This is a genomic window from Micromonospora sp. NPDC049175 (assembly GCF_043197345.1).
In the GTDB taxonomy this organism is placed as follows: domain Bacteria; phylum Actinomycetota; class Actinomycetes; order Mycobacteriales; family Micromonosporaceae; genus Micromonospora.
In genome coordinates this window covers 1,202,767-1,317,539 of sequence record NZ_JBICSY010000001.1, presented here as the reverse complement: position 1 = coordinate 1,317,539, position 114,773 = coordinate 1,202,767, and the positions used below count along the sequence as shown (strand labels likewise).

Sequence of the window (114,773 nt, the reverse complement as noted above, 5' to 3'; positions counted from 1 at the left end):
CCGGAGCGGGCGCAGAAACCGCTCTGGGCGGCGTTCACCGTCGGGCTGGGCGTCCTGCTGGCGGTGTTCGCCGCGCGATGGGCCCGGCACACCGCACTCGACGGCCCGCTGCGTATCGCGCTCGGCGTGGTGCTCCCCGTCGGTGCGACAGTCATCCTGCTGATGACCGTCATCGGCCCCGAGGGCCCGGCCGCCGTATCCGGTCTGCTGCTCTGGTTGGCCGGCCTGACCCTCGCGCTCTGGGCCGCGGCGAGTCTCGCCGCCCGGGGTCGCCTCCGCGCCGCCTGGTGGGTGGGCGTCCTCGGCGCGCTCGTCGCCGCGGACCTCGCGGTGATCCTCGTCGTCGTCGACACGTTCCCCGGCGGAATCGGAGCTGGGCCGACGATCGACGCACGGGACCGCGTCGACCCGATCTCCGCGCCGCTGTGGCTCTTCGCCTGCTGGACGGACTGGAACTTCGGCCTGCCCCGGCCGATCGAGTGGGAGATCTTCCTGATCACCAATCGGGTGCTTGTGGAGCCCATGCTCTACCTGGCCTGCATGCCGTACGCGCTCGCGTACACCATCCGGGCGGCCCGGTCCGCGCCCGCCGCACCCGTCGTCGCACCGACGGGCGTGCCGGCATGGTGACCCGTCGGGTCGCCGAGATGTTGCTGGGAATGGCCGCGCGTCGGTGGCCCGCCGACGTCCGCGAGGAGCTGCGCCGCGAGTGGGCCGCCGAGGTGCACGTGCTCGCCGAAGGCGGCCGCTGGACGAGGATGCTGGGCTTCGCGGCGAGCCTGGCGGTCAGCCGCGCCGGCGCCCCGCTCGTCGACCGCCGCCTGCTGCGCGGTCGGGCCCGCCGTACCGCGGCGGCTCTGCTGCTGTCCCCGATCGCCTGCGTCGCGATCGTGGCCGGCAGCGCGGTGGCGATGAATCTGATCTACACCTGGCTGACGATGCGGGTGAGCTGGTCGACGCGGGCGCAACTGCCGCTCTGGTCGACGCTGACGGTCGGCTTCGCGGTGCTGCTGGCGGTGTTCGCGGCGCGGTGGGCACGGCACAACGCCCTCGACGGCCCGTTGCGCATCGCGCTCGGCGTGGTGCTCCCGGTCGGCGTGGCCGTCACCCTGGTCCTGTACCTCACCAACGCCGACAGCCTGACCCGCTCCGTACCCGGGCTGCTGCTCTGGTTGGCCGGGCTGACGCTCGCCCTCTGGGCGGCGGCGAGTCTCGCCGCCCGGGACCGCCTCCGCGCGGCCTGGTGGGTGGGCGTCCTCGGTGCCCTCGTCGCCGCGGATCTCGCGGTGATCCTCCTCGTGGTCGACACCATTCCCGGTGGCACCGGCGTCGTCACCGCCGACGGAATGCCGGCCGACACCGTCGACCGGATCTCCGCGCCGTTGTGGCTTCTCGTCTGCTGGACCGACTGGAACTTCGGCCTGCCCCGGCCCACCCCGTGGGAGATCTTCCTCGTCACCGACCAGGTGCTTGTGGAACCCATGCTCTACCTGGCCTGCACGCCGTACGCGCTCGCCTACACCATCCGGGCGGCCCGGTCCGCGCCCGCGTCGGTCGCCCTCGCGCCGACCCCGGTGTGAACCTCAGTCGGGTACGTCGTCCCACGTCGTACCCGGCTCCAGGTAACCGGTCACCTGGTTCTCCCGCAGCGCGTAGGCGATGACCAGCAGGGCGTGCTTGTCCAGCTCGGGCAGCCGATCCAGCGCAAACCACCGCACGGCCAGCGACTCGTCGTCGTTGACCCGGGCGGTGCCGGCCACCAGCCGGCACAGGAAGCCCAGGTTCAGGTATTCGCAGTGGTCCCCGTTGGGGTACGTGTGCGGATGCGAGACGGCGCTGGACAACCGCACCGGCGTGACGTCCAGACCGGTCTCCTCGCGGACCTCGCGGACCAGCGCGGTGGCCGGCTGCTCGCCCGGCTCGACGAAACCGCTGATCACCGACCAGCGCCCGTCGTCGGCGCGCTGGCCGAGCAGCAGCTCACCGGCGTCGTTGCGGATCACGGCGCTGACGCTCGGCAGCAACAACAGGTCGTGACCGACGTGCCTGCGCATCCCCGCGATGTAGTCCGGTATCGCCATCGGGTGATCATAGATGCTCCCCACAGTGGGGCTCACCTGCGCATCTTCTGGAGTTCCAGTCCCACGCGTTTCGCCGTTTCGGCCCGGGCGGGCCGATGCATATCTACTGTGGAGAGGGTCGGCGACTTGTGCGATCCGGTGGCGGCCTGCCGGTTCGCGGTGCACAGTGATTCCCATGAGCGACAGCGAACGTGGTGGGCAGTTCTACTGGTGCACCCGGCATCACCGGGTCGAGACGGACGCCAACGTGTGTCCGGCGAAGCACGTTCTCGGCCCGTACAACTCGGCGGCCGACGCGGAGAACGCCCTGCAACGAGTGCAGGAGCGCAACGAGGCGTGGGATGCCGAGGACGCTCGTTGGGCCGGGGAGGACAAGTAGACGGCGCGGGACGTCCCGCGCCGAGGTATTTCGTGCTCCGCGAGGACGCACGCGAGAGCACGTCCCCAAGGAGGGAACCACGATGGCCGAAGCACAGCAGGCCACCACCCGCCCGACCGTCCGGCGCACCACCGCGAAGAAGACCGCCGCGGCGGAGCGAAACACGGCGGCGAGCCGGACCACCCCCGTGCGCAAGTCCACCGCGGGTGCGGCGGCCGCGAAGGCTCCGGCCCGGAAGGCCGCCGGCGGCGCGGGGCGCGCCCCGGCGAAGAAGACCACCACGGCGGCGAAGAAGGCCCCGGCCTCGAAGACCACCACGGCGGCGCGGAAGGCCCCGGCGAAGAAGGCCGCGACGACGACGGGCGTGGCGGCCAAGAAGGCTCCGGCGAAGACCTCGACCGCCGCCCGCAAGACGACGACCGCCGCGAAGCGGGCCTCGGCGTCCACGGCGCGGAAGAGCACCACCGCCACGGCCAGGACAACGGGTACGGCGAAGAAGACGACCAGCGCCGCGAAGAAGACGACGGGTACGGCGAAGAAGACCACGAGCGCCGCGAAGAAGACGACGGGCGCCGCGAAGAAGACGACGGCGTCGGCGGCGAAGCGGACCACCGCCGCGGCGAAGGCGCCCGCTCGCAAGGCCGCGACCAAGGCGTCAACCGTGAAGAAGACCGCCGCCAAGAAGGCCCCGGCGAAGAAGGCCCCGGCCAAGAAGACGACGGCGAAGAAGACCGCGTCCACGCGCCCCAGCGGCGGCGTCCGCAAGGCCGCGGCGAAGAAGGCCCCGGCCGCGAAGGCGACAGGCACGTCGTCGACCACCGCCCGCAAGGCGGCGGCGAAGAAGGCCCCGGCGAAGAAGACCACCGCGGCCAAGGCGCCGGCCCGCAAGGTGACCGCCCGCAAGTCGCCGGCCCGCTCGGTCGCCGCCCGAGCCACAGCCCCCCGGAGTACGCGCAGCACCGCCCGGAAGGCCACCGGCTGAGCGCGGGCCGCCTCGGCTCCTCCGACGGTCGTGGCGGTGCGGTGCGCTGCTGCTGTCGTCGGGAAGCGCCTCGCCGGCGGCGGTTCGACGAAGATGTCGGCCGGTCACCGGAAGCGGATCACCGTCGACGCTGTCAGGATTGACCCGTGGTCATCCGACGCGTACTCGCGCCCCGCATCGACTTCGGCGCGCTGCGCCGCGAACTCGGCCTGCCCGAGGGCTTTCCGGCGGCCGCCCAACGGGAGGCCGACGCGGCCGCCGCCGCGCCGCCGCGGCCGTCCGTCGACCGCACCGACATACCGTTCGTCACCGTCGACCCGGCCAGCTCGCGGGACCTGGACCAGGCGATGCACCTCACCCGCCGTGCGGGCGGCGGCTACCGGGTGCGGTACGCGATCGCCGACGTCGCCGCGCACGTCGACCCGGGTGGCGCGCTCGAGGATGAGACGTGGCGGCGCGGGCAGACGGTCTACCTGCCCGACGGTCACGTGCCGCTGCACCCGCTGACGCTCAGCGAGGGCGCGGCCAGCCTGCTGCCCGACGATGACCGGGCGGCCGTGGTGTGGACCATCGACCTGGACGCCGACGGCGCCACGGTGGCCGTCGAGCTGGAACGCGCCCTGGTGCGCAGCCGCGCCAAACTCGACTACACCGGGGTGCAGGCAGCGGCCGACGCCGGACGACTGCCCGAGCCGATCGCGCTGCTCCCCGAGATCGGCGACCGGCTGACCGCCCGGGGGCTGCGTCGCGGCGCGATCAACCTGCCGCTGCCCGAGCAGGACGTGGAGCCCGACGGCGACGGCTGGCGGCTGGTGCTGCGGGGGCCGGTGCCGATGGAGGAGCACAACGCGCAGATCTCCCTGCTGACCGGCATGGCCGCCGCCGACATCATGCTGGCCGGTGGGATCGGCCTGCTGCGGACGATGCCCGCCCCGAAACCGGAGGCGGTGCAGCGGCTGCGGGCGGCCGCCGCCCCGCTGGGCGTGCAGTGGCCGGACGACGCAGGCCCCGGCGAGGTGATCGCCCGCCTGGACGCCGCACAACCACGCTCGGCCGCCTTCATCGACCAGGCAGCCGAGTTGATGCGCGGCGCGGCGTACACCGCCTTCGACGGCTCGCGGCCGGAGCACCCGGAGCACGGGGGCGTGGCCGCCGCGTACGCCCACGTCACGGCGCCGTTGCGACGCCTGGCCGACAGGTACGCCACCGAGGTCTGCCTGGCCCTGCACGCGGGCCGGGACGTGCCCGACTGGGCGCGCGCCGCGCTGCCCCGGCTGCCCGAGGTGATGGCCAGCACCGACCGGACGGCCTCGGCAGCCGCCCGGGGGGCCGTCGAGCTGGCCGAGGCGGTGCTGCTGGCGGACCGGGTGGGGGAGACCTTCGACGCGGCCGTACTCGACGTCGACGCCCCGCCCAACGGTAAGTCCCGGCCCCGCCCGCCCGGCGGAACGGTGGCCCTGGACGCCCCACCGGTCCGGGCCCGCTGCCTCGGCGCGCTGCCGCTCGGCGAGCGGGTCCGGGTCCGCCTGGTCACCGCCGACCCGGCGGCCCGTACGGTGCTGTTCGAGCTGGCCTGAGCGAGGGCGCCCGGGGTGGCGTCCCGGGCAGCGGGGATTGTCACAGCGTCTGACGCTGCTGACCGACCGGGCGGTTTGCGAGGATGAGCCCATGGCATACGACGCGAGCACGCTGCCCGACGTGTCCGGGCTGACGGTCGGCATCATCGGTGGCACCGGAGATCAGGGCCGTGGCCTCGCCTACCGGTTCGCCCGGGCGGGGCAGACGGTGCTGATCGGCTCCCGATCGGCGCAGCGGGCCGCCGAGTCCGCCGCCGAGATCGCCGCGCTGCCCCGGATGCCGGCCGACGCCCGCATCACCGGCGCGGCCAACGACGAGGTGGCCCGCCGCAGCGACGTGGTGATCATCGCGGTGCCGTGGGACGGGCACGCCGCGACCGTCGCCGCACTCGCCGAGCCGCTCGCCGGAACGATCGTCGTCGACTGTGTCAACCCGCTGGGCTTCGACAAGCAGGGCCCCTACGCGCTCACCGTCGACGAGGGCAGTGCCGTCCAGCAGGCTGCCGCGTTGCTGCCCGACTCCCGCGTGTGCGCGGCGTTCAACCACGTCAGCGCCCCGCTGCTGGCCGACCCCGAGGTCGACCGGATCGACCTCGACGTGCTGATCTGCACCGAGGACCGTGAACTGGTCGACATCGTCGGGGCGCTCGCCGCGCGGATCCCCGGGATGCGCGGCATCTACGCGGGCCGGTTGCGCAACGCCCACCAGATCGAGGCGTTCACCGCCAACCTCATCGCGATCAACAAGCGTTACAAGGCGCACGCCGGCATCCGCGTCACCGACCTCTGAGCCAGCTCCGGCGGCGTGATCCACTCCGATTTCGTGAAAACGCGGGGTCCTGACCTCACGGACACCCCGACACCCGCAAACCCGAGTGGATCACGTCGTTTTCCGGGCTAGAAGGTGTGTTCGGCGGTCGGGAACTCGCCGCCACGGACCTCGTCGGCGAAACGGCGGGTGGCATCGGTGAGGGCGCCGGCCAGGTCCGCGTACCGCTTCACGAAGCGTGGCGCCTTGCCGGTGCGCAGCCCGGCCATGTCCTGCCAGACCAGCACCTGCGCGTCGGTGTCCGGGCCCGCGCCGATGCCGACCGTCGGGATGGGCAGTTCGTGGGTGATCCGCTTGGCCACCTCACCGGGCACCATTTCCAGCACCACCGCGAACGCGCCCGCCTCGGCCACCGCCCGCGCGTCGGCGAGCACCTCGTCCGCCGTGTCGCCCCGACCCTGCACGCGGTAGCCGCCCAGGGTGTGCTCGCTCTGCGGAGTGAAGCCGATGTGCGCCATCACCGGGATGCCGGCGCCGACGATCGCCGCGATCTGCGCGGCGCAGCGACGGCCACCCTCCAACTTCACCGCGTGGCAGCCACCCTCCTTCATGAACCGGACGGCGGTACGCAGCGCCTGGGTCGGCCCCTCCTCGTACGAGCCGAACGGCAGGTCACCGACCACGAGTGCCTGCCGGGTCGAGCGCACCACGGCCCGTACCAGCGGAAGCAGATCGTCGGCGGTGACCGGCAGGGTCGTCTCGTAACCGAACACGTTGTTCGCGGCCGAGTCGCCGACCAACAGCACCGGCACGCCGGCCTGGTCGAAGATCCCCGCGGTGTACTGGTCGTACGACGTCAGCATCGGCCACCGTTCGCCGCGCTCCTTGGCGGCGATCAGGTCACGGGTGCGGACCCGACGGGTGACCGGTCCGCCGTACAGCGCGGTCACCTCGTTCGGAGTGGACTCCACCATCTTCGTCTCCCTTCCTCGAGGCCGCCTGCGCGGTCCCCGGGTTCCGTCGCGATCGTCGCACCGCGAGACGGGGTGACGGCAGAGCTCAGTGCGAGATATCACTGCACCGCGCGAGGTCCGCGCCACGCGGCCCCCGCGAGGCGGCGCCGGGCCGGCCGCACCGACCCGGCACCCCCGGGAGTACGCCTCAGCCGTGCTCGCGCCACCGGTTGGTGATCGGCAGACGACGGTCCCGGCCGAACGCCTTCATGGAGATCTTCGTGCCCGGCGCCGACTGCCGTCGCTTGTACTCGGCGGTATCCACCAGCCGCAGCACCTTGTCGACCACCGCCGGGTCGTGGCCCGACTCGACGAGCCCGTCGCGGCCGAGGTCACCGTCGACGTACCCGATCAGGATCGGGTCCAGCACGTCGTAGTCGGGCAGGCTGTCGCTGTCGAGCTGGCCCGGGCTCAGCTCGGCGCTCGGCGGCTTGCCGATCGAGTTCTCCGGAATCGGGGCGGTCTCACCGCGCCGGTCCGCGTCCCTGTTGCGCCACTTCGCGAGCCGCCAGATCAGCGTCTTCCAGACGTCCTTGACCGGGTTGAAGCCGCCCACCGAGTCGCCGTACAGCGTGGAGTAGCCGACCGCCAGCTCACTCTTGTTGCCGGTGGTCAGCACCAGGTGGCCCTCCTGGTTCGACAGGGCCATCAGGATCACGCCCCGGACCCGGGCCTGGAGGTTCTCCACGGCCACCCCGGACAGCGACAGGTTGGCCAGGAAGCCGTCCACCATCGGCTGGATCGGCTCGACGCGGTAGTCCAGGCCGGTGCGCTTGGCCAGGTCGGCGGCGTCGGACCGGGAGTGCTCGGAGGAGTGCTGGCTGGGCAGCGACACACCGACCACCCGGTCCGGCCCCAGGGCGTCGACGGCGAGCGCGGCCACCACCGCCGAGTCGATGCCACCGGAGAGCCCGAGCACCACCGACGGGAACCGGTTCTTGTTCACGTAGTCACGCAGGCCCAACACGAGCGCCTGCCACACCTCGGCCTCGTCGGCCACCGGCTCGATCAACCCACCGGTGGCGGCCGGACCGGACGGCGTGGGCGGAACACCGTCCAGCGTGCAGTGCGCGACCCGCATCCCGTCGGCGATGGTCTCCGTGGTCGGCGAGGTGGTGGCGGCCGGCAGGTCGACGTCGTGCACGAGCAGGTGCTCGACGAACTGCGGGGCCCGGGTGAGCAGCTCACCGTCGGCGCTCACGATCATCGAGTCGCCCTCGAAGACCAGCTCGTCCTGGCCGCCGGTCATGTTGACGTACGCGATGGTGGCGCCCGCCTCGGCGGCCCGGCGGCGGACCAGCGGCAGCCGGATGTCGTCCTTGTTCAGCTCGTACGGCGAGCCGTTGATGTTGACCACCAGGCCGACCCCGGCCTGCCGGGCGGCGGCGAACGGCCCACCGGACTGCCACAGGTCCTCACAGATGGTCAACGCGACGTCCACGCCGCCGATCCGCACGACTGTCAACGTGTCGCCGGAGACGAAGTAGCGGTCCTCGTCGAAGACCCCGTAGTTGGGCAGGTGGTGCTTGAAGTAGCGGGCCGCGACGACGCCCCGGTGCAGCAGCGCGGCGGCGTTGCGGGCCCCCCGGCCCGGCTCGGCGTCCCCGCTGACCTGCGGCGGCCCGTCGGCGTCCAGGTAGCCGACCACGACCGGCAGCTCGCCGAGAGCGTCGGCGGCGAGGTCCGCGGCGAGCCGCTCGACGGCGGCCTGGGACGCGGCGACGAAGGAGCGCCGGAAGACCAGGTCCTCGACCGGATATCCGGTCACCATCATCTCCGGGAAGAGCACCAACTGGGCGCCGGCGTCGGCGGCCTGGCGTGTCCAGCTGCGGACCAGGTCGGCGTTTCCGGCGATGTCGCCGACGCTCGGGTTGACCTGGGACAGGGCGAGACGCAGGGTGGGCATGTCCTCATCTTGCCCCAGGCTCGACCGGACAATCGCCACCGTCCGACGAGATGGCCGCCACGCTGCCGGCATCAGGGGCGTGCAGCCGCGGCGGGTCGGCCCGTCGACGGCGGAGCGCGCGCCCGCCGAGCGGGAGGCGAGGGGACGGCGAGCGGTAGTTCGCGTAACGTCTGCGTAACCAGGCCCGGTAAGACTGGGCGATCAGGTCGGGTGCAGCCCGACCAAGGCGGACAAAAGAGCGTCGCGAGGGGTTGGGGAAGTGGACCGTCAGCAGGAGTTCGTCCTCCGTACGCTGGAAGAGCGGGACATCCGGTTCGTCCGGCTGTGGTTCACGGACGTGCTGGGCACGCTCAAGAGCGTTTCGGTGGCGCCGGCCGAGTTGGAGGCGGCCTTCGAGGAGGGCATCGGCTTCGACGGCTCGGCGATCGAGGGTTTCGCCCGGGTCTTCGAATCGGACATGGTGGCCATGCCCGACCCGACGACCTTCCAGGTGTTCCCGTTCGAGGGCGGGGTCAGCGGCGAGAGCGCCCGGATGTTCTGCGACATCCTGCTGCCCGACGGTGGGCCCTCGTGGGCCGACCCCCGGCACGTGCTGCGCCGCGCGCTGTCCAAGGCCGCCGAGAAGGGATTTACCTTCTACACCCACCCCGAGATCGAGTTCTTCCTGCTGGAGAACGGCCCCCAGGACGGCTCGGTGCCCACCCCGGTGGACACCGGCGGCTACTTCGAGCACACCACCCACGCCGTGGCGCGCGACTTCCGCCGCCAGGGCGTGCTGGCCCTGGAACGGATCGGCATCTCGGTGGAGTTCAGCCACCACGAGGTCGCGCCCGGCCAGCAGGAGATCGACCTGCGCTACGCCGACGCGCTCACCACCGCCGACAACATCATGACCTTCCGGCACGTGGTCAAGGAGGTGGCGCTCTCCACGGGTGTGCAGGCCAGCTTCATGCCGAAGCCGTTCACCGACCAGCCGGGCAGCGGGATGCACACGCACCTGTCGCTGTTCGAGGGGGAGCGCAACGCGTTCCACGACAGCGGCGACCCGATGAAGCTCTCCAAGGTCGCGAAGTCGTTCATCGCCGGCCTCCTGGTGCACGCCCGGGAATACACGGCGGTCACCAACCAGTGGGTCAACTCGTACAAGCGGCTCTTCCCGCAGGCCCTGCCGGACCGGATCACCGAGAGCCCGGCGTACGTCTGCTGGGGTCACCTCAACCGCTCCGCGCTGGTCCGGGTTCCCGCGTACGGCAAGCCCAACTCGGCCCGGGTCGAGGTCCGCTCGTTGGACTCGGCCGCCAACCCGTACCTGGCCTTCGCGGTGCTGCTCGGCGCCGGTCTCAAGGGCATCGAGGAAGGGTACGAGCTGCCTCCGGGCGCCGAGGACGACGTCTGGTCGCTGACCAGCGCCGAGCGGCGTGCCATGGGATACGAGGCGCTGCCGGAGAACCTCGCCGAGGCGATCGACGTGATGGCCGAGTCGGAGCTGGTCGCCGAGGTGCTCGGCGAGCACGTCTTCGACTTCTTCCTGCGCAACAAGCGGGCCGAGTGGGAGCAGTACCGCCGCGAGGTCACCCCCTACGAGCGGCAGCGCTACCTGGCGTTGTGAGCGCGGGGGGCTGACGCGGTTGCGCGCTGCCGCTATCGTCTCGATCACCGCGCCGGTACCCCTCCGGGCGGAGAGTCGGGAGGCAGTCGGTGCTGGAGGATCTGCTCAGCGGTGCCTGGCAGAGCGTCGTGTTCGGGATCGTGGGCGTCGGGCTGATGGCGGCCGGTTTCGGCCTGGTCGACCTGCTCACCCCCGGGCGGTTGCGGGACCTGATCTGGGTCGACCGCAACGCCAACGCGGGGCTGTTGCTGGCCGCCAACCAGCTCGGCATCGCCGGGATCGTCTTCACCGCGATCCTGACCAGCTACAGCGACTTCGGCAGGGGGCTCGCCTCCACTGTGCTGTTCGGGATTGTCGGCCTGGCCATCATGGCGCTGGCCTTCGTGGTGCTGGACCTGCTCACCCCGGGCAAGCTCGGCGAGGTCATCTGCTCGCCGGAGCCGCACCCGGCGGCCCGGGTCAGCGCCGCCACCCACTTCGGCGCCGCGCTCATCGTCTGCGCCTGCATCGCCTGACGGCGGCTGCCCGCGCCCGTGCTGGCTCGGTGTCGTTGTGCGGGCTCGGTGTCGGCGTGTGGCGCTCGGTGTCGGCGTGCGGGCTCGGCGTCGGCGTGCGGGCTCGGTGTCGTTGTGCGGGCTCGGTGTCGGCGTGCTGGTTCGGCGTCGGCGTCGTTGTGCGGGCTCGGCCTCGGGGTCGGCGTCGTGCGGGCGGTCGCTGCGGGGCGTCGTACCTCGGCCGTAGCGTGCGGGGCATGAACCGTACGGATCGGCTCTACGCGTTGGTCGAGGAGCTGCGGGCGGTGTCGCCACGGCCACGCAGCGCGCGTTGGCTGGCCGTCCGCTTCGAGGTCAGCAGCCGAACCATCGAGCGGGACATCGGCGCGCTCCAGGAGGCTGGCGTGCCGATCTGGGCCGAGCCCGGACGCACCGGCGGCTACGTCCTGGACCGCAGCCGGACCCTGCCGCCGGTCAACCTGACCGCGGCCGAGGCGGTGGCGATGGCCGTCGCGCTACACCGGCTCGACGGCACGCCGTTCGCCGGGCCGGGCGCCACCGCGCTGCGCAAACTGGTGGCGGTGCTGCCGGCCGCCGACGCCGCCGAAGCGCACCGCCTCGCCGGCCGGGTGCATCTCGTCGGCGACGGACCGGCCAGGCCCGTCCCGGCCATCGTCGCCGACGCGGTCGCCGCGCGGCGGGTGCTGCGCATCCGGTACGCCGACCGGGCCGGCGCGGACTCGACGCGCGACGTCGAACCGCTGGGCTACCTCGGCAACCCCCGGCACTGGTACCTGCTCGCCTGGTGCCGGCTCCGCGACGAACTGCGGTGCTTCCGTACCGACCGGATCCGCAGCGTCCAGGCGCTGCCCGACGTGGTGGTCCGGGAGTTCCGCCCGACGGATCTGGACATCCCGCACGAACGGGTCCGCGCGCTGAGCCTGGTCTGAGGCACCCCGAGTGTGCCGGCTCGAGTGCCCCGGCCCTGAGTGCCCCGGCCCTGAGTGTCTCGGCCCCGAGTACCCCGGCCCTGAGTGTCTCGGCCCCGAGCGTCCCGGGCCCGAGCGTCCCGATGGCGAGTGTCCTGGTCGCGGGCGTCCCGGTCGCGAGGAACCCCGTCGGGTGATCCGGAAACACCGACAGGACGGTGTCGCGGAAGACCCCGAGACTGCTCCCGACGGCGGCCGAACGACCGGCACGCGAAACCTGGAGGCAGCAGATGTCAACGACGCCCATCACCTGGTTCGAGATCGGCACCAACCAGCCGGAGGAGGCGGAACGTTTCTACGGAGAGTTGTTCGGTTGGACGTTCGAGGAGCAGGGCTCGGCCGACGGCGGGTCGTACCGCGTGACCGGGGCCGGCGGGGACACCGGCATCGGCGGAGCAATCCGGGCGACCGACGGCACGTCGCCGAACTACGCGGTGTTCTACGCCGAGGTCGCCGACGTGGCGGAGACCTGCCGACGGGCCGAGGCGGCCGGCGGCCGGGTGCTGGTGCCGGTACGGACGGCCCCGAGCGGGCTCACGTTGGCCCACCTGCTCGACCCGGCCGGCAACCACCTGGGCGTGTTCACGCCCCCGCCGGCCTGACGCCCCCGCCGGCGGGGGGCGTGTGCCGGCCCTGGTGCCCGTGCCGGCCTGGTGCCTGTGCCGGCCTGACACCGTGATCGACTCGGTTTTCGTGATTCGGGGGTGTCGGGCGGTCGTGGATACCGCAGGATCACGGGAAGCGAGTGGATCATGCCTGGGGCAGGCCCGATGTGGCCTGGGCCTGCCCCGAAGGACTACGCGCCCGGCGTAGCCGCGGGGGCGCCGGCGCCGCCCGGGCCGCCCGGACCGCCGTGACCGCCCGGACCGGCCGGACCGCCGTGACCGCCTGGACCGCGGTGACCGGCGAGGCCGGGGAAGACGCCGGTCTCGACGGCCTTGGTGATGGAGTCGGCCTGCTCCTGGGTGAGCTTGCCGTCCTTGACCGCCTGGTCCAGCCGTTGCTTGAGCGCGGCCTGCCGATCCTCGGCCGACTTGCGCTGCGGCCGGTCGGCCGGCCGGTGCTGATCGCGGACCTTCTCCAGCGCCGCGGTCACCTTGTCGGTGGGAACGCCCAACTCCTTCGCGAGCGCCTCGGCGAACTCGTTCTGCCTGTCGGCCTTCGCGCCGGGAGCCGGGGCGGTGCTGGCGCTCGGTGTCGGCGTCGGGGTGTCCGCGGCGAAGGCGATGGTCGGGGCCGCGATCCCCACGCCGAGGACGCCGGCGGTCGCCAGGCCGGCCAGCAGATGCTTCCGACTGATGGTGCGGGACATGCTGTCCTCCAGAAGGTCGGTGACGCTGTTGTCATCACCGACAGTGACCAGCCAGCCTGGGCGCAACCCGTGGCGAACCTGTCAGCGGCCTGACAATCCGGGTGGATGGGCGGTCAAATCGGTTGCGTCGTGGCTCGCGGAGCCGCCAGGGTTGGCGGTTCACCGACGGAAGGACGCAACTGGTGTTGAACGTCGAGATTCGGGAGATACCGCTCGTCGAGCCCGGCGCCGGCCCGTACGGCATCACTGCCGGCCCCGACGGCGCGTTGTGGCTGACGCTGGTCCACGGCGGCGGGATCGCCCGACTGGGGGCCGACGGCGCGGTCCGGACCTACCCGCTGGATCCGCCGGGCGGCCGTCCGTTGATCATCACAGCCGGGCCGGACGACGCCCTCTGGTTCACCCGCTCGGGGGACGACCGGATCGGTCGGCTCAGCGTCGACGGCGCGCAGCGCACGATCACCCTGCCGAGCGGCACCGGGCCGGGAGGCATCGCCGCCGGGCCCGATGGCGCACTCTGGTACGCCGGGATGACCTCCGACACGATCGGCCGGCTGGACACCGACGGTACGGTCACCGCGTTTCCGCTGCCGGTGACCGGCGGGTTCGCCTCGATGATCACTGCCGGCGCGGACGACGCTCTCTGGTTCACTCTCCACCAGGCGAACGCGATCGGGCGGATCGACCTCGACGGCAGGGTGACACTGCATCCGTTGCCCACCCCGGACGCCGGCCCGGTCGGCATCACGCTCGGTGGCGACGGCGCCATCTGGTTCGTGGAGATCGCCGCCGGTCAGCTCGGCCGGATCACCCCCGATGGCCGGATCACCGAGCTGCCGCTGCCGGACCGGGCGGCCCGTCCGCACGCGATAGTGGCTGATCCGGCCGGCGGCGCCTGGTTCACCGAGTGGGGCGCCAACCGGATCGGTTACGTCGATCCCACCGGACGGATCGACGGCTTCGCCCTACCCACCCCCGGGGCCGAACCACACGGCATCACGCTCACCGCCGACGGCATCTGGGCCGCCCTGGAAACCGGCGCAGTAGCCCACCTAACCCAAACCCAAACCCCCACCTGAACCCACCCCCACCACCCCCACCCCACCCCCGCCTGAACCCGGCGTTGATCATGACGTTATTGCCACGACACGCCGTGGCGAGCGACTACAACCTCATGATCACCGGGGGAGGCGGCGGGGCCGGGGGAGGCCGGGGGAGGCGGCGGGGAGGGGGCCGGGGGCAGGGCGGGGCGTTACTGGACTGCGGGGGCCACCTTTAGGGTGTTGGTCTTGGTGTTCAGTGTTGCTGTGGTGCCGAACGGGACCGTCAGTTGGCCGTGGCCGTGGCCGATCGGCAGGCCGCCGAGCACCGGCACGCCCAGGTCGCCCAGGCGTTCGGTGAGGACGTCGACGACGGTGGTGTCCCAACCGTCGCCGCAGTCGGTGAACTGCCCGACCGCCACGCCGGCCAACCCGTCCAGGGCGCCCGCCCGACGCAGGTGGGTCAGCATTCGGTCGATCTTGTATGGGGGTTCCTGCACGTCCTCGATCAACAGCACCGCACCGGTCAGGTCGGGCAGGTCCGGGGTGCCGATCGACGCGGCGATCATGCACAGGTTGCCGCCGAGCAGGGTGCCGGTGGCGTGGCCCGGGACGCGTACGTCGAAGGTGTCCTCGGTGGGCACGGCGGTGATCGACACCGGCTCGGTCGTCATCAGCGCCGCGTGCAGGGACTCGGCGGAACGCAGCGGGGTCCGCTCGTCCCGCCAGGCGGCCCCGGGGCCGTGCACCCCGGCGAGCCGGGCGCCCCGCCACAGTGCGAACTGCAACGCGGTGATGTCCGAGAATCCGGCCACCACCTTCGGGTCGCGGCGGACGGCGGCCATGTCGATGGAGTCCACGATCCGCTGGACGCCGTACCCGCCCCGGGTGCAGATCACCCCGCGTATCCGCGGGTCGGCGAACGCCGCGTTCAGGTCGGCGGCGCGCAGGTCGTCGGTGCCGGCGAGGTAGCCGTGGCGGGCGTACGCGTTCGGTGCCGGCACCGGCCGCAGCCCCCAGCCGATGAGCAGTTCCATGCCACGGGCGACCCGCTCCGGCGAGGTCGGCCCGGACGGTGACACCAGCAGCACCGTGTCACCCGGTCGCAGCGCGGGCGGGCGGACGGCGGCCATGTCCTCGTTGATCACAACCGCAGAGCCTAGCGACCCCACCTGATCCGCGGCCGACGCCCGGCGCGCACGTCCCGAGCCACCGCCGAGCATCCCCGCAAACGGACCGCCCCCACGGCCGACAGCCGCACCGCCCGGTGGCGGGGCGTGGCGTCCCGCGGTGCACCGGCTAGCCTCGACGGGTGGCAACCGCGCTGGTGATCGAGAACGACCCGACGGACGACGCGCGCCGGTTGGGTGAGTGGCTGACCGAGGCTGGGCTGGAACTGTCGGTGGTTCGCCCGCACGCCGGCGACGAACTCCCGGCCGACCTGGAGGGGTACGCGGCGCTTGTGGTGCTCGGCGGCGACCAACAGGCGTACCCACTGTCGGACGGCTCCCCCGGGGCACAGTGGTTCCCCGCCGTGGAGGGCCTGCTGCGCAAGGCGGTGCGGTACCGGGTGCCCACACTGGCGGTCTGCCTAGGCGCACAGTTGCTCGCCACCGCGCACGCCGGGCTGGTCGAGCGGAGCCCGTCCGGGCCGGAGATCGGCCCCGCTGTGGTCGGCCGGCGTGACGCCGCCGAGAACGACCCGTTGTTCCGGTACGTGCCGTTGATCCCGGACGTGCTCCAGTGGCACTCCGACGAGATCACCGAGCTGCCCCGGGGCGCCACCCTGCTGGCCGCGTCCACCCGCTACCCGCACCAGGCGTTCCGGCTCGGCGACCGGGCCTGGGGGTTGCAGTTCCACATCGAGTGCGACGCGGCGATGATCGCCGACTGGGCCACCGATTCGGCCCTGCTCGCCGAGCTGGGCTACGACCCGGAGCTGGTGGTGGCGGCCTGCTCCTCGGTGTTGGCCGACGTCGAGGAGGTCTGGCAGCCGTTCGCCGCCCGGTTCGCCGCGCTGGCCCTCGGCGAGTTGGACGACAGCACGGTGCGGCGCGGCCTGCCGCTGCTCGGGCACTGATGAGCCGGCCGACCAGGGCACCGGGCCGGCTCGCCCGGTACGGCTTCGGCACCGCCGAGGGCGACGGCGGCGCGCGCGCCGCGGACCTGCTCGGCCCGGACGGGCTGCGGCTGTGGCAACCGGAGGAGCAGGAGCCGGCCGACGAGGCCGCCGCGGAACTGCTCGCCGCGCTGTCCCGGGCCGCCGACCCGGACCTGGCGCTGCGGCAACTACACCGCATCGTGGAGGCCGAACGCCGCACCAGCGGTGGCAGCGCCGAGGGCCGTACCAGCGCCGAGTCGTCGCTGCTCGCGGAGCTGCACACCGACCCGGGGTTACGGCGGCGGCTGGTCGCGGTGCTCGGCGCGTCGGCGGCGCTCGGCGATCACCTGGTGGCCAACCCCGACCACTGCCTGGCGCTGCGGACCGCCCCGGACGGGCTCGCGCCGATCGCCGAGGGCCGGCTGGAGCCGACCGGAGGCGGCAACGCGGTGGCGGCGCTGCGGACCGCGTACCGGCTGGCACTGCTGCGGATCGCGGCGGCCGACCTGACCGGCGGGCGCGGCCTGGAGCAGACGATGGGCGCGCTGTCGGCGCTTGCCGACGCGACGCTTGCCGCGGCGTACGAGATCGCCGTGACCGAGCTGGCGGAGGGCACCGAGCGGCCCCGGCTCGCGGTCGTGGCGATGGGCAAGTGTGGCGGCGGGGAACTGAACTACGTCTCCGATGTGGACGTCATCTTCGTGGCGGCCGAGGACGCCGACCTGCCGGCGGCGACCCTGGTGGCGACCCGGCTGATCCACATCTGCGGGCTCGTGGCCTGGCCGGTGGACGCCGCGCTGCGCCCGGAGGGCAACCGGGGTCCGCTGGTGCGAACCCTGGCCAGCCACCTGGCCTACTACCGCCGGTGGGCGCGCACCTGGGAGTTCCAGGCGCTGCTCAAGGCCCGCCCGGCCGCCGGTGACGTGCCGGTGGCCCAGGAGTGGATCGACCAGCTCGCGCCGCTCGTGTGGCGGGCGGCCGAACGGCCCGAGGCGGTCGAGGACGTCCGCGCCATGCGGCGCCGGATCATCGACCACATCCCGCCGAAGGAGCTGGAACGCGAGATCAAGCGTGGTCCTGGCGGGCTGCGCGACATCGAGTTCGCCGTCCAGTTGCTGCAACTGGTGCACGGCCGCGTCGACGAGACGCTGCGCGAACCCGGGACCATCCCGGCGTTGCGGGCGCTCGTCGCTGGCGGCTACGTCGGTCGGGCCGACGGCGAGGCGCTGCTGCGCGGCTACCGCTTCCTGCGCAGCGTCGAGCACCGGCTCCAACTCCAGGCCCTGCGGCGTACGCACACCGTCCCGAGCGAGCCGGGCGCGTTGCGCTGGCTCGCCGGCGCGCTGGGTTTCACGGCCACGCCGGGGCGCAGCGCCGTGGAGAGCTTCCGGGCCGAGTGGGTCACCCACGCCGCCGAGGTACGCCGACTGCACGCCAAACTGCTCTACCGGCCGCTGCTGGAGTCGGTGGCCCGGGTGCCGGCCGACGGGTTGCGACTCACCCCGGAGGCGGCCCGGCACCGGCTGGAGATCCTCGGCTTCGCCGACCCGGCCGGGGCGCTGCGCCACCTGGAGGCGCTCACCGGCGGGGTGAGTCGCACGGCGGCCATCCAGCGGACACTGCTGCCGGTGCTGCTCAGCGAGTTCGCCGACGCGCCGGAGCCGGACCGGGGGCTGCTCAACTACCGCAAGGTGTCCGACAAGCTGGGCAGCACCCCCTGGTATCTGCGGCTGCTGCGTGACGGCGGCCCGGTGGCCCGGCGGTTGGCCCGGGTCCTGGCCCTGTCCCGGTACGTCGCCGATCTGCTCGCCCGCGACCCGGAGGCGCTGCGGCTGCTGGCCGAGGAGAACGAGCTGGCGCCCCGTCCGCCCGAGGTGCTCCGGGAGGGGTTCCTCGCGGCGGCGGCCCGGCACACCGACCCGGTCGAGGCGACCCGCGCGGTGCGGGCGCTGCGTCGTCGGGAACTGGTCCGGGTGGCCTGCGCGGACGTGCTCTGCCGGGCCGGCGCGCTCGCACCCGCCCCGAGTCGGCCGGACGGCGCGAACCGGCCCGCCCGCGGGCTTGTCGACATCACCGAGGTCGGCACGGCGCTCGCCGACGTCACCGACGCCACGTTGGCCGCCGCGCTGCGCGCCGCCCGGGCGAGCCAGCCGGCCCCGGAGGGTCTGCGGTTCGCCGTGATCGGCGTGGGGCGGCTCGGCGGGTACGAGTCGAACTACCTCTCCGACGCCGACGTGCTCTTCGTCTACGACCCGCCCGCCGGGGCCAGCGAGAGCGCCGCCAGCGCCGCGGCGCACGCGATCGCCGAGGAACTGCGGCGGCTGCTCGGCGTACCCGCCTCGGACCCGCCGCTCGGCGTCGACGCCGACCTGCGCCCCGAGGGGCGGCAGGGCCCGCTGGTACGCAGTCTCGCCGCGTACGCGCAGTACTACGCCCGCTGGTCGCGGGTGTGGGAGGCGCAGGCCCTGCTGCGGGCCCGGTTCGTCTGCGGCGACGCCGACCTGGGCGCCGAGTTCGAGACGATGATCGACCCGGTGCGGTACCCGGCCGGTGGGCTGACCCGTGAGCAGGTCGTCGAGATCCGCCGGATCAAGGCCCGGGTGGAGACCGAGCGGCTGCCGCGCGGCGCCGACCCGGCCACCCACACCAAGCTGGGCCGGGGCGGGCTCGCCGACGTGGAGTGGGCGGTGCAGCTCGTCCAGCTCCGGCACGCGGGCGCGGTCCCGTCGCTGCGCGACACGCGTACCCTCGATGCCCTCGCGGCCGCCGAGCGGGCCGGCCTGATCGACCCGGCGGACGCCGCCGAGATGGCCGCCGGGTGGTCCCTGGCCGCGCAGGTCCGCAACGCGTTGATGCTGGTCCGGGGCCGGGCCGGCGACCAGCTACCCCGGCACGGGGTGGAGCTGGCCGGGGTGGTCCGGCTGCTCGGGCGCGACGACCCGGGGGAGTTCCTCGACGAGTACCTGCGCACCGGCCGCCGCTCCCGCGCCGCCGCGCAGCGCGTGCTGGAGGCGTAGCGCGTCAGCTACCGAGGGTGTACTCGCCGGGGCCCGGCACGGTGACAGTGGTCCAGTCCCCGTCGGCGCTGACCGTGGCGTCGCCGGACGCGACGAGCCACCGGCTGTGCCGGACCCGGACCGCCACCGGGCCGGCGGCCGGGGCCCGGAAGGTCACCGCCGCGCCGTCGGCGCGGATCACCTCGGCGGGTACGGCGACAAGCGGCGTCGGGTCGACCACCGCCCAGACCCGCCAGTGTGACCCGGACCAGACAGGCGTCAAATAGGGCAGGCCGCCCTCGACAAGCTCCGCCTCGGCCCGCCCCACCCAGGACAGCGGGGCGTCCGGCAGCGCCACGTACTGCACGGCGTTCTCCGCCAGCCAGGCCCGGTAGCTGGCCGGGGTCAGCGCTACGCCGGTGCCGGCCGCGCCGGGCACCGTGGAGAAGAACAGCGGGTTGCGGTCGATGTCGGCCTGCCGCAGCCAACCCCGGGCCAACGGCACCTCACCGAGCCGGGCCGCCTCCCAGTAGTTGCGGGTCGGCGGCACCTCGACCCGGCCGGTGAGCCGCTGGCCGGCCAGGAACGCGCGCAGCGGCGCGTGGTAACCCGGCGCGCTCGTCGGGTCGCCGATGCCGCGCAGGTCGGCGGGGACCGCCGGCGGCTGCCAGACGCAGACTGCCACCAGCAGCGCGGTCAGACCCACCGCGCCGCGCAGCCGAGCCCATCGCGACCGCCCCGCCGCCGCGGCGCGCGCCGCGACGGCGCTGGTCGGGGTAGCGCTCCCCGGGGTCGCGTGCTCGGCCGAGCGGCGGGCCAGCCGGTCGGACAGCCAGGCGGGCGGGCGGGCTGCGGCGGCCAGCACCGGCAACGCGAACATCGTCACCAGTCGGGTCGCGTTCAACCCCACAGGCGTGTGCACCACGGCGGCGGCGAGCACCCCGGCCGCGGAGAGCAGCGCACCGAAGCGCACCGGCCGGTACGCCACCAGCGCCGCCACCACCAGGCTGGTCACCACCGCGCGCACCGCGTCGGTGCGGCTGATGTTCATCCAGCCGCCGTCACCGAAGAGCAGCGCCGTCGCGGCCAGCGGCACCGCCGCCGCGACACCGAGCGCCAGGCCGTCGGCGTACCGGCGGCCCAGCAGCAGCGCGACCCCCGCCAGGCCGACGAACAGGCCGGCCACCGGGCTGGTCGCCGAGGCCAGCAGCGCGCCGAGCGCGGCGAGCCCGAGCCGCACCCGCCCTCGTCCGGCTCGGCGAGTCAGCACGAGCAGCGCGGCCAGCCCGAACGCCACGCCCAGGGCGTAGGTGACCCGGCCGGAGACCAGGTTGCCGGCCAGCGTGACCACCCCGACCAGGCTGCCCAGCAGCGGTCGGGGCACCTCGGTGCGGACCAGCAGCGCGGCCAGCGCGGCGGCCGACGCCACGAGCGCGAGCGCACCTGTCACCCGTACGCCGAGCAGGGCCATCACGGGCTGGGAGAGCAGGCTGTAGCCGAACTGCTGCACCCCGGCGTACCAGCGCAGGTCGACAGGTGTGGGGCCGTGGGCCGCGAAGAAGTCCGCCCGAGCCACCTGCGCGGCGAGGTCCGACCCCATCAGCGGCAGGGCCAGCCAGAGTGCGCCGAGCACGACCGCGGAAGCGGTGGTCACCGCCACCACCCGACTGCGCCGCATGCCCACCTCCGTACCGCGACCACCGTACTGGCAGCATGTCCGGCGTGCCTCACCACCTCGCGCGTTGGACCGGACTGGCGGGATCGGCATTGCTCGCCGTCGCCGCGTTCCTCGGCGGCGCCCTGCCCGGCTCCCCCCTGCGCGCCAACCCGCTCAGCATCTGGCAGGGCCCGCACGGGCCGCTGGTCCTCGCCGCCTGGCTGGTCGGCACCGCGTTGCTGGCCTACGCCTGGTGGGCGCTGCGCGACTCGGTGCCGTCGACCCGCTGGGCGTTGACCACCGTCGGGCTCTGGCTGCTGCCGCTGCTCGTCGCACCGCCGCTGGCCAGCCGGGACGTGTACGCGTACGCCTGCCAGGGCGCCAGCTACGCCGCCGGGATCAACCCGTACGAGCAGGGCGTGTCCGCACTGCCGTGCCCCTGGCTGGACAGCATCTCGTTCATCTGGCGGGACACGCCCGCGCCGTACGGGCCGCTGTTCGTGGTGCTCTCCGGCGCGGTGGTGAAGGCCACCGGCTCGCTGACCGGCGCGATCGTGGTGTTCCGGCTGATCGCGGTGGCCGGGGTGGCGTTGACCGCGGTCAGCCTGCCGGTGCTGGCGCGACGCGTCGGCGTACCCGCCGAACGGGCGATCTGGCTCGCGCTGGGCTGCCCCCTGGTCGCCGTGCACCTGGTCTCCGGCGCGCACAACGACGCCCTGATGGTCGGCCTGCTGGTCGCCGGGCTGGCGGTGATCGCCTCCCGGCCGGGCCGCCCCGGCCCGCTGCTCGGCGGCGGAGCGCTGCTCGGACTGGCCGCCGCGATCAAGGTGACCGCGCTCGTCGTGGTGCCGTTCGCGGCGCTGGCCGCGATCGTCGGCGGGTACTCGATCCGGGCTCTACTCCGGCACGGCGGGTGGGTGGTCGGCGGCGCGGTCGCCGCCGTGGGCGGGGTGACAGTCGCGGCGGGGCTCGACTTCGGCTGGGTCGCCGGGCTGGCCAGCGGCAGCGACGTGATCGCCTGGACGTCGCCGTCCACCGCGATCGGCCAGACCGTCGGCTACCTGGCGGTGCCGTTCGGCGGGCACATCGACGCGCTCCCGGTCACCAGAGGGATCGGCGTGGCGGTGCTGGCGCTGCTGCTGGTCTGGCTCTGGTGGCGGGCCCGCACCCGGGAGCCGCTGTGGCACGCCGCGGTGGCGCTGGCCGCCACCGTCGCCCTCGCGCCGATCTTCCACCCCTGGTACTGGATCTGGCCCCTCGCGGTGCTCGCGGCCACCGCCCGACGGACCGGATGGTTCATCGTCGTCGCGCTCGTCGCGTCGTTCCTGGTGCTGCCCGACGGCACCGGCCTGCCCCGGTTCACCAAGACGGTCGGGGCGCCGCTGATGACGCTGTTGGTGATCGCCCTGGTCATTCGGTTGGTACGGTCGGCTCGGGCGGCCCGTCAGCCGGTCGTCGCCGACTGAGGGAAGGTGCGCCGGTGACCGCTCCCGGCCCGCCGCCGTCCGGTCCGCCGCCGTCCGGTCCGTCGGCTTCTGGTCCGCGGCCTTCTGGACCGCCGGCATCTGGTCCGTGGGTGGCACGCCTGGCCCGATACGCGGGACTGGTCGGCGCGGTCCTGCTCGCCGTCGCCGGGTACCTCGGTGGGGCACTGCCCGACGCCCCGCTGGGCGCGACACCGGAGTCGATCTGGCGAGCCCCGGGCGGGCCGGCGACGCTCACCTGCTGGCTGGTCGGCACCGGGCTGCTGGTCGCGGCGTGGTGGTCGTTGCGCGGGGGAGCGCCGTCGACCCGGTGGGCGTACGGCACCGCCGGGCTGTGGGCGCTGCCGCTGCTCGTCGCGCCGCCGCTGGGCAGCCGGGACGTCTACTCGTACGCCTGCCAGGGCTGGACGTACGCGCAGGGCGTCGACCCGTACGCCGTTCCGGTGGCGGCGGCGGGCTGCCCGTGGCTGGACGCGGTGGCACCGATCTGGCGGGACACCCCGGCACCGTACGGGCCGGTGTTCGTGCTGCTCGCCGCGCTCGCGGTGACCCTGGGCGGCGGGCTCACCGGGACCATCGTCGCGCTGCGGTTGTGCGCCGTGGCGGGGTTGCTGCTGGCCGCGCTCTGCCTGCCCGGCTTGGCGCGCGCGGCCGGTGTGCCGGCCCGGCGGGCGGCCTGGCTGGCGCTGGCCGGCCCGCTGGTCGGGGTGCACCTGGTGGCCGGGGCGCACAACGACGCGGTGATGCTGGGCCTGCTGCTGTCCGGACTCCTGATCGTGGTCCGCCGGCCGGGTCGGTCGTCGTCGTTGCTGGTGGCCGGGGTGCTGCTCGGGCTGGCGGTGACGGTGAAGGCGAGCGCAGTGGTCGTGCTGCCGTTCGCCGCCCTGGCGGCGGTGCGGGGCCGCCACACCGTCCGGGCGCTGCTGCGCGACGGCGGCTGGCTGGCGGGCGGGGTGCTCGCGGCGCTGCTGGTCACGTCGGCGCTCTCCGGTCTCGGGCTGGGCTGGGTCGGCGGGCTGACCCGCAGCGGGGACTCCGAGCAGTGGACGTCGCCGCCCACCGCCGTCGGCCTGGTGGTGGACTACGCCGGCGCGTTGGCCGGGCGGGACCCGCAGGCGGTGCCGGTGGTCCGGGCGGTGGCGCTGCTGCTGCTCGCCGGAGTACTCGTGGTGCTGTGGTGGCGAGCCTGGCGGGCCCTGCGGGCCTCGGCTGATCCGGCCTTGGCCCGCCCCCGGATCGCGCTGCACGGCGCGGCGTCGGCACTGGTCGCCACCGTGGTCCTGTCCCCGGTCTTCCACAGCTGGTACGCGACCTGGCCACTGGCGCTGCTCGCGCTCTCCGCCACCCGGACCTCGTGGTTCGTGCTGCCGGCCGCCGCAGCGGCCTTCCTCGCCCTGCCCGATGGCACCAACCTGGCCCGCTTCACCAAGGCCCCCGGCGCGATAGCGATGACCGCCCTGCTCGTGACCGTCCTCCTGTACACCCTGCGCCGGCGCTGCCGACCGCGTTGATCATGAGGTTAGCGGCCCTGTCGATCTCCAAAGGCCCCGCCAACCTCATGATCAACTCGCGGTGTGCATCAGGATCGAGCGCCGCAGGTGGGGCAGGCGCGCCTGGCGCTGGGGGTCCGGCGGGTGCGGACGAGGATGGTCAGGAGTAGGACGGCGGGACCGGCCAGCGCGACGGCGATGGTGCTCGTGGCCAGCGCCGCGAAGCTGACGTCGCCGCGGATCGGGTCGATGGCATCGCCCAGGGCGGGCACCGCCAGGAAGCCGGCAGGGGTGAGCAGCGTGACGAGCGCCCAGCCGCCGCGGGTGTCCCCGCCGATGGCCAGACCCATGGCCAGCAGAGCCCCGACGACCAGCAGCAAGCCACCGACGGTGGGCAGGAATCTCGACGCGGTGAAGCCGTAGTAAATGAGACCATCGTCCATTCCCACCAGGTATTCCGTCGCCGCTGCCGCCGTCACAGCGGAGAGCAGCGGTGCAAGGCGGATCGCCGTCGCGGGCCGGTCGGGCAGAGCCAACGCCAGCAGGCCGAGTACGACCTGCGGCAGCAGCACGAACAGCGGCGGCCGGAATGCATCGAGCACTGCGGCCAACGGCGGCAGCGCCAGCGTGAGCAGGAGGGCGAGGGCGATGGTCAGCCGGGCGATCCGGCGCGGCGCGACGGCGGTGGCGATCGCGGCCAGCAGCCAGCCCGCCCAGGCGATGACACCGATCGAGACGAACGGGCCGACGTGGGGTACACCCCATTCGATATTCGCCGGATGCAGCTCTGTCGTGCCCCAGACGCCGGCGAGGACGCTCGCGGTGACCATGGACAGCAGCGCCGCGAGGCGTACCCCGGGGGTCAGGCTGGCGACGCCCGCGGCCCGCAGCCGCTGACGCGCGCCGCCGCGGAGGAGGTCCGCAGCGTCCGCGGGCGAGGGCCAGCGGCGACCCGGCGCGGCCAGATCCAGGTAGGTGCCGACGATCTCGGCGCCGCGGGAACGCCGGTACTCGCCGGGGTACGCGCGCAGCAGTCGCAGGTAGCGGCGCTCCAGGTCGGTCATGCCAGCCCTCCGGCCACGCGCGGGGTGGTCGGCCGGGTGGCACGAGCGCGCCGGGCCAGCCGGGCGGTGGCGGCCTCGACGTTGTGCCGGAGCCGCTCGGTCTCGGCGGTCAGGGTGGCGTCGCCAGCGGGGGAGAGCCGGTAGTAGCGGCGCAGCCGGCCGTCCACCACCTCCTCCCGGTCGACCTCGACGAGGCCGGCGTCGACAAGCCGGTCGAGCGCCCCGTAGAGCGTCCCGGGACGCAGCGAGACGCGGTTGTCGGAGAGGGCGGCGACCTCGCCGATCAGCCCGTAGCCGTGCATCGGCTCGGCGGCGAGCGCGGTGAGGATCAGGAAGGTGGGTTCGCGCAGCGGTGTGTCCACCGCCGCAATATAACGGACGCGAAGGTATGGCGGGGGCGACGGGTCGCTGCGAACGCGGATCGCCATCTCGGTTTCCTGGCCCACCCGTCAACACGGCGGCCGCGGTTGATGTTTGACATGATCGCGCTGAAGTCGCGGCTGCGGGGCCCTCACCACGTCAAGCTGAACGGATCGCAAGATGATCTCCTACGGCGTGAGTATCGTCCGTCCCTGTGGCGACTGCGGATCTGAGATGACGTGTGACCTGGCGCAGCGCATCGTCCACGACCGGCTGCAGTGGACCGCCTGGTGTCACTGCCCCCACTGCGGCTCGACCGAGGAGACGTTCGGCTGGGATGACACGCCCGCCGAGATCCGCGACGCCGTGGTCGCTGGCTGCGGGTTGGCACGCCTCACCGTCGAGGGCACGACGGGACCCGGCCGCGTCGCGTTGTTGAAGGTCTTCCGTGATGCCGGAGCCTCGTTGCCGGAGGCGCAGACGGCGGCTCAGCGTGCGGTCACCACCGGCATCGAGGGAACCCGGGTGGAGCTTGAGCTGCTGATACGGCGGCTGGCACGGAACACCATTACCGCGATCGTCACCGGTGGCGATCGCTGCTGATTGGTAAGCCTCAGGCACGGCCGACGTGTCAACGACCTGCTCCACGACGGGGCCCGGCTGCTCGTCGACGGCGCGCTCGGTCAACACCGAACGGCGGCCATGCCGGCTGTGAGCCGGGCATGACCGCCGTTCGTGAGGTTGTACCCAAGATCAGTAGCGATCCTGTTGGTGCAGTTCAGAGCCTTGATCAGGCTCAGCAGTCGTAGTACATGGCGAACTCGTGCGGGGTCGGGCGCAGACGCACCGGGTCGACCTCGTTGGCGCGCTTCCAGTCCACCCAGGTGGAGATCAGGTCCGGGGTGAAGACCCCACCGTCGAGCAGGTAGTCGTGGTCGGCCTCGAGCGAGTCGAGCACGGCCGGCAGCGAGCCGGGCACCTGCTTGACGTCGCCCCACTCCTCCGGCGGGAGGTCGTAGAGGTCCTTGTCGATCGGCGTCGGCGGCTCCATCTTGCTCTTGATGCCGTCCAGGCCGGCCATCATCATGGCCGAGAAGGCCAGGTAGACGTTTGCCGACGGGTCCGGCACGCGGAACTCGACGCGCTTGGCCTTCGCGTTGCTGCCGGTCACCGGGATGCGGGTGCAGGCGGAGCGGTTGCGCTGCGAGTAGACCAGGTTGACCGGCGCCTCGTAGCCCGGCACCAGGCGACGGTACGAGTTGACCGTCGGGTTGGTGAAGGCCAGCAGCGACGGCGCGTGGTGCAGCAGACCACCGATGTACCAGCGGGCCATGTCGGACAGGCCGGCGTAGCCGGTCTCGTCGTAGAACAGCGGCTCACCGTTGAGCCAGAGGCTCTGATGGGTGTGCATGCCGGAGCCGTTGTCACCGAAGAGCGGCTTGGGCATGAAGGTCGCGGTCTTGCCGTTGGCCCAGGCCTCGTTCTTCACGATGTACTTGAAGAGCTGAAGCTGGTCACCGGCGTGCAGCAGGGTGGAGAACCGGTAGTTAATCTCGGACTGGCCGGCGGTGCCCACCTCGTGGTGCGAGCGCTCCACGTTGAAGCCGGTGTCGACGAGCCGCCGCACGATCGAGTCACGCAGGTCGGCGTAGTGGTCGACCGGCGGCACCGGGAAGTAGCCGCCCTTGTACGCGGTCTTGTAACCGAGGTTGCCGCCCTGCTCCTCGCGGCCGGTGTTCCACGCGCCCTCGACCGAGTCGATGTAGTAGAACGACTGGTGCGCAGAGGTCTCGTGGCGGATCGAGTCGAAGATGTAGAACTCCGCCTCGGCGCCGAAGTAGGCGGTGTCGGCGATGCCGCTGGCCGCCAGGTACGCCTCGGCCTTCTTCGCGACGTTGCGCGGGTCGCGGCTGTAGGCCTCGCGGGTGAACGGGTCGTGGATGAAGAAGTTCAGCGCGAGAGTCTTCTGCGCGCGGAACGGGTCGATGAACGCGGTGGCGACGTCCGGGAGCAGGAGCATGTCCGACTCGTGGATCGCCTGGAAACCGCGGATCGACGAACCGTCGAACGCGAGGCCGTCGGTGAAGAGGTCGTCGTTGACGGACTCGACCGGCAGGTTGAAGTGCTGCATCACGCCGGGCAGGTCACAGAAACGAACGTCGACGAACTTCACGTCCTCGTTCTTGAGGTATCGCAGCAGTTCCTCGGGATTGGCGAACACACATCCTCCTGGCACGTCCACGGGGTGGCTAGGCTTCTGGCGACGCTAGGGCCGGGCGGTTGCCCGGCCGTGTCTCCGTTGTTTCTGCCGTGTTACGTCCCGTGCGGAGCGTCAGCGATGCTCCGGTCCACGCCTCCGGCCCGCCGCGAACGCCGTCCGACTGTGCCAGTGTAATGACATCTGATGCCTTTGGCCCGAATCGGCACACCGTGGCGGCGACACCCGGCAGGCCCTCATCCCGGCGCGGATACCCTTGACCGCTGTGACCAATCCGCACGTCCCGGCAGCGCCGGCAACCGACCCCAGCTTCACCCCGCCCAGCCTCGGCAAGCGGTTCGGGGCGCTGATCATCGACTGGCTGCTCTGTGTGCTCGTGTCCAACTTCTTCGCCGACCCGATCCGCGACAGTTGGGCGCCGGTGCTGGTGCTGGTGCTGGTGTACGGCTTCTTCCTCGGCCTGTTCGCCCAGACGCCGGGCATGTACATCACGAAGATCCGCTGCGTGAACTGGCACGACGGTGGCCGGATCGGGGTGCTCCGAGGGTTGATCCGGGGCCTGCTGCTGGCCCTCGTCGTCCCCGCGCTGATCATGGACGAGCACCGTCGTGGCCTGCACGACCGGTTCGCCAACTCGGTCATCGTCGACGCCCCCCGAGGCTGAGCCCCCGCCGCCGAGCTCCCGTCGCGCCGCCGCGCTCCCGTCGCGCCGCCGCGCCGCTGCGCTCGCGCCCCCGGCCTCCCGCCGCGCCCCCGGCCCGCCGTCCGCTGCCCCGCCCGCCGGCTTCCGCCCCGCCCGTCCGCCGCGTCCGTGCCGCGCCTTTCTGTCCGTTCGCCCAAGATCGTGCTCGATGCAGGATGTAGTGGTATCCCCGCAGTTCGAGGCCACTACATCCAGGATCGAGCACGATCTTGACCCCTGCCGGGATCGCAGGCTCGCTTCCGGCGGCCCATGCGCCCGCATCTGGGCAAGATCGCAGCAACTTCGGGGAAGTTGCTGCCTGCGGCGCGTCTGAGGCAGCAACTTCAGGGATGTTGTGCGGGCGCGGCGCGGGCGCGGGGTGCGGGGCGCCGGGGCACGGACGGGAAAGAGCCGGACCCACACGGGTCCGGCTCCTTCGCGTACAGCTGGGGGGTCAGCGGCCCCGCGACTGGCGGGACGCGCCTGGCGGCCGCATGTTCTTCGGGATCGCGCCCTTGGGCATCTGCGGACGGGCGGTGAGGGCCTTGAGCCGCTTGTCCAGCGAGTTGACGTCCTTGCCAGAGAGCGCCCGGGGCAGACGCAGCAGCGTCGTGCGGAGCTTGCGGATCGGCAGCTCGCCCTCCTGCTGCCCGATCACGTAGTCGTGCAGGGGAGCGGAGCCGATCACCTTCGACAGCCGCCGCTTCTCCTGCCCGAGCAGGCCGCGCACCCGCTGGGGGTTGCCCTCGGCCAACAGGATCACGCCCGGCCGGCCGATCACCAGGTGGATCATGTCCATCTGGGTGGTCGAGCTGACCGCCGGGGTCACCCGCCAGTCGCCGCGCATGTTCTCCATGATCTGCGCCGCCGCGCCGGGCTGCCCCTCGGCGGCGTTCATCATCGCCCTGTTGGACCGCAGGTTGAGCACGATCAGCACCGCGAGCAGGACGAACAGGATGCCGATCGGCAGCCAGATCCAGCTCCAGAGGATGACCGCGACCACGGTGAGGGCGAGCGGGATGAGCACCGCGGCGGCGACCAGCGGCGCGAACCACCGGTCCTGCTTGGCGGTGAACTGGAACACCATCCCGATCTGCTTCAGCCGTTGGCCGAACGAGACCTTCTCCTGGGGCTTTGCCATGCCGCAGAGTCTAGTGGTCGCCGCCCGCCCCGTTGATCCGCGTCCGGGTGCCGGCCGACTGAGTACCTTACGTCGCCTCGCCGGTGCGGGCCGGGCACGTAAGGAGGGCGCCACCGGTGAAGATCAGGCGCTGTCCCCATGCCCGGGTGGGGCCTTCGCGCGGAGAGTCGTCAGCAGCGGACGACACCACGACGAAGGAGACCGACATGTTCGGCAACGACGCGGAATTCCTGCTCTCCCTGCACCGTACGCACGCCGCCGAGCTGCGCGCCGAGGTGGCCGCGGACCGGCTCGCCCGCGCGGTGTCGCGACACACCGGCCGGAGCTGGCTGGGCCGCCGCCAGCCGACCCGCCGCCTCGGCGACGACCGCCGGTGACCGCGCCCGCCCCGGCGGCCACGTCCACGGCATTCGACCCGCGCGACGGCCGGCCGCCGGTGACCGCGCCCGCCCCGGCGGCCACGTCCACGGCATTCGACCCGCGCGACCGCCGGCCGCCGGTGACCGCGCTCGCCCCGGCGGCCACGTCCACGGAACCCGACCCGCGCGACCGCCGGCCGCCGGCCCTCCCGCCGATCGGTGGGGCCGGCGCCGGTGGCCGCCATGGCATGCTCGCTTCCGTGACCGTACGCGCCGCCAGCTCCGTCCTCGTCGGCCGCCAGCACGAGTTGGCGACGCTGCGCGAGACGCTGACCCGCGCACGGGCTGGGGAGCCGACCACCGTGCTGGTCGGTGGCGAGGCGGGGGTGGGCAAGACCCGGCTGTTGGAGGAGTTCTCCGGCGGGGCCACCGACGGCGGGGCGCGGGTGCTTGTCGGCCAGTGTCTGGAGCTGGGCGAGTCGGGTCTGCCGTTCGCCCCGTTCGCCGCCGCCCTGCGCGCGGTGCTGCGCGTCGACGGTCCCGAGGTGTTCGCCGGGTACGAGGCGGAGTTCGCCCGGCTGCTGCCGGAACTGGGCCGGGCGACACTGGCCGCGCCGAGCGCCGCCCCGGTCGGTGACGCCCCACGCGGATACCTGTTCGACCTGGTCGCCGAGCTGTTCCACCGGCTCGCCGACGCCCAGCCGCTGGTGCTGCTGATCGAGGACCTGCACTGGGCCGACCGCTCCACCCGCGACCTGATCGGCTTCCTGGTCCGGACGGCCCGACCGGGCCGGCTGCTGCTGGTCTGCACCTACCGCACCGACGAGTTGCAGCGCGGGCACCCGTTGCGCCCGTTCCTGGCCGAGCTGGACCGGGTCCGCGGCGTGCACCGGGTCGAGCTGGGCCGGCTGGACCGCGACGGCACCGGCGCGATCCTCGCGGATCTGCTCGGCGTCGAGCCGCCCACACGTGCCGTCGACGACGTCCACGAGCGCACCCAGGGCAACCCCTTCTTCATCGAGGAGCTGGCCGTCGCCGGTGACCCGGTCGGCTGCGCGGCGCTTCCGGAGACCCTGCGCGACCTGCTGTTGGCCCGGGTGGACCGGCTGCCCGAGCCGTCCCAGCGGGTGCTGCGGATCGCCGCGGCCGGCGGCACCCGGTTCGCCCACGACCTGCTCGCCGAGGTCGCCGGGCTGCCGGACACCGAGTTGGAGGACGCGCTGCGTGCCGCCGTCGCCGCCCAACTCGTGGTGGCCGACCCGGACGGCGACTACGAGTTCCGGCACGCGCTGGTCCGCGAGGCCGTACACGACGAGTTGCTGCCCGGCGAGCACGCCCGGCTGCACGCCCGCTTCGCCGCCGCGATCGAGGCGCAACCGCACCTGGTCGCCGTCGGCCGGGCCCCGGCCGAGATCGCCCACCACTGGTACGCCGCGCACCACCACCCGCGCGCCCTGGTCGCCGCGCTGTCCGCGGCCCGCGCCGCCGCCGACAGGTACGCCTACGCCGAGCAGCGCCGACTGTTGGAGCGGGCGCTGGAGCTGTGGGAGCTGGTGCCCGACGCCGCCGACCTGCTCGGCATCGACCACCTGGCGTTGCTGGAGCAGACCCTGGACGCCTCGATCACCGCCGGTGACTTCAGCCGGGCCATCACCCTGACCCGGGCCGGACTGGCCGAGGTGGACGCCGACGCCGCGCCGCTGCGTGCCGCCCGACTGCTGGACCAGCGGGGTCGACTGATGGCCCTGCTCGGCAAGGCTGACGGCAGCCGCGAGCTGGATGAGGCGTACCGGCTGGCGGCCGGTGGCCCGACCGGCGTGGAGCGGGTTCGGCTGCTCGCCGACATCGCCACCCACCTGGCCAAGATCGATCCTCCGCAGGCCGCCCGGGTGGCCGCCGAGGCGGATGCCGCCGCCGCGGCCCTCGGCGAGGAGTTGGCCCTGCTGCCGACGCGGATCGCCATGCTCTGCCACGGCGAGCGGGATCTGGAGCGTGGGCTGACCGGGCTGGCCGAGGTCGAGGCCGTCGCGCGTACGGCCGGGGACACGCCGACTCTCGTGCTCGCCAAGGTGTTCGAGTCGGACATGCTCTGCGAGTTGGGCCGCTACGCCGAGTCCGCGCAGGCGGCGGAGGCCGGGGTGGCCGAGGCGCGGCGGGTGGGGATCAGCCGCTCGACCGGGGCGTACCTGCTGTCGAACCGGGCCGAGGCGCTTATCGCGCTGGGTCGCTGGGACGAGGCCGAGGGGGTGTGCGCGGAGGCCGCCCGGATCGACCTGTCCGGCGTCACCGGGCTGCACTGGCTCCAGTTGGGCGCCGGGCTGCGGCTGGCCCGCGCCCATCCGGGCGCCGAGGAGCTGGTCGACCGGGCGTTGGCCTTCCTCGGCCGGCCCTACCTGTGGCCGGACCAGCGGCTGCCCCTGCACGAGCTGGGGATCGAGGCCGCGTTGGCCGCCGACGACAAGGTCGAGGCGGTACGCGCCGCCCGCGCCGCGGTTTCCGACGCGCATCTGCCGCACCTGCCCCGGGAGGGCTGGCCGGTGCTCAGCGCCGTCGCCCGTACCGCCGCCCGGGTTGGTGACCAGGACCTGGCCGCCGCCGTCACCGCGCTCGCCGCGGACCTGCCGGTCCGGCACCCGGCGGCGCGGGCGCACGCCGCCCAGGTCACCGCGCTGCTGGCGGTCGGCGACCAGGCGCTGCCGGCCTGGCGGGCGGCGGTGGACGCGTGGCGTGCCGACGGGCAGCCGTACCCGCTGGGTCGGGCGTTGCTGGCGTTGGCCGAGGCGGCCGCCGCCGGCGGCGAGCGGGACGAGGTGTCGGCGGCGGTCACCGAGGCCACGGAGATCGCCCGGCGGTTGGGCGCGACGCCTCTGGCCGAGGCGACCGCAACCCTGGCGCGGCGGGTCGGCCTGCGCGGGACGGGTCAGGGCGGGGCCGGCGCCGATCTGTTGACCGCCCGCGAGCGGGAGGTGCTGCGGCTGGTCGCCGAGGGGCACAGCAACAGCCGGATCGCCGAGCGGTTGTTCATCTCCCCGAAGACGGCCAGCGTGCACGTCTCCCGGATCATCGCGAAACTCGACGTGACGAACCGGGGGGAGGCCGCCGCGCTGGCCCACCGCCTCGGCCTGCTCGCCGAGCCCGCGCCACCCCGCTGACGAGCCCGCCGGCGGTCACCGCCGGGCCGGGCGGACCCGGCGGGACGAGCGGGCCTCGTCGGGCCGGGCGTACCCGGCGGGCAGGGCGGATCCGGCGGGCGGGGCGGACCCGGCGGGCCGGATCGGGCGGTCAGGCCGACGGCAGGTAGATCCGCCAGCCGTCGATCGTGACCAGGTTCAGGCTGCCCGGGGCGGCGCGCAGCCGCTCGTCGAGCGTGTGCGCCAACGGCGAGCCGGTCGGTGCGACCCAGGCGGGAGCGGTCGCGCCGTCGACCTCCCGCCGGTACGCGGGGTAACGGTCGAAGCCGGGGCGCAGCGCGTCATCGACGACCGCGCAGACCACCTGCTCCGCCGTGGCGAAGGTGAGCCGGTTGCAGGTCCAGTAACCGGCGCGTACGTGCCGTACACCGAGCTGCCGCAGGGTCGTCACCAACTCGGTGTGCCGGGCCTCGGCGGCCCGCGTCGCGGGTGCGGTCCGCGCTGCCTGCCAGGTGGCGTGGCCGGCGGTGCCCAGGGTGGCCAGGAGCAACGCCAGCGCGACCGGGCGGGCCAGCGCCGACCCGGGGCCGCGACGGTCGCCCACCGGCCGTCGCGGACCGCCACGGGCCGTCGCCCAGACCGGCCACAGCAGTGCCGGCAGGGAGATGAGCAGACAGGACAGATAGCGGGAACTCTCCACCGGGGTGAGCCCGGCGGCACTGCTCACGGTGTACGCGCCGAGGGTGCCGACCGCGGCCAGTACGAGCGCCAGCCAGACCGCAGCCGCCACCCGAGCCGGCACCTCGGCAACGCCCCCAGCGCCGCCAGCGGCAGGGACCGCGGAGTCGGTCGGGAGGGCGGGATCGGTCGGGAGGGCGGGCGCTCGGCGCAGGGTGTGCCAGGCGGTCGCGGCGGCGAGGGCCAAAAGCAGCGGCAGGGCGAGCGCCCACCACAGTTGCCAGGTGGCGCACCGCCCGGGACCGCAGAATCCCATGCCCAGCGCCGGGCCGAGCAGCAGGCCGCCGTGCAACCGGTCCGCCCATCCCGCGCTGGCGTTCGCACCGCTGGCGGCGAGCACCGCGTTGAGTGGGTTCCGGCCGCTCAGCAGGCTGTCCAGCAGCAGCGGGGCCGCGCCCAGCGCGGCGGCGGCCCCGAACAGCGCCCCGGCCGCGCCCCACAGCTCCCGACGGCAGAACCCCACGAGCACCGCGCCGAGCGCCACGACGTACGGCAGCACCAGCGGGTCGACCCAGACCATCAGGCCGGCCAGGAACCCCCACACCGCCCAGCGCGCCAGCCGCCACCCCGGTCGCCCGCTCGCCAGATCCACCGCGAGCACGGCCAGCGCCATCCCGGCCGCGTTCATCTCCGGATAGCCACCACCCGCGATCAGCTGGTTCTTCACCACCCGGTCAGAGCCCAACGCCAGCACCGCCACCACCAGCAGCCCGAACCACAGGTCCCCGGTCAGGCGCAGCGTCAGGCGCCAGGCCAGCAGCAGGAACAACACGTACAGCGCGAGCGTGGGCAGCCGCAGACCGAGCAGCGACGGCCCCCCGGCCAGGGCGAACACCGGCGCGGCCAGGTACGCCTCCAGCGGGCCCATGTACTGCTGGCCGTAGAACCAGACCGGGAAGCCCTCGGCTCGGGAGATGTGCAGCGCGGCCAACCCCATGGCGGCCTCGTCGCTGTTCGTGGGCGGCGCGGCGTGACCCAGCAGCCAGAGCCGGTAACCCACCCCGACGAGCACGGCCAACCCGGTCAGCCAGCCGACCAACCCGAGACGCGAGCCCGGCCCAGGGTGCGGGGGCCCCGCGTCGCGCGGCTGCTCGCGTACGCCGACGGTCATCGCACGATCATGACATCCGGACGCCCGACGGCCGCGCGGCGGCGCGAGCGGTCGCGGCGAACCCGAGGCGGCCCGTAGGGTGAACGGCTGGCCGCGAGCGAATGGTGCGACCGAGGAGTGAACGCCGATGGGGGCGGGGCAGCCGGAAGCCGCCCCGCCCGCCAGGACCGGGTCAGCCCGCGGTGACGACCGGGACGGCGGCGCGGGCGTCGAGCGCCTGCTTGTAGAGCCGGCCCGCCCGGTACGACGAACGCACCAGCGGCCCGCTCATCACCCCGGCGAAGCCGATCTCCTCGGCCTCCTCGCGCAGCTCCACGAACTCCTCTGGCTTGACCCAGCGGGTCACCGGGTGGTGCCGGGGGGTGGGCCGCAGGTACTGCGTGATGGTGATCAGCTCGCAGCCGGCGTCGTGCAGGTCGCGCAGCGCCTGGGAGACCTCGGCCCGCTCCTCGCCCATGCCCAGGATGAGGTTGCTCTTGGTGACCAGGCCGTCGGCGCGGGCCTGCCGGATCACGTCCAGCGAACGGTCGTAGCGGAACGCCGGCCGGATGCGCTTGAAGATGCGCGGCACGGTCTCCACGTTGTGTGCCAGCACCTCGGGGCGGGAGCCGAAGACCTCGGCCAACTGCTCGGGCACGGCGTTGAAGTCCGGGATCAGCAGCTCGACGCCGCAGCCGGGCTGGAGCGCGTGGATCTGTCGGACGGTCTCGGCGTACAGCCAGGCACCGCCGTCGGGCAGGTCGTCCCGGGCGACACCGGTGATGGTGGCGTAACGCAGCCCCATCGCGACCACCGACTCGGCGACGCGACGCGGCTCGTCGGCGTCGAACTCGGCCGGCTTGCCGGTGTCGATCTGGCAGAAGTCGCAGCGCCGGGTGCACTGGTCACCACCGATGAGGAAGGTGGCCTCCCGGTCCTCCCAACACTCGTAGATGTTGGGGCAGCCGGCCTCCTGGCAGACGGTGTGCAGTCCCTCGCGCGAGACGAGCCCGCGTAGCTGGGTGTACTCCGGACCCATCTTGGCCTTGACCTTGATCCACGGCGGTTTACGCTCGATCGGCGTCTCGGCGTTGCGCGCCTCGATGCGCAGCAGACGCCGCCCCTCGGGGGCTGCCGTCGCGGTGCGCGCTGCCTGGCCGGTCGTCGGCGCGGAGTGCTCGATCGTCACGAAAACGAGCCTACGCCGGACGGCAGGTGTCTATGTACGCCAGGCGACCGGCGTCACGCTCCAAACGTTGTGACGCCGGACACCGGATAGTCGAAAATGAGCGTCACACGCGTGGGGATCTGGTGCTACGGTCACCGCCAACAGCGACGACGGAGCCGAGTAGCGCGCCGACCCGCCAGTGCAGAGAGCCGCCGGTGCTGAGAGGCGGTCTGGCACCGGTGCGCGAAGACCCTCCTGAGCTGCGGGAAGAACGGTTACGGGTCACCCGTGCCCAGTAGAGCCCGCCCGGCTGGCCCTGGTCATCAGGCGACGAACGAGGCCCCCGCTCGCGCGGGGGTGAAGGTGTGGTGGCACCGCGAGGTTCCCGCTCGCCCACACCTCCCTGGGGCTGATGCCACGCATCGCTTCCCCAGGGCGGCGACGGCGTGGCGATCGACCGAGGAGCAGCCCGCCATGCAACGAACCCTGTCCCACCACCTGCCCGCCCAGATCGGCGCGACCGTGCGGATCGCCGGGTGGGTGCACCGCCGCCGACTGCTCAAGTCGGTGGCCTTCCTGATCGTGCGCGACGCCGCCGGCCTGGCCCAGGTGGTCGTGACCGACCCGGCCGTCCGCGCCGACCTGGAGAAACTGCCCGAGGAGACGGTCGTCGAGGTCACCGCGACGGTGACCGCGAACGACACGGCGCCCGCCGGGGTCGAGCTGACCGACCCGGAGGTACGCCCACTCGGGCCGCCTGCCGTGCCGCCACCGTTCGACCTGTACCGGCCGGCGCTCACCGCGAGCCTGCCCACCCAACTCGACAACGCGCCGACCGCGCTGCGTCACCCCACCCGGTCGGCCGCGCTGCGGATCTCGGCGGCGGCGGTCGCCGGCTTCCGGGCCGCACTCGACGCCCACGACTTCGTGGAGATCCACACCCCGAAGGTGGTCAGCTCCTCCACGGAGAGCGGGGCGAACGTGTTCGCGCTGGACTGGTTCGGCGGGCCCGCGTACCTGGCCCAGTCGCCGCAGTTCTACAAGCAGTTGATGGTCGGCGTCTTCGAACGCGTCTACGAGGTCGGGCCGGTGTTCCGGGCCGAGCCGCACGACACCGTCCGGCACCTCGCGCAGTACACGTCGCTCGACGCCGAGCTGGGCTTCGTCACCGACCACCGAGACGTGATGCGGGTCCTGCGCGACACCCTGGCCGGGATGTTGGGCACCGTGGGCGAGCGGGCCGGCGGGGCCCTGGCGACGCTCGACGTCACACCACCGCAGGTGCCGGCGGAGATCCCGGCGGTGCACTTCACCGAGGCGCTGACGATCGCCGGCGCGCCCGCCGACGAGCCGGACCTCGCGCCCGCGCACGAACGGGCGCTGGGCGAGTGGGCCCGCCGCGAACACGGCTCCGACTTCCTCTTCGTCACCGGCTACCCAATGGCCAAGCGGCCGTTCTACACCCACCCGGACCCGGCGCGGCCGGCGTACTCGAACGGTTTTGACCTGCTCTTCCGTGGGCTGGAGCTGGTCACCGGCGGGCAGCGGCTGCACCGGCACGCCGACTACCTGGCGGCGTTGGCGGCCCGGGGCGAGCCGGTCGAGCCGTACGCCGGTTACCTGGACGCGTTCCGGCACGGCATGCCGCCGCACGGTGGCTTCGCCATCGGCCTGGAACGTTTCGTGGCCCGGCTTGTCGGCGCGGCAAACATCCGGGAGGTCACCGCGTTCCCGCGTGACCTGCACCGGCTGACCCCGTAGGACCCGGCGCCGGCTGCGCGCCCGGCCCCGCCGACTCCGGTCGACAGTCGGCGAGCCGATCGCGCAGCCGGGCCGCCTGCGGGCCGTTGAGGTCGAGCGCGAGCGCCGCCCGGTACGCCGTGGCGGCCTCGTCGGCCCGGCCGAGGCGGTGCAGCAGCTCGCCACGGGTGGCGTGGAACCACGGATAGCCGGTTAGCCCGCCGATCGCCGCCACCAGGGCCAGCCCGGCGGCGGGACCGTCCCGCTCGGCGACCGCCGCCGCCCGGTTCAACCGCACCACCGGGGTGTCGTGCACGGTGAGCAGCACGTCGTACCAGGAGACGACCGCGTCCCACGGGGTCCGGTCGTACGACGGGGCGAGGGCGTGGCAGGCCGCGATGGCGGCCTGGACGACGTACCGGTCGGGGTGGTCGGGGGTGCGGCGCAGGCCCCGACCGACCAGCTCGACCCCGGCGGTGATCGCGGCCCGGTCCCAGCGCGTGCGGTCCTGCTCGCTCAGCAGCAGCGGTCGACGGTCGACGCCTACCCGCGCGGCCCGCCGGGAGTCCTGCAACAGCAGCAGGGCCAGCAGGCCGAGCACTGTCGGTTCGTCAGGCATCAGCTTGACAAGCAGCCGGGCGAGCCGAAGGCCCTCGTCCGCCAGCCCGACCCGGATCAGGTCGTCGCCGACGCCGGCCGTGTAACCCTCGTTGAAGATCAGGTAGACGGTGGCGGCGACGCCTGTCAGTCGTCCCGGCAACTCCTCGGCCGGCGGTATCCGGTACGGGATGCCCGCCCGGCTGATCTTCTGCTTGGCGCGGGTGAGGCGTTTCGCCATCGTCGCCTCCGGCAGCACCAGGGCGTGGGCCACCTCGGCGGTGGTCAGCCCGCCGATGGCACGCATCGCCAAGGCCACCTGCGCGTCCAGTGACAGCGCCGGATGGCAGCAGGTGAAGACCAGCCGGAGCAGGTCGTCCCGAACCTCCTCGGGTGAGTCCGACACGGGGTCGAGCAGCGCCACGGCCTCGGCCTCCTTCCCGGCGCGGCGGGCCTCCCGGCGGATCAGGTCGACCGCCCGTCGTCGCGCCACGACCAGCAGCCAGCCGCGCGGGTTGTCCGGCACGCCGTCGCGCGGCCAGGTCTGCAGGGCGCGTAGCACCGCGTCCTGTGTGGCGTCCTCGGCCAGGTCGACGCTGCCGGTGACGCGGATCAGCGTGGCGAGGATCCGGGACCGCTCGGCCCGGACCACCTGTTGCGCCGCGCTGGCAGCCCGCGCCCGCCGCGTCGCCGTGTCGGCGGCGGTCTCCGCGTCACCGGTCAGCATCGGGTCACAACGGGATGATGGGACGGACCTCGACCGCGCCGTTCCAGGCCGCGGGCATCTGTGCGACGGTCGCCACCGCCTCGTCCAGGTCCGCGCATTCCAGCAGGTAGAAGCCGGTCAGGGCTTCCTTGGTCTCGGCGTACGGGCCGTCGGTGGTGAGCACGTCACCGCCCTTGCCGCCGGAGACCCGCACGGTGGTCGCCGTGGCGGTCGGGTAGAGCGCGCTGCCGCCCCGGATCACCGCGCGGGCGGCCGCACCGAACTCCCGGTACTCCGCCATCTCGGCAGCCTGCTCGGGACTGGTCCAGTCGACGTCCGCGGTGTAGGTAAGTGCGATGTAGGTGGGCATGTCCGCTCCTCGCGTCCGGGCCGGGCGGTACGCGCCGACCTCAGGGCTGTCGAGCCGACGTCGGTCGCCGACTCCACCATAGGGACGATCGATCAAACGTCCCACGGGACACTCGGTGCGGAAATTCTCGACGGCCGTGTCTTGGCGCGCCTCCCTCGGCTGTCACAGCCCCTTGAACAGGTGGGAGGTGGTGACCAGGACTGCCCGCTCGCCGGCGGGGATGACGTCGCGTCGCCGTAGGACGTCGTAGGCGGCCAACACGGTGCAACTGCTGATCTCCCAGGTGTGCCCGTGTCGGCTCGCCCGCTCGTACCAGCTTGTTGCCAGGTCTTCCCGCACCACCACGACGCTGCCCGCACTACGGGTCACCGCGGCCTGAGCCTGGACTGTCGTGCTGCTACCGGCGATCGAGCGGAGGCTTCCGGCGCTGTCGGAGAAGCGTGCGGCGATGTCCTGGCCGGCAAGCACGGCGGACAACCTGGGAAAGGGTTCGACCAGATGAAGGCGGGGCAGGGGGCCACCCGTCAGGGCGGACCACTGGGCGAACCCGAGGTGGATGCCCCAGGCCAGATCGCCACGGCTCGACGGGATCACGACGTGGTCCACCCCGGCCGGAACGGCGGCCGCTATCTCCCAGGCGATGGCCTTGTAGCCCTCGATCCCGAAACAGCTACTTCCGATGACGATGTCGGCGACGTTGGAGACGGCCAACGTGTCGGGACGGTCGGCCGTCTCCCCGACAAACCTGATGCGTTCCTCGTCGGTGTCGAAGGTGTGCAGGTCCGCTCCGAGCCCGCGCAGCGGCTCCGCGAGCGATTCGGGCAGCCAGGTGAAGCCGGCCACCACGGCCCGGAGGCCGACGGCGGCGGCGAAAGCGGCCGTGGCCAGCCCCGCGTTACCTGACGATCCGACGACGACGCGCTCGTAGCCCGAGGCCTTCGCGTGGGTCACCGCCATCGCCGCGAACCGGTCCTTGTGGGATCCGGTCGGGTTCGCCGCCTCGTTCTTGACGAGCACCCCGTCGAGCCAGGGCAGCGGGAACAGCGGTGTGCGTCCCTGGCCCAGATCCGGAACGACCGGGTACGGCACCAGTTGGTCCTGGCGTACCGCCTCTGCCGGGTAACGGCAGAACAGGTTCGAGCCGTGGCCCGTGGCCGCGCAGGAGGGGCACCCGAGGGAGTAGTCGCCGACCGGATGGTGGGTACCGCACCGAATGCATTCGAGGGCCGTGACCGCGGTACCGCTCGGTGGTCGTACCGCGTCGGTCATGTCACGTCCCAGGGGTGTGGGTGCGCTCGTGGTCAGACCGCGACGAGGGTGGAGAGCCGGCGCTCGACCACCGGGAGCACGTCGGCGACGGTGATCGGGCGGCCCAGTTCGGCGGTGAGCGAGGTGACGCCGGCGTCGCGGATGCCGCACGGCACGATCCGGTCGAAGTACGTCAGGTCGCAGTCACAGTTGATCGAGAAGCCGTGCAGGGTGACGCCCCGGGCCACCCGGATGCCGATGGCGGCCACCTTGCGGGCTGGCCCCCGGTCGTCCGCGGGCACCCAGACCCCGCTGCGCCCCTCGACCCGGCCGGCGGTCAGCCCGACCTCGGCGCACACGTCGATGAGCAGCTCTTCGGTGCGGCGGACGTAGGCGACCACGTCCACCGGGTCGGGCAGCCGCAGGATCGGGTAGCCGACGAGCTGCCCCGGCCCGTGCCAGGTGATCTTGCCGCCGCGGTCGACGTCGACGACCGGGGTGCCGTCCGTCGGCCGGTCCCACGGCTCGGTGCGCTTGCCCGCGGTGTAGACGCTCGGGTGCTCCAGCAGCAGCACGGTGTCGCCGCGCTCGCCAGCCACCACCGACTCGTGCAGGCGTCGCTGCTCGTCCCAGGCGGCCTGGTAGTCGAGCAGGCCGGCGCGGACGGCGGTGAGGCCGGAGATCGTCGTTGTCACGGTGTCCAGCCTAATCCCGCTCCCGGCGATCGTCCCTGGTGAGCCGCCTCACCGCGATGCGGCGCGGCGGCGACGAACACGCCGAACGACGAGGACGGCGGCGAGCAGCAGCGGCACGGCCAGCGTGAGGTAGATCCAGAGCGGGGCGGCGAACGGTGACGGCCGGGGCTCCGGCCCACCGAACGCGGCCCGGGTCAGCAGGTCGCCCGGCACCTTCACGTCTGTCGACCCGACCGGCGTGGTCACCAACACCTCGCGACCGCCGTCGGCCGACAGCGCGGCGAGAACGGCCTGCCGGTCGGTGTCGTGCTCCGTCTTGCTGACATAGCGCAGGATGGGGTCGTCGCCGCGCCAGCCGATGATCTCGTTGACCGAGGTGCCCGCCGGCAGTGCCGGGCCGACGCTGTGGCCGGTGGCCGTGTCCAGGAACTCGACCCGCCAGGCGCGCGCCGCCGCCTGCTCAGCCGTGCACAGAAGCCCGGCGCAGCCGTCGAAGGCGAGCAGCGCGAGCCGCCGGCCGTCGGGATGCCAGGCGGCCGGGCCGGCCAAGATCCGCCGGTCGCCCAGGTCGACCTGCCAACGCGGGCCGCCGCCGCCCGGGTCGACGACCACCAGTCGCTGGCGCTCGGCGAGCTGGGCTGGCACGTCCGGCCAGCCGGTGACCGCCACCAGGTCGCCACCGGGTGACCAGGCCGCCCCGGTGTGCGTGGCGAAGGTGCCGACATCGACCACCCGCTCGGTGCCCCGGAACGGGTCGCCGACGAGCAGGTCGTCGGGCTTCTCCGGGTCGTTGAGCTGCTGGTTCTCCGGCCCGTAGGTGATCACCGTGTCGTCGTTGTCGCGGGTGCCCAGCACCTGTTGCCCGTCCGACGACCAGGCCAGCGGAGAAACTCCGGTGCTCATCGTGCGGCGCTGCCGGCCGGTGGTGAGGTCCAGTAGCTCGCCGGAGCCCGGCCGCAGGTAGTGCCGACCATCCGGGGAGAGCAACCCGTGCCCCTCGGCGATGCCGATCGGGATCAGCCGATACGCGCCGTCCCGGTCGACGAGCACACCTGTCGACTCGAAGTAACGGGTGCGGTCGGTGAAGAACACGAGCGCGGCCGGGCCGGCCGCCCGTTGCCCCACCGTGGCCTGCCACAGCCACGGATCGTGCACCCGGGTCGGGACCACGCCCGTCGTGCCGTCGGCGACCGCGCCGGTCCCGGCCGTGGCGGCTGGCGCGCCGAGTGCCACGAGAGCCAGCGCGACACCGATCGTGGCTCCCCGCCGCAGTCGCCGGCCCGTCGTTCCCATCGGTCCATTAGACGCGACGACGGCCCGTCCCGACGTCCCGCCCGGTCGTGGCGGGGTCTACCTGTCGGTCGCTGGGATGCGCCAGAGCCAGACGTCGTCGACCCGCTGCGGCTCGCCGAACAGGGCGGTGCCGGTCCGCCGCAGCGCCTCCTCGTCGACCTCGAACTTCGCGCCGTGCACCTCGTCGGCGAGCACCACCGTCTCGATCCGCCAGTGCCGCAGGTCCGACTGGACCTCCCGGATGGTCCCGTCGGTGACGATCGGCACCAACCCGGTGCGGCCGGCCTGGTCCATCAAGGCGCTCAGGGTGCGCGGGACCGGGCCGATCCGGCCGCGCCCGTCCGGCCCGCCGGGGCCGAGGAAGAAGCCGCCGGGGATCTCGAACTCGCCCTGCCGGTGCGACAACGCGTACGCCTGCCAGCGCTGGCCGTCCGGGTAGATGTCCACGGTCAACGGCACCGGCGTGAGCACGCCGTCCGGTGAGACGTAGTCCCGCCAGGTGCCGGAGGTGATGAACTCCGGGATGGGCTCCCGCTCGTCGGTCAGCAGTGGGGTGGGCAGCAGCGGCACCAGGGCCACCGCGAACCCGATCAGCCAGGCCGACTCCGTGGAGCGGTGCCGGGGCGGCGCGGCGCGCAGGTGGTCGACGGCGTACGCCAGCAGTAACCCGATCACCGGCGCGACCACGAGCGCCAGCCGGGCCGGCAGCGCGGCATTCACCACCGGCAGTTGTCCGAGCAGGTCGAACGGCATGGGCAGGTCGGTGCGGTGCCCGTCGACCTTGGCGATCGGGCCGAAGGAGAGCACCGAGAAGATCAGCGCGAGGACGCCCAGCGCCCAGAGGGTGGCCCGGCGGCTCGGGTCGGCCCACCGCCAGAGCGCGACGAAGCAGACGACGGTGAGCACCAGCAGCGGGATGCCGAAGAACGAGTTCTCCTCGGTCGGGTTCGGCGCCAGCGAGGTGCCCAGGCCCGCTTCGCCGGCCAGCGAGCGGCGCGGGAACGCGGCGAACGCGGCGATGTCCTCGGAGTGGATCGCCGGGTCGAAGCCGGTGCCGTGGAACCGTTGCGGCCCGGCGAAGTGCAACCACAAGGGGTACGACAGCAGCACGCCGGCCACCACGGCGGTCACCCCGAGCCCGCGCAGGAAGGTGGGCAGCGCGGCGCGCGCCTCGGCCCGGTTCGCCGGGTGCAGCGCCCAGATGGCGACGAACACCCCGAGCGCCAGCGCCGTGAAGAAGAGCCCTTCGGCGGCGATCGAGAACGCCACCGCGACGAGCACGCCGAGGATCACCCCGTCGCGCAGCCAGTGCCCCGCTCGGCGCAGCGCGAAGAGCCGCCAGATCAGCAGCGGCACCAGCCAGCCGGCCGTCCAGTTCAGGTGGGCGTTGGCGTGCGAGACCATGCCGGGGGAGTAGGCGATGAACAGGCCGCCGACCCCGGCGGCCAGCCGACTGCGGACCAGGTGCCGGGAGAGCAGCCAGTACCAGACCAGCGCCGTGGCGGCCAGGTTGAGGGTGAGGATCACCAGGAAGGTGGCCGGCGGCCCGATCAGGTACGTGAGCGGCGCGAAGACCACCGCGTACACGGTGATCGAGGTGTTCACCGCGAGGTTCACGCCGTCCGGGACGTTGATCAGGTACGTGAAGAGCGGGTTGTCGCCGTGGGTGACCGCGTGCCCGCCGAAGGCCAGCAGCCACTCGAAGAGCGCCTGGTCGCTGGAGTTGACGGTGATGGTGCGGACGTTCGGGTCCCGCCACAGCCCACTTGTCACCCAGACGGCGAGCGCGAACGCCACCAGCACGACGATCAGGTCGGCCCGGCGGTCCCGGACGACGCGCGGCGGTGACGCGGGTGCGGGCCCGGTGGCCAGCGACGGGGAGGACGGCACGCAGCGGACGTTACCAACCGGACCTGGACAGGCCGGTCAGACCTGCAAGGAGGGGACCGTTGTTGTCGCGTGGGGTTGGGGAGGACTCGCGTCGACGGTCCGGCGTACACCTCGGCGGCCGTGAATGTGTGAGCGCGCCCCATGTCTTGGCGGCGACACATCGTCGTAACGTCACGGCAATTCGACCGTGACCCAGTTCACAGTCCGCCCCTTCCAGGAGGCCGCCGTGCGCCGCTCCTCGTCCATCCTCACCCGGCTGATCGGCGTGGGCGCCGGGCTCGTCCTCGCCGCAGCCGGCGTGGTCGCCATCGCCGCACCCGCCCAGGCCGCGACCCTCACCCAGGTCACCGGGTTCGGCTCCAACCCGGGCAACCTCGCCATGTACGCCTACCGGCCGGACAACCTGCCGGCCAACTCCCCGGCCGTGGTGCTGCTGCACGGCTGCACCCAGACCGCCGCCGGCTACTTCTCCGGCTCCGGCTGGCAGAAGTACGCCGACCAGTGGAAGTTCTCCCTGATCGTCGCCCAGCAGCCGTCCGGCAACAACGCCAACTCCTGCTTCAACTTCTTCGAGGCCGGCGACACGGCCCGGGGTCAGGGTGAGGCGCTGTCCATCAAGCAGATGGTCGACCACGCCAAGGCGAACTACGGGGTGGACGGCTCCCGGGTCTTCGTCAGCGGGCTGTCCGCCGGCGGGGCGATGAGCGCGGTCATGCTCGCCACGTACCCGGACGTCTTCTCCGCCGGGTCGATCATCGCGGGCATCCCGTACCGCTGCGCCACCAGCATGGTCAACGCCTTCAGCTGCATGAATCCGGGCGCGGACAAGACCCCGGCCGCCTGGGGCGACCTGGTGCGGGGCGCGTACTCCGGCTACACCGGCCCGCGGCCCCGCGTGGTCATCTGGCACGGCACCTCGGACCCGACGGTCGTCCCGCTCAACGGCACCGAGTCCCGCGACCAGTGGACGAACGTGCGCGGCCTCTCGCAGACCCCGACCAGCTCCTCGTCGCTGCCCGCCAACACGAGCCTGGAGGTGTACGGCAACGACGAGGTACGGCTCTACCGCGTCTCCGGCATGGGCCACGGCACTCCGGTCGACCCGGGTTCCGGAGCCGACCAGTGCGGCACCGCCGGGGCGTACCTCCTCGACACCATCTGCTCGACGTACCGCGACGCGCTCTTCTTCGGCCTGAACGGCGGCACCACCCCCACCCCCACCCCGACGCCCACGACCACCCCGAGCCCGACCCCGACCCCGACGGTCACGCCCACCCCGACTCCGACGCCCACCACGCCCCCCACCTGCGTGACGGCCAGCAACTACGCCCACGTGGCAGCCGGCCGGGCGTACCAGTCCGGTGGCTACGCCTACGCGAACGGCTCCAACCAGCGCATGGGCCTCTACAACACCTTCTACACCAGCACCCTCAAGCAGACCGCCCCCGCCCACTGGGTAATCGGCTGCTAACCCCCCCACCCCGCCCGCCCCACCCGCCCCACCCCCGTCTCTACCCCCTGTTGATCATGAGGTTATTGCCACGACACGCCGATGGGAGTGGCGATAACCTCATGATCAACGCGGTGGGGGTGGGGGGCGGGCAGGGCGGGGTGGGGGTGGGGGTGGGTTTAGGGGTTCAGGGCTTTTTGGAGGGCTTGGGGGAGGGTGGGGTGTTGGTACGTGAAGGCTGCGCGGGTCAGCACGCCGGGGAGGACTCTGGTGCTGGTCAGGGCCTCGTGGGCGAAGCCGCCCAGCACCACCTTGAGCGCCAGTGCGGGGATCGGGACGATGGCCGGGCGGTGCAGTTGTCGGGCCAGCTCGCGGGTGAACTCGGCGTTCGTCACCGGGTTCGGGCCCACCACGTTGACCGGGCCGGCGATCTCGTCGTGGTCCAACAGGAAGAGGGTCGCGTCCAGCCAGTCGGGCAACGAGATCCAGGGCAGCCACTGCCGGCCGCTGCCCAGCCGGCCGGCGATGCCGAGCTTGAACGGCAGTAGCTGCGGCTTGAGCAGCCCTCCGTGGCGGTCCAGCGGCAGGCCGATGCGCAGCCGGATGACGCGTACCCCGGCGTCCTCGGCCGGTCGGGTCGCGGCCTCCCACACCCGGCAGACGTCGGCCAGGAAGCCCTCGCCGGCCGGCGCGTCCTCCTCGACGGCCCGGTCGCCGGTGTTGCCGTACCAGCCGACGGCCGAGGAGTTGAGCAACGCCCGGGGCCGGTCGGCGGCGGGAAGCCCGGCGATCGTGGTCGCGAGCGTGGTGGTGCTGTCCACCCGGCTGGTTCGGATCAACCGCCGGTAGTCGTCGTCCCAGCGCTTGTCGCCGACGCCCGCGCCGGCCAGGTTGACCACCGCGTCCGCCCCGGCGACCACGGCCGGGTCGAGCTGTGCGGCGGCCGGGTCCCATTGCCGCTCCTGCGGGTCGCGCGGCGGCCGACGGACCAGTCGGGTGATCTGGTGCCCGTCCGCCGTGAGCCGGTCGGCCAGCCGGGTGCCGAGGAAGCCGGACGCGCCGGCCAGAAGGATGCGCATACCCCCATCTTCGTCCAGAACGCCGCCGGCGGATGCCTGGGGCGCGGCCGCGGGACGTTTCGGCGAAGAAATCCGCGCCGGGATCGGTGCGGCGCGCAAAGCGCAGGTCAACGGGCGTCCCAGGCGCCGAAAAAGGCCGTCGGCGCATTCGGGAGTCGGCGCGTTTCCGCAGGTCAGAGCAAACGTGAATGCCATGTTCGCGATTGCTTTCGGCACCGGCCTGACCGACCATGAGCCAATCCGAGAGCGCCCCCGTCTCGGCGGGGTTGGCTCGCCGTGCCCGCCGACGGGCGACCCCGAGGAGGAATCATGCCGATCCTGGTGACCGGAGCGACCGGGACCGTCGGCGGCAGCCTGGTCCGGCAACTGGTGGCCGCCGGACACGACGTACGCGCGTTGACCCGCGATCCCACGTCACCGGCGGCCGTCGCGCTGCCCGGCGGGGTGGAGGTGGTGGCGGGCGACTTCGCCAAGCCTCACACGCTGGGTCCGGCGTTGCGCGGCGTGACGCGCATGCACCTGGTCGCGATGGACGGGTACGGCCCGCTGGCCACCGGGGCGGAGATCCTGGAGTTGGCCCGACAGGCAGGCGTCCGCCGGGTCACCCATCTCGGCCACAACGACCCGAGCCGGGCCGACGACGACCCGATCGAGGCGCCCCACCGGCCCCTGCACCGGGCCGTCGAGAACTCGGGCCTGGAGTGGACGCACGTCTTCCCGGGCGAGTTCATGGCGAACACCCGCGACTGGGCGGCAGGCATCCGCACCGAGGGGGTGGTGCGGGCGCCGTTCGGGGACTGGACCAGCGCACTTGTCCACGAGGCGGACATCGCCGCGGTCATCATGGCCGCCCTGACCGAGGACGGCCACGCCGGCCGCGTCTACCAGCCGACCGGGCCGGAGCCGGTCCGCCGCCGGGACGCGGTCTCGATGATCGGTGCGGCGATCGGCCGTCCGGTGCGCTTCGACGAGCTGACCCCGGAGCAGGCCCGCGAGCACTGGAGGGACCACTACCCGACCGATGTGATCGAGTGGTTCCTGGAGATGGGGCGCCATCTCGACGGCAACGCCTGGGTCGCCCCGGACGTCGAGCAGGTGACCGGCCGCCCCGGGCGCACGTTTCGACAGTGGGCCGCCGAGCACGCGGACGACTTCCGCTGACGGCGCCCGGGGCGCGGACCGGCCCGGTGGTCAGGCCGCGTGGGCCGGTCGCAGGTCCGCGAGCAGTCGCTCCACCTCGGCGTACGCCTCGGCGCCCAGCGGGCCGAGGGCCAGGGTGGCCAGGTTCTCCTCGGCCTGGGCGACCGTGCGCAGGCCGGGGATCGGGACGGTACGAGGGCTCCGCGCCAGCAGCCAGCCGAGCGCGCCCTGCGCGAGGGTCCGCCCGTCGGCGGTCAGCGCCGCCCGGACCTGCTCCACCCGGGCCGCCCAGCGTGGCGTCGGCCGGCCGTCGGTGAACCACTCCAGCCACTCCGGCGCCCGTCCGCGTACGTCGTCCGCCCCGACCGCCCGGGTCGACCCGGTGAGCAGCCCCATCGCCAGCGGCCCACGGTTGAGGCTGGCCAGGTCGTGGCTGTCGCAGACCGCCAGCACCGCCGGGTTGTCGCGCAGCACCGACTCGTCGTGCTGGATGGCGGCGCAGTGCGGACCGGCGGCGGCGAACGCCTCCGCCGAGGTGGGGTTGTCGGTGCTCCAGCCGTACGCCCGGATCTTGCCCTGGTCGACGAGGCCCTCCAGCGTGTCGACCAGGTCGAGCGCGGCGGGCGCCGGCAGCTCGTTGATGTGCAGTTGGTACAGGTCGACGTGGTCGGTGCCGAGGCGGCGCAGCGAGTCGTCCAGGCTGCGGACCGCGTACGCCGGGCTGGCGTCGGTGCCGAGCCACCGCCGGGTGCCCTCGTCGCTGACGTTGCCGAACTTGGTGGCGATCACCGCGCTGTCCCGCCGGCCGGCCAGGGCTCGGCCGAGGATCCGCTCGCTGTGCCCGGCGCCGTAGTTGCTGGCCGTGTCGAACAGGGTTACGCCGAGGTCGAGCGCCCGGTGGATGGTGCGGATCGACTCGTCGTCGTCGACCTCGCCCCAGCCGAACGGTTGTCCGTCGTCGCCCCAGAGTGGCCCGCCGATCGCCCAGCACCCCATCCCGATGGCGCTCACCGTGATGCCGCTGCGTCCCAGCGTCCGTGTCGTCGTCATGGTGACAAGCCTCCAACCTGGAGCGCACTCCAGGTCAAGCACTACGATCTGGCGACATGAGCGGTTACGCCCCCTCGGAGGCCGCCCGCCGCAGCGGCTTCAGCCTGGACACCCTGCGGTACTACGAGAAGATCGGCCTCCTCGCCGACGTGGAGCGGACGGCGGGCGGGCAGCGGGTCTTCACCGACGACGACCTCGGCTGGCTGGTGCTGTTCCGCTGCCTGCGCGACACCGGGATGCCGATCGCGCAGATGCGCCGCTACGCGCAGTTGGCCCGCGAGGGCGAGCACACCGCCGACGAGCGGCGCGCGCTGCTGCACCACCACGCGGTGCGGGTGGAGGAGCAGATGCGCCTGCTCCAGCGCCAGTACGACCACCTCCGGGAGAAGATCCGCTTCTACGAGCGGCTGCCCGCCCCGGCGCCGCAGGAGTGACCGGCGGCTGGGCGGGGCCCCGCGCCTCCATGCCCACGGCGGCCTTCGAGCCGGGTGCACCGCGACGCTGCCCCGGATCCGGTAGCGGTGTCACGGGGTGGTCGGCTCGTCGGTCTCCCGGACGTCGTGCCAGCGGGCGCGCCAGGCGGCCTCGTGGGCCTCGTGGCTGGTGCGCTCCTCGAAGACGGCGGCCCGTAGCGCGTGCCGGGAGCCCGACATCACCAGCACCTCGACGGCAACCAGCCCCACACAGATCACTGTCGCGAGGGTGAGCGCCCCCAGCGCCGGCAGGTGCTGCCCGACCGGCAGAGCGGCCGTCAGCACCACGATGACGCCGATCCGGGTCCAGGTGACGGTGTGCAGGGTGCGCAACTGGAACAGCATGTTGACGGCGAAGTAGCAGACCAACCCGCCGAACAACATCGGTACGGCCGGGCCCTCGACCCGCTCGGCGATCCCGCCGGCCGGATCGGTGATCTTGTGCAGGACCTCCTCGTTGCCGATCGAGAAGAGGATGACCCCGGCGATCATCGGCAGGTAGAGGTACGCGTACGCGTCGCGGGCCATGGCCACCCGGGGGCCACCCTCCGCCGCGTGCAGGGCGATGCGGGCAGCCGGCCCGATGAAGTCGAAGTGCGCCCACCAGAGGGCGGCCGTGATCACGATGCCGAGCGCCGCCGCCGTCACCGCCGGCCAGGTCACCGGCTTGCCGAGCAGATTGCCGCCCACCCCGGTGGAGATGATGGACTCGCCCAGCGCGATGATCAGAATGAGGTCGTAACGCTCCGTCCAGTGCTCGGCGCTTGTCACCCCCCAGCCCCAGGTGCCGACGATGAAGCCGGTGGCGTACTGCACCACCACCACGGCGATCCACAGTCCGTCGCGGACGAGTGCGGCCCGGTTCGGGTCGGTGATCTGCGGCGGGATCAACGCGGCGGCCAGCAGCAGCACGATGCTCACCGCCAGCTCCGGGGCGAAGCGGCGAAGCTGGCGCCGCTCCTGCGGGCTGTCCCGCACCACGTGCTGGTAGAGGATCATGTGGACGGCCCGGACCACGACGTAGCTGACGGCCACCAGCATCGGGCCGCCGGCGCCCCCCTTCGGGTCGCTGAACGCCTGCGGCAGCGCCAGCGCGAACGCGAACAGGGCCACCATGGCGATCACCATGAGCACCGGTACGTAGCCCTCGCCGAGCCGGACCCGGGTGGCGACCAGGCTGTGCACCACCCAGATCCACCAGAGCACGGCGAGCACCAACCCGGCGTGCAGCAACTGGCGGCCGGAGATGTTTGCGGCGGTCGCCCTGGTGATGATGAAGAACGAGAAGACGAAGACCAGGTCGAAGAAGACCTCGAACTTGTCCACCCGGGCACCGGGGGCGATCGGGACGGCAGGACCCAGTTGCCCACCCCGCCGGTAGCTGCCCACGGTCCCACTCTGGCAGCGTCCGGGCTGGTCGAAGGCCCGAACGGCAATGGCGGTGCGGTCCGGCGTTACCTCCGGCCGGCTGTGGGAAAACGCCTGGACCGGCCTCCGTACGGTCCGGAGCGCCGTCTGTTGGCGCGCCGGCCGATTCCTGGCCGGCGACGGCCTCCGGCAGACGGGCCGGTCGGTCCGACCCGCCCGGGACAAGGATGGATCATGACGACGAAGAACCCGATCACCACGTCATTCGCCCATACCTCCACGGCCATGGACGTGATCCGGGGCGTGGACCTCAACCGCCGGCGGGCGATCGTCACCGGCGGTTCGTCCGGCATCGGCGTGGAGACCGCCCGTGCCCTGGCCAGCGCCGGCGCGGAGGTCACCCTCGCCGTGCGCAACCCGGACGCCGGCCAGCGGGCCGCCGACGACATCACCGGCACGACGGGCAACGACCGGGTCATGGTCGCGCCGCTCGACCTCGCCGACCAGGGATCCGTCGCCGACTTCGTCGCCAACTGGGACGGCCCGCTGCACATCCTGGTCAACAACGCCGGCATCATGGCCGCGCCCCTGAGCCGAACCCCGCAGGGCTGGGAGATGCAGTTCGCCACCAACCACCTCGGGCACTTCGCGCTCGCCGCCGGGCTACGCCCGGCGCTCGCCGCCGACGGCGGGGCCCGGATCGTCTCGGTCAGCTCCGCCGCCCACCTGCGCTCACCTGTGGTCTTCGAGGACATCCAGTACGACAAGCGGGAGTACGAGCCGTGGCAGGCGTACGGGCAGTCCAAGACGGCAAACGTGCTCTTCGCCGTGGAGGCGTCCCGGCTCTGGGCCGACGACGGCATCACGGCCAACTCGCTGATGCCCGGCGCGATCCAGACAAACCTCCAGCGCTACGTCAGCGAGGAGGAGCTGAACCGGATCCGCGCGGGCAACGCGGCAGCCTGGAAGAGCGTCGAGCAGGGCGCCGCCACGTCGGTGCTCGTCGCCGCGTCGCCGCTGCTCGACGGGGTGGGCGGGCGCTACTTCGAGGACTGTCAGGAGGCCGCCCCCGCCACGCCCGGCGGGCGGACGGGCGTCGCGGACTACGCGCTCGACCCGGAGGCCGCCGAGCGGCTCTGGAAGGTCTCGACGGCCCTGCTCAAGGACTGAGCGACGAAAAGGCGCCCCGGTCGACGACCGGGGCGCCTTTTGAGCAGGATCAGGACAGGCCCAGCTCCGGCTCGAAGTTGCCGGCCTCCAGCCGCTCCTTGATCGCGCTCAGGAAGCGGGCGGCGTCGGCGCCGTCGATCAGCCGGTGGTCGTACGACATGGCCAGGTAGACCATCGACCGGACCGCGACGACCTCGCCCAGGTCCGGGTCGTTGACCACGACCGGCCGCTTGACCACGGCACCCGTGCCGAGCATCGCCGACTGCGGCTTCGGCACGATCGGGGTGTCGAAGAGCGCGCCCCGGCTGCCCGTGTTGGTGAGCGTGAAGGTCGCCCCGGCGATCTCGTCCGGGCTGATCTTGTTGGTCCGGGTGCGCTCGGCCAGGTCGGCCACCCGCTTCGCGATGCCACCGAGGTTGAGGTCACCGGCGTTGTGGATGACCGGCACCACGAGGCCCCGCTCGGTGTCCACCGCGATGCCGAGGTGCTCCGCCGCCGGGTATGTGATCGTGCCGCCGTCCAGGTCCAGCTGGGCGTTGACGATCGGGTACGTCTGCAACGCCTCGACGGCGGCGAGAGCGAAGAACGGCAGGAAGGACAGCTTGACGCCGTGCCGCTGCACGAACGAGTCCTTCGCCTGCGCCCGCAGCTTGGCGACCCGGGTGACGTCCACCTCGACCACCGTGGTGAGCTGCGCCATCTCGTGCAGCGACTCGTGCATCCGCTTGGCGATCGCCTTACGGATCCGGGGGAGCTTCTCGGTGGTGCCCCGCTTGCCGCTCGGCTGCGGCTTCGCGGCCGGCTTGGCGGGTGCGGCCGACGGTGCGGCCGCCGGCTGTGCGGCGGCGGGAGCGGCCTTGGCGGCCTTCGCCTTCTCGGCGGCCTCCAGCACGTCCTGCTTGCGGATCCGGCCACCCACGCCGGTGCCGTTGAGCGAGGACAGGTCGACGCCGTGCTCACCTGCCAGCTTGCGGACCAGCGGCGTGACGTACCCGGCGGCCTCCTCGCCGGTACCCGGCGCCGGGGCGGACGGGCGCGACGGCGTCGAGGTCGGTCCGGCGGGCTGGGCGGCCTGCTCGGTCTTCGCCGGCTGGGCCGAGCTCTCGGTCTCCGCGGCGGGCTCGTTGTACGACACGCCCGGCGTCGGCTCCTCGACCTTCGGCTCCGGCTTCGGCTCGGCCTTCGGCGCCGGCGTGGCCTCCGCCTTCGGCTCGGGCTTCGGCTCGGGCTGCGCCTGCGCGGGGGCGCCGCCGGCAGCGCCGATGATCGCCAGGTCGGCGCCGACCGCGGCGGTCTCGTCCTCGGCGACCTTGATCTCCAGCACGGTGCCGGCGACCGGCGACGGGATCTCGGTGTCCACCTTGTCGGTGGAGACCTCCAGCAGCGGCTCGTCCACCTCGATGGTCTCGCCGACCTGCTTGAGCCAGCGGGTGACCGTACCCTCGGTGACGCTCTCACCCAGGGCCGGCATCTTCACCGCGGTGCCCTCGCCCGAGGAGGCGGCGGCCGGAGCCGGCGCCTCGGTCGGGGCCTCGTCCTGGGCCACCTCGTCGGCGGTGCCCTCGGCGGCGGCCGTCGGCTCGGTGACCGGCTCGACCGACTCGGCCGGGGCCTGCTCCTGCGGGGCGGCCTCGCCACCGCCGGTCGACTCGCCCTCGCCGGCGATGACGGCAAGCTCGCTGCCGACCTCGGCGGTCTCGTCCTCGCCGACCACGATGCGGCTCAGCACGCCCGCCGCGGGCGACGGGATCTCGGTGTCGACCTTGTCGGTCGAGACCTCGAGCAGGGGCTCGTCGACCTCGACCGTGTCGCCCTCCTGCTTGAGCCAGCGAGTGACGGTGCCCTCGGTGACGCTCTCGCCGAGCCGGGGCATGGTGACCGATACCGGCATTTTCTGAGACTCCTTCATTCCCCTGGTGGGATCTTCGCCCGTCGCCGGACGCCGCGGTTGTGGATGATCAGGCGTGCGCGTGCAGCGGCTTGCCGGCGAGGGCCAGGTGCGCCTCGCCCAGGGCCTCGTTCTGGGTCGGGTGGGCGTGCACGAGCTGGGCGACCTCGGCCGGGTAGGCCTCCCAGTTGTAGATGAGCTGCGCCTCACCGATCAGCTCACCCACCCGGGCGCCGATCATGTGTACGCCGACCACGGGGCCGTCCTCCACCCGGACCAGCTTCACGAAGCCGGTGGTCTTGAGGATCTGGCTCTTGCCGTTGCCGCCGAGCGGGTAGTTGTACGCCTGGACCTTGTCGGCACCGTACTGCTCCTTGGCCTTGGCCTCGGTCAGGCCCACCGACGCCAGCTCCGGATCGCAGTAGGTGACCCGCGGGATGCCGACCTCGTCGATGACGGCCGGGGTCTGCCCGGCGATCTCCTCGGCGACGAAGATGCCCTGCTGGAAGCCGCGGTGCGCGAGCTGGAGACCGGGCACGATGTCGCCGACCGCGTAGACGTTCGGCACGCTGGTGCGCAGCCGCTCGTCGGTCAGCACGTAGCCGCGGTCCATCTTCACGCCCTGCTCCTCGTACCCGAGGTTGGCAGTGTTCGGGCCGCGACCGACGGCGACAAGCAGCAGCTCGGCCTCCACGGTCTCGCCGCCGGAGATGGTCAGCTTGACGCCGTTCTCGGTCTTCTCGACCGTCTCGAACGGCTTGCCGACCTTGAAGTTGATCTTCCGCTTGCGGAACGCCCGCTCCAGCGCCTTCGACGACTCCTCGTCCTCGGCGGCGACCAGCCGGGGCAGCGCCTCGACGATCGTCACGTCCACGCCGAAGGACTTCCACACGCTGGCGAACTCGACGCCGATCACGCCGCCACCGAGGACGATCACCGACGACGGCACCCGGTCCATCGTGAGCGCGTGGTCGCTGGTGATGATCCGCTCGCCGTCGACCTCCAGGCCGGGCAGGCTCTTGGCGTACGAGCCGGAGGCCAGGACGATGTTGCGGCCGGTGTAGCGCTTGCCGTCGACCTCGACGACGTTCTTGCCGACCAGCTTGCCGTGGCCCTCGATGATGGTGATCGCCTTGTTGCTCTTCAACATGCCCTGCAGGCCCTTGTACAGGCGGGAGATCACACCGTCCTTGTACGAGTTGACCCCGGCCATGTCGATGCCGATCAGCTCGGCCTTCACGCCGAACTGCTCCGACTCGCGGGCCTGGTCGGCGATCTCGGCGGCGTGCAGCAGCGCCTTGGTCGGGATGCAGCCGTTGTGCAGGCAGGTGCCCCCGAGCTTGCCCTTCTCGACCAGCGCGACCGTCAGGCCCAGCTGGACGGCGCGCAGCGCGGTCGCGTAGCCGCCGCTGCCCGCTCCGAGAATGACAATGTCGAAGGTCGCTTCGTTCGGCTCGCTCACGTCCAACTCCCAGGTCGCGTCGCTGCAATGGGGGGTCACAGGGGTGTAGCACAGACACACCCCACCTCGGTCATCTTGTCACCACTGGGCACAGGGTGCGTACTGAGGTGCCCAACGACACGTCATCGACACGTACCCTTGGCACCGTTGTCGATGACGCACCCTGGGGGAGAGAACCGGTGGGGTTGTTCCGGCGCCGCAAACAGGCGGCCGTGCCGAGCCGTGACCGTGTCGCCGACCGTGGCGACCTGGACCATCTGGAGACCTTCATCCGCAGCCGGAGGGGCGTCGAGGCGTTCATCGAACCCCGGACGACGGTGACCCAGACCACCGTCATCCTGATCGCTGACGACGGGGAGTGGACCCGGCGGCGCATCGACGGTCCGGACGGCGCGCGGCGCTTCGCGTACCGGATGGGCATCCCGGTGTACGACGTCCGGCTGATGGGCTACCCGCAGCGGATGCGCGACTTCAACGAGCGGCGTAAACGCCGCCCCGAGCGGTACTGAGACGTGCGGAGGGGCCGCCCGCGTCGGCAGGCGGCCCCTCCCGAAGCTCCGTCAGCCGTTGGCGGCGACATCCTCGACGAGCTGCACCAGCATGCGGACCGGTACGCCGGTGCCGCCCTTGGTCCAGTAGCCGGTCGGCTCACCCGAGTGGTAGCTCGGCCCGGCGATGTCGATGTGCGCCCAGGCCACGTCGTCGGTCACGAACTCGCGCAGGAACACCCCGCCCTGGAGCATGTGACCGGCCCGGTCCATCCCGGCGTTGACCTGCGAGATGTCCGCCACGTCGGACTCCATGCCCTTGCGCACGTCGTCGGGCAGCGGCATCGGCCAGGCGGGCTCGCCGACCGCGTCGCCGATTACCTGGACCCGCTCGCACAGCTCCGGAGTGCCCATCACGCCCGCCACCCGCTTGCCCAGCGCGACCACCTGGCCGCCGGTCAGGGTGGAGGTCTCGAACAGGTAGTCGGTGCCGTCCGCACAGGCGCGGGCCATCGCGTCACCCAGGATCATCCGGCCCTCGGCGTCGGTGTTGAGCACCTCGACCCGCTTGCCGTTGAACATGGTGATCACGTCACCCGGCCGGTAGCTGGTGCCCGAGGGCATGTTCTCCGCCATCGGCAGGTAGGCGCTCACCGCGACCGCCGGCTTCAGCGCGGCGATCGCCAGCATGGCCGCGCCCACCGCCGCCGCGCCGCCCATGTCGGACTTCATCTCCCACATGCCCTGCGCCGGCTTGATCGAGATACCGCCGGTGTCGAAGGTGATCCCCTTGCCGACCAGCGCGACCCGCTTGCCGTTGCCGCCGTCGGTCGGCGTGTAGGTGAGCTTCACCAGCCGGGGCGGGGCCTCCGAGCCCTGGCCGACCGCCACGATGCCGCCGTAACCGCCGGCGGCCAACTCCGCCTCGTCCAGCACCTCGACGCCGAGGCCCGCCTCCCGGGCGGCACCGGCGACCGCGTCGGCGAACGACGGCGGACGCAGCTCGTTCGGGGCGGTGTTGACCCAGTCCCGGGTGAGCCGGACCGCACCCGCCACCACCTGCGCCCGGGTGATCTCCGCCTGGGCACCCGCGTCGCCCGCGTCCGGCACCGCGATGAGCACCTCGGTCACCGGCTCCCGCCGGGTCGGCTGCGGGCGGGTCTTGTAACCGGCGAACCGGTACCCACCGAGCAGCGCCCCCTCGGCGACCGCGCGCAGCTCAGCCGACGCGTCCGTGTCGTCCGGCAACGGCATGGCCAACGCGACCCGGGGCGCGCCCGCCAGGGCCCGGATCGCCGAACCCGCGGCCCGGCGCAACGCCTCCGGGGCGGGGGCGGCGCCCGACGGCTCCGGGCCGAGCCCCACCGCGGCGACCAGCGGGGCGGTCACGGTGCCCAGCGTGGCGAGCTTGATGACCTCACCCGGCCCACCGGTCGCGCCGAGCAGCGCCAGCGTCTCGGTCAGCTTTCCGTCGAACGCGGCGGCGATGCTCTCCGCGCCGGTCGCGAGCAGCAGGGTGCCGGCGAGGCCGCTGGTGGCGGCCTGCTCTCCGGTCTGGCTGTGCACGCCGATCACGATCGCGTCGACGGCGAGCTCGGCCGGGTCGGTGTCGACCAGGCTCAGGGTGGTCGTGCGGGGTGATGTCACTGAAGCTACTCCGGGCGGGCCGGGCCGGTCGCGGCGTCGCGTACCGGCGGTGAAGGTCTCCGGCGGAACCTACCCGCCGAACGTCATGGCTGTCCCGCCGACAGCGCCAGCGGGTTCCCGCCGATGCTAACCAGCGACGTTGCCCCCGGTAAGTTGCCACCCATGACCGACGTGACCTACGACGCCGCCGCGACCCGGCTGCGCCGTTCCCCGCTGCACGAGCGGCACATCGCCGCCGGCGCCAAGTTCGCCCCCTTCGGGGGCTGGGAGATGCCGCTGGAGTACGCCGGCGGCGGAGTGCTCAAGGAGCACACCGCGGTGCGTACCGGGGTCGGGGTCTTCGACGTGTCGCACCTCGGCAAGGCCCGGGTGAGTGGCCCCGGCGCGGCCGACTTCGTCAACTCCTGCCTCAGCAACGACCTGGGCCGGATCGGTCCGGGCCGGGCGCAGTACACGCTCTGCTGCGACGACGCCACCGGCGGCGTGGTGGACGACATCATCGCCTACCTCTACGCCGACGACCACGTCTTCCTCATCCCCAACGCGGCGAACACCGCCGAGGTGGTGCGCCGGTTGCGCGCCGCCGCGCCCGCGCAGGTCACCGTCACCGACGAGCACGAGGGGTACGCCGTGCTGGCCGTGCAGGGCCCTCGCTCGGCCGAGCTGCTGGCCGCCCTCGACCTGCCCACCGAGCACGGCTACATGAGCTTCTCCGCGGCGAGCCTGGCCGGGGTGGAGCTGACCGTCTGCCGCACCGGCTACACAGGCGAGCTGGGCTACGAGCTGGTGGTGCCGGCCGAGCACGCCGTGACCGTCTGGGACGCGCTGTTCGCCGCCGGAGAGGCGTTCGAGCTGCGGGCCTGCGGGCTGGCCGCCCGGGACACGCTGCGTACCGAGATGGGGTACCCGCTGCACGGGCAGGACCTCTCGGCGGACATCACCCCGGTGCAGGCCCGCTCGGGCTGGGCCGTCGGTTGGGACAAGCCGGCGTTCTGGGGCCGCGACGCGCTGCTCGCCGAGAAGGCCGCCGGCCCCCGGCGTACGCTGCGCGGCCTGGTCGCCGTCGACCGCGCCATCCCGCGCCCGGGGATGACCCTGCACGTGGGCGACAAGCAGGTCGGCGAGGTGACAAGCGGCACCTTCTCCCCAACCCGCAAACAGGGCATCGCCCTGGCCCTGCTGGACACCGACGCCAACCTGTCCGACGGCGACGAGGTCGAGATCGACATCCGAGGCCGCCGAGCCCCCCTAACCCTAACCAAACCCCCCTTCGTAACCCCCTCAGTGAAGTAACCCCCGCCCCCGTCCCCGCCCCCCGCCCCCGCCCCCGCCCTTGCTCCTCGCCGGCACCCTCCCGGCGTTGATCATGAGGTTGACGGGACGCTGCGAGATCAAACCCCCCGCTAACTCCATGATCAGCTGGGGCTGGGGCTGGGGCTGGGGCTGGGGCTGGGGCTGGGGCTGGGGTGGGGTGGGGTGGGGGCGGGGCTGTGGGTTAGCGCGTGGGGGTGGGGGGTTCGCCGGAGTCCAGGACTGCTTGGGTCCAGCCGCCCTCGATGACGCCTGTCGCGTTCAGGATGGCCCAGTCGACTACGTCGGTCGCCTCCACCACCACCGGGGCGCCGATCCGTACGCTTGGATCGGTGTTGGCGTCGCTGGCGCTCACGCCGACGATCCGCTCCGGGGCCTCCCACGAGGTCACGCCCGCCCAGACGTACTCCGGGCCGTCGTCGCCGGGCAGGCCGTACTTGACCACCAACTGCGACTCGGCGGGCAACTGACCGGCCACGAACCGGGTCCGCGCGTCGCCGAGCGCTGCCCGCGCGGTGGCGACCGCCCGGCTCATCGCGTCGCCGGAGCGGGCGTAGCGCACGTCCGGCTGGATCCCGGAGAACAGGGTGGCGCAGGCGGCGGCGAAGTAGCGCCCGTCGGGGCCCGGGTGCCCGGCCGGCGGGCGCAGGCTCAGGAACGAGTCGGCCTCCGGGTCGGTCGCCGGGTCCAGCTCCAGGCGCAGCAGCACCGGGGCCGTCGCGCCGTGCTGCTCCGGGTTGCCGTACGCCACCGCGATGTCGTGCCCGGTGACCGTGGCCAGCACCGGCAGTTGCACGAACGCCGGCACCTCCTCGCCGGTGAGCCCGTCGGTCCAGTCCCGCAGCAGTCGACGGGCCGCCCCGGTCATCACCGCGCCCCAGGCACGGGTGAGGTGGTCGGGCACCCCCTGGGTCTGCAATTCGAGCAGCCCGAAGCGGCGCAGCCCCTTGGTGGTGAACCACAGTCCTTCGGTGTCCGAGGAGTACGGCACCAGCACCCAGTCGACAAGTCGGATGCGGCCCTGCTCGTCGGGGAGTGAGCGCAACGCGGTCGCCGGGTCGAGGAACTGCAGACCGAAGACGTCCACCACGTCGCCGTCGGCGGATTCCGCCACCGCGGCCGCGACCGCGCGGGCCGCCCACTCGTGCGCGGGCGGCCAACCGGGCCGGTACTCGGCCTGCACGACCACCAGGTGGGTCGCCGCGGCCAGCCGGGCCAACTGCTCCTCGGTGGCGCCGAACGCGGTGAGCAGGTCCGGCGGCAGCTCGGGGAAATCGGCGATCGGCCGGGTGTCGACACTCATCAGTGGGCTGTCGAGCATCTGCCGGGCCAGCCCGTGCACCGGCTCCGCCAGCCGGCCGCTCAGCGCCGCCACCGCGGTCTTCGCGCTTACCTTCGGCAGCCCCGCCATCGGCACCAGGTAGGTCGCGCTGAGCGACTCCGGCACCGGTACGGGCAGGAAGTCGTCCGTGATGAGCATGCTGGGTCCCCTGGTGGCCGTGCCGGTGCTGTCGAGCCGAACGCTACCCGGCCCGCGGTGTCCGGTTCAGGCGGACAGCACCAGACCCAGGTAGACCAGCGTGGTGACCACTTCGACGGTCGCGCCGAGCACGTCGCCGGTGATCCCGCCGAGCCGGCGTACCACGTGGGTCAGCAGCGCGAGCGCGACGGCGAGCGCGGCGGCGACGGCCAGTGGCCCCTGCCACGGGCGGCCCGGCACCGCGGGCACCGCCAGCAGCGCGACGGCGACCGCGCCGAGGGCCAGTGCCACCGGGCCGACCGTGCCCGCCACCAGCGCGCCGAGCCCGTCCGGTCGGGCCGCCGGCACTCCCCGCCGACAGGCCACCGTGACGCCGAACCGTCCGGCGGCGGTCGCCGCGACCACCGCCGCGAGAGCCGCCGGCCCGGACCGCCCCGCCAGGTCGGCCAGCACCGCCGCCTGCACCAGCAGTACGACCACGAGGGCGACCACCCCGAACGGGCCGACGTCCGGCTTCTTCATGATCTCCAGTGCGGCCGCCCCCCGGCGGTACGAGCCGAGCGCGTCCACGGTGTCGGCCAGCCCGTCCAGGTGCAGCCCGCGGGTGAGCAGCGCGGCCACGCCGACAGTCACACCGGCGGCCACCAGCGGGGGAGCGAACGCGCCGGTCAGCAGCAGCACACCGGCCAGCGGGACGCCGAGCAGGGCGCCGACCGCCGGGGCGAGTGCCATCGCGGTGCCGGCGACCGGGCGGTCGATCCGCCCGGCCCGCACCGGCAGCGTGGTGAACGTGGTGACCGCCAGCCGGGTTCCCGCGAGGAACCGCGACTCAGCCGGCACGCCAACCCGACGCCGGCTGCTCGTCCACTCCGGTGCTGGCCGGGCCCGGACCGGCCGGCTCCGGCTCGGCGAAGTCGGACTCGTCGAGAGTCGTGTCGAAGTCGGACGCGTCGGCGTAGGCCGGCTCGTCGGCGGCGGGGCTCGGGTCCTCGTCGCCGCCGAGCGACGGGTGGACCGGCAGGGCGGCGGCCAGGGCGAGCACCGAGCGCAGCAGCGGGAGGGCGACAAGGGCGTTCGCGCCCTCGCCGAGATCCATCCGCAGGTCGAGCAGTGGGGTGAGGCCGAGCACGTCGGCGGCGAGCCGCACCGCCGGGTGACCGCCATGGTCGGCGAGCAGGCACCAGTGCCGGGTCTGCCCGGCCAGATCGCGGCTGACCATGCCGGCGGCCACCCCGACCGGTCCGTCGATCAGCACCGGCACCCGGCGGGCGGTGGCGCCGAGCAGCACGCCGCTGGCCACCGCCACGTCGCCGCCGCCCAGCTCGGCCAGGATGTCCTTGGCGCCGCGGGACGAGCGGCGGGTGCGGTGCAGCGCGTCGCGGACCGCCGCGCAGCGGATCATCCACGCCGCGTCGTCGATCTCACCGGAGTCGGTGATGACCCGGCCCAGCACGGCCGGCGGCTCCGCGCCGGCCGTCGCCGCGAGCACCGCCGCGGCCGCCGCCTCGGTGCCGGCTCCGCACGCCCCCAGCACCAGCAGCTGTACGCCCGCGTCGGCGGCCTGCTCGGCGAGCCGCCAGCCGTAGCGCAGCGCCGAGTCCACCTGGTCCAGGGTGAGCGCCGGCTGGTCCTCCATCGGCGCGGCGGCGGGAGTGTCCACCACCTGGAGGCTCGCGCCACTCTCGGCGGCGAGTCGCGCCAACGCGCCCCGGCCGGCGCGGGCCTGCGCGGCCCGCCGCGACGACTCACCGGCGACGGTGCCGGCCGACGCCCCGCCGGCGTGGTCGCCGTGCAGCAGCAACACCCGCACCGATCCCCAGGCCTGGGGGGTCGTGGTGCCCTGGGTGGCGGCGGCGAAACCGACCACCCGATCCAGCACACCCAGCCCGGCGCCCGGTACGTCGAGCGTGGCCAGTCGGTCCACGGCCTGCGGGCCCGCGTACTCGTCGGGCATCGGCAGCTCCATGCCCGGCTGGATGACCAGCCCGGTGGCCACCATCGGCAGCGCCATGGTCGGGGCGGCCCAGGGGTTGCCGGGCTCCTGAGCCGGTACGGCTGGCGGCGTGTGGGTCAGCACCTCGGGGAGCTGCACCTCCGGGGTGGGCTCGGCGTCGGCCGGGCTGCCGGTGGCGGCCGGGGCTGCCGGGCTGCCGGTGGCGGCCGGGGCTGCCGCGCGGTTGGAGGCCGTCGCGCTGCCTGGGGCCGTCGCGCCGCCGGGGGTGGTCGGGGCTGTCGCGCCGCCGAGGACGGTCGGGGTTGTCGCGCTGTCGGGGGTGGTCGGGGCCGTCGCGCTGGCGGCCGGCTTCAGCCAGACCGGCTGGCCGGCAACCACCAGGGCCACCGCGTCGCAGGCGTCGGCGACCGAGCGGTTGGCCGCGCCCAACGCGTCGGTGAACGCCCGACCCAGCGGGGTGGTCGGCACCAGCGACAGCCCCACCTCGGGGCTCACCAGCACCACGCGGGCCGGGCAGGTGCGAATGGCCTCGGCCAGCTCCGCGATCGTCGCCACGTCGTCGGCCGGCTGGTGCTCGGGGTCGAGCAGCACCGTCACCCAGCCGCCCAGGTCGTCGACGAGGAGCGTCTCGTTGCGCTCGGCGGACGCGATGACGTCGGCCAGCCGGCGCGGGTCCTCGGTGGTCTCCTCGGTGGTCCAGCTACCCGGCCGCCGGGCGCGGTGCGCCGCCAGCCGGGTCGCCCACTCGGTGTCCTCCGGGTCGCCCTCGGGCGCGGTGGCGAGGTAACGGACCACCGGCGCGTCGGTGACCAGGGACTCGGCGAACTCGGACTTGCCGGACCGGATACCGCCGAGCACCAGGACCGTGTTCCACCCGTCTACGGACATGCCCGTACCTTAGTTCTCCCGCTCGAAGTCTGGGCACGTCGCCCCGACCCGGCCGACGATCGAAAGCCCGATCCGCGCCCAGCCGCGCCGGTCTTGCAGTTTCGGTCGCCGAGATGCGTGGAATGCCTTCTATGTCGAGGCAGAAAGTGCAAGATCGCGGAAGGGTCGCGGTGGTGCGAGGTTGCTCGGGGATGATCTGGCCCGGGGTGAGCGAGCGGCCGTCGCGCGCCGGGCCGACTACGCTGGCGAGGGTTCGTCCCACCGGGACATCAGCGGCGAGGGGAGACGCGGCATGGCGTGGAGCTGGCGGTACGAGGGCACGGACGGCCAGGCGGTCGAGGGACCGGCGGAGTCGTTCAGCAGCCAGGCCGACGCCGAATCCTGGATCGGTCAGACCTGGCGGGAGCTCGCGGCGTCCGGCGTCACCTCGGTCGCGCTCGTGGAGGACGACCGGGTGGAGTACCGGATGAGCCTGCTACCCACGGCCGAGTGATGGCCTACGACCGGCCGGGAGCCGACGGGCTGGTCCTCGGCGTACCCAAGGCGGCTTTTCGGCCCAGCCCGGTCTTCCTCGGCCTGGTCGCCCTCTTCGCGGTCAGCGGGGTGCTGGCCTGGAACGGGTACGGCAACGTCCGGTTCGACGTGTTCCTGTTCGTGGTGTCCGGCTGGCTGGTCTCACTCTGCCTGCACGAGTACGCCCACGCGGTGGTCGCCTACCGGGCCGGTGACCGGGACATCGCCCACCGGGGCTACCTGACGCTCAACCCGTTGAAGTACACCCACCCGTTGCTGTCGATCGTGTTGCCGGTGGTGGTGGTGCTGCTCGGCGGCATCGGCCTGCCCGGCGGCGCGGTCTGGGTGGACCGACACGCCATCCCGGGTCGACTGCGGCACACCCTGGTCAGCCTCGCCGGCCCGGCGACGAACGTGCTGTTCGTGCTGGTGCTGGTGGCGGTGTTGCGGATCGGCACCGAGTCGCTGGGCGGCCCGGTGGAGTTCTGGGCCGGCGTGGCCCTGCTCGCCTTCCTGCAACTCACCGCGAGCGTGCTCAACCTGCTGCCGGTGCCGGGCCTGGACGGCGGCAACATGATCCAGCCGTGGCTCAACCCGCAGTGGCGCAAGATGTACGACATGTTCGCCCCGTACGGGTTCCTGCTGCTCTTCGCGCTGCTGTGGAACCCGCGCATCGGTGGCTGGTTCTTCGACGCGGTCTTCGCGATCGGCGATGCCCTGGGCCTGCCGTCCTGGCTCTACGCCGCAGGCCTCGACCTGATCCGCTTCTGGCAGGGCTGACCGGCCACAGGCTGGGCTGGCTGGGCCGGCCCACGCTGAGCCGACCGGATCCGGCCGGCGCGACCATCTCGCGCCGGCCGGACCGCGGCGGCGTCAGGGACGCTGTGCGGGGGACTCGGTCTTCGCCGGGTCCCGTTCGGTGACCGGCTCGACGATCTCGTCGATCGCCTTGAGCAGCCCGGAGTCGAGCTTGACCCCGGCCGCCTTGACGTTGTCGTGCACCTGCTCGGGGCGGGACGCGCCGATGATCGCCGAGGAGACGTTCGGGTTCTGCAGGACCCACGCCACGGCGAGCTGGGCCATGCTGAGCCCGGCCTGCTCCGCGAGGGGCTTGAGCTGCTGCACCCGGGTGAGCACGTCGTCGTTCATGAACCGGGAGATGAAGTTCGCACCCGACTTCTCGTCGGTGGCCCGGGACCCGGCCGGCGGCGGCTGCCCCGGCAGGTACTTGCCGGAGAGCACACCCTGTGCCATCGGCGACCAGACGATCTGTCCGATGCCCAGCTCCTCGCTCGCCGGCACGACCTCGGCCTCGATGACCCGCCAGAGCATCGAGTACTGAGGCTGGTTGGAGATCAGCGGGATGTGCAGCTCCCGGGCGAGCGGGTGGGCGGCGCGCAGCTGCTCGGCGGTCCACTCGGAAACGCCGATGTAGTGCGCCTTGCCGGAGTGGACGACGTCGGCGAACGCCTCCATCGTCTCTTCCAGCGGGGTGCTGCTGTCGTACCGGTGGGCCTGGTAGAGGTCCACGTAGTCGGTGCGCAGCCGACGCAGCGAGCCGTTGATCGACTCCATGATGTGCTTACGGGAGAGGCCCCGGTCGTTGCGGCCCGGCCCGGTCGGCCAGTAGACCTTCGTGAAGATCTCCAGGCCCTCGCGACGCTCGTTCTGCAACGCCCGGCCGAGCACGTCCTCGGCCCGGGTGCCGGCGTACACGTCGGCGGTGTCGAAGGTGGTGATTCCCGCGTCGAGGGCGGCCCGGACGCAGGCGTTCGCCGCGTCCTCCTCGACCTGTGAACCGTGGGTGATCCAGTTGCCGTACGAGATTTCACTGACCAGCAGGCCTGAACGGCCCAGGTGTCGGAATTCCATGTACCGACCCTAGCCCGGTGGATCACCACCGTCGAACGGCCGCTCAGAGCACCGGATTGGCGTCGGTGAGCAGCCGGTCGATCTCCGCCAACACCTCGGCGCGATCGCGGTGCACCGTGTCGATGAGTGGCTCACCGCGCCGGTCCAGCGCACCCCACCGACCACCGCTGCCGACCAGGAACGCCACCGGGTGGATGACAAGCCTCGGATGGGTCGGCGGGACCAGCACCGCGCCGGTGCGGTCCACCACACCGCGCCGGCCGGCCACGTCGACCACGGCGAGCCCCTCGTCGGTGAAACCGTCGACCTGCTGGCCGTCGGCCAACTCGGTGACGAACCCGTGGTAGCGCGTGGGCACGACGATCCGGCCGGACCGGTCGACAGCCCCCCACCCCTCGCGCCGCACTGCGGCCAACCCGCGGCGGAACTGTCGTACCTCGGCGAAGTTGGGCGCGACCTGCACCGCGCCTGTCGCGTCGATGGCCGTCCAACCACCCTCGCCGACCACCCAGGCCAGGCCGTCGCTGAAGGGGTGCGCAGCCCGGAAGGACGGCGGGATCACCGTCGTACCCAGCAGATTGATCAGCGACCACCTGTCGGTGTCCGGCCGGCGAACCCAGGCCAGCCCGTCGTGGAACGGCTGCGCCTCGGCGTACCGGGCGGGGACGACCAGGTCGCCGTCCTGGCCGGTGTAACCCCACAACGGTCCGTCCCGCTCCGGCAGCGGGGGTCGGTCCCGGTCGAGCACCTCGTCCCGACCCCGGCGGTACGGCCCGAAGCCGTCGGCCGTGGCCCGGACGGCGACCGCGTCGAGGGCAACCCGGACCCGGTCGAGCAGTTCGGCGTCGCCGGCGCCGCGCAGGTCGAGCGCCTGCTCGAAGTGCTGGCAGGCCTCCATGAGCCGCCCCTGGTCGTAACACGACCGGCCGGCGTGCTCGTGGAGTGCGGCCCGCAAGCGGTCGGGTAGCTCGACCGAGTTGGCCTGGGCGAAGAGTTGGTCAGCCTCGGCGAAGTTGCCACGCCAGCGCAGGACGTGGGCCAGCCGGGCCTGGGCCAACGAGGTCCGGCGCAGCTCGCCGGTGGCCTCGGCGTAGGTCAGGGCGAGCCGACCGTCGGCCAGCGCGTCGTCCAGGTCGCCGAGGATCCGCGAGGCCACCGCCCGCAGGCTGAGCAACCGGGCCCGGGCTCGGTTGTCGATCGCCGAGCCCAGTTTCTCGGTCAGCCGCCGCCGGATGGCCCGCAGGTCGTCCGGCTCCGTCAGCTCCTCGCGCAGGGTGACCGGGTCCAACCGCCACCGGTACGCCGAAAGAACCTGTTCCGGGTCACCCGGGTCGGCCAGCGACGGGCGGGTCGCCGCCGGCGGAGCGGCGGGTGGCGCGGAGACAGGCGCGTCCTCTCCGCGCGAGCCGGACCTCGGGCCGGGAACACCGGCGGGTGCCGCGTCGGCCGGATACGCCGACGCTGGCGGTGCGGAGACGGGCGGCGCGGAGACGGGTGGCGCGGAGGTCGGCTGGGTCGGCGCGGGCGGTGCGGAGGTCGGCGCTGCTGCCGAGGCGGGTGGTGCGGAGACGGGTGGCGCATGGGTCGGTTGGGTTGGTGCGGATGGTGCGGAGACGGGTGGCGCGTGGGTCGGCTGGGTCGGTGCGGTGGTCGGCGCTGCTGCCGAGGCGGGTGGCGCGGAGACCGGTGGCGCGTGGGTCGGCTCGGTCGACGCGGGTGGCGCGGAGACGGGCGCGGGGGTGGTCGGCGGTCCGGAGACGGGCGGTGGCACCAACGAGGGCGGCGCCGACACCGGTGCCGCGGAGGCGGGCGGTGCGGAGATGGGCGGCAGGCTCGCCGGCCTGTGGTCAGGCGGGGCCGAGACCTGTGCCTCCGAGACGGGAGAATCGTTGTCATCAGACATCGCGGACGAGGCCGGTAGGGCGAGGTCGTCCGACCAGTCGTCTGCTCGCGGGCCGTCCGTCGAGGTGGCGGTGTTCGGATCGTCCTCGGCATCGGATTGCCAGGCGTACGGCTCGCCGTCGTCCGTGGGGTCGTGCGCGACGGGATCGGTGTCCTCGACCGGATGAGCCGTGGCCACCTGCTGGTCGGCCTCGGCGGCGACGTCGGCCCGCTGGTGCGGCGTCGCGGTGGCAGGCGCGCCGGAGACGGGCCGGTCGTCGTGCGCCGGTGGGGGTCCGACAGCCGTTCGCGCATCGTCCTGAGCGTCGTCGGCCCAGGCGTCGTCGGTCGCGCGTGCGGGCGGCGCGGACACGGGCTGGGGAGCGTCAGCCGGTGTCGACCTGTCGCCGTGCTCGTCGCTCGGATCGTGACGGACATCGGCGGTCGGTGCCGACGGATCGCGGTCCAGCGGTGCCAGCGGATCCTGGTCCACCGCGTTCGGTGCCGACGGACCCGGGCCCATTGTGGTCGGCGCGGCGGGCGGGACGGATGTCGGCGTGGTGGACAGGTCACGATCGCTCGCCGTCGACTCATCCTCGGCCGGCCCGGAGGACTGCGGGTCCGGCGCAGGCTCGCCCGGATCCGCGTCGGCGGGCTGAGCGGGGCTGAACCACGCCTCCGGCCCGCGGGTGCCGGTGACCTCGTCCGGGGCCCGAACGGGGGCGAGCGGCCCTTCCGAGGGCGGCGGCACGTAGCGGCGTGGTGTGCCGGGGGCGAGCGGGAGTGCCGCCGCGTCGGCCTCCCGCACCGAGGACTCCGGGGCGGCAGACTCCGGTGCGGGCGTCGGCGCGGCTGGGCGCGGTGCGGGCGGGGCCGCCGCCGGGTGCGGGGCCTGCCAGGTGGGCGGCGGTGCGACCGACGGGCGCGCGTCCGCCGTCGGGGCCATCCGATCCGGCGAGTCCGGGCGCTGCTCCGAGACCGGCCGGTCCGTGGAGTGCGGCCGGTCCGTGGAGTGCGGCCGGTCCGTGGAGTGCGGCCGGTCGGGAGAGTGCGGCCGGTCGGGAGAGTGCGGCCTCTCGGGAGAGTGCGGCCGGTCGGGGGAGTGCGGCCTCTCGGGGGAGTGCGGGCGCTGCCCCGAGACCGGCCGGTCGGTGGGGTGTGGCCGGTCGGGGGAGTGCGGGCGCTGGCCTGAGGCCGCTCGGTCGGGGGAGTGCGGCGTCGGGCGGTGGTCGGTCGGGGCGGTGCTGCCCGACGGGTCGCCGAACTGGCGGCGGTCCGGGGTGGGCTCGCCGCGCCGTTGGTCCATCGGGCGGGGCGTGGTGTCCGGGCCGGGGTACCGCGGCGGCGCGGTGGGGTGCGCGGCGACTGTCGGTGGCGGTTCGGCGGGCGCCCGGCGCTCCGCCGGAGGTGGCACCTCCGCGCGCCTGTCGGAGGTGGGCGGGTCCACCGGCGCGGGCAGGTACTCCAGCCGAAGGCGTGCGGCGGGTGGACCCGAGACGGGCACGTCGGAGGCGGGGGAGATCGGGGCTGCCGAGACTGGTCGGTCCCGGTGGGGCGTGGCGGGGGAGATCGGGGCTGCCGAGACTGGTCGGTCCCGGTGGGGCGTGGCGGGGGAGACCGGGGCTGCCGAGACCGGTTGGTCCCGGTGGGGCGTGGCGGGGGAGACCGGGGCTGCCGAGACCGGTCGGTCCCGGTAAGGCGCGGCGGGGGAGACGGGTGACGGCGGCACCGTCCGCTCCGGGGACAGCGGCGCGGCACGGCCGGCTGTCGAGGGGGCCGTGGCGGCCGGGCGTACGTGTCGCTCGTCGTACCGGGGCGGGGTGACCGCCGGCCGCTCGGGCCGCGAGTCCGGCCGCGACGGGACGCCCGGCTCGACGCCGCGGTGTGGGTCCGCGGTGCGGTGCGGTTCGGTGCGGTGACCCGGCTCCCGGGTGCGGTCCTGGCGCACCGGACCCGGCGGCGGCCAGGGAAGAGTGCCGTCCGGCCGTGGGCCGGGCTGCGGCCGAGGCTCCCGGTACGTGTTGTCGTGCGGCCGCTCCTCGCGGTACGCGTGCTCGCGATGTCCGTCCTCGCGGTACGCGTCCGGTCGGGCCTCCTCGCGGGGACGCCGGTCCGGTCGGGCCTCCTCGCGGGGACGCCGGTCCGGGTACGCCTCGGCGCGGGCCGCGGTCTCGCGGGGCTGCTGCCGGTGCGGGTCGCTGTCGGGCCGACGCCGGTCGTCGTCGCGGCGGGGATGGTCGGGCGTCTCCGGCTCGGGCCGGTGTCGTCGTCCACCGTTCGGCGACGGCGACGGCATCGCGCCGGCCGCCTCGTCCGCGCGGTAGCGCCGTTCCGGGCGGCGGCCGTCGTCGGCGGTCCGGTCCGGGTAGCCGTCGGCGCGGTATCGGGTGTGGCCGTCCACGGGTGCCCGCTGGTCGGCGTCGTCGGCGACCCGGTCGTCGGCAGTTCGGCCGTCGTGGTTCCGGGTGGGTCGTGCGCCGTATCCGTCGGCGGGGTGGCGGTCGTAACCGGCGGCCGGTCGCTCGTGCGTGCCGCGCCGGCGCGGCACGTCGTCCGGTTCCGGCATCCAGCCGGGATCGGAGCGGGGCGCGGGGGAGACCGGTGGGACGCCCGGATAACCACGGTCCCGCTCGGTGGGCTCCGGCCGCTGACGTCGGCCGTCGTACCGGTCGGGGGAGGGCTGGTCCCGGTGCCAGGCGGCCTCCCGCGCGGGTCCCCGCTCGTCGCCGGGCCGGCGGTCGGACCAGGCGGTACGCCGGTCCGACTCGGGGGAGCGGCGATCGTCGCGGCGGGGCGGTTCGGGTAGTGGCCGACGGTACGGCTCGTGGTCGTAGGTGCGGCGGTCGGCGCTGTCGTTGCGGCCGTAGGTGGACGCGTCGGCCGGGCGCGCGTCGCTCCGGGGGCGGCCGTAGCTCGGTGTCTCGATCGGCTCGTCGTCAGCCCAGGATCGGCTGTGGGCCGCCGGCTCCTCCGGCGGTTCGTCGGCCCAGGACCGGCCGAGGTAGGTGCCGTCCGGGCGGGTGGGCGCGAGCGGTGGCACCTCGGCTCGGCCGGTCACCGTCGCCCGGCCGCGCGGTGGCGGCTGGTGGGCCACGCCGATGTCGCCGGGGTAGCGCTGGCCGGGGTACTGGGGGTGCCACTCGGTGGTCGGTTCGACCACCCAGGCCGGCTCGTTCGGGTCGGACCACCGGTCCGCGTATCGGCCGCTCATCGGCCGCGCCCGGCCACTCGGCCGATTCTCGCCGGAGGTGAGCCGTCCGCAGCCGTCGCCGGCTGATCGCCGGGCGTCCGGTCGCCGCCTGCCACGCCCCGGTGGCCGGCTCGCGTCCGCTCGCTCACGGCGTTGTCACCTCGTTGCAAATTGTCGTGCTGGGGCCTCGCGTGCCGGTCAGGTCGCCCGCGCCGACCGGCCGTGGCTGCGGATGGAGGGTAACGGCGCGGGCTCGCTCACCGCCACTGTGGCACCGCCCACGGGCGCAAACGTTATCCCCATGGTTTCGGACATTTGGGCCTATAACCGAATCTGATCCCCGACCCTACCGCATTCGACGGCCGGCTGGCTCGGGCTGATCGTCGCCCCCCGCTCAGGGATGCTCCAGGATGAGGACGGCGAACGTGCCGGGAGCGAGCGCCTCGTAGCGGTGCGGAGCATCGCCGGGAAACGCCGCGTAGTCACCGGGCCCGAGCTCGACCGGGGCCGTCTCGGGGCCGACGCGTAACCGGCCGGCGGCCACCACCACGTGTTCGACGCTGCGCGGGGTGTGCCCGTCCGCCGCTCGGGCCGCGCCCGGCTCCAACTCGATCAGGTAGACGTCCCGCCGCAGGTGTGCCGCTCCGGCGCTGAGCAGCGTGCCGGCGAAGTCGGCCTGCTCGGAGCGAACCCGGGGTCCGTCCCCGGCCCGGATCACCCGGACGGCGTCGTCGGCGGGTTCCACAAGCCGGCTGAGCGGCACGCCCAGCGCCACCGCCAGCGCCCAGAGCGTCTCCACGCTCGGGTTGCCGGTGCCCGACTCCAGCTGGGAGAGGGTGGACTTGGCGACTCCCGCCCGGCGGGCGAGCTCGGTCAGCGAGACGCCCACCCGTTCCCGCTCCCGGCGCAGGGCGGCGGCGATGGTGGCCAGCGGAGCGGCCGGTTCCGGAGGCACGCGTTCGCTCCCTCGGTTCGGCGTTCGTCGTCGCGAACAGCAGCGGCGTTCAGCAGGGTGAACCCTGCGTACGGTACAACGAACAGTGCCGGCTCGGACGTGCTTGCCCCGACCCGCCCAGCAACGGCGAAACCGCTGCCTCCGGGGATGCCGGGGGCAGCGGTTTCGCGATGGTGTGGGGAGTCGGCGTCAGACCTTGTCGCCGAGGTTGACCTGCGGGCCCGGGGCGCGCATCCGCCGGAAGGTGATCGAGCGCATGACCGCGTAGAGGTAGAGCGAGCCCATTCGCTGGCCGGTCTTCGGGAAGCGCTCCCGGACCAACTTGCTGATCTTGCGGCAGATCAGCACCGAGTCGACGACCACGCCCAGGGCCAGCGCGCCCCAGAGGACGTTGGAGATCAACCGAACCAGTGGCGGCATGGCCGCGTTCGACCCGATCAGCACGATCAGCGCGCCGCCGAAGAACCAGGTGCCGACGGTACGCCGGGAGTCGACCACGTTGCGGGCCAGCAGCCGCTCCGGGCCGCGGTCGCGGGGGCCGCCCTCACGGCGGAACTCGGACGCGGCCTCGGCGCGCAGTTGGCGACGACGCTCCCGCTCCTCCTCCTTGGTGAGGGGGCGAGTGGGGCCGGCCGGGCGGCGACCCACGGTCGGCCGTTTCGGCGTCTCCCGACCCTTGGCCGGGGTGTAACCCCGGGAACGCTCGGCGGTCTCCTCGGGGGTCACCGAGGAGACGGCCTCGTCGACGAGGTCGGTGGACTTGCGGCGAAAGAGCGACGGCACGCGGCAAGGGTAGCCAACGACCCGCGCCCGCCGCACATCGCGGTACGGCGGCCGACGGCTCCAGGTCGCAGCGCGACCTGGAGCCGTCGTAGCCGAACGGTTGGTGACCCGGGTTACGGACGCTCGGCGTGCGCGCCCAGGTCGGCGAGCTTCGCCTCGAAGTCCTCGTAGCCCCGGTTGATCAGGTCGACGCCGTACACCCGGGAGGTGCCCTCGGCCGCGAGCGCCGCGATCAGGTGGCTGAAACCGGCCCGCAGGTCAGGGATGACCAGGTCGGCGGCGTGCAGCTTGCTCGGCCCGGCGATCACCGCGGAGTGCTTGAAGTTGCGCCGGCCGAAGCGGCACGGGGTGCCGCCGAGGCAGTCCCGGTAGACCTGGATGTTGGCGCCCATCGAGTTCAGCGCCTCGGTGTAGCCCAACCGCTGCTCGTAGACCGTCTCGTGGACGATCGACAGGCCACGGGCCTGGGTGAGCGCCACGACCAGCGGCTGTTGCCAGTCGGTCATGAACCCGGGGTGCACGTCGGTCTCCAGCGCGACCGCGTTCAGCTCGCCGCCCGGGTGCCAGAAGCGGATGCCGCCCTCCTGGCCCGGGTCGCCCAGCTTCGGCGCCCGCGCGTCGGTGACCTCGTACTCGCCACCGACCGAGCGGAAGATGTTGAGGAAGGTCATCATGTCGGCCTGCTGCGCGCCGAGCACCTCGACGTGACCACGGGTGGCCAGGGCGGCGGCCGCCCAGCTCGCCGCCTCGATCCGGTCCGGGATCGGCCGGTGGGTGTAACCGTGCAGCTTCGGCACACCCTGGATCTCGATCACCCGGTCGGTGTGGACCTTGATGATCGCGCCCATCTTCTGCAGGATGCAGATCAGGTCGATGATCTCCGGCTCCACCGCGGCGTTGCGCAGCTCGGTGACGCCCTCGGCCATGACCGCGGTCAGCAGCACCTGCTCGGTGGCGCCGACGCTCGGGTACGGCAGGGCGAACTTGGTGCCGTGCAGGCCGTTCGGCGCGGACAGGTGCAGACCCTCCGGCCGCTTCTCGACCGTGGCGCCGAACTCGCGCAGCGCCTGCAGGTGGAAGTCGATCGGGCGCGGGCCGATGTGGCAGCCGCCCAGGTCCGGGATGAACGCGTGCCCGAGCCGGTGCAGCAGCGGGCCGCAGAACAGGATCGGGATGCGGCTGGAACCGGCGTGCACGTTGATCTGATCGGTGCTGGCGCTCTCCACGTTCGCCGGGTCGAAGACGAGCTCGCCGTCCTCGGCGCCGTCGGTGACCTTGACGCCGTGCAGACCGAGCAGGCCCCGGACCACCTCGACGTCGCGGATCTTCGGCACGTCGTACAGCCGGCTCGGACTGTCGCCGAGCAGCGCGGCGACCATCGCCTTCGATACCAGGTTCTTCGCGCCGCGCACGCGGATCCGCCCTTCGAGCGGAGTGCCTCCGTGTACGACCAGGACGTCGTCGGTCAACGCAACCTCCAGCGCGTCAGTGCTGCCGTGTTGTTTGTGGGGAGCCTGAACGTTGTCGCTACCCCGGATGCGGCCAAGGTGAAACGGCCCGCGTATGTCGTCGCCCCGGCAGCATAGCCCTCGGTGACGAAAAAGGACTCGGTCACATCGGCGTGTGTGGCATTAATCGGTGATCCGGCGCTTTTGCGTACCAAGAGCACTACGGATCGTGATCAGGACGCCGCCGGCGGTGGGGTGTCCGCGCCGGGCAGGGCGAGCATCTGGTCCAACGCGACCCGGGCGTGGTGCGCGGTGTCCGCGTCCACCGTGATCTGGTTGACGACCCGGCCCGCGACCAGCTCTTCGAGAGCCCAGACCAGGTGTGGCAGATCGATCCGGTTCATCGTCGAGCAGTAGCAGACGGCCTTGTCCAGGAACATGATCTGCTTGTCCGGGTGGGCCAGCGCGAGCCGGCGCACCAGGTTCAGCTCGGTGCCGAGCGCCCACGCCGAACCGGCCGGAGCCGCCTCGACGGCCTTGATGATGTATTCGGTGGAGCCCACGTAGTCGGCGGCGGTGACGACCTCGTGCCGGCACTCCGGGTGGACCAGCACGTTCACGCCCGGCACCCGCTCGCGGACGTCGTTGACGCTGTCGAGGGTGAACCGGCCGTGCACCGAGCAGTGCCCCCGCCAGAGGATCATCTTGGCGTCGCGCAGCTGCTCCGGGGTGAGCCCGCCACCGGGCTTGTGCGGGTCGTAGAGCACGCAGTCGTCGAGCGACAGGCCCATCTCCAGCACCGCCGTGTTGCGGCCCAGGTGCTGATCGGGCAGGAAGAGCACCTTCGACCCCTGCTCGAACGCCCAGTCCAGGGCGCGCTTGGCGTTGGACGAGGTGCAGACCACGCCGCCGTTGCGGCCGACGAAGCCCTTGATGTCGGCCGACGAGTTCATGTACGTCACCGGCACGGTCTCGCCGGCGATCCCCAGCTCGGTAAGCGTGTCCCAGGCGGCCTCGACCTGGCCCAGGACCGCCATGTCCGCCATCGAGCAGCCCGCCGCCAGGTCGGGCAGGATCACCCGCTGGGCGTCGGTGGTGAGGATGTCGGCGCTCTCGGCCATGAAGTGCACGCCGCAGAAGACGATGTACTCCGCGTCCGGACGGGCCGCGGCCTCCCGGGCCAGCTTGAACGAGTCGCCCGTCACGTCGGCGAACTGGATCACCTCGTCGCGCTGGTAGTGGTGCCCCAGCACGAAGACCTTGCTGCCCAGCTTCGCCTTCGCGGCGGTGGCGCGGGCCACCAGGTCCGGATCGCTGGGCGCCGGCAGGTCGCCCGGACACTCGACGCCGCGTTCGGTGTCGGGGTCGCTGCCCCGGCCGAGCAGCAGCAGGGCCGTCGCGGTGTTGGAGGGTTCCAGCCAGGTCGAAGTCACGTAGCCCATGGTCCCACAGCAGGAGCGCGGCGCAGCTCCGCTCGGTGTGGGCTGCCACACTGCTCGGCATGCGCGTGCTGCTCTGTCCGGACAAGTTCGCCGGCACCCTGTCCGCACCGGAGGTGGCCGCCGCGGTGGCCGACGGGTGGCGCACCGTCACCGACGGCGACGAACTGCTGATCCGGCCCCTGTCCGATGGTGGGCCCGGCTTCGTGGAGGTGCTCGCCGACGCCCTCGGCGGCCGGCGGGTGCCGGTGGCGACCGTCGACCCGCTGGGCCGGCCGGCCGCCGGTGAGATCCTGCTCACCGCCGACGGCGCGACCGCCTACCTGGAGAGCGCACAGGCCTGCGGGCTGCATCTGCTCGGCACCGCCGAACGGGACCCGAAGACCACCACGTCGTACGGGCTGGGTCTGCTGGTGGCCGCCGCGGTGGAGAGCGGCGCGCGGACGGTGGTGATCGGGCTGGGCGGCTCCGCCACCAACGACGCGGGAGCCGGAATGCTCACCGCGCTGGGCGTGACCCCGCTCGACTCGGGCGGCGCCGCGCTGCCCTACGGCGGGGCGGCGTTGGCCCTGGTCGACGCCCTCGACGGCGTACCCCGGCTGCGTGGCGTCCGGCTGGTCGCGGCCACCGACGTGGACAACCCGCTGCTCGGCCTGCACGGCGCGAGCAACGTGTTCGGTCCGCAGAAGGGCGCCGACCGTGCCGACGTGCTGCTGCTCGACGCCGCGCTGGCACGTTTCGCGGAGGTGCTGGAGCGGGATCTGCCCGGCTGCCCGGCCGGGCTCGGCACGGTGCCCGGGGGCGGGGCCGCCGGTGGCATCGGCGCGGCCATCCTCGCCCTGGGCGGCGGCTGCGAGTCGGGCATCGGCATGGTCACCCGGGCCACCCGACTGGACGACGCGCTCGACAGCGTCGACCTGGTGATCACCGGTGAGGGTTCGTTCGACCACCAGTCGCTGCGCGGCAAGGTCGTCGCCGGGGTGGCCGGTGCCGCCCGCGACCGGGGAGTCCCCTGCGTGGTGGTGGCCGGGCAGGTGAGCACCGGCCGACGGGAGGCCGCCTCGGCCGGGGTGACCGACGCGTACAGCCTGGTCGAGCACTTCGGCGGCGAGGAGCGCGGAGGGCTCGACGCCGCCCTGAGCCGGCCCGCCGAAGGGCTGCGCGAACTGGGCGTCCGGCTGGCCCGGCAGTGGAGCCGCTGAGGCCGCCGACCACCCACCACCGGGGCGGACCTGCGGCGGCGATCACGCCACGCGGGTGGGTTCGGCCGAGGCGGCGTAGGATCGGAAGCGGACCACAACCGGGAATGACTGGACGACGCACGGCGTTGGCCAGTGCGTCCGGACCCACACCGCGCAGGGAGACTTCCACGTGACCACGCCAGCGCAGACCGAGTCGACCGAGGCCCAGGCCCCTACTTCCGTCGTCCTCACCGACGTCGCGGCGCAGAAGGTCAAGGCCCTGATCGAGCAGGAGGGCCGCGACGACCTGCGGCTTCGCGTCGCCGTGCAGCCGGGCGGCTGCTCCGGCCTGCGGTACCAGCTCTTCTTCGACGAGCGTTCGCTCGACGGTGATGTCGTCACCGACTTCGGCGGTGTCGAGGTCGTCGTCGACCGGATGAGCGCCCCGTACCTGTCCGGCGCGACGATCGACTTCGCCGACCGGATCGACGCCCAGGGCTTCACCATCGACAACCCCAACGCGGGCAACTCGTGCGCCTGCGGTGACTCGTTCAACTGAGTCACACCACACAGCATCATCGGCGGGGCCGTCCTTCGGGGCGGCCCCGCCGTCGTGGTCACTGGGAGCGGTCCCGAAGCCGGTGGCGTGCCGGTTACCGATGTCCGACCGACAGGACACCGTCAGGTTGCCGGGCCGGTAGGCTGACCGCGCCCTGCTCCCGACCCCGAGGGTTGACATGAAGATCGCCGTGACCGGCTCGATCGCCACCGATCACCTGATGAGCTTCCCCGGTCGCTTCGCCGACCAGCTCATCGCCGATCAGCTGCACAAGGTGTCCCTCTCGTTCCTGGTTGACGATCTGGTGCTCCGTCGCGGCGGTGTGGCCGCGAACATCTCCTTCGGCATGGGCCAGCTCGGCCTGCGTCCGGTGCTGCTCGGCGCGGTGGGGGCGGACTTCGCCGACTACCGCTCCTGGCTGGAGCGCCACGGCGTCGACTGCGACTCCGTGCACGTCAGCGAGGTGGCGCACACCTCCCGGTTCGTCTGCACCACCGACACCGACATGTGTCAGATCGCGTCGTTCTACGCCGGCGCGATGAGCGAGGCCCGCAACATCGAGCTCGCTCCGGTCGCCGACCGGGTCGGCGGACTGGACCTGGTGCTGGTCGGTGCCAACGACCCCGAGGCGATGCTGCGGCACTCGGCCGAGTGCCGCACCCGCGGGTACGCGTTCGCCGCCGACCCGTCGCAGCAGCTCGCCCGGATGCCCGGCGAGGATGTGGTGGCGCTCATCGAAGGCGCCGACTACCTGATGACCAACGACTACGAGAAGTCGCTGTTGCAGAGCAAGGCGAAGCTGAGCGACGACCAACTGCTGGACCTGGTCAAGGTGCGGGTCACCACGCTGGGCAAGCACGGTGTGGAGATCGCCGGCCGGGGCATCGACCCGATCCACGTGCCGATCGCGCGGGAGATCCGGGCGGTCGACCCGACCGGGGTCGGTGACGGCTTCCGGGCCGGGTTCTTCACCGCGCTCTCCTGGGGGGTCGGCCTGGAGCGGGCCGCCCAGGTCGGCTCGCTGCTGGCCACGCTCGTCCTGGAAACCGTCGGGACCCAGGAGTACGACGTCCGCCGCGACCTGTTCGTCAAGCGCCTGGCCGAGTCCTACGGCGACGAGGCGGCCGACGAGATCCGCCCCCACCTCCTCCCGGCCTAACCCCACCCCCGTCCCGCCCTCGCCCGGCCTCGCCGATCTTGCACTTTGTGTTGCCGTATCGCGGCTATTGCGCCTTTTGTCGGCACAGAAAGTGCAAGATCGCGGGGCGGAACGGGGTGGGGACGGGGGGTGGGGTTAGTGGAGGCGGCGGACGTCGTAGGCGGGGCCTTCGGGTCCGTCCACCGAGCCGAGGAAGTCCTGGCCGCGCATCCGGCACCAGGCGGGGATGTCGACCGCCGCCGCCGGGTCGTCGGCGAGCACCCGGACCACCGTGCCGACCGGCACCTGCGGCAGCCGCCGGGCCGCCGCGATCACGGGCAGCGGGCAACGCTGCCCCCGACAGTCGATCACCTCGTCCGGCATCGTCACAGCCCCACCACCCCAGCCTCGGCGCGCAACTCGGCGACGATCCCGGGCAACTCGCCGAGGAACCGTTCGACGTCCCCCTCGGTCGTCTCCCGATGCAGGCTGACCCGCACGTTGCCGTGCGAGAGCACCCCCATCGCCTCCAGCACGTGCGACGGCCGCAACGTGGACGACGTGCAGGACGAACCGGACGACACGGCGAAGCCCCGCCGGTCCAGCGCGTGCAGCAGCGCCTCCCCGTCGACGTACAGGCACGAGAAGGTGACCAGGTGGGGGAGTCGGTGCACCGGGTCGCCGACCACCTCCACGTCGGGCACCTCCACCGCGACCCGCGCCCGGATCCGGTCCACGAGCGCGGCCAGCCGGGTCGCCTCGGCCGCCGCGTCCGCCGCCGCCGCCCGCAGGCTCGCCGCCGCCGCCACCACCGCCGGCAGGTTCACCACCCCGGGGGTACGCCCACCCTCCCGCTCGTCGGCCGGCCAGGGTGACTCCCAGCGGGTGCCCTTGCGCACCGCCAGCACCCCCACCCCGGGAGGACCGCCCCACTTGTGGGCGCTCGCGCTGAGCACCGACCAACCGGTCGGCAGGGGCACCCGACCGACCGACTGCGCGGCGTCCACGTAGAGCGGCACCCCCACCTCGGCGCAGGCGGCGGCCGCCTCGGCGACCGGTTGCACGGTCCCCACCTCGTGACTGGCGGTGATCAGCGCGGCCAGCGCGACCCCGGGGGCGCGAACGGCGGCCGACCACGCGGGCAGGTCCAGCCGGCCCGACCGGTCGACCGGCACGCCGGTCGCGGTCCCGCCCGCCGCCTCGTGCCGCTCCGCCGCGTGCAGCACCGCCGAATGTTCGATCGCCGAGCGCACAAGCGTCGACCCGACCCGGCGCCGGGCCGCCAGGCCGCCGAGCACCGCACCGTGGGCCGCGGTCGTACCGCTGGGGGTGAAGGACACCTCGTCCGGGCGGACGCCGAGCGTCAGCGCGGTGGCCTCGCGGGCGGCGTCGAGCAGCTGTCGTGCCCTGCGGGCCTGGGCGTAGAGCTTGCCCGGGTCGGCCCAGCCGTCATCGAAGGCGGCCAGCAGCGCCTGCCGCGCGACCGGATGCATCGGCGCGGCGGTCGCCGCGTCCAGGTAGACCGGGGATGCGCTCACAGATCCGCCTTTTGTTCGCGATTGCGGGGCTCGCGACCCCGGCTCGCTCCTCGCGCTCACAGATCGACAGGCTATCGCGGCGGTATGCCCATCATCCCCCCAATGGGGGGCGGACAGTGACCCCACCACTGTTGAGTCCGTCATGGTCGAGTAATCTGCGACCGTCGGTGACGCCTTTGCCGCCGGTGCTGAGGAAAGACGCACCGCGGCGCGCTAGGGAGGCAGGACCAGGTGGTCGCAAGGAGTTCGGAGGTACGGCCGTCGGCCGTACGGCACAGCGCTTCGCCAGGGGTCGGTGGACGCCGGGGGCGTGGTGCTGGTCGGTTGGCCGGGCTCGGTCTCAGTGGCGTCGCGCTGCTGATCCTGCTCACGGGCTGTGATGTGGGTCAGGCGTTTGACGGCTTCGGTTGGCCGCAGGGTGGCATCTCGCCGGAGTCCAAGCGGATGTACGACCTGTGGATCGCCTCCTGCATCGCCGCGCTCGCGGTCGGCGTCTTCGTGTGGGGCCTGATCTTCTGGTGCGTCGTGCGCTACCGCAAGCGTGGCAACGCGCTGCCGGTGCAGACCCGCTACAACCTGCCGATGGAGTTCCTCTACACCATCGCGCCGATCCTGATCGTCTCCGTGCTCTTCTACTACACGGCGATCGTGCAGACCGACGTCGACAAGCTGTCGAAGAACCCGGACGTCACGGTCGAGGTCGTCGCCTTCAAGTGGAACTGGCAGTTCAACTACCGCGACGGCCAGGGCACGGAGGCACGCACCACCGCGTCGACGCTCGGCACCAGCGAGGTCATCCCGGTGCTGGTGCTGCCGACCGGCCGGTCCATCCGCTTCGAGGAGACCAGCCGCGACGTCATCCACTCGTTCTGGGTGCCGGAGTTGCTGTTCAAGCGGGACGTCATGCCGGGCAAGATCCGTAACGTGTTCGAGGTCTCCAGTCTGGACGCCGAGGGCGCATACGTCGGGCGCTGCGCCGAACTGTGCGGCAGCTACCACGCGTTCATGAACTTCGAACTGCGGGTCGTCTCGCCGGAGAAGTACGACCAGTTCCTCGCTGCCAAGCAGAGCGGCAAGTCGACCCAGGACGCGCTGACCCAGATCGGCGAGCAGCCGTACGCGGAGACCACGCAGCCGTTCGACACCCGGCGGACGCAGGACAACTTCAACCCGGACAAAGTTCCGGCCCGCACGGGAAGCTGAGGCAGCCGCATGAAGACCGAGTGGCGTATCTTCCTGGTCATCGCCGGGTTCCTCTTCGGTGCCACCATCCTCTACGGCGCCTGGACCAACGGCGCGTCCGGCGGCGTCGAGTGGGTGGGCACCGTCGCCCTGCTGCTGTCGTTCCTGCTCTGCTCGATGTGCGGTGGCTTCTTCTGGTTCGTCTCCCGCCGCATCGACCTGCGCCCCGAGGACCGTCCGGACGCCGAGATCGCCGACGGCGCCGGTGAGGTCGGCTTCTTCAGCCCGGGCAGCTACTGGCCGTTCGGTCTGGCGCTGTCCGCCGCGATCGCCGCGCTCGGCATGGTGTTCTGGCAGTACTGGCTGATCGGCGCCGGTCTGTTGGCGGTCGTCTTCTCCGCCTGCGGGCTGCTGTTCGAGTACTACAGCGGCACCCGGCGCACCGCCGAGCACTGATCCACCCGGTCGCCGTCGCGACCGACCCGTACGCCACGAGGGCCCGCATCCCACTGGGAGCGGGCCCTCGTCGTGGTGCGCTTCGGGCGGCGCGGGCCCTCGTCGTGGTGCGCTTCGGGCGGTGCGGGTGCCGGCGATGCGCGCCGCGGGCGGTGCGGCTGCCGGCGGGGCGGTGAGCTTCAGGCGGCGTGGCGGTGGGTGGGCCGGTGGCGTCGGTGATCGGCCAGCAGGGTGACCGGGAAGGTGAACGTGGCGGTCACCACGGCGGCGCCGCAGCCGGTGCAGATCAGCTCGGGACAGTCGGTGTCGTGGCCGTCGACGCAGAGCGGCACCTCGAACGGCGTCACGTCCTCGCAGACATCGCAGTAGAGCTCGCGGTGCGACACGGGTGTCTCCTTCTCACTCCAGGTGAACCGCCCCGGATGCGACAACGACGCACAACGGAAGCGGAGAACCACTCGCCTGTAGTTTTCCACGCGGGTCCGACAAATCTCCGTCCAGTGCCGCCCCGGAGGCCGGCACAGGCTCGCCGCCGCCCTCGCGGCAGGCCTCCGAAGCAGGGCTGGACGCAGGCCAACGCCCGGACTGGGCGCGGGGCTCCCCCGCAGGCTGGGCGCAGGGCTCATCGTCGGGCTGGACCGCGTGATCCACTCGACATCATTGAGCTCGCGGTATCCAGGGGCCGTCGGACACCACCGATTCAAGGATCTTGAGTCGATCAAGGGTCGGGCGGCCGTCAGAAACCACGGATTCAAGGACCCCGAGTCGATCAAGGACCGGAGAGCGGCGGGCGGTGAGTCGGAGGGCGGCGCGTCGGCGGCCGAGGCATGCGGTCGGCGTGACGGCGTGGCGGCGCGTCGGTCAGGCGGGCGTCGGCCCGAGGGCGACGGCCGTCTTGATCCAGCGGTCCAGGGTCGCGGCGGCCGCGCCCGAGTCGATCGACTCGGCCGCGCGGCTCATGCCCGCGCGCAGCGCCTCGGTCAGGTCGCCGTCGAGCGGACCCTGGGTGGCCAGCGCGGCGGCGGCGTTTACCAGCACCGCGTCCCGGACCGGACCCGTCTCGCCGGCCAGCAGACGTTGGGCCACCGCGGCGTTGTACGCGGCGTCACCGCCCCGCAGGTCCTGGAGGGTGGATCGGGGTACCCCCAGGTCCGTCGCGTCCAGCACGGCCTCGCGTACGGTGCCGTCCTGGGCCGCCCAGACGCGGGTCGGTGCGGCGGTGGTGAACTCGTCCAGGCCGTCCTCGCCGCGCATCACGATCGCCGAGTCGCCGCGGGCGGCGAACACGCTGGCCATCACCGGGGCCATCCGGGCGTCGAAGCAGCCGACCGCGCCGGAACGGGGGCGGGCCGGGTTGGTCAGCGGGCCGAGGAAGTTGAAGAAGGTGGGCACCCCCACCTCGCGGCGGACCGGGCCGCCGTGCCGCATGCCGGGGTGGAACCGGGCCGCGAAGCAGAAGCCGATGCCCGCCTCCTCGACGCAGCGGGCCACCTGTTCGGGGCCGAGGTCCAGCGGGATGCCGAGGAACTCCAGCAGGTCGGCCGTGCCGCACAGGGAGGAGGCGGCCCGGTTGCCGTGCTTGACCACGCGTACGCCCGTGCCCGCGACCACGAGCGCGGTCATCGTGGAGATGTTGACGGTGTGGGCGAGGTCACCGCCGGTGCCGACCACGTCGATCGCGGTGCGGCGTACGTCCTCGGGAAGCACCACCGGCACCGCGCGACCCAGCATCGCCTCGACGAGACCGGCCAGCTCGGCCGGGGTCTCGCCCTTGGCCCGCAGCGCGATGGCGAAGGCCGCGATCCGCGCCGGGCTCGCCGAACCGGTCATGATCTCGTCCATCGCCCAGGCGGTGTCGGCGGTGGACAGCTCCTCGCCCCGGAGCAGCGAGGTGAGCAGGTGCGGCCAGGTCCGATCACCCATGGTGGGCCTCCCGAGCGTGCGAGGTGCGGGTGGGCTGGAACGGGCGTCGGCGGATCCGACGCCGTGACGGTGGCGGATCGCTGGGGGACGTCAGGCGGGTGCGTGCGTCCGCAGCAGCTCGGCCACCGTGCCGCCGGTGGTCACCGGGTCGAGCGGGTGCACGAGCGTGGCGTCGACCTCGGCGTACGCGGCGAGCCATCGGTCGGCGGCGCGGGCGATCACCAGGCAGGTCGGGGGAGCGTCGTCCCGGTCGTCCTTGACCTGCCGGGCGATGCCGATGCCGCCACCCGGGCTCGCCTCACCGTCGAGCAGCAGCAGGTCGATCTCGTAGTCGTCGACGAGCCGGATGGTCTCCGCGTAGGTCGACGCGTCGACGAACTCGATCTTCAGGCCGGGCGCCGGTCGGGTGCCGACGGCCATCCGCATCCGGTCACGGACCTGCGGGTCGTCGCTGTAGAGCAGGACTGTGCAAAGACGGTCGCTCATGCCGGCACTCCGCTTCGCTCCGTGCCGTCATGAGGCACCATCGCACTGAGCCCGATGATTCGTTCGCTGCGCTCACTCATGCTGGACTGGCTCCCACCTCGTAGCTGCCCGCCGATCGTACCGGTCCGCGTGACGTAGCCGACATCCCGCCCGGCGGCACCCGTTGGGGCGTACCGTCCGGGCAGCTCAGGCGGGCGCGGCGTCGGCGGCGCGTTCGCGGGCCTCCTGGCGGTCCAGCTCGCGGTCGACCCGGCGGGCCTCCCGCTCGGACTGCTTGACCCACTGCACCACGAGCACCGCGAGCATCGTCACACTGACGAACTCACCGCCGGCCCAGAGGATGCCGCCGGCGACCACCTGGTCCGCCCGGGGGTCGGACCAGCTCAGGTTGAGCGACGGGTACCAGTCGCCGCCGAAGAGTGTGGTGCTCTGCATGATCGTGAGGCCGAGCACCGTGTGGAACGGCACCGACAGCAGCATCAGGAGCGCGCGCGCCGGGTACGGCCAGCGCCCGGGCAGCGGGTCGAGGCCGAGCAGCGGCCAGAAGAACACGCAGCCGGTCATGATGAAGTGCGCGTGCACCAGCTCGTGCGCCCAGGCGTGTTCGAGGGTGAAGCGGTACAGGTCGCTGAAGTACAACACGAACGGGTTGACCACGAAGATGGCGAACGCCACAAGCGGGAAGCTGTAGACCCGGGCGACGCGGCTGTGCACGATCGCCAGCAGGCGCCTGCGCGGCCCGACCGGCAACGTGCGCAGGGCAAGGGTCATCGGCGCGCCCAGCGCCAGGAAGATCGGCGCCACCATGGACAGCACCATGTGCTGGATCATGTGCACGGACAGCAGCGCCGTGTCGTACGCGTGCAGCCCGCTGACCGTGACCAGCGCGATGCCGCCCAGGCCGGGGCCGAGGAAGAACACGGTACGGACGGCCGGCCAGCGGTCGCCACGCACGCGCAGGCGGTGCACCCCGTAGAGGTAGAGGCCGGCGGCGAGCACCAGGCCGAGGGCCAGCCAGCTGTCCAGCCGGGTCTCGGTGAGCACCGCGCCGACGGTGAACGGCGGCGGGGCCGAGGTGGCGGCGAAGATCGGATCGACGTGCAGCACGCTTTTCAGGCTAGGCCAGGCGAACCGGACGCCGACGGTCGGGCCACGGAAGGCGCAGGTTTGCCACCCCGCTGATCGCCGGCCCCGGTCAGGGGCAATAATGACGGCGTGACTGCGGCCCCAGCCATTGACAAGAGCCGGATCCACTCTCTGACCCGACCGAACATGGTCAGCGTCGGGACGATCGTGTGGCTCTCCAGCGAACTCATGTTCTTCGCGGCGCTCTTCGCGATGTACTTCTCGATCCGCGCGGCTGCGCCGGAGCAGTGGGAGAAGCACACCGAGGCGCTGAACATTCCGTACGCGACCACCTTCACGGTGATCCTGGTGCTGTCCTCCGTGACCTGCCAGCTCGGCGTCTTCGCGGCGGAGAAGGGCGACGTGCACGCGCTTCGGCGCTGGTTCACCGTCACCTTCGTGATGGGCCTGATCTTCGTGCTCGGCCAGCTGAACGAGTACCGGCACCTGGTCGAGGACGGCATCAAGATCAACGGAGACGGGTATGGGTCGGTGTTCTACCTGACCACCGGCTTCCACGGCCTGCACGTGACCGGCGGTCTGATCGCCTTCATCATCTTCATGGTCCGTACGACCATGGGCCGGTTCACTCCGGCGCAGGCGACCTCGGCGATCGTCGTGTCGTACTACTGGCACTTCGTCGACGTCGTGTGGATCGGGCTGTACGGCATGATCTACTGGCTTCAGTGATCTTGCGCGTCACGTTCCGTGCTGCTGCTCCGTCCCCTGAGACAGGTCCAACCGGTTAAGGACACCGCTCATGACTTCTGACAACGACCGCCGACGCGGTCTGCTCGCGCGGTTGCGTGAGCGGCCCGTCGCGCGCAGCAGGGGCCGCCGCCGGCTGGGCGCCGCGGTCCGGCTGATCGCCGCGCTGATGCTCGCCGGCGGTGCCTACACCGTCTTCGCGCCCGGTGCCCAGGCGCAGGACAACCCGCAGCTGACCGCCAGCGCCGCCGAGGGCAAGGCGCTGTTCGACGTGAGCTGTGTGACCTGTCACGGCCGCAACGCCCAGGGTGTCGAGGGTCGCGGTCCGAGCCTGATCGGCGTCGGCGCGGCCTCGGTCGAGTTCCAGGTCAGCTCCGGGCGGATGCCGCTGGCCCGCCAGGAGGCCCAGGCGCACCGCAAGCCCCCCGTCTTCACCGACGACCAGGTCCGTCAGCTCGCTGAGTACATCCAGGAGCTCGGTGGCGGCCCGGTCGTGCCCGCGGGCGAGAAGCTCGGCGAGGACGGCAACGTCGCGGCCGGCGGTGAGCTGTTCCGGATCAACTGCTCCCAGTGCCACGCGTTCGGCGGCGGCGGCGGCGCGCTCTCCTCGGGCAAGTTCGCCCCGAGCCTGCACCCCGCCACCGACCGCCAGATCTACGCGGCCATGTTGAGCGGTCCGCAGAACATGCCGGTGTTCGGCGACAACCAGATCACTCCGGAGCAGAAGGCGAACATCATCGCCTACATCCAGGAGACGCTGAAGCACGACCAGGACCAGGGCGGGTTCAACCTCGGGCGGTACGGCCCCTCCACCGAGGGCCTGGCGATCTTCCTGGTTGGCATCGTGGCGCTCGTCTTCGCCAGCCTGTGGATTGCGGGCAAGTCGTGACCGAGCGGATCGTCCGATTCAGTGCTGTGGTGCCGCTCGGCGCCACCCGTAGCGAGGTGACGGCATGAGCACCCACACCGAGCACCAGGCCCCGCAGGGCCAGGAGCCGCTCGACGTGAACGACCCCAAGCTGACCCGGTTCGACATCGTTCGCGAGGGCGCGCGTCGGGACGACATCGAGATCGTCCACTACGAGCCACAGGTGCTGCCGGGCACCAAGGCGGAGCGCCGGCTGACCCGTGTGGTCGCCGGGTTCTTCCTGATCACCGGCCTGGCCGCGACCGCGTTCCTGGCCATCTACATCTGGTGGCCCTGGCAGTACGAGCCGGGCCGAGGCGGCGACAAGTGGTACACGCCGCTGCTCGGCGCCACCCTCGGCATCGCGCTGCTCGCCGTCGGCTTCGGCATCCTGACCTGGGGCAAGAAGTTGCTGCCCAAGGAGGTCTCGATCCAGGACCGGCACGAGGGACAGGTCGATTCCGAGGGCCGCACCATCACCGGCCAGACCATGCTCTACATGGCCGACGAGTTGGGTGTGAAGCGTCGCCCGCTGCTCGGCATCTCGCTGCTGGCCGGTCTCGCGCCGGTCGCCGCGGTCGCGGCGGCGCCGCTGGTCGGCGGTCTGATCTCCCAGCCGCACAAGAACAACCAGATGTTCACCACCGGGTTCGCCCCGGGCGAGGGCGGGCAGAAGATCCGGCTGGTCCGCGAGGACGGCCGCCCGGTACGCCCGGCGGACGTCAGCGTCGGTGGCCAGATCACCGTCTTCCCCGGCATCGAGCACGGGGTGAGCAACATCCACGCCGACTCCCCGACGCTGCTGATCCACCTGCGCGACTCCGACGCCCAGAAGTCCCGGGAGGCCAACTCCCGGCCGGACATCAAGCACGGCGACTACATGTGGGGCAACTACGCCGCGTTCTCCAAGGTGTGCACGCACGCGGGCTGCCCGGCGAGCCTCTACGAGCAGCAGACCAACCGGCTGCTCTGCCCGTGTCACCAGTCCCAGTTCCTGATCACCGATAACGCCCGGCCCGTCTTCGGCCCCGCCAGCCGGCGGCTGCCGCAGCTGCCGATCGAGGTGGACTCCGAGGGCTTCTTCGTCGCGAAGTCCGACTACACTGAGACCGTCGGGCCTGATTTCTGGGAGCGGCCATGAAGCGTCGAAAGTTTGACCTTGCGGCGACGCCGGGCAAGGCCGCGGTGGGAGTGGACGACCGCTTCCAGGTGGCCACCCCGCTGCGCAAACTGCTGAACAAGGTCTTCCCGGACCACTGGTCCTTCCTGCTCGGCGAGATCGCGCTGTTCTCGTTCGTCGTGCTGCTGCTGACCGGTGTGTTCCTCACCTTCTTCTACGAGCCGGCGATGACCGAGGTGGTCTACGACGGCAGCTACGCGCCGTTGCAGGGCACGCCGATGTCCGCCGCGTACGCCTCCAGCCTGGACCTGTCGTTCGACGTCCGCGGTGGTCTGGTGATGCGGCAGATGCACCACTGGGCGGCGCTGCTGTTCATGGCCGCGATCGTCGTGCACATGCTGCGGGTGTTCTTCACCGGCGCCTTCCGCAAGCCGCGCGAGACCAACTGGATCATCGGTTCGCTGCTGTTCTGGGTCGGCTTCCTGGCCGGCTTCACCGGCTACTCGCTGCCGGACGACGGCCTGTCCGGCACCGGTCTGCGGATCGCCTCGGCGATCATGCTGTCCATCCCGGTGATCGGTTCCTGGGTCACCTCGTCGATCTTCGGTGGCGAGTTCCCGGGCACGATCATCATCAGCCGGTTCTTCATCGCCCACGTGCTGCTCATCCCCGGTCTGCTGTTGGCGCTGATCAGCGTCCACCTCGGTCTGGTCTTCAAGCAGAAGCACACCCAGTGGCCCGGCCCCGGCCGGACCAACAACAACGTGGTCGGCGAGCGGATGTTCCCGCGCTACGCGCTGAAGCAGGGCGGCTTCTTCATGGTCGTCTTCGGCGTCATCGCGCTGATGGGCGGTCTGTTCCAGATCAACCCGATCTGGTTGTTCGGCCCGTACGAGGCGTGGGTGGTCTCCGCCGCCAGCCAGCCCGACTGGTACGTCATGTTCCTCGACGGGTCGACCCGACTCATGCCGGCGTGGGAGATCCCGATCCCGATCGGTGACGGGTACGTGATCCCGCCGCTGTTCTGGCCGACGGTCGTGCTGCCCGGCATCCTGGTGGGCCTGTCGACGATGTACCCGTTCCTGGAAGCGCGACAGCTCAAGGACCGCAAGAACCACAACCTGCTCCAGCGGCCCCGCGACGCGCCGGCGCGGACCGCGGTGGGTGCCATGGCCGTGTCGTTCTACGTCGTGCTGACGCTCTCCGGCGGCAACGACGTGATCGCCGACAAGTTCCAGATCAGTTTGAACGCGATGACCTGGGCGGGCCGGATCGGTCTGCTGGTGGTCCCGCCGCTGGCGTACTACGTGACGTACCGCCTCTGCCTGGGCCTGCAGCAGCACGACCGGGAGGTGCTCGCGCACGGCGTGGAGACCGGCATCATCCGGCGTATGCCGGACGGTCGGTTCGTCGAGGTGCACCAGCCGCTCAGCGCGTCGAACGGGCACGCGGACGGCCACGGCGAGCTGGAGTACGTCGGCTGGGTCGTACCGAAGAAGATGAACCGGCTCGGGGCACTCGGCCCGGCCATCCGGGGCTTCTTCTACCCGATCGAGAAGCCGGTCGAGGCGCCGGTCTCGCCGGGGCATCCGCCGGTCGAACCCCGGCCGGAACGCGAGGAGATCACCAGCGGCGACAACCGCCGCTGACCAGCCCGAACGCACTGTCACGTGGCGCCCGCCGGATCCCGGCGGGCGCCACGTCGTATGGGTACCCCACCGCCCATCCGGCCAGGAGTCGGACGGCCGTGGCGGGACCGGTCGACCCCGCGCGACGGGCGATCGCAGGAATAACCCCGGTGAGCCGGGTATCCGTGCGGTCCAACGTCTCAAGGGGGGGAAGCATGTTGGGTCTCAAACGCCTCGGCCTGTTGGCCGCGCTGGTACTGGTCGGGGTCGCGCCGGCTGCGGCCGCGCAGGCCGCGGCACAGCCGTCGACGCAGGACACCCAGTACCTGCAGGCGGTACACCAGGTCAACCTGTTCGAGATCACCGCCGGTGACCTGGCTCAGCAGAAGGGTCAGGACCAGGGGGTCAAGGACCTGGGCGCGATGCTGAAGACCGACCACACCCAGCTGGACCAGACGGTGCAGCAGACCGCGTCCCAGCTCGGGGTGGAACTGCCGAACGAGCCCAGCGCCGATCAGCAGGCGGTCATCGCCAAGCTGAACAACGCCAGCGGCGCGGAGTTCGACCGGCTCTGGGTGACGAGCGAGCTGGCCGGGCACGTCCAGTCCATCCAGGCCACCCAGACGGAGATCTCGCAGGGCTCCGAGCAGTCGGTGGTCCAGTTGGCCCAGACGGCCCTGCCGACGCTGCAGGCGCACTATGACGAGCTGGTGCAGCTCGCCAACAAGCTGGGCATCCCGGTTCCGCAGACCAGCGCCAGCGGTACGCCCAGCCCGGGTGGCACTGGCACCGAGTCCCCGGCTCCGGGTGGCACCGGCACCGAGTCGCCGGCTCCGGGTGGTAGCACCGAGGCCCCGGCTCCGGGTGGCGGCACCGAAACGCCGGCTCCCAGCGTGAGCTGACGTAGCGACAGCAGTCGGCCGGTCCACCCGCAGGGGTGGACCGGCCGCCGTGCGTGTGCTTGTCAGTCGGCGCTGGAGAGGCCGATCGCGAACGCCTCCTCCAGGTCGTGCTGGGAGTACGCCCGGAACGCGATGTGCGACTCGGTGTTGAGCACGCCCGGCACCTTGGAGATGCTGCCGGCGATGACCTGGGCGATCTGGTCGAACTCGCGGACCCGGACGATGGCGATGAGGTCGACGTGCCCGGCCACCGAGTAGACCTCGCTGACCCCGGAGAGGCTGGCCAGGGTCTCCGCCACCTCGGGGATCGCGTCGGTGGCACAGTCGATCAGCACGATGGCGGTGATCACGGGACATCTCTCCGTTCGTCGGCGTCGTCGCCTATGCTAGATGTTTCCGGGTGGCCCGGCGTCCTGCCCCCGTCGTCCGGGCCGCTCAGCCGGGCGCGGCGGCCGCGACGGTGCGTCCGTCCCCGGCCCGGATCACGCCGCGCAGCCGCTCGCCGTCCGGCACGACAGCACCCGGCCACACCACCGTACGGAACACGTCGCCGTCCACCCGCGCGCCCGCGCCGACCACCGACTCCACGCAGCGACCGGTCACCGTGGCGGACCTGTCGACGAGGGCGCCGCCGTTCGCGGCGTGCAGGTTGGCTGCCAGGTAGTCGGCCGGGGTGCCGGTGTCGTAGAAGGTGCCCGGGTAGGGCACCACCTCCAGCGCACCCGCCGCCTCGGCCGGACGCCAGACGGCGCGGACCAGGTCCGAGAAGACGACCGGCAGGTCCCGGACGAGCCGCCAGGGCAACAGCGAGAAGCCGGTGAAGCTGTGCCCGGCGAAGGTGCCCGGCGCCGCCGGGTCCGCGGCGGGCTGACCGAGCAGGCGTACGGTGTGGCCGTCCCACCCGTCGAGCAGGGCGGCCACGTCCGGGCCCGGCGTCGCGGCCGGGTCGGCGAGGTACGCGTCGGCGTTGCCGACCAGCACCGGCCGCCCGTCGATCCAGTCCCGCAGGTTGGCCACCCCACCCGCGGTGCCCAGCGGCTCGCCGGGCTCGACGGACAGGTGTGCGCGGTCGCCGACGTGGGCAACCACCTGGTCACCGAGATAGCAGGCGTTCACCGCGACCCGGGCGGGGCCGACCAGGCCGAGCCCCGCGACCCGGGCCAACGCCCGATCCAGCAGCGGGACGTTGCCCACCGGGCAGAGCGCCTTGGGCACCCGTTCGGTGAGCGGGCGCAACCGGGTGCCCTCGCCGGCGGCGAGCACCACCGCGCACAACTCCGCCGGCACGGCCGCCGCCGCGGTCATGGCAGGTCGTCGGGGATCGGGGGCGGGAACTGCCCAGCCAGCGGCCCGATGTCGTAGTAGGCGAGCAGCCGGGCGGTCGGCCAGGTCAGCTTGGGCAGGTCGTCCAGCGGGTGCCAGGCGGCCTCGAGGACCTCCCCGCCGTCGACCGCAAGCTCGGTGCCGGACGCCGGCACCTCCGCCTCGAAGACCACGTCCACCCAGCCCTTGGCGTGCACGATCGCGTTCGGCACCGCCGGACGTAGCCGGGACGGGGGGAGCCGGACGCCGGATTCCTCGAACAGCTCGCGGGCCGCGCCCACCACCGGGGCCTCGCCGCGGTCCAGCAGGCCGGCGGGCAGCGACCAGCCCTTGCCGGGGGGTTGACGCAGCATCAGCAGTCGTCCCGCGCCCGGCGCCTCGGAATCGCGGACCAGGGTGACCGCACCGACGATGTACTTCGGCATCGCCAGCTTGACCAGGCGCCGACGCACCGGCAGCGGCAGCCGGTAGAAGGCCTGGTAGAAGATGGCCCGACCGGTGGCGCGGGAACGGGGGATCATGACCCCAGGCTAGTGGTCGCGAATGCCCTTCGGACGCGCTGGGGCGCCCCGGTCACTGTCGATGGTCGACCAGGTCGATGAGCTGGCGTACCACGGTGTCCGGTTCGATGACCCGGTCGAAGACCGCGACCAGCAGGGTCTCCAGGTCGGGATAGCCCAACTCCTCGGAGAGGCGCAACAGCGGCAGGTCGCTGGCGAGGCCCCGGTTGTGCTGACGCAGGGTGAGCCCGATGGTGGCCCGACCGAGACGGACCTTGTCGCTGATCGTGATGCCCGGCTCGGTGTGCTCGGCGAACCACCTGTTGATCTGCATCTGCGCGTGTGGCGACTTGACGAAGCTCAACCACTCGCGGCGGGGACCACGCGAGGCGACCCCGGCCTCGAACCCGTTGTCGCCGTCGTTCTCGGTGAAGATCTCCACCACGTCGCCCTCGTCCAGCTCCGAACTCAGCGGAGCCAGCCGACCGTTGATCCGCGCCGCGAGACAGTGGTCGCCCCGCTCGTTGCCCAGCTCGTACGCGAGGTCGACAGGGGTGGCGCCACCCGGCAGCACGACCTGCCGCCCCTCGGCGAAGACCTGGATCTGGCCCTCGGCGAGGTCGCAGCGCAACGACTCGAGGAACTGCGCCGGGTCGGCGGCGTCCGGCTCCCAGTCGAGCACCCGGCGCAGCCAGTCCAACTGCTCGGCACGGGCCGCCGCGCTGCCGCGCCCCGACTGTGGGAAGCGGAAGTCGGCGGCGATGCCGTACTCGGCGGAGCGGTGCATCTCCTCGGTGCGGATCAACACCTCGACCGTGCGGTCCTGCGGGCCGCAGATGCTCGTGTGCAGCGAACGGTAGAGGTTGTTCTTCGGTGAGGCGATGAAGTCCTTGAAGCGCCCGGGGATGGGTCGCCAGGTGCCGTGGATCGCGCCCAGCGCGGCGTAACAGTCGGTGGGCGGGCCGTCGACCACCACCACGATGCGGGGCAGGTCGAACGGGGCGGTGTGGCCGCCGGCGATGGTGTCCTTCCAGATCGAGTAGAGGTGCCGGGGGCGGGGGCTCACGAGGGCGTCGACCCGGCTGCGCTTCAGCGCGACCCGGGCGCGGGTGACCACCGCGTCGAGGTACGCGTCCCAGCCCGGCCGGTCGTGCACGTGCCGGGCCAGCCGGGCGTGCTCGTCGGGCTCCAGGTGCAGCAGCACCACGTCGTCCAGCTCGCGCTTGAGCGTCTGGATGCCCAGCCGGTCGCAGAGCGGGACCAGCACCTCCTGGGTCTTGCGGGCGATGCGCTCGCGCGACGACGCCGAGCGCACCCCGAGGGTGCGCATGTTGTGCAGCCGGTCGGCCAGTTTGATGATCAACACCCGGACGTCCTTGGCCGCCGCCACGATCATCTTGCGGATCGTCTCCGCCTCGGCGGCCTTGCCGTAGAACGCCTTGTCGAACTTGGTCACCCCGTCGACCAGGTGGGCCACCTCGCCACCGAAGTCCTCGGAGAGCGCCTGGAGGGTGTAGCGGGTGTCCTCCACGGTGTCGTGCAGCAACGCCGCGACCAGGGTGGTGGTGTCCATCCCCAGCTCGGCGCAGATCTGCGCCACCGCGAGCGGATGGGTGATGTACGGCTCACCGCTCTTGCGGAACTGCCCGCGGTGCATGTTTTCCGCGATCGTGTACGCACGTCGCAGCACCGCGGGATCGGTGCCGGCGTGGATGCTCCGGTGGGTGCGCACCAGTTGGGTGACCGGGTCGGAGTCGGTGGTCGGCCAGCTGAGCAGCGAGCGCAGTCGGCGGGCGAGCGGCAGCTCACCCGGCTGTGTCGGCAGGGCGCCCCCCAGGGCGGCGCCGTGTCCGGCGTCGACGTCCACGAGGGACACCTCCTCACCCCGGCTCCACGGCGCCGGGAGCCGGCGGCGGGAGCAGGCCCACGAATCGGGCAGGACTGCACTTCTCTAACAGCCTAAGCGAGTCGACGTAGTCCGATCGGTCAGTTGGTCATGAGCGTTCGGTCGAGAGTTGGTGGGACGCGGCGTTCTCGGCCTTCGTCAGCAGGTCACGGAACCTCCCCGCGCCTCCCGCCGGGGAGGACCAACCGGAGGACATTTCGAGAAGTCGGGTCTCGGGTCGCTCCAACCAGGACAGGATCCGCTCGGACTCCTCGGCGGTCGCCGCGGGCACCGGGCCGTGCCCGCCCACCACCGTTTCGGCAGTGGCCCGGATGGTGGTCAGCGTGGGTCGCGGGTGCACGCCGGGCGGGGACACCCCCGCGCCGGCCAGCCGGCCGTGCCGCACCAGCGCCAACTCCCAGCCGCCCCGGGCGGCCGGCCGGGCCGCGGCCAACTCGACGATCCCGGTCAGCGCGGCCAGCCGCTGCATCCGCACGGTGGCCCGCAGCACCGCCGCCAGCCGGAACCGCACCACCGCGGCCTCCTCGTAGCGCTTGTCGGCCGAGAGCACGTCGATCCGGGCGAGCAGCGCGTCCACCACCGGCTGTGGATCACTCGTGGTGGCGGTGCGGAACGGCTGCGCCGCTCTGTCGTCGTACTCCTCGGGGGTGATCCTGTGCTCGCAGGGCGCCGGGCAGCGACCCAGCTCGGCAAGCGCGCAGGCCGGCGTGACGGTGCGCAGCGAGAGCCGGTGCGTGCACTGGCGCAGCGGCACGGCGTCGTGGAACCCGGCGGCGGCCAGCTCCGCGGCCCGCCGGGAGGTGAACGGACCGAGGTACGCGGTGTCGGTGGGGGAGAGGTCGCGGACGATCGAGAGCCGGGGATAGGGACCGTCGGTCAGCTTGAGCCAGACCATCCGCTCCGGGTATTTCGACCGCCTGTTGTACGGCGGGGCGTGCGCGGCGATCAGGCGCAGCTCGCGGACCTCCGCCTCCAACGAGTGGGCGCACTCCACCGCCTCGACCCGTTCGGCCGCCGCGAGCATCTCGGAGATCCGCGCCCGCTTCTCGCCCGCGGTGAAGTAGCTGCGCACCCGGGTGGCGATGTCGACGGAGGTGCCCACGTAGAGCGGACGGTCGTCGGCCGCCCGGAAGATGTAGACGCCGGGGACCTTGGGCAGCCCCTCGGCCAGGTGCCGTTTGCGGCGCTGGGTCGGGGTGACCGCCCGGGCGAACTCGATGGCGTCGCCGACCGTGTCCACCCGGTGCCCGCCGAGCCGACCGATCAGCCCGTGCAGCACGTCGACGGTGGCCAACGCGTCGTCCAGGGCGCGGTGGGTGGGCTGGGTGGCGGTGCGGAAGTAGGCGGCCAGGGTGCCGAGCTTGCGGTTGGGCACCTCGTCGCGGGTCAGCACCCGGCGGGCGAGCGCCGCCGTGTCCAACACGCGGGGGTTGGGCCAGCGGTAGCCGTGCTTGGCGCAGGCGGCCTTGAGGAAGCCCACGTCGTAGGGGGCGTTGTGGGCCACCAGCACCGCGTCGGCGATGAACTCCAGGAAGCTCGGCAGCACCTGCTCGATCGGCGGCGCGGGCACCAGCATCGCCTGGGTGATGCCGGTCAGCACGGTGATGAACGGTGGGATCGGCTGCCCCGGGTTGACCAGGGTGGCCAGCACCCCCAACTGCTCGCCACCGCGCACCCGCACCGCGCCGATCTCGGTGATGCCGCCGCCGTCCGGCGCGCCGCCGGTGGTCTCCAGGTCGACCACCACGAAGGTGGTCGCGTAGAGCGGCAGCGCCGGGTCCACCCCGCCCACCGTCGGGTCGAGACCGGCCAGTGACTCCTGGACGTACTCCGCCTGTGCCATCGCCGGCACGCTAGCGCGCCGGTCCGACACTCCCGTCGCAGCCGTCTCACCAGTCACCATGGGGCTAGGATGAGAGATCGGCTCACTCACCGGGCGGTGGGCCCGGTCGCGGTGGGAGACTTGCCACATGCCCCTCACCGAGCCGTCCGACGACCACCTCCCGCAGGAGGATCCGGTCGCGCTCGACGGTGCGACGGGCAACCCGGACGACAACGTAGTCAGCGCGACATCCGACGCATCCGAGCCGACGGCGGCGGGCGACGGCGCGGCTGGCGAGCCGGAGCCGACGCTGCCCGAGCCGGTCCGGCAGCGGATCGTGGCGCTGACCGCCGCGGTGCTGCCCACCCTGCCCGCCGACGAGGTGCCGGTGCCGTTGCGTCGGGTGGCCAAGTTCGCCCCGAACCGGCGGGCCCGGCTCGGCGCGCCGGCCATCGCCGCCCAGCTCACCGCCGACCCGCTGTTCCGGCAGCGGGTCACCGCCCGGGTCCTGGCCGACGCCGGCGACCTCGGGGCCGCCGTCGTCGAGGGCACCGCGCCCGCCGCCGCCGACCCGGTCGAGGTCGCCGCGCTCGCCTACCTGGCCCGACCCCGCGGCTGGCGGGAGCTGATCGACGCCAGCGGTGCCGCCGTGCGTGCCGAGGCGGACAGCGCGGTCGTCGCCGAGCTGGTCCGCGAGGCCGAGCAGCGGGCCACCCGCGCCGAACACGACCGGGCGGTGGCCCGGGTCGAGGCGGAGAAGCTGCGCGACGAGCTGGCCCGCGTCCGGGAGGAGCTGGGTCAGCTCCGGGAGGAGTCCCGGCAGGTCGCCCGCACCCTCCGCGAGACCCAGGCCCGCGAGCGCAAGGCCAGCGAACTGCTGGCCACCGAGCGCGGCCGGGCCGCGCGCGCCAGTGCCGACGTCGACGCCGAGCTGCGCCGCGCCCGCGCCCGACTGGCGGAGGCGGAGGCCGCCGCCGGAATGGCCCGGGCCAGCGCCAAGGAGTCCCGCTCGGTCGACGACGCCCGGCTCTGGTTGCTGCTGGAAACCATCGGCCAGGCCGCCGTCGGGCTGCGCCGCGAGCTGGCGCTCGACCCGGTCGACAAACTGCCCGCCGACTTCGTCGCCGACGCGTTCGCCGAGCAGCCCGGCACCGCTCCGGCCAGCCCCGCCGCACGTGCCCGCGACACCGACGACCCGGCTCGACTCGACCAGCTGCTCGCCCTGCCCCGGGCGCACCTGGTGGTGGACGGCTACAACGTCACCAAGCGCGGCTTCGGCGAGATGTCCCTGGAACAGCAGCGCAAACGCCTGATCACCGGGCTGGGCGGGATCGCCGCGCAGACCGGTGACGAGGTCACCGTGGTCTTCGACGGCGCCGAGCGGATGCACGGGCTGCCGCCCGCGCCGCGCGGCGTACGGGTGCTCTTCTCCCGCAAGGGCGAGACCGCCGACGAGCTGATCCGGCGGCTGGTCCGCGCCGAGCCGGCGGGGCGTCCGGTGGTGGTGGTCTCGTCCGACCGCGAGGTCGCCGACGGGGTACGCCGGCACGGCGCCTACCCGCTGGGCGCCGACTCGCTGCTGCGGCGACTCGCCCGCTCCTGACGCCGTCCGCGGGCGTCGTGATCGACACGGGTTCCATGATGTCGGGGTGTCCGACCGGTGGGACGGCCCGATGTCATGCACATCGAGTCGATCTCGCCCTTGGCCGAGCGGTCGAACCGCCTTCCTGTCGTACGCGAGGGCTAGCGTTGCCGCTGTCGCCGACGGGAGGAGGTCGCCATGACCCCGGACAACGTCAAGGTCTTCGTCGACAGAGACCTGCGAGGTGCCCGGTTCAACAGATCGACGTTGGCCGGCGCGGTGATGCGCGGCGTCGATGTGAACGGTGTGGACATCGACGCGCCGTGGCTCGCCGAGGGCACGCTTCTGATCAACGGCGTCGATGTCGCGCCGCTCGTCGAGGCGGAGCTCAACAGGCGGTTCCCCGGGCGTGAGCTCAGGCAGGCCACGGACCCGGACGGCCTCCGCCTGGCGTGGACGGCGCTCGAGGAGGCCTGGGCGTCCGCGGTCGACCGGGTCCGGTCCATGCCAGCCGGCGCGGCCGACGTCCCGATCGACGGGGAGTGGTCGTTCGCGCAGACACTGCGCCATCTCGCGTTCGCCGCCGACGCCTGGCTGGGCAAGGCGATCCTGCGCCTGCCGCACCCGTTCCACGCGCTCGGCCAGCCCAACGTCGAGTACGAGACCGACGGCTTCGACATGTCGGTCTTCGCCAAGGAGCAGCCAACGTTCGCCGAGACCCTGAAGGTGCGGGCCGAGCGGCAGGCGATGGTGCGCGACTTCGTCGCGGCCGTCACGCCGGACCTGCTCGCCGAGCCCCGGCCAGCCGCCTGGTGGCCCGAGCAGCAGGTGACAGTCCTGCACTGCCTCCACGTGATCTTCGACGAGGAGTGGCAGCACCTTCGCTTCGCGCTGCGCGACCTCGACGCGCAGGAGCGCGGCGGCGGGACGGGCGATCCGGCCGATCACCGCTGACCGCCGAGGACGTGGCGCGCGTGCGATATGCGCGCTAGTCCGAGAAGCGGTCGCCGATGCGGATCGTGTCGTACCGGGTCTTCGGCACGCAGGAGTTCCTGCTCCGGCCGCTGTCGGTGACGTAGGTGATCCGGTAGCAGGTCCGCAGGCGGCACATCTGGCCCTTGCGGTTGCAGACGGACGTGGAGGTCTCCTCCTTGCCCGAGACGGCGCCGACGGTGTCACCACGCGCCCCCCACGCGATCAGTCCGATCACCACGGCGAACGCGCAGGCGATCCCCACCACCGCGATGATCGGTCTTTTCGCCGCCCGGCTGTGGCGGCGCGGCAGCACCTCGCCGCCCGGCTGCTCCGGCGAAGGGTGGCCATCTTCGTCGGTCACCCACCCACCCCCGTTGTCACGACCTCACGGTAGGAGGACATCGCAACGGCGCCGCCGTCCGATCGGCACGAGATCGGGGGGTCCGGGCGGTCGGGATGGCCCGATTTCGCTGAACTGGAGTCGATCTCTCCCCCAAACGGACGGTCGGACGTGGTTTCTGTCGTACCCGGTGGTTAGCGTCGATGTCACCGATGGTGCTCGGTTGACGACGACAAGACGTGAGCCGGCACCGCGAGCCGATCAGGAGGCGCGATGCTCATCGACTGTGACGGGTGCGCGAGGCGGGCCGACGGATGTTCCGGCTGCCCGCTGACCGCCCTGTTCGACGAGACGTCCCCGGCGGCCGGGCTGGTCGCCGCCGAGGTCGAGGCCATCGAGGTGCTCGCCCGGGCCGGCTTCGACGTGGAGGTGCTGGCCGCGCCCGCGCGCCCCAGCGCGGCTCGCCCCCGTGCCGTCCGCCGGATCGCCTGAGCGCCACACCGCGCCCGAAAGTGGCCTTCTCGCGGACCATAGGATGAGCGGTCACGGCGGGAGGAGCGGCGCGATGAGCGGGATACGACGGAACGACGACGGGCTCGTCGGAGCCACGCTCGTCGGCGCGGCCTGCGGCGGCGCTCTGTCAGGCGGCTCCGCGTGGGACGGCTCCGCGTGCGGTAGCGGCGACGCGGCGGTGTCCCGTTGACCCCGCGCGGGTGGGCGTTGCTGACACTGGCCGGGTTGACCATCGCGCTGGTCGTGACCGCCGCGCTGTTCATCCCGTGGCACCGACCGCCGGCCCCGCGGGCCGACCAGCTCGCCGCGCTGGGTGACCTGCCGGCCGAGCAGGTGGCCAAGGGGCGGGAGTTCCGGGCCGCGCTGCGTCCCGGCGGTTACACCGCGCTCGCCGTGGGGCTGCTCGTCGCCCTCGCGCTCGGGCTGACCCCGCTGGGCGGTCGCCTGGTCGAGCTGGTGGGCCGGCCGTTCGGGGGGCACTGGATCGCGCAGGCGGTGCTCGGCGGGCTGGCCGTGATGCTCGTCGCCGACCTGGTGACGTTGCCGTTCGCCGCCTGGCGCCAGAGCGTGCTCACCCGCTACGGGTTGAGCACCAACGGCTGGAGTGGCTGGGCGGTCGACCTGCTCAAGTCGTACGCGGTCAGCGCGGTGATCGGGGCGGTGGCGCTTGTCGGCTTCTACGCGGTGATCCGGTTCGCGCCGCGCTGGTGGTGGGCGTTCGGCGCGGCGGGTGCCGCTCTGCTCGTGGTGCTGCTGTCGTTCGTGCTGCCGGTGCTTGTGGAGCCGGTCTTCAACAAGTTCACCCCGATGGACCAGGGCCCGCTGCGTACCGAGCTGATGAGCATGGCCGCTCGCGACGGGGTGCCGGTGCGCGACGTGCTGGTCGCCGACGCGTCCCGGCGCACCAAGGCGGTGAACGCGTACGTCTCCGGTCTCGGACCGACCCGGCGGGTCGTCGTCTACGACACCCTGCTGCGCGAGGCGACCCCGGCCGAGGTGACCGCCGTGGTGGCGCACGAGTTGGGGCACGCGAAGGACTCCGACGTGACGGTGGGCACGTTGACCGGGGCGCTGGGTACCGCCGCCGCCGTGGTGGCGCTCTACCTGCTCGGCTCGTGGGCGCCGCTGCTGCGGCTGGCCGGCGTCGACTCGGTCGCCCAACCACGCGCCTTTCCGTTACTGCTGGCGCTCGTCACGGTGGCCGGGCTGGTCGCCGCGCCGGTGCAGGCGCTGATGTCGCGACGGGTGGAGGCTCGGGCCGACGCGCACGCGCTCGCGCTGACAGGTGACCCGCAGGCGTTCGAGTCGATGCAGCGCCGGCTCGGGTCGGTCAACCTCGGCGACCCCGATCCACCACGCTGGGAATACCTCTACTCGGCCTCGCACCCGTCCACAGTCGAGCGGATGGCCGCCGCCCGCGCGTACGCCCGGGAGGCCGGCCGATGAGCCGCACGCTGCTGATCACAAACGATTTTCCGCCCCGCCCGGGCGGCATCCAGTCCTTCGTGCACAACCTCGCGGTGCGGCAACCGGCCGGCTCGGTGGTCGTCTACGCGTCGAGCTGGCGTGGGGCCGAGAAGTTCGACGCCGACCAGCCGTTCGAGGTGATCCGGGAGCGCACCCGGGTGCTGTTGCCCACCCCGTTGATCGCCCGCAGGGCGGCGCGGTTGGCGCGCGCGTACGACTGCGACACGGTGTGGTTCGGCGCGGCGGCCCCGTTGGGGCTGCTCGCCGCCGGCCTGCGTCGGCGGGCCGGCGTACGCCGGGTGGTGGCGCAGACCCACGGCCACGAGGTTGGTTGGGCGGCGCTGCCGGCCGCCCGGCCGGCGCTGCGGCGCATCGGTCGGGGTGTGGATGTCACCACCTATCTCGGCGAGTACACCCGCAGTCGACTGGCCCGCGTGCTGGACGGGGTGACCGAGCTGCGCCGGCTCGCCCCCGGGGTCGACGTGGACACCTACCACCCAACCGTGGACGGCGAGCAGGTCCGGGCCCGGCTCGGGTTGACCGACCGCCCGGTGGTGGTCTGTGTGTCCCGGCTGGTGCCGCGCAAGGGCCAGGACATGCTGATCCGGGCGCTCCCGGAGATCCGCCGCCGGGTGCCCGAGGCGGCGCTGCTGATCGTCGGCGGTGGGCCGTACCGGGCGACGCTGGAGAAGCTGGCCCGCCAGACGGGTGTGGAACGGGACGTGGTGTTCACCGGCTCGGTGCCGTCGGCCGAGTTGCCGGCGCACTACGCGGCCGGCGACGTCTACGCCATGCCGTGTCGCACCCGCAACCGGGGCCTCGACGTGGAGGGGCTGGGCATCGTCTACCTGGAGGCGTCCGCGACCGGCCTGCCGGTGGTGGCCGGTGACTCCGGGGGCGCACCGGACGCGGTCCGTGAGGGGGAGACCGGTTACGTCGTACGCGGGCGCGACGTGGCCCAGCTCGCCGACCGGGTGGCCCGACTGCTCGCCGATCGGGACCTGGCCCGCCAACTGGGCGCTGCCGGCCGGGCCTGGGTGGAGCGGGAGTGGCGCTGGGAGGCGCAGGCGGAACGGATGCGGGCGCTGCTCGACGGTTGAGCGCGCGGCGTGGCGCCGACGGTCGGCCCGGTGACGTCGGGAGGGGTGTGGGGCCCCGGACGCTCAGCGGATGCGGGCCAGGATCCGATCGGCGGGGGCCGGGCGGCCGAAGTGCCAGCCCTGGCCGGCGTCGCAGCCGATCGCCCGTAGCCGCTCGGCCTGCCCGGCGGTCTCCACGCCCTCGGCGGTGACCGTCAGGTCCAACGCGTGCGCGAGCGAGACCAGCGAGGCGAGGATCCGCTCGTCGGTGCGGCCGACCGAGGGGGACCGCAGGCCGGCGACGAACTCCCCGGCGACCTTCAGTTCGGTCACCGGTAGGTCCCGTAGATAGGCCAGGTTGCTGTAGCCGGTGCCGAAGTCGTCGATGGCGATCCGCACCCCGAGGTCGGCCAGCACCCGCAACGCGCGGACCGGCTCCTCGGCGGTGCTCATCATCGTGCTTTCGGTGATCTCCAGTTGCAGCCGTTCCGGCGGCAGGCCGGTCTGCCGCAGGAGCGCCCGAACCTCCTGCACCAGCCCGGGTCGGTGCACCTGCCGCACCGCCAGGTTGACGCTGACGAACGGGGCGGCGACGCTGCCGGCCGCCCACGCCTCCGCCTCGCGGCAGGCCTCGGCCAGCACCCAACCGCCCAACTGGATGATCAGGCCGGTCTCCTCGGCCAACCCGATGAAGCTGTCCGGACGCAGCACCCCCAGCTCCGGGTGGCGCCAGCGGACCAGCGCCTCGACGCCGACCAGGCTGCCGTCGCGCAGTGAGGTCAGTGGCTGGTAGTCGAGGTAGAACTCACCCCGCTCCAGCGCGGCGGGGATCGCCGCGGAGAGCGCGTACCGGGCCAGCTCGCGTTGGTTGCGCTCGGCGTCGTAGAGCGCCCAGCGCGCGCCGCCGGCGGACTTCGCCCAGTGCAGGGTGCTGTCCGCGGCCCGCATCAGGTCGGTGGGGTTGGCCCCGGCCACCTGCCGCTCGACGATGCCGATGCTCGCCGAGATCTGCAGCTCGTGCCCGTCGACGAGCGCCGGTGTGCGGACCGCGTCCAGCGCGGTCTCGGCCACCGCCACCATGTCGTCGGTGCCGCCGGTGCTTTGCACGAGGATGACGAACTCGTCCCCGCCGAGCCGGGCCACCAGGTGCTCACCCATGGCCTGGGACAGCCGTTCGGCCACCGTGACCAGCAGCCGGTCACCGACCTGGTGCCCCAGGGTGTCGTTGACGACCTTGAAGCGGTCCAGGTCGAGGAAGCACACCCCGACCCGCTGCGCGCCCCGGCCGGGCTCGTTGAGCGCCGCGGTGAGCCGCTCGGTGAACAGCGTCCGGTTGGGCAGACCGGTGAGCGGGTCGTGGGTGGCCTGGTGCCGGAACCGGGCCTCGCTGGCGCGCAGCGCCCGCTCGGCCTGCGTCCGGGCCCGCATGGCGGCCCGGCGGATCGACTCCTGCTCGTCGAGGGTGCGGTCGCGCAGCGCGCGGGCGTAGCCGGTCGCCACGGCCGCCAGCAGCCGGGCCATCCGATCTTCGACCTCCTCGGCCACCAACCCGAGGTCGCGCACCAACCGAAGCTGGATGACCTCGACGGTACGACCCAGCCCCTCTGCCGAGGCGATGTGCGCGGCGACCAACTCGGCGCCGACCCGGTGCCCGGCACGCAGGTCGAACGGCTCCGTGAGCAACGCCCCGGCCAGTTGCCCGGTGAGCCGGTCCAGCATGGCTTCCAGCTGGGCCTGGGTCATCGGCAGGTAGCTGGTGCCGGTGACCGCCTTCGCCCAGGCACGGGCGAACGTGCCCGGACGGGAGGCCGCCTCGGGCGACTCAGCCACCGAGTCGCCCGACGCCGCCCATGAAGACCGCGCGCTCGGCGTCCTCCGCGCTCTCCGGGGTGTCCGGTCGCCACTGCGGCACCCACACCACACCGGGGTCGAGCAGCTCGAACCCGTCGAAGAGCGCGGTCAACTCGGCCCGACTACGGACCCACAGGGGATTGTCGGTACGCCGGTAGACCCGCTCCGCCTCGGCGCGTTCGTCGTCGCTGCGCCCGTCGTCGCTGGCCTGGGACAGCACCAGATAGCTGCCGGGGGCCAGGGCGTCGCGCAGCGTCCGCAACAGCTCGGCCGGTCGGTCGTCGTCCGAGACGAAGTGCAGGACGGCCACGACCATCACGGCCACCGGTTGGCTCAGGTCGAGCTGCTTGCGGACATCCGGGTGGGCCAGGATCGCCTCCGGGTGCCGCAGGTCCTCCTGCACCACCACCGCCCGTTCGTTGCCGGCGAGGATCTCGCGGCTGTGCGCCACCGCCACCGGGTCGACGTCCACATAGACCACACGTGATCGCGGGTCGAGCCGCTGGGCGATCTCGTGCACGTTGCCGACGGTCGGGATGCCCGAGCCGATGTCCAGGAACTGGCGTATCCCGGCCTCGGCGAGGTGATGCACGGCCCGGCGCAGGAACGCCCGGTTGGCCTGGGCCATCAGCGGCGCCTCCGGCACCGCCGCGACCATCGCCTGCGCCGCGGCACGGTCCGCGGCGAAGTTGTGCGAGCCACCGAGGTAGTAGTCGTACATCCGCGCGACACTCGGGCGCTCGATGTCGATGGTGTCGGGTGCCCAGTCCGGCCGCTGCATGCGATTCACCCCTCGGTTCGCGACGCGGGCGTCGTCGCCCGCGCGGGTATTGTGCACCCGCCACGCACGCCAGACCATAGCGTGCGTCAGGTTGTCCGCCGACGTCGGTCAATGCGCGACGGTCCGCGCTGGCCGAAGCCGGCGCGGACCGTCGGTCGTGAGGTCCCGCTGTGCGAGCGGGGGCAGGTCAGAACTTCGGCGCGTCCGGTGCTTCGAGCAGGCCGAGCCGCAGAGCGGTCATCAGCGCCTGGGCCCGGTTGGCCGCGCCGAGCTTCTCGTAGAGCTTCGAGATGTGCGTCTTGGCCGTGGACTCGCTGACGAACAGTTGCTTGGCGATGCCGGCCACGCTCATCCCGTCGGCGAGCAGCCGCAGCACCTGCCCCTCGCGGGGGGACAACTGCGGGCCGGACGGCGCGAGCCGGCGCTTCATCGCCTCGGCCAGGTCGGCGGCGGTGAACGCGCTGGGGGAGGAGGCGGCGTGCCGCGCGGCGGCCACCACCTCGTCGGCCGGGGCGGTCTTCGGTACGAAGGCACTCGCACCCGCCTCCAGGGCACCGAAGAGCTGGTCGTCGCCGGCGTACATGGTCAGCACCACGATGCCCATCGACGCGCTGGACTTGCGCAGCGCGCGGGTGGCCTCCAGGCCGCTGCCGTCGGGCAGCCGCAGATCCATGATCACCACATCCGGCTGGAGGGCACCGGCCTGGCGTACCCCCTCTGCCGCCGTGGCGGCCTCACCGACGACCTCGAACTGCCGGTCGCGCTCGAAGGCGTGGCGCAGGCCCTTACGAATCAGGTCATGATCGTCAACAAGGAGGACCTTGGTGCGGGTGGCCGGTGTCGGACTTGTGGTCATCCTCGGGTTACTCCCCTTCTGGTGCTGCGCTGTCGCGCACGTTATCTCGGCGGGACGAGGTGCCAACAACCACGGCCACGGTTGTGCCGGTGGGTTGCCGCGGCCTGATCTCCAACCGGCCCCGGATACGTTCCGCCCTCTCGGCCATGATCGCAAGACCGTACCGTCCGTCGGGGCGCTGGTCAGCCATCCCCTGACCGTCATCCGACACTTCTATTTGCGCGTACGGGGGGTCGACCTCGCACGTGACCCACAAATTCGAGGCGCCGGCGTGCTTGCGCGCGTTGGTCACCGCCTCCTGGGCGATGCGCAGCAACTCGGCCTCGGTGGCGGCCGGCAGCCGGGCGGTGGACTCGTCGAGCGAGAGGTGCACCCGCAGCCCGCCGGACGAGCCCACGGTGCGCGCGTACTCGGCGATGGCCGCGGCCAGCCCACCCTGCCGGTCCACCTCACTGCGCAGCTCGAAGAGGCTCAGCCGCAGCTCGGTGATCACCCGGGTCACCTCGCCGCGCAGCGTACGCAGGGCCTCGGCGGTCTCGTCGGCGTTGTCGAAGACGGTGGCCATGGCGTTGTCGATGCCGTAGCCGACCATCACCAACTCCTGTGCCACCCCGTCGTGGATCTCCCGGGCCAGCCGCTGCCGTTCCTCGTTCGTGGCCAGCGAGCGCACCTCGTCGAAGAGCAGCGCCGCCTCCAGCCGCAGCGCGGCCGGGCGGGTCAGCGCGGTCACCCGGGACACCACCGGCGGCGGGTACGCGTGCGCGGTGTCCGCCTCCAGCACCACGAGCCCGACCGTACGCACCCCGGCGACCAGCGGAACGATGAGCGCGGACACGTCCGCGCCCCGGTGTGAGCGGGACTGCGAGCGCGCTGCCGTCGTGGCCTGTTGGCTGGCCCAGGCGTCGGCGATCGCCGAGTCCGCGTCCAGCGTCGTCTCCCAGTCCACCCGGTCGAGGCCGGCCTGGGCGAGCACCACGAGCCGGCCTCCGCCGCTGGCCGACAGCACCGCACCCCGGTCCGCCTTGGCCACCGTGCGCAGTTCCTCCAGCAGGTGCTCGGAGATGCCACCCGGGTCCAGGGTGGCACCGGGCAACTGTCGGGCCACCGTCCGCAACTGGGTCAGCAGTCGGGTCGCCTCGGCGTACGGCTGGGGTTTGCCCTCACCGCGGACCACGAGCACCCGGTGCAGGGTGCCGGCGGCGTAGAGGCCCAGCGCCGCCAGGATCAGCCACTGCGCGCAGACCGCGAGGTAGCCCGGCTGGCCGAGCTGGAGCTCTCCCCCGGCGGTGGTGAGCGCACCGCTGACCAGCAGGGTGGCGGCGGTGACCGCGAGCAGGGCGGCGCCCTCGCGGAAGCGACGGCGCAGCGCGGTGACGGTCACCGGGACGGCCAGGTAGGGCAGCACCGCCGAGGCGCCGAGCCCGGCGACGGTGCCGATCGACGCCACCGCGGCCACCTGGCTCGCGGCCAGGCCCAGCACCACCACCTCGGCCACCCGACTCAGCGGCGCGATCAGCCGGTGCTGTGGGGCCAGCAGGGACGGGAGCCCGGCCACCGCCAGGAGCGCGATCCACCAGAGTTGGGTGACGTGGCGGGTGGCGAAGAGGGTCAGGACGGCGACCAACGCCAGCATCACCAGGCGGGCGGCCGCGGCGAGGGGATGCGGGTGCGGTGCGGTGGCTGTGGATGCGGGCACGTGACGGATGGTAGTCAGCCTCGGTAGATGTCGGCGATGTCCGCCGCGTACGTCTTGTGGACGACCTGGCGCTTGACCTTGAGCGACGGGGTCAGTTCGCCGGTCGCCTCGGTGAAGTCGTGGGGCAGGACCCGGAACATCTTGATCGCCTCGGCCTTGGAGACCGCCTGGTTGGCGGTGTCGATGGCGGTCTGGATCTCCCTGCGCAGGGCCTCGTGCTCGCGGAGCTGCTCGACGGGGGTGTCGGCGGCCAGCCCGGCGCCCTCCAGCCAGGCCGGCAGCGCCTCCTCGTCGACGGTGACCAGCGCCGCGATGAACGGCTTGCGGTCGCCGATGACGACACACTGACTGATCAACGGGTGCGCCCGGACCAGGTCCTCCAGCACCGCAGGGGCGACGTTCTTGCCGCTGGCGGTGACGATCAGCTCCTTCTTGCGCCCGGTGATGCTCAGGTAGCCGTCGGCGTCGAGCTGGCCCAGGTCGCCGGTCCGGAACCACCCGTCGGTGCTGAGTGTCTCGGCGGTCGCCGCCTCGTTGTGCCAGTAACCCTGGAAGACCAGCTCGCCGGAGATCAGGATCTCGCCGTCGTCCTCGATCCGCACGGTCACGCCGGGCAGTGGGCGGCCGACGGTGCCGATCCGGGTGCCGGTCGGCAGGTTCGCCGCGGCGGCGGGGGAGGTCTCGGTCAGGCCGTAGCCCTCCAGGACCGTCACGCCGATGCCCCGGAAGAAGTGACCGAGCCGGGCGCCGAGCGGCGCGCCGCCGGAGATGGCGTCGCGGCAGCGCCCACCGAGCGCGGCACGCAGTTTGCCGTAGACCAGCCGGTCGAAGACCACGTGCTGGGCGCGCAACGCCAGGCCGGGGCCGCCCGGGGTCTCCAGAGCCTCGCTGTACGCGATGGCGACCTGCTCGGCGCGGGCGAAGATGCCGCCCTTGCCGTCGGCCTCGGCCTTCTGCTTGGCCGCGTTGTAGACCTTCTCGAACACCCGGGGTACGGAGAGCACGAAGGTCGGCCGGAAGGCCTGCAACTCGGCGACCAGGTTCTTGGTGTCGGCGCAGTGGGCCATGGTGGCCCGCGCCTGCACGACGCCGATCTGGATCAGCCGGGCGAAGGCGTGCGCCAGCGGGAGGAAGAGCAGGGTGGACGCGCCGGCGTGGAACAGGTTCGGCAGCACCGGCACCGCGTTGGCGATGTCGGCGTACATGTTGCGGTGGGTGAGCACGCAGCCCTTGGGTCGGCCGGTGGTGCCGCTGGTGTAGATGATGGTGGCCAGGTCGTCGGCGCCGACCGCCTTGCGTCGCCGCTCGACCTCGGCCAGCTCGACCGTGGCGCCGCTGCTGACCAGCTGGTCGACCCCGCCGAGGTCGATCTGCCAGACGTGGTCCAGCTCGGGCAGCCGGTGTCGGATGCCGGCGATCAGGGCGGCGTGCGCGTCGGTCTCCACCACGACGGCGACGGCGTTGGAATCCTCGATGATCCACGCGGCCTGTTCGGCGCTGGACGTCTCGTAGATCGGCACGGTGACCGCTCCGACGGTCCAGATGGCGTAGTCCAGCAGCGTCCACTCGTACCGGGTGCGGCTCATCAGCCCGACGCGGGCACCGGGTTCGATGCCGGCGGCGATCAGTCCGCGGGCCACGGCGGCCACCTCGTCGCGGAACTGCCGGCAGGTCACCTCGGCCCAGGTGGTGACGGTGCCCGTGGCACCGGGGGTGGGGCGGGCGAACTGGACGGCGTCGGGCGCGACCTCGGCGTTGTCCCAGACCGGATCGGTGAGGTTGGCCGCGTCGCCAACGGTGACGATCGGCGGGACGGAGAACTCGCGCACCTGCACTCCTTCGTGCTCGCACTGGCCGGTCGGGGCGCCGCCGACGGACGGTGGCTGTGTCGAAACCTACCCGGTGAGCACGGGCACACTGCTAGGGCCCGCGCTGTCCCGGCCCCCGCGGGCCCCGGCGGCGCGCGGGGGCGGCGCGGCGTGGAGCCGCTGCCCGCCGGGTAGCCTCCCCCCATGGCGGACTCCTCCACCCAGTCGATCATCATCGGCGCCGCACCGGATCGGGTGACGGCGGTCATCTGTGACTTCGCGGCCTACCCGGAGTGGACCGACGCGGTCCGCCGCGCCGAGGTCGTGGAGGAGTACGAGGACGGCTACGCCAGCCAGGTGCGCTTCACCATCGACGCCGGGGTGATGGCCGACGAGTACGTGCTCGCCTACTCCTACGCCGAGGACCTCTCCCGGATCGAGTGGCACCTGGTCGCTCCCTCGAAGATGCAGAAGTCCCAGCGTGGTTCGTACGACCTGGTGGGTAACCCGGACGGCAGCACGACGGTGACCTACACGCTTGAGGTCGACCTGTCGGTCGGCATGCTCGGGATGTTTCGGCGCAAGGCCGAAAAAATGATCATGGACACCGCGTTGAAGCAGCTCAAGCGCCGGGTAGAAGCAACCGGTGCGGCGCAGTGACGGGTCCGGTGGCACGGTAGAGGAGCCGACGGTGGGCGGAACGGATCCGGGTTCGGCCCGGGAAGAGGCGGAACGGCTGGTCGCCACCCTGCTCGCGGGGGCGCGACTGGCCTCCGCCGGCTCGGCGGGCGGCGCGTTCGGCTCGTTGGGCGGGGTGCTGGCCGGTGTCCTCGGTCACAGTGCCGACCCGGGCGGACGACCCGGCGCCGGCGGTGCTTTCGCCACCGGATCGGCCGAATGCTGCGTCTGCCCGGTCTGTCGGGGCATCGCCGCGTTACGCGACCCGAGTCCGGAATTCGCCGAACGCCTCTCGACCGGCGCCGGTGATCTCGCGGCGGGTGTCGCCAGCCTGCTCCGCGCCTTCTCCCCGCCGCAACCGTCCCCGACGAGCCCCTCCGGTTCGACATCCGCGCCGACCCCCGCGCCACCGTCGGCACCCGCCGCGAGCACCGGCGACGTGCCCCCCGAGCCAGCCCCCGCCGACCGGTCCGGCGCGACCGGCGACGAACACGTGTGGCGCGATGCCACCCGCAGCGGGCATGATTCTCAGCCGGCGCCGGAGCGGGATGTCTGGTCGGTCGCCACCCGGACGGCGGACCCACTCGCCCCGGCCGCCGTACCACCCGTCGACGACGCCGGGCCGGCGACCGTACCGGCACCGACCACTCATCCCGCGGTGCCCGCTTCGCGGGTGCCGGACGACACCGGGGCGCAGGCTCCGGGCGACGGCGCCTGAGCGCGGGACATCCCGACCCGGACCGGCATGCCGCCGGGACACGGGCCGGACAGCAGAGGGGAGCGGCAGCGGTGACGCTGACCATCGGAGTCGACGTCGGTGGCACGAAGGTGGCCGGCGGTGTCGTGGACGACACCGGCACGGTCCTCGTGCAGACCCGACGGGACACCCCTGCCGATGACGTCGGCAAGACCCGCGACGTCATCATCGAGCTGGTCGGCGAGCTGGCAGCCGGGCGGACGATCGAGGCCGTCGGCATCGGCGCGGCCGGCTGGATCGACGCCAGCCGCTCGACCGTGCTCTTCGCTCCGAACCTGGCCTGGCGGGACGAACCGCTGCGGGAGTACGTCAGCGAGGCCGTCGGCCTGCCCGTGATCGTGGAGAACGACGGGAACGTGGCCGCCTGGGCCGAGTTCCGCTACGGTGCGGCCCGCGACGCCGACGACTCCATGATCATGTTCACGATCGGCACCGGCGTGGGGGGCGGCATCGTCCTCGGCGGTGACCTGATGCGCGGCGCGCACGGCGTCGCCGCCGAGCTGGGCCACATGCTGGCCGTGCCGGACGGGCACCAGTGCGGCTGCGGCCGGCTCGGCTGCATCGAGCAGTACGCCAGCGGCAGCGCCCTGGTGCGCTTCGCCCGCGCCGGCGCCCGGCAGGAGCCCAACCGGGCCACCGCGCTGCTCGACCTGGCCGGCGGTGAGGCCGAGGCGATCACCGGCCCGATGGTGACCGCCGCCGCGCAGGGTGGCGACCCCGTCTCCGCCGAGGCGTTCGCGCAGATCGGCCGATGGCTGGGCACCAGCCTCGCCGACATGGCGCAGATCCTCGACCCGCAGACCCTGGTGGTCGGCGGCGGTGTGATCGATGCCGGTGAGCTGCTGCTCGGCCCGACGCGCCGCTCGTACCTCGACGCGCTCGCCCAGCGCGGTCGCCTGCCGGTGGCCGAGGTGCTCCCCGCCGAGCTGGGCAACAGCGCCGGAGTGATCGGCGCCGCCGACCTCGCCCGCCGGATCTGAGGCGGTCGGAGGTGGGTGTGCCGCTGCGCGTGGTGTCGTACAACATCCACAGCCAGCGCGACGACACCGCCGCGTTGGCGGCGGTGGTCCGGGCCGCGCGGCCGGACGTGGTGATCGTGCAGGAGGGGCCGCGCCGGTTCCGGTGGCGGCAGAAGTCCGCCACGCTTGCCGAGTCGTTCGGCCTGGTGGTGGCTGCCGGCGGGCTGCCCGCGCTGGGCAACCTGCTGCTGACCAGCCTGCGGGTGCAGGTGCGGGGCAGCCGGTGCCAACGCTTCCCGCTGACCCCCGGCCGGCACCTGCGCGGCGCCGCGTACGCCGACTGCCGGGTCGGCGACGCCCGGTTCACCCTCGCCGGCTCGCACCTGTCCACCGACCCGGCCGAGCGACCCTCCCAGGCCGCCGAGTTCAAGCGCGGCCTGGACGCGGCGACCAGCCCGGTGCTGGCCGGGGCGGACCTCAACGAGGGTCCGGACGGGCCCGCCTGGGCCACCGTGTCGCGGGGGTTGACCGACGCCGCGGTGGCCGCCGACCGGGCCGAGCGACTCACCTACTCCTGCGCCGACCCGCGCCGACGCATCGACGCGCTCTTCGTCGACCCGCGGATCACGGTCGTGGACTACGACGTCGTGGACACCGCGCAGACCCGCCGGGCCAGCGACCACTTCCCGGTCCTCGTCGACCTGCTGCTGCCCGCCACCGGCTGACCCCGACCCGGCGCGACAGTCGACGCGTCCGGCGCAGGACTGGACATCCGGCCCGGTAGTGGAGAGGATTTCGCGGCGACCGGCACGCCTGCCGTACCAAAAGGAGATGTCCCGGTGTCCACCTCCACCGACCACGGCCGGCCCGACCCGGAGGCGACCTCGCCCACGAACAGCGAGAGTCGCCCGGTCTCCGACCGGGGCGACACGGTCTGCGTCATCGGGGCCGGGGCCAGCGGCCTGACGGCCATCAAGAACCTGCGCGAGCACGGGTTCGGCGTGGACTGTTACGAACGGGAGACCGGCGTCGGCGGCGCCTGGAACTGGCGGCACGACCGCAGCCCGGTGTACGCCAGCACCCACCTGATCTCGTCGAAGCCGTTCACCCAGTTCCCGGACTTCCCGATGCCGGACTCCTGGCCGGACTACCCGCACCACAGTCAGCTGCTGTCCTACTTCGAGCGGTACGCCGACCACTTCGACCTGCGCTCGCACATCTGGTTCGGCACCGAGGTGATCCGGGTCCAACCCGCCGAGGGCGACCGGTGGGACGTGACCACCCGCTCCACCGGCGGGTACGGCCCGGAGCGCACCTCCCGCTACGCCGCCGTGGTGATCGCCAACGGTCACAACTGGTCGCCGAAGCTGCCCCGCTACGAGGGCCTGGAGCAGTTCCGGGGCGAGATCATGCACGCCTCGTCCTACAAGGACCCGGCGCAGTTGCGCGGCAAGCGGGTGCTCGTGGTCGGCGCCGGCAACACCGGCTGCGACATCGCCGTCGAGGCCGCCCAGCAGGCGTCGCGCTGCTGGCACTCCACCCGGCGCGGCTACTGGTACGCGCCGAAGTACGTGCTCGGCCGCCCCGCCGACCAGGTGAACGACAGCCTGCTGGCGCTGCGCGTGCCACTGCGGGTGCGGCAGTGGCTCTACCACTGGACGCTGCGGTTGACAGTCGGCGACCTGACCCGCTTCGGTCTGCCCAAGCCCGACCACCGGGTGTACGAGACGCACCCGATCGCGAACAGCCAGCTCGTCTACTACGTGGGCCACGGCGGCATCGGCCCGGTGCCGGACGTCGCCCGGTTCCACCCGTACGCCGTGGAACTGGCCGACGGCCGCGAGATCGACCCCGAGGTGGTCGTCTTCGCCACCGGCTACCTGCCGCGCTTCGAGTTCCTGGACGCGTCGGTGTTCGCCGACAGCGCCGGGGCGGGCCGGCCCACGCTGTGGCTCAACGCGTTCACCCCCGGGCACCCGACGCTCGCGGTCGCCGGCCTGGTGCAGCCGGATTCCGGGTTGTTCACCCTGTCGCACTGGCAGATGGTGCTCTTCGCCCGCCTCCTGCGGGCCCGCCGGGACCGGCCGGAGCGGGCCGCCGCGTTCGCGTCCCAGGTGCGTGACCGGGCCGGGGAGCGATACTCCGGGAAGGTCAAGGAGAGCAGCCGGCACTGGTTCGAGGTCGGTCACGCCGACTATCTGCGCGCCGTCCAACGCGCCCTGGTCGACCTGGAGGGCAAGTGAGCGCGAGTAGCGAACTGCGGATCATGCGGGGCCGGGAGTGGTCGCGTCCGGTCCGACCGGCCCGCCGGGAGGTGCTCAGCGCCGTCCCCGAGGTGGAGGAGGGGCGAGTGCCGCTGCTCTTCGTCCCCGGTTTCGGGCACGGTGCGTGGGCGTTCGCCGAGCACTGGCTGGGGCACGCGGCAGCGCGGGGTTTCCCGGCGTACGCGGTGAGCCTGCGCGGGCACGGTGGCAGCGAGCCGGCGCCGGAGGCGACGCTGCGCGCGTACGCGCACGACGTGGTCCAGGTGGCCGCGGGCCTGCCGCGTCAGGCGGTGCTGGTGGGGCACGGCGCCGGGGCTCTGGTGGTGGCGCACGCGTTGGCCCGCTATCCGGCGCGGGCCGCGGTGCTGGTGGCGCCGGTCTTCGGCGGTTGGGGAGTGCTGGGTGCGGCGTTGCGCCGCAACCCGGGGGGCACGTTGCCGGCGGTGTTCGGCGGGCCGTTGCGGCTCAACCGGGGGCAGCTGTTCAGCCGCGAGTTGCCCGACGAGGAGGCCCGGCGGTACGTCGGACGACTCGGCCGGGCGGGCCGGCGGGCGCAGTGGGCTCTGCTGGGCGAGCCGGAGGCCGAGCCGGCGGTGGGCGCCCCACCGGTGCTGGTGCTGGGCAGCCCGGACGACCGGGTGGTGCCGGCGTCGACGTTGACCCGGGTGGCCCGCCGCTTCGGTTCGGCCCCGCTGCTCTTTCCCGGGATGGGCCACGACCTGATGCTGGACGCGCGGTGGGCGGAGCCGATCGACGCGATCCTGGACTGGCTGGAGAAGGAGCCCACGGCGCACTGAGCACCCCGGGCGCGCCGGTCGGGGTGCTCGCCGCCGCCGCGCGGCCGGCCCGGCGGGTGGGTCGCGCGGCCGGCCGGCCCGGCCCGCTGCCGCGCGGCCAGCCGGCCCGGCGGGTGGGTCGCGCGGCGACGATCTTGGGGGTGGCTGCTCAGCCGCTCGCCGGGTGGGTGGCCGAGCTGGCGGTGGGGGTGGCGGGTCGCGGCACTCGAGCGGCGTCGGTGGCGTCCGGGGCGGCGGCGTCGGGACTGGCGTCGGTGCTGGTCAGGCGGCTGACCAGGGCGCCGCGCTCGTCCAGGGCGTGCAGGTAGGAGCGGGCCCAGGCCCGGATGTCGTGCTCCTCCAGGTGGGCGCGCATGGCTCGCATCCGGTGCGTGGTGTCGGCGGGGCTGGCCCGCAGCGCGGCGCACAGGCCCTGCTTGAGTCCCTCCAGGTCGTGCGGATTGACCAGGTAGGCCTGGGAGAGTTCGGCGGCCGTGCCGGCGAACTCGCTGAGCAGCAGGGCGCCCGTGTCGTCCACCCGGGCGGCCACGTACTCCTTGGCGACGAGGTTCATGCCGTCGCGCAGCGGGGTCACCGCCATCACGTCGGCGACCCGGTAGAGCGCGGCCAACTCGGCCCGGTCGAAGGGCTGGGTGAGGTAGTGGATCGCGGGCTCGCCGACCCGGCCG

Annotated in this window: 100 protein-coding genes (2 of these 100 only partly in view); 49 read left to right on the top strand and 51 right to left on the bottom strand. The window is 72.9% G+C overall.

The window, feature by feature from the left end; genetic code table 11:
* On the top strand, positions 1-630 hold the 3' portion of the coding sequence (locus ACGFH8_RS05545; RefSeq protein WP_393363751.1) for a hypothetical protein. 324 nt of this gene lie to the left of the window's left edge; only the last 630 of its 954 coding nucleotides appear in the window; the start codon falls outside the window, past its left edge; its stop codon occupies positions 628-630.
* Entirely contained in the window at positions 624-1,580 is a 957-nt protein-coding gene (locus ACGFH8_RS05540; RefSeq protein WP_393363748.1) for a hypothetical protein, read from the top strand. Before ACGFH8_RS05545 ends, ACGFH8_RS05540 begins: the two co-directional genes overlap by 7 nt.
* Positions 1,581-1,583: 3 nt before the next feature.
* Here the strand turns inward: ACGFH8_RS05540 and ACGFH8_RS05535 are convergent, their stop codons facing one another.
* Complete coding sequence (locus ACGFH8_RS05535; protein WP_393363745.1) at positions 1,584-2,081, bottom strand: NUDIX domain-containing protein; 498 nt, start codon at positions 2,079-2,081, stop codon at positions 1,584-1,586.
* A gap of 175 nt (positions 2,082-2,256) precedes the next feature.
* On the opposite strand from ACGFH8_RS05535, the gene ACGFH8_RS05530 reads away from it, so the two are divergent.
* From ACGFH8_RS05530 to npdG, 4 genes are all read left to right on the top strand, one after another.
* Entirely contained in the window at positions 2,257-2,460 is a 204-nt protein-coding gene (locus ACGFH8_RS05530) for a hypothetical protein (protein ID WP_357244995.1), read from the top strand.
* 82 nt (positions 2,461-2,542) lie between these two features.
* On the top strand, positions 2,543-3,442 hold the full coding sequence (locus ACGFH8_RS05525) for a histone (protein WP_393363742.1): 900 nt from the start codon (positions 2,543-2,545) through the stop codon (positions 3,440-3,442).
* A 146-nt stretch (positions 3,443-3,588) separates the two neighbouring features.
* On the top strand, positions 3,589-5,019 hold the full coding sequence (locus ACGFH8_RS05520) for an RNB domain-containing ribonuclease (protein WP_393363739.1): 1,431 nt from the start codon (positions 3,589-3,591) through the stop codon (positions 5,017-5,019).
* Between the two features lie 91 nt (positions 5,020-5,110).
* Positions 5,111-5,809, top strand: a complete 699-nt coding sequence (gene npdG, locus ACGFH8_RS05515) for an NADPH-dependent F420 reductase (protein ID WP_393363737.1) — start codon at positions 5,111-5,113, stop codon at positions 5,807-5,809.
* A 107-nt stretch (positions 5,810-5,916) separates the two neighbouring features.
* On the opposite strand, the gene panB is transcribed toward npdG, so the two are convergent.
* Entirely contained in the window at positions 5,917-6,762 is an 846-nt protein-coding gene (gene panB / locus ACGFH8_RS05510; protein ID WP_393363734.1) for a 3-methyl-2-oxobutanoate hydroxymethyltransferase, read from the bottom strand.
* 187 nt (positions 6,763-6,949) lie between these two features.
* The gene (locus tag ACGFH8_RS05505) at positions 6,950-8,707 is read right to left on the bottom strand and encodes an NAD+ synthase (RefSeq protein WP_393363731.1); all 1,758 of its coding nucleotides are present in this window, start codon (positions 8,705-8,707) and stop codon (positions 6,950-6,952) included.
* Positions 8,708-8,966: 259 nt separating this feature from the next.
* Here ACGFH8_RS05505 and glnA (ACGFH8_RS05500) point away from each other — a divergent pair, with 259 nt between their 5' ends.
* From glnA (ACGFH8_RS05500) to ACGFH8_RS05485, 4 genes are all read left to right on the top strand, one after another.
* The gene (glnA, locus tag ACGFH8_RS05500) at positions 8,967-10,316 is read left to right on the top strand and encodes a type I glutamate--ammonia ligase (RefSeq protein ID WP_357809817.1); all 1,350 of its coding nucleotides are present in this window, start codon (positions 8,967-8,969) and stop codon (positions 10,314-10,316) included.
* 89 nt (positions 10,317-10,405) lie between these two features.
* A complete protein-coding gene (locus tag ACGFH8_RS05495) occupies positions 10,406-10,831 on the top strand; it encodes a DUF350 domain-containing protein (RefSeq protein WP_393363728.1) in 426 nt (141 codons plus the stop codon).
* A 236-nt stretch (positions 10,832-11,067) separates the two neighbouring features.
* Entirely contained in the window at positions 11,068-11,760 is a 693-nt protein-coding gene (locus ACGFH8_RS05490) for a helix-turn-helix transcriptional regulator (RefSeq protein ID WP_393363725.1), read from the top strand.
* A gap of 269 nt (positions 11,761-12,029) precedes the next feature.
* The gene (locus ACGFH8_RS05485) at positions 12,030-12,401 is read left to right on the top strand and encodes a VOC family protein (protein WP_393363722.1); all 372 of its coding nucleotides are present in this window, start codon (positions 12,030-12,032) and stop codon (positions 12,399-12,401) included.
* 194 nt (positions 12,402-12,595) lie between these two features.
* Here the strand turns inward: ACGFH8_RS05485 and ACGFH8_RS05480 are convergent, their stop codons facing one another.
* Complete coding sequence (locus ACGFH8_RS05480) at positions 12,596-13,111, bottom strand: hypothetical protein (protein ID WP_393363720.1); 516 nt, start codon at positions 13,109-13,111, stop codon at positions 12,596-12,598.
* A 182-nt stretch (positions 13,112-13,293) separates the two neighbouring features.
* On the opposite strand from ACGFH8_RS05480, the gene ACGFH8_RS05475 reads away from it, so the two are divergent.
* A complete protein-coding gene (locus tag ACGFH8_RS05475) occupies positions 13,294-14,190 on the top strand; it encodes a virginiamycin B lyase (protein WP_393363717.1) in 897 nt (298 codons plus the stop codon).
* A 173-nt stretch (positions 14,191-14,363) separates the two neighbouring features.
* Here the strand turns inward: ACGFH8_RS05475 and ACGFH8_RS05470 are convergent, their stop codons facing one another.
* Positions 14,364-15,284 (bottom strand): LD-carboxypeptidase, encoded by a 921-nt coding sequence (locus ACGFH8_RS05470; RefSeq protein ID WP_393364537.1) that lies wholly within the window; start codon positions 15,282-15,284, stop codon positions 14,364-14,366.
* Between the two features lie 179 nt (positions 15,285-15,463).
* Here ACGFH8_RS05470 and ACGFH8_RS05465 point away from each other — a divergent pair, with 179 nt between their 5' ends.
* Together ACGFH8_RS05465 and ACGFH8_RS05460 are read left to right on the top strand one after the other, a co-directional pair.
* Positions 15,464-16,231 (top strand): type 1 glutamine amidotransferase, encoded by a 768-nt coding sequence (locus ACGFH8_RS05465; RefSeq protein WP_393363714.1) that lies wholly within the window; start codon positions 15,464-15,466, stop codon positions 16,229-16,231.
* Positions 16,231-19,269 (top strand): bifunctional [glutamine synthetase] adenylyltransferase/[glutamine synthetase]-adenylyl-L-tyrosine phosphorylase, encoded by a 3,039-nt coding sequence (locus ACGFH8_RS05460; protein WP_393363711.1) that lies wholly within the window; start codon positions 16,231-16,233, stop codon positions 19,267-19,269. The genes ACGFH8_RS05465 and ACGFH8_RS05460 overlap by 1 nt, the downstream gene beginning before the upstream one ends.
* 4 nt (positions 19,270-19,273) lie before the next feature.
* On the opposite strand, the gene ACGFH8_RS05455 is transcribed toward ACGFH8_RS05460, so the two are convergent.
* The gene (locus ACGFH8_RS05455; protein ID WP_393363708.1) at positions 19,274-20,926 is read right to left on the bottom strand and encodes a hypothetical protein; all 1,653 of its coding nucleotides are present in this window, start codon (positions 20,924-20,926) and stop codon (positions 19,274-19,276) included.
* 44 nt (positions 20,927-20,970) lie between these two features.
* Here ACGFH8_RS05455 and mptB (ACGFH8_RS05450) point away from each other — a divergent pair, with 44 nt between their 5' ends.
* Together mptB (ACGFH8_RS05450) and mptB (ACGFH8_RS05445) are read left to right on the top strand one after the other, a co-directional pair.
* Positions 20,971-22,371, top strand: a complete 1,401-nt coding sequence (mptB, locus tag ACGFH8_RS05450) for a polyprenol phosphomannose-dependent alpha 1,6 mannosyltransferase MptB (RefSeq protein WP_393363705.1) — start codon at positions 20,971-20,973, stop codon at positions 22,369-22,371.
* Between the two features lie 110 nt (positions 22,372-22,481).
* A complete protein-coding gene (gene mptB / locus ACGFH8_RS05445) occupies positions 22,482-23,900 on the top strand; it encodes a polyprenol phosphomannose-dependent alpha 1,6 mannosyltransferase MptB (protein ID WP_393363702.1) in 1,419 nt (472 codons plus the stop codon).
* A 68-nt stretch (positions 23,901-23,968) separates the two neighbouring features.
* On the opposite strand, the gene ACGFH8_RS05440 is transcribed toward mptB (ACGFH8_RS05445), so the two are convergent.
* Positions 23,969-24,943, bottom strand: a complete 975-nt coding sequence (locus tag ACGFH8_RS05440; protein WP_393363700.1) for a hypothetical protein — start codon at positions 24,941-24,943, stop codon at positions 23,969-23,971.
* Positions 24,940-25,305, bottom strand: coding sequence for a PadR family transcriptional regulator (locus tag ACGFH8_RS05435; RefSeq protein ID WP_393363697.1), 366 nt, complete (start codon positions 25,303-25,305; stop codon positions 24,940-24,942). Before ACGFH8_RS05435 ends, ACGFH8_RS05440 begins: the two co-directional genes overlap by 4 nt.
* 178 nt (positions 25,306-25,483) lie before the next feature.
* Between ACGFH8_RS05435 and ACGFH8_RS05430 the strand changes: the two genes are divergently transcribed.
* Complete coding sequence (locus tag ACGFH8_RS05430; RefSeq protein ID WP_393363694.1) at positions 25,484-25,906, top strand: hypothetical protein; 423 nt, start codon at positions 25,484-25,486, stop codon at positions 25,904-25,906.
* A gap of 193 nt (positions 25,907-26,099) precedes the next feature.
* On the opposite strand, the gene glnA (ACGFH8_RS05425) is transcribed toward ACGFH8_RS05430, so the two are convergent.
* Positions 26,100-27,524, bottom strand: coding sequence for a type I glutamate--ammonia ligase (glnA, locus tag ACGFH8_RS05425; protein ID WP_393363692.1), 1,425 nt, complete (start codon positions 27,522-27,524; stop codon positions 26,100-26,102).
* Positions 27,525-27,777: 253 nt separating this feature from the next.
* Here glnA (ACGFH8_RS05425) and ACGFH8_RS05420 point away from each other — a divergent pair, with 253 nt between their 5' ends.
* Positions 27,778-28,185 carry an RDD family protein gene (locus ACGFH8_RS05420; RefSeq protein ID WP_393363689.1) on the top strand — a complete coding sequence of 136 codons (408 nt, stop codon included), beginning with the start codon at positions 27,778-27,780 and terminating at the stop codon, positions 28,183-28,185.
* A gap of 472 nt (positions 28,186-28,657) precedes the next feature.
* Here ACGFH8_RS05420 and ACGFH8_RS05415 read toward each other — a convergent pair whose 3' ends face one another.
* On the bottom strand, positions 28,658-29,344 hold the full coding sequence (locus ACGFH8_RS05415; protein WP_393363686.1) for a DUF4191 domain-containing protein: 687 nt from the start codon (positions 29,342-29,344) through the stop codon (positions 28,658-28,660).
* 206 nt (positions 29,345-29,550) lie between these two features.
* On the opposite strand from ACGFH8_RS05415, the gene ACGFH8_RS05410 reads away from it, so the two are divergent.
* Positions 29,551-29,721, top strand: coding sequence for a hypothetical protein (locus tag ACGFH8_RS05410; RefSeq protein ID WP_393363683.1), 171 nt, complete (start codon positions 29,551-29,553; stop codon positions 29,719-29,721).
* On the top strand, positions 29,718-32,855 hold the full coding sequence (locus tag ACGFH8_RS05405) for an AAA family ATPase (RefSeq protein WP_393363680.1): 3,138 nt from the start codon (positions 29,718-29,720) through the stop codon (positions 32,853-32,855). The genes ACGFH8_RS05410 and ACGFH8_RS05405 overlap by 4 nt, the downstream gene beginning before the upstream one ends.
* A gap of 130 nt (positions 32,856-32,985) precedes the next feature.
* Here ACGFH8_RS05405 and ACGFH8_RS05400 read toward each other — a convergent pair whose 3' ends face one another.
* Both ACGFH8_RS05400 and lipA read right to left on the bottom strand, forming a co-directional pair.
* Entirely contained in the window at positions 32,986-34,683 is a 1,698-nt protein-coding gene (locus ACGFH8_RS05400; protein ID WP_393363677.1) for a hypothetical protein, read from the bottom strand.
* Positions 34,684-34,855: 172 nt separating this feature from the next.
* Positions 34,856-35,851, bottom strand: coding sequence for a lipoyl synthase (gene lipA, locus ACGFH8_RS05395; RefSeq protein ID WP_393363674.1), 996 nt, complete (start codon positions 35,849-35,851; stop codon positions 34,856-34,858).
* Positions 35,852-36,304: 453 nt separating this feature from the next.
* Between lipA and aspS the strand changes: the two genes are divergently transcribed.
* Positions 36,305-37,591, top strand: coding sequence for an aspartate--tRNA(Asn) ligase (aspS, locus tag ACGFH8_RS05390; protein WP_393363671.1), 1,287 nt, complete (start codon positions 36,305-36,307; stop codon positions 37,589-37,591).
* Here the strand turns inward: aspS and ACGFH8_RS05385 are convergent.
* The 6 genes from ACGFH8_RS05385 to ACGFH8_RS05360 all read right to left on the bottom strand — a co-directional run bounded on the left by ACGFH8_RS05385 (position 37,551) and on the right by ACGFH8_RS05360 (position 44,369).
* Positions 37,551-38,894: an RNA polymerase sigma factor gene (locus ACGFH8_RS05385; RefSeq protein WP_393363668.1), complete on the bottom strand. Its 1,344-nt coding sequence runs from the start codon at positions 38,892-38,894 to the stop codon at positions 37,551-37,553. The two genes, aspS and ACGFH8_RS05385, sit on opposite strands and share 41 nt — an antisense overlap.
* A gap of 4 nt (positions 38,895-38,898) precedes the next feature.
* The gene (locus tag ACGFH8_RS05380) at positions 38,899-39,243 is read right to left on the bottom strand and encodes a YciI family protein (RefSeq protein ID WP_393363665.1); all 345 of its coding nucleotides are present in this window, start codon (positions 39,241-39,243) and stop codon (positions 38,899-38,901) included.
* A 162-nt stretch (positions 39,244-39,405) separates the two neighbouring features.
* Positions 39,406-40,512 (bottom strand): pyridoxal-phosphate dependent enzyme, encoded by a 1,107-nt coding sequence (locus ACGFH8_RS05375; RefSeq protein ID WP_393363662.1) that lies wholly within the window; start codon positions 40,510-40,512, stop codon positions 39,406-39,408.
* Between the two features lie 32 nt (positions 40,513-40,544).
* Positions 40,545-41,186, bottom strand: coding sequence for a lipoyl(octanoyl) transferase LipB (gene lipB, locus ACGFH8_RS05370; protein WP_393363659.1), 642 nt, complete (start codon positions 41,184-41,186; stop codon positions 40,545-40,547).
* Positions 41,187-41,234: 48 nt separating this feature from the next.
* Positions 41,235-42,479 carry a hypothetical protein gene (locus ACGFH8_RS05365; RefSeq protein ID WP_393363657.1) on the bottom strand — a complete coding sequence of 415 codons (1,245 nt, stop codon included), beginning with the start codon at positions 42,477-42,479 and terminating at the stop codon, positions 41,235-41,237.
* Positions 42,480-42,536: 57 nt separating this feature from the next.
* Positions 42,537-44,369 (bottom strand): DUF2079 domain-containing protein, encoded by a 1,833-nt coding sequence (locus ACGFH8_RS05360; RefSeq protein WP_393363654.1) that lies wholly within the window; start codon positions 44,367-44,369, stop codon positions 42,537-42,539.
* A 226-nt stretch (positions 44,370-44,595) separates the two neighbouring features.
* On the opposite strand from ACGFH8_RS05360, the gene ACGFH8_RS05355 reads away from it, so the two are divergent.
* Positions 44,596-45,840 carry a PHB depolymerase family esterase gene (locus ACGFH8_RS05355; RefSeq protein WP_393364535.1) on the top strand — a complete coding sequence of 415 codons (1,245 nt, stop codon included), beginning with the start codon at positions 44,596-44,598 and terminating at the stop codon, positions 45,838-45,840.
* A gap of 158 nt (positions 45,841-45,998) precedes the next feature.
* On the opposite strand, the gene ACGFH8_RS05350 is transcribed toward ACGFH8_RS05355, so the two are convergent.
* Positions 45,999-46,898: a TIGR01777 family oxidoreductase gene (locus ACGFH8_RS05350; protein WP_393363652.1), complete on the bottom strand. Its 900-nt coding sequence runs from the start codon at positions 46,896-46,898 to the stop codon at positions 45,999-46,001.
* Positions 46,899-47,207: 309 nt separating this feature from the next.
* Between ACGFH8_RS05350 and ACGFH8_RS05345 the strand changes: the two genes are divergently transcribed.
* A complete protein-coding gene (locus tag ACGFH8_RS05345) occupies positions 47,208-48,059 on the top strand; it encodes an NAD(P)H-binding protein (protein WP_393363649.1) in 852 nt (283 codons plus the stop codon).
* A 30-nt stretch (positions 48,060-48,089) separates the two neighbouring features.
* On the opposite strand, the gene ACGFH8_RS05340 is transcribed toward ACGFH8_RS05345, so the two are convergent.
* Positions 48,090-49,088, bottom strand: coding sequence for an aldo/keto reductase (locus ACGFH8_RS05340; RefSeq protein WP_393363647.1), 999 nt, complete (start codon positions 49,086-49,088; stop codon positions 48,090-48,092).
* Positions 49,089-49,144: 56 nt separating this feature from the next.
* Between ACGFH8_RS05340 and ACGFH8_RS05335 the strand changes: the two genes are divergently transcribed.
* Entirely contained in the window at positions 49,145-49,522 is a 378-nt protein-coding gene (locus ACGFH8_RS05335; RefSeq protein WP_393363644.1) for a MerR family transcriptional regulator, read from the top strand.
* 90 nt (positions 49,523-49,612) lie between these two features.
* Here ACGFH8_RS05335 and ACGFH8_RS05330 read toward each other — a convergent pair whose 3' ends face one another.
* Entirely contained in the window at positions 49,613-50,950 is a 1,338-nt protein-coding gene (locus ACGFH8_RS05330) for a low temperature requirement protein A (protein ID WP_393363642.1), read from the bottom strand.
* A 213-nt stretch (positions 50,951-51,163) separates the two neighbouring features.
* Between ACGFH8_RS05330 and ACGFH8_RS05325 the strand changes: the two genes are divergently transcribed.
* On the top strand, positions 51,164-52,099 hold the full coding sequence (locus ACGFH8_RS05325; RefSeq protein ID WP_393363639.1) for an SDR family NAD(P)-dependent oxidoreductase: 936 nt from the start codon (positions 51,164-51,166) through the stop codon (positions 52,097-52,099).
* Between the two features lie 49 nt (positions 52,100-52,148).
* Here ACGFH8_RS05325 and sucB read toward each other — a convergent pair whose 3' ends face one another.
* Both sucB and lpdA read right to left on the bottom strand, forming a co-directional pair.
* Positions 52,149-53,990 (bottom strand): 2-oxoglutarate dehydrogenase, E2 component, dihydrolipoamide succinyltransferase, encoded by a 1,842-nt coding sequence (gene sucB / locus ACGFH8_RS05320; RefSeq protein ID WP_393363636.1) that lies wholly within the window; start codon positions 53,988-53,990, stop codon positions 52,149-52,151.
* Between the two features lie 67 nt (positions 53,991-54,057).
* Entirely contained in the window at positions 54,058-55,488 is a 1,431-nt protein-coding gene (gene lpdA / locus ACGFH8_RS05315) for a dihydrolipoyl dehydrogenase (protein ID WP_393363633.1), read from the bottom strand.
* 140 nt (positions 55,489-55,628) lie between these two features.
* On the opposite strand from lpdA, the gene ACGFH8_RS05310 reads away from it, so the two are divergent.
* The gene (locus tag ACGFH8_RS05310) at positions 55,629-55,958 is read left to right on the top strand and encodes a hypothetical protein (RefSeq protein ID WP_393363631.1); all 330 of its coding nucleotides are present in this window, start codon (positions 55,629-55,631) and stop codon (positions 55,956-55,958) included.
* A 51-nt stretch (positions 55,959-56,009) separates the two neighbouring features.
* Here ACGFH8_RS05310 and ACGFH8_RS05305 read toward each other — a convergent pair whose 3' ends face one another.
* The gene (locus tag ACGFH8_RS05305) at positions 56,010-57,584 is read right to left on the bottom strand and encodes a leucyl aminopeptidase (RefSeq protein WP_393363628.1); all 1,575 of its coding nucleotides are present in this window, start codon (positions 57,582-57,584) and stop codon (positions 56,010-56,012) included.
* A 162-nt stretch (positions 57,585-57,746) separates the two neighbouring features.
* Between ACGFH8_RS05305 and gcvT the strand changes: the two genes are divergently transcribed.
* On the top strand, positions 57,747-58,877 hold the full coding sequence (gene gcvT / locus ACGFH8_RS05300) for a glycine cleavage system aminomethyltransferase GcvT (RefSeq protein ID WP_393363625.1): 1,131 nt from the start codon (positions 57,747-57,749) through the stop codon (positions 58,875-58,877).
* A 202-nt stretch (positions 58,878-59,079) separates the two neighbouring features.
* Here gcvT and ACGFH8_RS05295 read toward each other — a convergent pair whose 3' ends face one another.
* From ACGFH8_RS05295 to ACGFH8_RS05285, 3 genes are all read right to left on the bottom strand, one after another.
* Positions 59,080-60,375 carry a DUF2314 domain-containing protein gene (locus ACGFH8_RS05295; RefSeq protein ID WP_393363622.1) on the bottom strand — a complete coding sequence of 432 codons (1,296 nt, stop codon included), beginning with the start codon at positions 60,373-60,375 and terminating at the stop codon, positions 59,080-59,082.
* Between the two features lie 66 nt (positions 60,376-60,441).
* On the bottom strand, positions 60,442-61,215 hold the full coding sequence (locus ACGFH8_RS05290; RefSeq protein WP_393363619.1) for an adenosylcobinamide-GDP ribazoletransferase: 774 nt from the start codon (positions 61,213-61,215) through the stop codon (positions 60,442-60,444).
* A complete protein-coding gene (locus ACGFH8_RS05285; protein WP_393363616.1) occupies positions 61,205-63,217 on the bottom strand; it encodes a bifunctional adenosylcobinamide kinase/adenosylcobinamide-phosphate guanylyltransferase in 2,013 nt (670 codons plus the stop codon). The genes ACGFH8_RS05290 and ACGFH8_RS05285 overlap by 11 nt, the downstream gene beginning before the upstream one ends.
* 292 nt (positions 63,218-63,509) lie before the next feature.
* Here ACGFH8_RS05285 and ACGFH8_RS05280 point away from each other — a divergent pair, with 292 nt between their 5' ends.
* The gene (locus ACGFH8_RS05280) at positions 63,510-63,710 is read left to right on the top strand and encodes a hypothetical protein (protein WP_393364532.1); all 201 of its coding nucleotides are present in this window, start codon (positions 63,510-63,512) and stop codon (positions 63,708-63,710) included.
* Positions 63,710-64,510, top strand: coding sequence for a site-2 protease family protein (locus tag ACGFH8_RS05275; RefSeq protein WP_393364529.1), 801 nt, complete (start codon positions 63,710-63,712; stop codon positions 64,508-64,510). The genes ACGFH8_RS05280 and ACGFH8_RS05275 overlap by 1 nt, the downstream gene beginning before the upstream one ends.
* Before the next feature lie 93 nt (positions 64,511-64,603).
* On the opposite strand, the gene ACGFH8_RS05270 is transcribed toward ACGFH8_RS05275, so the two are convergent.
* From ACGFH8_RS05270 to nadA, 6 genes are all read right to left on the bottom strand, one after another.
* On the bottom strand, positions 64,604-65,602 hold the full coding sequence (locus ACGFH8_RS05270; protein ID WP_393363612.1) for an aldo/keto reductase family protein: 999 nt from the start codon (positions 65,600-65,602) through the stop codon (positions 64,604-64,606).
* A gap of 43 nt (positions 65,603-65,645) precedes the next feature.
* On the bottom strand, positions 65,646-70,694 hold the full coding sequence (locus tag ACGFH8_RS05265) for a WG repeat-containing protein (protein WP_393363610.1): 5,049 nt from the start codon (positions 70,692-70,694) through the stop codon (positions 65,646-65,648).
* A gap of 373 nt (positions 70,695-71,067) precedes the next feature.
* Entirely contained in the window at positions 71,068-71,628 is a 561-nt protein-coding gene (locus ACGFH8_RS05260) for a helix-turn-helix domain-containing protein (RefSeq protein ID WP_393363607.1), read from the bottom strand.
* A gap of 189 nt (positions 71,629-71,817) precedes the next feature.
* Positions 71,818-72,411, bottom strand: coding sequence for a DUF3043 domain-containing protein (locus ACGFH8_RS05255; RefSeq protein WP_393363604.1), 594 nt, complete (start codon positions 72,409-72,411; stop codon positions 71,818-71,820).
* A 113-nt stretch (positions 72,412-72,524) separates the two neighbouring features.
* Positions 72,525-73,880: a UDP-N-acetylglucosamine 1-carboxyvinyltransferase gene (gene murA, locus ACGFH8_RS05250; protein WP_393363602.1), complete on the bottom strand. Its 1,356-nt coding sequence runs from the start codon at positions 73,878-73,880 to the stop codon at positions 72,525-72,527.
* A gap of 212 nt (positions 73,881-74,092) precedes the next feature.
* Positions 74,093-75,292, bottom strand: a complete 1,200-nt coding sequence (nadA, locus tag ACGFH8_RS05245) for a quinolinate synthase NadA (RefSeq protein ID WP_393363599.1) — start codon at positions 75,290-75,292, stop codon at positions 74,093-74,095.
* Between the two features lie 68 nt (positions 75,293-75,360).
* Here nadA and ACGFH8_RS05240 point away from each other — a divergent pair, with 68 nt between their 5' ends.
* The 3 genes from ACGFH8_RS05240 to ACGFH8_RS05230 all read left to right on the top strand — a co-directional run bounded on the left by ACGFH8_RS05240 (position 75,361) and on the right by ACGFH8_RS05230 (position 78,197).
* On the top strand, positions 75,361-76,500 hold the full coding sequence (locus ACGFH8_RS05240) for a glycerate kinase (protein ID WP_393363596.1): 1,140 nt from the start codon (positions 75,361-75,363) through the stop codon (positions 76,498-76,500).
* A 169-nt stretch (positions 76,501-76,669) separates the two neighbouring features.
* A complete protein-coding gene (gene erpA, locus ACGFH8_RS05235; protein ID WP_007463211.1) occupies positions 76,670-77,038 on the top strand; it encodes an iron-sulfur cluster insertion protein ErpA in 369 nt (122 codons plus the stop codon).
* A 178-nt stretch (positions 77,039-77,216) separates the two neighbouring features.
* Positions 77,217-78,197, top strand: a complete 981-nt coding sequence (locus tag ACGFH8_RS05230; protein ID WP_357374154.1) for a carbohydrate kinase family protein — start codon at positions 77,217-77,219, stop codon at positions 78,195-78,197.
* A gap of 135 nt (positions 78,198-78,332) precedes the next feature.
* Here ACGFH8_RS05230 and ACGFH8_RS05225 read toward each other — a convergent pair whose 3' ends face one another.
* Positions 78,333-78,566, bottom strand: a complete 234-nt coding sequence (locus ACGFH8_RS05225) for a sulfurtransferase TusA family protein (protein WP_393363593.1) — start codon at positions 78,564-78,566, stop codon at positions 78,333-78,335.
* A complete protein-coding gene (locus tag ACGFH8_RS05220; protein WP_393363590.1) occupies positions 78,563-79,714 on the bottom strand; it encodes a cysteine desulfurase family protein in 1,152 nt (383 codons plus the stop codon). The genes ACGFH8_RS05225 and ACGFH8_RS05220 overlap by 4 nt, the downstream gene beginning before the upstream one ends.
* 231 nt (positions 79,715-79,945) lie before the next feature.
* Between ACGFH8_RS05220 and coxB the strand changes: the two genes are divergently transcribed.
* Both coxB and ACGFH8_RS05210 read left to right on the top strand, forming a co-directional pair.
* Positions 79,946-80,917: a cytochrome c oxidase subunit II gene (gene coxB, locus ACGFH8_RS05215; RefSeq protein ID WP_357245111.1), complete on the top strand. Its 972-nt coding sequence runs from the start codon at positions 79,946-79,948 to the stop codon at positions 80,915-80,917.
* 9 nt (positions 80,918-80,926) lie between these two features.
* Positions 80,927-81,352 carry a cytochrome c oxidase subunit 4 gene (locus ACGFH8_RS05210; protein WP_393363587.1) on the top strand — a complete coding sequence of 142 codons (426 nt, stop codon included), beginning with the start codon at positions 80,927-80,929 and terminating at the stop codon, positions 81,350-81,352.
* Positions 81,353-81,531: 179 nt separating this feature from the next.
* Here the strand turns inward: ACGFH8_RS05210 and ACGFH8_RS05205 are convergent, their stop codons facing one another.
* The 4 genes from ACGFH8_RS05205 to ACGFH8_RS05190 all read right to left on the bottom strand — a co-directional run bounded on the left by ACGFH8_RS05205 (position 81,532) and on the right by ACGFH8_RS05190 (position 84,868).
* Entirely contained in the window at positions 81,532-81,738 is a 207-nt protein-coding gene (locus ACGFH8_RS05205) for a hypothetical protein (RefSeq protein WP_393363585.1), read from the bottom strand.
* A 475-nt stretch (positions 81,739-82,213) separates the two neighbouring features.
* The gene (trpD, locus tag ACGFH8_RS05200; protein WP_393363582.1) at positions 82,214-83,275 is read right to left on the bottom strand and encodes an anthranilate phosphoribosyltransferase; all 1,062 of its coding nucleotides are present in this window, start codon (positions 83,273-83,275) and stop codon (positions 82,214-82,216) included.
* A gap of 90 nt (positions 83,276-83,365) precedes the next feature.
* A complete protein-coding gene (locus tag ACGFH8_RS05195; protein WP_393363580.1) occupies positions 83,366-83,761 on the bottom strand; it encodes a hypothetical protein in 396 nt (131 codons plus the stop codon).
* Positions 83,762-83,947: 186 nt separating this feature from the next.
* Positions 83,948-84,868 carry a cytochrome c oxidase assembly protein gene (locus ACGFH8_RS05190; protein ID WP_393363577.1) on the bottom strand — a complete coding sequence of 307 codons (921 nt, stop codon included), beginning with the start codon at positions 84,866-84,868 and terminating at the stop codon, positions 83,948-83,950.
* A gap of 108 nt (positions 84,869-84,976) precedes the next feature.
* Here ACGFH8_RS05190 and ACGFH8_RS05185 point away from each other — a divergent pair, with 108 nt between their 5' ends.
* The 5 genes from ACGFH8_RS05185 (at position 84,977) to ACGFH8_RS05165 (ending at position 90,151) form a co-directional block, all read left to right on the top strand.
* Positions 84,977-85,576, top strand: coding sequence for a heme-copper oxidase subunit III (locus tag ACGFH8_RS05185; RefSeq protein ID WP_357245119.1), 600 nt, complete (start codon positions 84,977-84,979; stop codon positions 85,574-85,576).
* A 70-nt stretch (positions 85,577-85,646) separates the two neighbouring features.
* Entirely contained in the window at positions 85,647-86,483 is an 837-nt protein-coding gene (locus ACGFH8_RS05180; protein WP_393363573.1) for a cytochrome c, read from the top strand.
* A 64-nt stretch (positions 86,484-86,547) separates the two neighbouring features.
* Positions 86,548-87,642 carry a ubiquinol-cytochrome c reductase iron-sulfur subunit gene (locus tag ACGFH8_RS05175; protein ID WP_393363570.1) on the top strand — a complete coding sequence of 365 codons (1,095 nt, stop codon included), beginning with the start codon at positions 86,548-86,550 and terminating at the stop codon, positions 87,640-87,642.
* A complete protein-coding gene (locus ACGFH8_RS05170) occupies positions 87,639-89,270 on the top strand; it encodes a cytochrome b N-terminal domain-containing protein (protein ID WP_393363567.1) in 1,632 nt (543 codons plus the stop codon). Before ACGFH8_RS05175 ends, ACGFH8_RS05170 begins: the two co-directional genes overlap by 4 nt.
* Positions 89,271-89,464: 194 nt before the next feature.
* Positions 89,465-90,151, top strand: a complete 687-nt coding sequence (locus ACGFH8_RS05165) for a DUF4142 domain-containing protein (protein ID WP_393363564.1) — start codon at positions 89,465-89,467, stop codon at positions 90,149-90,151.
* A gap of 62 nt (positions 90,152-90,213) precedes the next feature.
* Here ACGFH8_RS05165 and ACGFH8_RS05160 read toward each other — a convergent pair whose 3' ends face one another.
* The 5 genes from ACGFH8_RS05160 to ACGFH8_RS05140 all read right to left on the bottom strand — a co-directional run bounded on the left by ACGFH8_RS05160 (position 90,214) and on the right by ACGFH8_RS05140 (position 95,723).
* Positions 90,214-90,501, bottom strand: a complete 288-nt coding sequence (locus ACGFH8_RS05160) for an Lrp/AsnC ligand binding domain-containing protein (protein WP_355033408.1) — start codon at positions 90,499-90,501, stop codon at positions 90,214-90,216.
* Positions 90,502-90,586: 85 nt separating this feature from the next.
* On the bottom strand, positions 90,587-91,456 hold the full coding sequence (locus ACGFH8_RS05155; RefSeq protein WP_393363561.1) for an NDP-sugar synthase: 870 nt from the start codon (positions 91,454-91,456) through the stop codon (positions 90,587-90,589).
* Positions 91,453-91,995, bottom strand: a complete 543-nt coding sequence (locus tag ACGFH8_RS05150; protein ID WP_393363559.1) for an NUDIX hydrolase — start codon at positions 91,993-91,995, stop codon at positions 91,453-91,455. Before ACGFH8_RS05150 ends, ACGFH8_RS05155 begins: the two co-directional genes overlap by 4 nt.
* Before the next feature lie 52 nt (positions 91,996-92,047).
* Positions 92,048-93,841, bottom strand: a complete 1,794-nt coding sequence (locus ACGFH8_RS05145; protein ID WP_393364526.1) for a RelA/SpoT family protein — start codon at positions 93,839-93,841, stop codon at positions 92,048-92,050.
* 127 nt (positions 93,842-93,968) lie between these two features.
* A complete protein-coding gene (locus tag ACGFH8_RS05140) occupies positions 93,969-95,723 on the bottom strand; it encodes a DEDD exonuclease domain-containing protein (RefSeq protein ID WP_393363556.1) in 1,755 nt (584 codons plus the stop codon).
* 127 nt (positions 95,724-95,850) lie between these two features.
* Between ACGFH8_RS05140 and ACGFH8_RS05135 the strand changes: the two genes are divergently transcribed.
* Positions 95,851-97,305, top strand: coding sequence for an NYN domain-containing protein (locus ACGFH8_RS05135; protein ID WP_393363554.1), 1,455 nt, complete (start codon positions 95,851-95,853; stop codon positions 97,303-97,305).
* 177 nt (positions 97,306-97,482) lie between these two features.
* Positions 97,483-98,238 carry a DinB family protein gene (locus ACGFH8_RS05130; protein ID WP_393363551.1) on the top strand — a complete coding sequence of 252 codons (756 nt, stop codon included), beginning with the start codon at positions 97,483-97,485 and terminating at the stop codon, positions 98,236-98,238.
* Between the two features lie 34 nt (positions 98,239-98,272).
* On the opposite strand, the gene ACGFH8_RS05125 is transcribed toward ACGFH8_RS05130, so the two are convergent.
* The gene (locus ACGFH8_RS05125; protein ID WP_393363548.1) at positions 98,273-98,620 is read right to left on the bottom strand and encodes a hypothetical protein; all 348 of its coding nucleotides are present in this window, start codon (positions 98,618-98,620) and stop codon (positions 98,273-98,275) included.
* 252 nt (positions 98,621-98,872) lie between these two features.
* Between ACGFH8_RS05125 and ACGFH8_RS05120 the strand changes: the two genes are divergently transcribed.
* The 3 genes from ACGFH8_RS05120 to ACGFH8_RS05110 all read left to right on the top strand — a co-directional run bounded on the left by ACGFH8_RS05120 (position 98,873) and on the right by ACGFH8_RS05110 (position 101,679).
* The gene (locus tag ACGFH8_RS05120) at positions 98,873-99,091 is read left to right on the top strand and encodes a hypothetical protein (protein WP_393363545.1); all 219 of its coding nucleotides are present in this window, start codon (positions 98,873-98,875) and stop codon (positions 99,089-99,091) included.
* 207 nt (positions 99,092-99,298) lie between these two features.
* A complete protein-coding gene (locus tag ACGFH8_RS05115; protein ID WP_393363542.1) occupies positions 99,299-100,558 on the top strand; it encodes a M48 family metallopeptidase in 1,260 nt (419 codons plus the stop codon).
* Positions 100,555-101,679, top strand: a complete 1,125-nt coding sequence (locus ACGFH8_RS05110; protein ID WP_393363539.1) for a glycosyltransferase family 4 protein — start codon at positions 100,555-100,557, stop codon at positions 101,677-101,679. Before ACGFH8_RS05115 ends, ACGFH8_RS05110 begins: the two co-directional genes overlap by 4 nt.
* A gap of 63 nt (positions 101,680-101,742) precedes the next feature.
* Here ACGFH8_RS05110 and ACGFH8_RS05105 read toward each other — a convergent pair whose 3' ends face one another.
* The 5 genes from ACGFH8_RS05105 to ACGFH8_RS05085 form a co-directional block, all read right to left on the bottom strand.
* Positions 101,743-103,401, bottom strand: coding sequence for a putative bifunctional diguanylate cyclase/phosphodiesterase (locus ACGFH8_RS05105; protein WP_393364523.1), 1,659 nt, complete (start codon positions 103,399-103,401; stop codon positions 101,743-101,745).
* 79 nt (positions 103,402-103,480) lie between these two features.
* Entirely contained in the window at positions 103,481-104,290 is an 810-nt protein-coding gene (locus ACGFH8_RS05100) for an SAM-dependent methyltransferase (RefSeq protein ID WP_393363536.1), read from the bottom strand.
* Between the two features lie 187 nt (positions 104,291-104,477).
* Positions 104,478-105,146 (bottom strand): response regulator transcription factor, encoded by a 669-nt coding sequence (locus ACGFH8_RS05095; RefSeq protein WP_007072219.1) that lies wholly within the window; start codon positions 105,144-105,146, stop codon positions 104,478-104,480.
* Between the two features lie 7 nt (positions 105,147-105,153).
* The gene (locus tag ACGFH8_RS05090) at positions 105,154-106,842 is read right to left on the bottom strand and encodes a GAF domain-containing sensor histidine kinase (protein ID WP_393363533.1); all 1,689 of its coding nucleotides are present in this window, start codon (positions 106,840-106,842) and stop codon (positions 105,154-105,156) included.
* A gap of 14 nt (positions 106,843-106,856) precedes the next feature.
* Positions 106,857-108,671 (bottom strand): AMP-dependent synthetase/ligase, encoded by a 1,815-nt coding sequence (locus ACGFH8_RS05085; protein ID WP_393363530.1) that lies wholly within the window; start codon positions 108,669-108,671, stop codon positions 106,857-106,859.
* Positions 108,672-108,854: 183 nt separating this feature from the next.
* Here ACGFH8_RS05085 and ACGFH8_RS05080 point away from each other — a divergent pair, with 183 nt between their 5' ends.
* From ACGFH8_RS05080 to ACGFH8_RS05055, 6 genes are all read left to right on the top strand, one after another.
* Positions 108,855-109,310: an SRPBCC family protein gene (locus tag ACGFH8_RS05080; protein WP_393363527.1), complete on the top strand. Its 456-nt coding sequence runs from the start codon at positions 108,855-108,857 to the stop codon at positions 109,308-109,310.
* Between the two features lie 31 nt (positions 109,311-109,341).
* The gene (locus ACGFH8_RS05075) at positions 109,342-110,046 is read left to right on the top strand and encodes a hypothetical protein (protein WP_393363525.1); all 705 of its coding nucleotides are present in this window, start codon (positions 109,342-109,344) and stop codon (positions 110,044-110,046) included.
* Between the two features lie 71 nt (positions 110,047-110,117).
* Positions 110,118-111,065: an ROK family glucokinase gene (locus ACGFH8_RS05070; RefSeq protein WP_393363522.1), complete on the top strand. Its 948-nt coding sequence runs from the start codon at positions 110,118-110,120 to the stop codon at positions 111,063-111,065.
* A gap of 17 nt (positions 111,066-111,082) precedes the next feature.
* Positions 111,083-111,769 carry an endonuclease/exonuclease/phosphatase family protein gene (locus ACGFH8_RS05065; RefSeq protein ID WP_393363519.1) on the top strand — a complete coding sequence of 229 codons (687 nt, stop codon included), beginning with the start codon at positions 111,083-111,085 and terminating at the stop codon, positions 111,767-111,769.
* A gap of 114 nt (positions 111,770-111,883) precedes the next feature.
* Positions 111,884-113,287 (top strand): flavin-containing monooxygenase, encoded by a 1,404-nt coding sequence (locus tag ACGFH8_RS05060; protein WP_393363516.1) that lies wholly within the window; start codon positions 111,884-111,886, stop codon positions 113,285-113,287.
* Between the two features lie 23 nt (positions 113,288-113,310).
* Complete coding sequence (locus ACGFH8_RS05055) at positions 113,311-114,105, top strand: alpha/beta hydrolase (protein ID WP_393364520.1); 795 nt, start codon at positions 113,311-113,313, stop codon at positions 114,103-114,105.
* Positions 114,106-114,253: 148 nt separating this feature from the next.
* On the opposite strand, the gene ACGFH8_RS05050 is transcribed toward ACGFH8_RS05055, so the two are convergent.
* Positions 114,254-114,773, bottom strand: partial view of a trehalose-6-phosphate synthase gene (locus ACGFH8_RS05050; RefSeq protein ID WP_393363513.1) — the final stretch only. It continues 998 nt past the right edge of the window; 520 of the gene's 1,518 nt are visible here — the last part of the coding sequence; its start codon lies off the right edge, out of view; it ends in the stop codon at positions 114,254-114,256.

Coding starts and splice junctions, on each gene's coding strand:
- ACGFH8_RS05540 (WP_393363748.1), top strand. CDS start 624: ATGGTGACCCGTCGGGTCGCCGAGATGTTGCTGGGAATGGCCGCGCGT.
- ACGFH8_RS05535 (WP_393363745.1), bottom strand. CDS start 2,081: ATGGCGATACCGGACTACATCGCGGGGATGCGCAGGCACGTCGGTCAC.
- ACGFH8_RS05530 (WP_357244995.1), top strand. CDS start 2,257: ATGAGCGACAGCGAACGTGGTGGGCAGTTCTACTGGTGCACCCGGCAT.
- ACGFH8_RS05525 (WP_393363742.1), top strand. CDS start 2,543: ATGGCCGAAGCACAGCAGGCCACCACCCGCCCGACCGTCCGGCGCACC.
- npdG (WP_393363737.1), top strand. CDS start 5,111: ATGGCATACGACGCGAGCACGCTGCCCGACGTGTCCGGGCTGACGGTC.
- panB (WP_393363734.1), bottom strand. CDS start 6,762: ATGGTGGAGTCCACTCCGAACGAGGTGACCGCGCTGTACGGCGGACCG.
- ACGFH8_RS05505 (WP_393363731.1), bottom strand. CDS start 8,707: ATGCCCACCCTGCGTCTCGCCCTGTCCCAGGTCAACCCGAGCGTCGGC.
- ACGFH8_RS05490 (WP_393363725.1), top strand. CDS start 11,068: ATGAACCGTACGGATCGGCTCTACGCGTTGGTCGAGGAGCTGCGGGCG.
- ACGFH8_RS05485 (WP_393363722.1), top strand. CDS start 12,030: ATGTCAACGACGCCCATCACCTGGTTCGAGATCGGCACCAACCAGCCG.
- ACGFH8_RS05480 (WP_393363720.1), bottom strand. CDS start 13,111: ATGTCCCGCACCATCAGTCGGAAGCATCTGCTGGCCGGCCTGGCGACC.
- ACGFH8_RS05470 (WP_393364537.1), bottom strand. CDS start 15,284: ATGGCCGCCGTCCGCCCGCCCGCGCTGCGACCGGGTGACACGGTGCTG.
- ACGFH8_RS05460 (WP_393363711.1), top strand. CDS start 16,231: ATGAGCCGGCCGACCAGGGCACCGGGCCGGCTCGCCCGGTACGGCTTC.
- ACGFH8_RS05455 (WP_393363708.1), bottom strand. CDS start 20,926: ATGCGGCGCAGTCGGGTGGTGGCGGTGACCACCGCTTCCGCGGTCGTG.
- ACGFH8_RS05440 (WP_393363700.1), bottom strand. CDS start 24,943: ATGACCGACCTGGAGCGCCGCTACCTGCGACTGCTGCGCGCGTACCCC.
- ACGFH8_RS05430 (WP_393363694.1), top strand. CDS start 25,484: ATGATCTCCTACGGCGTGAGTATCGTCCGTCCCTGTGGCGACTGCGGA.
- ACGFH8_RS05415 (WP_393363686.1), bottom strand. CDS start 29,344: ATGGCAAAGCCCCAGGAGAAGGTCTCGTTCGGCCAACGGCTGAAGCAG.
- ACGFH8_RS05410 (WP_393363683.1), top strand. CDS start 29,551: ATGTTCGGCAACGACGCGGAATTCCTGCTCTCCCTGCACCGTACGCAC.
- ACGFH8_RS05400 (WP_393363677.1), bottom strand. CDS start 34,683: ATGACCGTCGGCGTACGCGAGCAGCCGCGCGACGCGGGGCCCCCGCAC.
- aspS (WP_393363671.1), top strand. CDS start 36,305: ATGCAACGAACCCTGTCCCACCACCTGCCCGCCCAGATCGGCGCGACC.
- ACGFH8_RS05385 (WP_393363668.1), bottom strand. CDS start 38,894: ATGCTGACCGGTGACGCGGAGACCGCCGCCGACACGGCGACGCGGCGG.
- ACGFH8_RS05380 (WP_393363665.1), bottom strand. CDS start 39,243: ATGCCCACCTACATCGCACTTACCTACACCGCGGACGTCGACTGGACC.
- ACGFH8_RS05375 (WP_393363662.1), bottom strand. CDS start 40,512: ATGACCGACGCGGTACGACCACCGAGCGGTACCGCGGTCACGGCCCTC.
- ACGFH8_RS05365 (WP_393363657.1), bottom strand. CDS start 42,479: ATGGGAACGACGGGCCGGCGACTGCGGCGGGGAGCCACGATCGGTGTC.
- ACGFH8_RS05350 (WP_393363652.1), bottom strand. CDS start 46,898: ATGCGCATCCTTCTGGCCGGCGCGTCCGGCTTCCTCGGCACCCGGCTG.
- ACGFH8_RS05345 (WP_393363649.1), top strand. CDS start 47,208: ATGCCGATCCTGGTGACCGGAGCGACCGGGACCGTCGGCGGCAGCCTG.
- ACGFH8_RS05340 (WP_393363647.1), bottom strand. CDS start 49,088: ATGACGACGACACGGACGCTGGGACGCAGCGGCATCACGGTGAGCGCC.
- ACGFH8_RS05335 (WP_393363644.1), top strand. CDS start 49,145: ATGAGCGGTTACGCCCCCTCGGAGGCCGCCCGCCGCAGCGGCTTCAGC.
- ACGFH8_RS05325 (WP_393363639.1), top strand. CDS start 51,164: ATGACGACGAAGAACCCGATCACCACGTCATTCGCCCATACCTCCACG.
- sucB (WP_393363636.1), bottom strand. CDS start 53,990: ATGCCGGTATCGGTCACCATGCCCCGGCTCGGCGAGAGCGTCACCGAG.
- gcvT (WP_393363625.1), top strand. CDS start 57,747: ATGACCGACGTGACCTACGACGCCGCCGCGACCCGGCTGCGCCGTTCC.
- ACGFH8_RS05295 (WP_393363622.1), bottom strand. CDS start 60,375: ATGCTCATCACGGACGACTTCCTGCCCGTACCGGTGCCGGAGTCGCTC.
- ACGFH8_RS05285 (WP_393363616.1), bottom strand. CDS start 63,217: ATGTCCGTAGACGGGTGGAACACGGTCCTGGTGCTCGGCGGTATCCGG.
- ACGFH8_RS05280 (WP_393364532.1), top strand. CDS start 63,510: ATGGCGTGGAGCTGGCGGTACGAGGGCACGGACGGCCAGGCGGTCGAG.
- ACGFH8_RS05275 (WP_393364529.1), top strand. CDS start 63,710: ATGGCCTACGACCGGCCGGGAGCCGACGGGCTGGTCCTCGGCGTACCC.
- ACGFH8_RS05270 (WP_393363612.1), bottom strand. CDS start 65,602: ATGGAATTCCGACACCTGGGCCGTTCAGGCCTGCTGGTCAGTGAAATC.
- ACGFH8_RS05265 (WP_393363610.1), bottom strand. CDS start 70,694: ATGAGCGGCCGATACGCGGACCGGTGGTCCGACCCGAACGAGCCGGCC.
- ACGFH8_RS05240 (WP_393363596.1), top strand. CDS start 75,361: ATGCGCGTGCTGCTCTGTCCGGACAAGTTCGCCGGCACCCTGTCCGCA.
- ACGFH8_RS05230 (WP_357374154.1), top strand. CDS start 77,217: ATGAAGATCGCCGTGACCGGCTCGATCGCCACCGATCACCTGATGAGC.
- ACGFH8_RS05210 (WP_393363587.1), top strand. CDS start 80,927: ATGAAGACCGAGTGGCGTATCTTCCTGGTCATCGCCGGGTTCCTCTTC.
- trpD (WP_393363582.1), bottom strand. CDS start 83,275: ATGGGTGATCGGACCTGGCCGCACCTGCTCACCTCGCTGCTCCGGGGC.
- ACGFH8_RS05195 (WP_393363580.1), bottom strand. CDS start 83,761: ATGAGCGACCGTCTTTGCACAGTCCTGCTCTACAGCGACGACCCGCAG.
- ACGFH8_RS05180 (WP_393363573.1), top strand. CDS start 85,647: ATGACTTCTGACAACGACCGCCGACGCGGTCTGCTCGCGCGGTTGCGT.
- ACGFH8_RS05175 (WP_393363570.1), top strand. CDS start 86,548: ATGAGCACCCACACCGAGCACCAGGCCCCGCAGGGCCAGGAGCCGCTC.
- ACGFH8_RS05170 (WP_393363567.1), top strand. CDS start 87,639: ATGAAGCGTCGAAAGTTTGACCTTGCGGCGACGCCGGGCAAGGCCGCG.
- ACGFH8_RS05165 (WP_393363564.1), top strand. CDS start 89,465: ATGTTGGGTCTCAAACGCCTCGGCCTGTTGGCCGCGCTGGTACTGGTC.
- ACGFH8_RS05155 (WP_393363561.1), bottom strand. CDS start 91,456: ATGACCGCGGCGGCGGCCGTGCCGGCGGAGTTGTGCGCGGTGGTGCTC.
- ACGFH8_RS05150 (WP_393363559.1), bottom strand. CDS start 91,995: ATGATCCCCCGTTCCCGCGCCACCGGTCGGGCCATCTTCTACCAGGCC.
- ACGFH8_RS05140 (WP_393363556.1), bottom strand. CDS start 95,723: ATGGCACAGGCGGAGTACGTCCAGGAGTCACTGGCCGGTCTCGACCCG.
- ACGFH8_RS05135 (WP_393363554.1), top strand. CDS start 95,851: ATGCCCCTCACCGAGCCGTCCGACGACCACCTCCCGCAGGAGGATCCG.
- ACGFH8_RS05130 (WP_393363551.1), top strand. CDS start 97,483: ATGACCCCGGACAACGTCAAGGTCTTCGTCGACAGAGACCTGCGAGGT.
- ACGFH8_RS05120 (WP_393363545.1), top strand. CDS start 98,873: ATGCTCATCGACTGTGACGGGTGCGCGAGGCGGGCCGACGGATGTTCC.
- ACGFH8_RS05110 (WP_393363539.1), top strand. CDS start 100,555: ATGAGCCGCACGCTGCTGATCACAAACGATTTTCCGCCCCGCCCGGGC.
- ACGFH8_RS05105 (WP_393364523.1), bottom strand. CDS start 103,401: ATGACCCAGGCCCAGCTGGAAGCCATGCTGGACCGGCTCACCGGGCAA.
- ACGFH8_RS05100 (WP_393363536.1), bottom strand. CDS start 104,290: ATGCAGCGGCCGGACTGGGCACCCGACACCATCGACATCGAGCGCCCG.
- ACGFH8_RS05095 (WP_007072219.1), bottom strand. CDS start 105,146: ATGACCACAAGTCCGACACCGGCCACCCGCACCAAGGTCCTCCTTGTT.
- ACGFH8_RS05080 (WP_393363527.1), top strand. CDS start 108,855: ATGGCGGACTCCTCCACCCAGTCGATCATCATCGGCGCCGCACCGGAT.
- ACGFH8_RS05055 (WP_393364520.1), top strand. CDS start 113,311: ATGCGGGGCCGGGAGTGGTCGCGTCCGGTCCGACCGGCCCGCCGGGAG.